Origin of the sequence: Haloferax sp. AB510, assembly GCF_024136985.1 — an archaeon.
GTDB lineage: Archaea > Halobacteriota > Halobacteria > Halobacteriales > Haloferacaceae > Haloferax.
On sequence record NZ_JAMYJY010000003.1, the window covers coordinates 1 to 89,777 of the forward strand.

Here is an 89,777-nt window from a genome sequence, read left to right on the forward strand (position 1 = left end):
CCGCGGCGAGGACCGGCGCGTTCGCGGGGGTCCCGTACCCGCCGTTGCTCGTCCGCCAGCACCGCTCGCCGGTCCGGGCGTCGTAGGCCGCGACGAACTCAGCGGTCGAGACGAACATGGCGTCGCCGGCGAACGTGGGCGTGGACTTGCCGTGCGCGTAATCGACGGTCCACGCATCGTCGGAGTCGGCGGGAGCAGTCTCGGAATCGAGGTCGAGCGCGCGGTAGACGCCGTCCTCGCCGTCGCCGTCGCTGTAGCCGAGCACGCCGCGCCCGTCTGCGAGTGCGACCGACGTGGCGAGTGCGGCGTCGCCCGACGCGATTTGCTCGACGCTCGCGTCCGCCGAGGGGCCGGAGTCGGTCGTGTACCCGGTGTTGGCGAAGTCGCGCTGGTAGGTCGGCCACGCGCCCGTCACGTCGCCGACGGGCGCGTCGCGTCGGTAGTCTCGCTCGACATCAAGGGCACCCATTGCGCGGGCGACACAGCCTGAGAGCGACGCGAGGGCGGTCGCGCCGCCGGCCGCGAGGACGGCTCTGCGCGTGTGCATGTTGGAGGGCATACATGTTCGTGTCCCGCCGCGACCGTACTAACAGTTTCCCACGAAGCGGCAGGGACGAGGGAGGGGGCCCAGCGGAGGCAGTAACCGCGGGGATGGCACCTCGTCCTACCGGTTCTCCACGAGCGCGTCGACCGGGTTGTCGAGGGCGAAATCGACGTTCTCGGACGGGTCGTCGGTCCGGGCTTCGAGGTCCGAGACGACCGACTCGGCGCGGTGTCGGAACGCGCGGAGCGTCTGTCTGCCCTCCTCTGTGAGTTCGAGGTAGCGACGGGTTCCGCGCTGGGCGACGGTGACGTAGCCCTGATGTTCGAGCGTCGCGGTAACGCGGTTGTCGAGGACGTTGTAGTCGCCGGTGACGGGTTCGTAGTCGTCGGCCTCGCCGTCGACGCGGCCGCGCATGAAGTCGAGGCCGTAGCGGGCCGCCTCGGTGATGAGCGTCTTCTTCTTCGCGTGTTTGGCGTCGGTGTCGTGGGCCTCGATGATGGCGAGCGCGGCGACTTGGTCCGGGGAGGGCGAGTCGATTTGATAGGTCGTCAGAAGCGACGCCCGCTCGAACCCCTCCGTGACCGGCGCGTCGAGGCCGTGCGGCCGGACCTCGGGGTCGACGACATACGGTTCGGCGTCGGTGCGTTCGTCCATGCAGGCCATCGTCGCGCCGACGGCCGCGCGCTTTGTGCCGGCGGTGACGTTGACGCGGACGAAGTCGTCCGGGTGCCAGTCGGCGATGGTCGTAATCGCGCCCATTACCTCGTACATGTCGAAGAGGTCGAGGTACTCGACGTCGGGCGGGGTGCCGACCACGTCGGCGATTCGGTCGACGACCGCATCGTGGTAGGTCGGGCGCTCGACCGCGGGGTCCTCGTGTTCGAGGAGGTAGACCTTGTCCGGTCGGTCGTCCTCGATGGGGCCGACGATGCGGTCGTGTTCGCGCCACAGGGGGACGATGTGAACGCGGAGGTGTCGTTTCATCTGTCACTCTCGGCCACGACCGCCCGTGTCGAAAGTCATTCGGTTGGGAGATTCTCCCGTGAGTGATCGGTAGAACGCCCATATACGTCGAATCAGGAGAAACACACGGTACTCATGCTACTCACGTAACTTACGGTAGTTACCGAGGAACTGCCAACATGGGTTACCGACTACGAATAGTTGCCGCCGGCCGCGGTCCAACGGACCGGCGGTTGCGACCCGCCGACGGCGGCGCGACCAACGGTCCCCGGTCGCGTCCCCACGGCGGAACCCGCGTCGGCGGACGACCCCCGGAACCCTCGTTCGGTGCGCTCGGGGCGTCGGCCAGTCCGCCGATACGCGCCCTCCAGCCCCCTCGCTTCGGCCCTCCACCACCGGCCGACGCCCTGACAGCACCGGCTTTTCTTTCTCCGAATCACCGCTCGTCACCCGACGAGCGCGGCGCTCTCGAACCACAGCGGGCGCACGAAAAAGTGACCGAGTGCCCGCACCACGACTCGCTCGGTCCGGTTCAGTTCGGTTTAGTCCGGCTCAGTTCGGTCCGGGCCGGATCAGGCCGGTTCAGATGTCGAACACGTCGAGACCGGTCTGTTCGTCGAGGTGGTGAGTCAGCGGCGTCTCGCCGAGGTGGATGACGACTTCGAACGTCCCGGAGACGCGCGCGCCGGAACAGTGGCCGCCGAGCGTCTCGAAGTCGCGCGTGCCGACCTGGATGTGCGTGTGAATCTTGTCGGGGCCGATGTTGCCGAGGAAACTCGTTACCTCGAACTGGCCCGTGAACTCCTCTTCGAGGTACTCCTGGTCGCCCACGTCGTAGTGGCCGATCGTGACGGAGTCGACCGCGCCGATACCCGTGAGAAAGCCGTGTTCGATGTCGAACTCGTCGCGCACCGTCGCGAGCGAGTCGAGGACCTGTTCGCCGGGGTCCAGCCTGACGACGACCGTGTCGTCTTCTTTGACGTAGTCCATAGTTGTGCCCGAGCGTCCGGTACAGCGCCGGCGGCGTAATATGTTTTGAAAGGCTCAACGTTGCGGGAGGAACGGTGCTACTAAAAATGTATTTTTTCAGTATATATTTCAAAATGATCAATAGTTCTATACTTTGAGTCGAGTCCTCTCTTCGACACCCGGCCGAACGCGTTCACATCGAATCGGCGACCGCGGACCTCGTCCCCGTACTTGCCAGTTTCCCCGGAGTATCAGCCTATTATAACCCGCCCAGTCCTCGGAGAAACGGAACCAGTCAGCGGCGCCGTCGTCGGAATCGAAGACTACCGCGGAAACCAGACTCAGTCCGACCGCGCTCGACACGGACGCGCATCTCTGACGCACAGAACGTGGGAGAGAGTCCGGCACAGAGACCCTGTAGTGCGTTCTTTCGCCGGAAAGTGTTATCGCGACTCACGGTCGAGGCGTGTCGAACCGACAGAGAGACCAACCGACGACGAATCGCTCAAGGGCATTCGAACGAGCGATAGTAATTGGCAGAGTTTGATATACCACCATTTTTGATATATCTGGCCACCAACTCGGCGCACTCGGAACGGTCCGTGACCACGGTTGCCCGGCGCGTCACCGGAGCATCGATCCGCCGTCGACCGTCAGCACCGTCCCCGTCATGTAGCCCGCGCCGTCGCAGAGGAACGCGACCACCTCGGCGACTTCCTCGGGCGTTCCGATGCGTTCGAGCGGGAGTTCGGCGGCGTACTCGGCGAGCGCCTCCTCGGTCCAGAGGTTCGACTCGGTGAGAAGCGGCGTCTCGACGAGACCCGGCGCGACGCAGTTGACGCGCACCTCGGGGCCGAGCTGTTTCGCCAGCCCCTTCGTCAGCCCGAAGACGCCCGCCTTCGACGATGAGTAGTGGACGCCGCCGGTGGCGCTCCCGCGGAGACCGGCGACGCTCGACACGTTGACGATGGCACCGGCACCCTCGCCGCGCTCGACCATGCCCGGGGCGACGGCGCGGGCGACGACGTACTGTCCCTTGAGGTTCACGCCGAGGACGCGGTCCCACTCGTCGGGGTCGAGGTCCGCGAGGGAGACGGCCCGCGAGATACCCGCGTTGTTCACGAGCGCCGTCACGTCGGCGACCGATTCGACCGCCGTCACGGCGTCCGCAACCGCGTCGGGATCGCGAACGTCGACCGCGAACTCGTGGACGCGCTCGTCGTCCCAGTCGGTCTCGCCGGTCTCGATGTCGAAGCAGGCGACGTAGTCGTAGTCCGCTCGGAGTCGCTCGACGACCGCCCGTCCGATACCGCTGGACGCGCCGGTCACGATTGCCGCGCGCTGGTGGTCCGTCATGTGGGTCGAGACGGCGCGGACCGTAGTACGTGTTGGGGTGGCGGCGAGCGGTACTGTCGTGGTCGAGAGTGGTGCGGGTGGTTCGATTGAGAGTGTGGTGCAAGTGGTGCGAGCGAGGCCGCCGAGCCGGGTGAAGTGGTAACTGTTTTCGTGGTCGCGCGTGAGCCGTTCGTATGCAGTTCGCAGTCAACGTTCCGACCAGCGCCGGCGACTCCGTTCACTCCCAGTTGGCGTTCTGCGACGAGATTTCGTGGGACGCGCAGGTGGAGTTCGCCGTGGCGATGGAGAGCCTCGGCTTCGACGGCGTCGCCGTCCCCGACCACGTCATGACCGGCACCGGCCCCACGACGGAGTGTTTCGTCACGCTGGCCGCCATCGCCCGCGAGACGGAAGACGTGTACCTCTACCCGAAGACGGTGAACAACCACTTCCGAAACCCCGCGCTCCTCGCCAAGCAGGCCGCCACGCTCGACGCCGTGAGCGACGGGCGACTCAAACTCGGCATGGGGGCCGGCTGGAAGGAGAGCGAGGCGCGGGCCTACGGCTACGACTGGCCCGACGCGCCGACTCGGCTCCGGATGCTGGAGGAGTCGATTCGGATGCTCAAGCGCCTGTGGACCGAGGAGACGGTCAGCTTCGACGGCGACTACTACACCCTGGACGAGGCGATGTGCCGGCCCCACCCAGTCCAAGACCCGCATCCTCCCATCATGGTCGGCGGCGGCGGCGAGTCGTTCACGCTCCGAATCACCGCCCAGTACGCCGACTCGTGGAACTTCTGGGGTCCGCCGGAAGTGATGCAACACAAACTGGACGTGTTGGAACGCCACTGCGAGGGCTACGGCCGGCCGTTCGAGGAGATAGAGCGCTCGTGGTTCGCGCGGTGTCTGCTACGCGAGGACGAGGCGGAACTCGACGCCCTCCTCGACGAGCACTTCCCGCGGTTCAAGCCCGAGAACGTCGCCGACAGCGAGTACCCGCTCGTCGGCACGCCCGAGCAGGTCCGCGAGCGACTGGAGACGTTCGCCGAGATGGGCTTCGGCGAGGTCGTCGTGGAGTTCGTCGACTTCCCCGAGACGACGAGCGCCGAACTGTTCGCCGAGCGCGTCGCGCCGGCGTTTCGGTAACTCGCGGGGCGAGAGACGAGAGGCCGCCAGTTTTCGAGTGCGTCATGGAAACAGCTATCACATCTATTTTCGTACGTCGAAACGTGACTCACCACAGCGTCTGCCTCACGTTCGACTTCGACGGCGTCTCCTCGTGGATACACTCCTTCGAATCGCCGGACAGCCCGACGAAACTGTCGAGAGGACTCTTCGGGGTCGACGTGGGCGCGCCCCGCGTCCTCGACCTCTTGGACGAGTTCGGCGTCGAGACCACGTGGTTCACGCCGGGCCACACCATCGATAGCTTTCCCGAGGCCGCCGAGGAGGTGTGGAGCCGCGGCCACGACATCCAACACCACGGCTGGTCGCACACCCGCCCGCGACAGTACGAGTCGCGAGAGGCCGAGTACGACGACGTGAAACGCGGCGTCGAGAGCATCGTGGACCTCACGGGGTGTCGGCCGACCGGCTACCGCTCGCCCTCGTGGGATTTCTCGACCCACACGCTCGGCATCCTCGACGAACTCGGCTTCGAGTGGGACTCCAGCCAGATGGCGACCGACTTCGAGCCGTACCGCGTCCGCGAGGGGTGGGCTGCGCCCGCCGACGCCCCCTTCGAGCGCGGCACCGAGACCGACATCGTCGAGGTGCCCGTCTCGTGGCAACGCGACGACTTCCCGGCGTTCGCGTTCAACCGCAAGCGGGGCTACGCGAACGAGAAAGCGGTGTTCCGCCAGTGGCGCGAGCAGTTCGACTGGATGGTCGACAACGTCGACGGCGGCGTCTTCGTCCTCACGATGCACCCGCAGGTCATCGGGCAGTCACACCGGCTCGCCCGGCTCGAATCGTTCGTCGAACACATCGCCGACGCGCCGGGCGTCACCTTCGAAACCGTTGACGAAGTCGCCGACCGATTCGGGTCGGCGTGAGGGCGAGGGAAAGACGGAGACGCTTTTTCAGGAGTAGTGGTGACAGCTGACGATACGGTCGAGTTCGTCGGGCGACTCCAGCGCCGGCACCTCGGAGGTGCAGACGCTCGGCTCGACGAACGTCTCCGTCAGGAGCGACGCGGCGTCGCGCCACGCGCCGTCGGCCGCGAGCGAGAGCGCGTGCTCGACGGTCGTGCCGGCGTCGCCGGCGGGGAGCCCGTCCGGGAAGTAGGTCGCGCGAGCGTCGTCGGCGACGATATCCGGGGACTCGCGCTGGACGGCTCTGACGAACCGGCGCACGCGGTCCCACTCCTCGTCGCCGAGGTCGAGTTCCGCCGGGGCGACGAGGCTCGGACAGCGGGTGTGGAACCGACAGCCGCTCGGCGGGTGAATCGGCGACGGCACGTCGCCGGACAGCGGGACGGTCTCGCGGGACACCCGCGGGTCGGGCACCGGAATCGACGAGAGTAGCGCGCGGGTGTAGGGATGCTTCGGCGACTCGAACAGGTCGTCCTTGTCAGCGAGTTCGACCAGTTCGCCGAGGTACATCACGGCCACGCGGTCGCAGACGTGGCGGATGACACTCAGGTCGTGGCTGATGAAGAGGTACGTCAGGCCGAACTCCTCCTGAAGCGCTTTCATCGTGTTGAGCACCTGCGCCTGCACCGACGCGTCGAGCGCCGAGGTCGGCTCGTCGCAGACGATGAAGTCGGGGTCGACCGAGAGCGCCCGCGCGAGGTTGACCCGTTGGCGCTGACCGCCGGAGAACTGGTGGGGGTAGCGGTTGTAGTGGTCGGCGTCGAGACCGACCGTCTCCAGCAGTTCGCGTGCCCGCCCCTCGCGGTTGCCCTCGTAGAGCCCGTGGGCCTGCATCGGCTCCTCGACGATTTCGCCGACGGTCATCCGCGGGTCGAGCGACGCCTGCGGGTCCTGAAAGACGAACTGCATCCGCTTGCGGCGCTTCCGAAGCTCCTCTTTCGACAGTTCGGAGAGGTTCTCTCCGTCGAAGACAATGTCGCCGGAGGTCGGGTCGACCAACCGGAGGAGCGTTCGCGCGAGCGTCGACTTCCCGCAACCGGACTCGCCGACGAGGCCGAGGGTCTCGCCGGGCAGGATGTCGAACGAGACGCCGTCGACCGCGCGGACGTGCTCGCGCTCGACCGAGAAGGGGAGCAGTCCCGCGTCGCGGTCGAACCGGACGCGGTCGAGGAAGCCGTCGCTCGCGTCGAAATACTTCCGCAGGTCGCGCACGCTGAGCAGCGGGTCGGCGTCGGGGTCGAAGGTTGAACCGGTCCCAGTCTCGGTGACCTCTCCGGTCTCGGAGGCGGCCGACTCGGAGACGGACTCGGCGTCGTCGAGCGGTTCGCTCTCCCAGTAGCCCGCCTCGGCGAACGCGTCGTTGCGCAGGCACGCCGCCCGGTGTGGTGCGGCGGCGACTTCGGTGAGGGTGGTGCCGTCAGCGGTGGTGGAGGCGGTGGTTGGACCGTCGTCAGCGGAGGCTGTGGCGCTCGCGCTCGCGTCACCGGAGCCCTTGTCCCCGCCGTCGACGCGCCGAGCGTCGGGGTGGGACTGGAGGCACGCCTCTCGGGCGTGCGGGCACCGCGTGTGGAAGCGGCAGCCCTGCGGCGGGTTGATGGCTTCCGGCATGATGCCCTCGATGGGCGACAGGCCGTCCACGTCGCGGTCGGGTCGCGGAATCGATCCGAGGAGCGCCTCGGTGTAGGGGTGTTTCGTGTCGTGAAAGAGGTCGTCGACGGTCGCCTGCTCGACGATTTCGCCGAGGTACATCACGGCCACGCGGTCGCATATCTCGGCGACGACGCCCATGTCGTGGGTGACCCAGACGAACGACGTGTCGTAGCGCGCCGCGAGGTCCTTCACGAGGTCGAGAATCTGCGCCTCGACGGTCACGTCGAGTGCGGTGGTCGGCTCGTCAGCGATGACGAGACTCGGTTCGCACGCGAACGCCATCGCGATGAGGACGCGCTGGCGCATCCCGCCGGAGAACTCGTGGGGGTAGTCGTCCATCCGGCGTTCGGCCTCGGGGATACCGACCTCGCGGAGGCGCTCGACGGCGATGGCTTTGGCCTTGGCCGTCGACACGTCGCGGTTGAGCCCGATAATCTCGCTCAACTGCTCGCCGACGGTGAACACCGGGTTGAGGCTCTCCGTGGGGTCCTGAAATATCATCGCGATTTCGCGGCCCCGGATGCGCTCGCGAATCTCGCGGCTCGACAGCATCTCGGGGTCCTGCCGGGGTTCGTCGTCGGGGTCGTCGCCGCACTCGACGCCGACGAGCAGGTCGTCTTCGAAGCGGACCTCGCCGTTGACGATGACGCCCGGCGAGTCGATGAGGCGCATGATGCTCCGCGCCGCGACGCTCTTTCCGGCGCCGCTCTCGCCGACTAACCCAAGCACTTCGCCGCGCTGTACCTCGAACGAGATACCGTCGACGGCCCGGACGGTCCCCGCGTCGGTGCGGAAGTGGGTGTGCAGGTCGCGGACGGTGAGTAGCGTATCAGACATTGGTCGTGGAGTGGTGGGGGGCGTCGGTGCGTGAGATGGGTGCCTCTGCAGAACCGCAAGAGCAAGTTCCGACGCCGCCCCGGGGAGGGAGCGATAGTTCAGCGGGCGAACGGCTGGCGGAGGCCGGGCGACTCCCGGCCCCGCGGCGAACGGTCGGTGAGATGTGTCGTCCGTTCATCGTCAGTCGTTCGACCGCGGGTCGATTGCGTCGCGCAGGCCGTCGCCCAGCAGGTTGAAGCCGATGACCGTCGCGAGAATCGCGAGGCCCGGCCAGATGCTGAACCACGGATTGACGATCATGTACTGCCGCGAGTGTGCGAGCATCTGCCCCCACGACGGCGTCGGGGGCTGGACCCCGAACCCGAGGAACGACAGCGACGCGACGATGAGGATGTTCACGCCGACCTGCAGCGTCGATTGGACGAGCACCGGCGCGAAACTGTTGGGGATGATGTGGCGGAAGATGATGTGGCGGTCGCGCACGCCGGCGGCCTTCGCGGCCTCGACGTACTCCATCTCCCGGACGCTCAGCACCTGCGAGCGAATCAGGCGCGTGAACACCGGAATCGTCGTGATGGAGACGCCGACGATGGCGATGCCGAGTTCCTTGCCGAACGCGGACATGATGGCGATGACGAGGATGAGGAACGGAATCGCGTACAGCGATTCGACGAATCGCTGGAGCACGTCGTCGACCCAGCCGCCGTAGTAGCCGGAGACCGCACCGACGACCGTCCCGATGGTCATCCCGATGCCCGTCGCGATGAGACCCACCTGGACGGCGATGCGGGTGCCGTAGACCAACCTGACGAGCACGTCGCGGCCGCGGTGGTCCGTCCCGAGCGGATGCGCCCACGTCCCCGTTCCGAAGCTGTTTTCGATGCCGACTGGCGGGAGCAAGATTGTGCTCCCCGCCGGGTCGTTCTCCGGATGATACCAGAACGTCGCCGCGAACTGGTAGTCGAACAGGTCGGCGTCGATGGTCGTCAACAGCGCGACGACCGTCACGAGCCCGATAACGTAGAGGCCGACGCGCGACGCCGAGTTGCGCTTGAGTTGTTGGACGACCTGTGACGTGCGCGAGACGGCGGAGCGCTCGTCGGCGTCCGCGACGCCGCCCGTTCGGGCCGAGTCGCCGACGGCGGCCGTCGAATCACTCACCGGCACCACCCCCGTAGGAGATGCGCGGGTCGATGACCGCGTACAGCACGTCCACGACGAGCACGCCGAGGACGAACACGATGGCGAAGAATATCGTCGTGCCCATGATAAGCTGGTAGTCCTGCGCCCGGACCGCGGTGATGATGAGGTTCCCCATCCCGTTGATGTTGAAGACCGTCTCGGTCAGCACCGCGCCGCCGAGGGCGGTCGTCATCTGGATTCCGATGACGGTGAGCACCGGCAGTTGCGCGTTCTTGAACGCCTGCCGCCGGAGGATGGTTCGCTCGGAGACGCCGTAGGCGCGGGCGAGTTGGACGTAGTCCTTGTTGAGCACTTCGAGCATCGACGACCGCTCGATGCGCGTGATGGCCGCCATCTGGAGCGTCCCCAGCGTGATAGAGGGGAGTATCAGATGCGACGCGGCAGTCACGAGCACGTCCAGTCTCGACGTCGCCCCGTCGACCGACGCGGGGTCGGCCCACGGCATGATGAGCCCGCTCGGCGGCAGGAGGTCGCCGTAGTACGCGAACACGATGATGAGTAGCAGGCCGACCCAGAAGCTCGGCGTGCTGACGCCGATGAGCGACGTGACGCGGGCGAGGTGGTCGTAGCCGTTGTTACGGTTCTTGGCGGCGAAGATGCCCAGCGGAATCGCGGAGCCGATTGCGAGGGTAAAACTCGACGCGAGGAGCAGCAGCGTCACCGGAAGCCGCTCGAAAATCTTCTCCGTCACCGCGACTCCACCGTAGTGGATGCTCGTCCCGAAGTCGCCCGTCGCGACCGCCGCGAGATACCTGACGTACCGGACGTACAGCGGTTGGTCGAGGCCGTACTTCGCGCGGGCGGCCTCGATGGCCGCTGCGTCGGCGGCCGGCCCGACGAGAATGCGAACCGGGTCGCCGGGAATCGAGTTGATGAGGACGAACGTGACCGTAACGACGAACAGCAAGACCGGAACGATTTGGAGTAATCGCCGTCCGATGTAACCGGTTGTCGTCATGGATGGAGTGGATGGGGAGTGAGCATATAACGTTTGGTAACTGTTACCGACAGGACAACGTCATCTGTCGACGGAGACGTTGTTGTAGCCGGTGAGGAGCCGCGGGTTCTGCGGCGAGACCGGGTGGACTTGGAAGTCGCTGACGACGGACTTCACGCCGTAGGAGTTCTTGTAGTTGAACGCGGGGAGGTGGACTTTGTCCTCCAAGAGCGTCGAGATGGCGGACTGGTAGAGCTGTTGGCGCTCGTCGCGGTCGGTCGACTCGCGCGCGCCCTTAATCTGCTCCATCACCTCGTCGTTCTTGTAGTAGACGCCCTGGTTCACGCCCTCGGACTCCTCGTGGAACAGGTTGAACATGAAGTCGTCCGGGTCGGGGTAGCGGACCCACCCGAGGACGTAGATGTTGTAGTCCGAGGCGTTGCCGGTGTACGCGCGGCTGAGCATCGCGCCCCAGTCGAGCCGTTCGACGTGGGCCTCGTAGCCGGCCTCCTTGATGCCGTTGGCGATAGAGAGGCCGATGTTCTCGCGGTTGTCGTCCGGCGGGACGATAATCTTCGCGTCCCAGTCGGCGGGGACGCCAGCCTCTTCGAACAGCGCCGTCGCCTGCTCGATGTCCTTGTCGTTCGGAATCTCCATCCACTCTTCGAGCGGCATGTCCCACTCTTCGACCATCGGCCCCGGAAGCGGGCCGTACTGGCGGAGTCCGGCCGGGTCGATGTAGCGGTCGACCGCGTCGTCCATCGAGAAGCTGTAGTCGATGGCCTCGCGGACGCGCTTGTCGGCGGTCGGCCCCTCGTTGCAGTTGAACGCGACGTAGAAGTATCCGACACTCTCGATCTCGGAGATGCTCGTGTCTTCGGTGCTCTCGACGGTGTCCCAGAGCCGCGGCGGAATGGTCTCGATGACGTCCACGTCGCCCGTCCGGAGGTTGGTGACGCGCGTGGTCGACTCCGTGATGGGCGTGAACTCGACGCCCGCGACGTTGGGCAGTTCGTCGCCCCAATAGTCGTCCCAGCGTTCGAGCGTGACGTAGTTGCTCTCTTCCCACTCGACGAACTTGAACGGCCCCGACCCGATGGGCTGTTGGGTGCTGAACGCCTCTTTGTCCTCCTCGCGGACGGCCTCCGGCACGACCTGATGGGTGAGGACGTGCTGGAACATCGCGTAGGGGTTCGAGAGGTCGAACTGGACCGTCGTCTCGTCGATTGCCTCGACCGAATCGATAACGCTGAAGATGCCCAAGAGGGGCGTCTCCTCCTCGATTGGCGCGCGGAACGAGTAGGCCACGTCCTCGGCGGTGACCGGGTCGCCGTTGTGGAACATCGCGTTATCGACGATTTCGACGATGTAGCGGGTGTTGTCCCGCTCGATGGTCGGCATGCTCGTCGCGAGGTTCGGGACCACGTCGGTCCCCTCGCCATAGGTGTACAGCTGACTGAACACCCGGTTCGCGACGAGCGCGTCGGGGTTCGAAAGCTGCGTTATCGGGTCGAATCGGACGGGGTTCAGCGACTGTCCGATGTTTATCGTCGCGTCGGAACTCCCGGAGGACGTCTCCGTTCCGCCGCTCGTGGTCGTTCCGCCGCCCCCGTCGCCTTCGGTCGTCGTTTCGGAACCGGAGTCGGACGTACAGCCGGCGAGCAAGACGGGGATCGACGCACCCGTCGCTTTCAGTATGTTTCTACGTGAGACACTCTCTCTCATCATTGACGCCGAATCATTTCGGTATCACCAACATAAGCGTTTGCATACTGTGCGTTTGTTTCCCCTTATCCACTCAGGCTGCCGCTTCGTGAAGTATTATATACGACAACTGTGCGTATCTCCGTATGGACTCAACGGAGTCACAGTCACTCCTAGCGGAGATGACGTGGCAGGAAGCCGAAACCGCGTTCGACGAGGCGGACTTCGTCGTGCTCCCCTGCGGAGCAACCGAACAGCACTCGACGCACCTCCCGACCTCGGTCGACTCCATCCGAGCGGAGAACCTGACCGCGGAACTCGCCGCGGCGGCCCCGGAACACGACCTGAACCTCCTCGTTCTGCCGGTCCTCCCGTACGGCTACTCGGAGCACCACATCAACTACGCGGGGACCGTCTCGCTCGGAGCCGACACGTACCAAGAGATAATCATCGACGTGGGTCGGTCGGTCCAGCGCCACGGCGCGACCCGGTTTCTCGTCGCCAACTTCCACGGAGGCAACATCGAGCCGCACAAACTCGCACTCGACCGGCTCCAGCGCGACCACGGACTCGACTCGTACTACGCCCACTGGACAGACTTCGCCCGCGACCAGTTAGAAGAGCGATTCGGCACCGAGTGGGGTCACGCCGGCGAGTACGAGACGAGCGTCATCGAACACTACCGCCCCGAACTCGTCCACGGCGACCGCAAGACGCCGCAGACGAAGAAGAACCGCTACGAGGTCCGCCAGTACGCCCACTTCGACGACCTGACCGTGGAGGGCGGCCTCGGCGACCCGACGCAGTCCGACCCCGAGTTCCTCGAAGCAGTCATCGAGGCGACGACCGAGCGAATCCTGACGCACCTTCAGTCGGAACTGGAGTAACGCGGCGCTCGACGACCGAGAAACGGACGATAGCGAGCAAACCCCCGAACGAAACGAGATTTTACCGACGACTACCGCCTACAGCGTGAGGTGGAACGGCGGTTCCGTCCCCTCCGGCAGCGCTGACTCGTACTCGCCGGGCACCGACGCCTCGAACTCCTCGCGGGCCGCCGCCACCAGCGCCTCGTCCGAAAAGAGGTCGAGCGTCGTCGCCGCGAGGACCTTCGCGGCGTACACGGCCGCCTTCGACCCGAAGCTCCCGTTTGCGGCGACCGCCTGCCACGTGTGCGATGGCGTCCCCACCGGCCACGACGCCGCCCAGAACTGCGCGGTCGGCGTAATCCAGCTCACGTCGCCGACGTCCGTGGAGCCGTTGAGCACGGTCCCCACGTCGTAGGAGGGCTGGGCGTCCGGATACAGCACCGACGAGCGCGCCGCCTCCCGTCGCTCCTCGGGGAGTTGCGCCGTCCGCGCCTCGATGGTCTCCGCCGAGAGCGTCTCCTGCAGCTCCGCGGCGAACTCGCGGTCCTCGTCGGTGTACGGGATGGGACCGGCGAGTCGCATGTTCTCCAGCAGTGTATCGGACAGCGCGTGGTTCGCCACGTAGTCGTAACAGCCGGTGTGGAACCGCCGCGACACCGTCGTCTGGGTCATGAGCGCCGCGCCCTCGGCCACGTCGTCGAGCCAGTCGGTGATCCGGTCGACCTCGTCGCGGGTCGGCGCGCGGACGTAGAACCACGCCGTCGCCTCCGCGGGGACGACGTTCGGCGCGCCGCCGCCGTCGGGGATGGTGTAGTGGATACGGGCGTCGTCGGAGACGTGCTCGCGCATGAACTCCGACCCGGTGTTCAGCAGTTCGACCGCGTCGAGCGCGCTCCGACCCGACTGCGGGCTGTCGGCGGCGTGGGCCGACTCGCCGTGGAACGTGTACTCGACGGAGTTCATCGCGAGCGTCTGCGCCATGAACGGCGCGCTGAGGTGGCTCGGATGCCACGTGAGCGCCGCGTCGAGGTCGTCGAACACCCCGTCGCGGGCCATAAACACCTTACCGACGAGTATCTCTTCGGCGGGACAGCCGAAGAACGTGACCGTCCCCTCGGCCCGCCCGCCGTCGATGGCGCGCTTCGCAGCGAGGGCAGCCCCGACGCCGGCGACGCCGAACAGATTGTGTCCACAGCCGTGGCCCGGTGCGCCAGCCTCGACGGGTTCCCTGCTCGACGACACCGTCTGCGACAGTCCGGGCAGGGCGTCGTACTCACCGAGGATACCGACGTGCGGCTCGCCCTCGCCGTAGGTCGCGCTGAACGCCGTCGGCATCCCGCCGATACCCTCGGTGACGTCGAACCCGGCGTCGCGGAGGACCGACGAGAGCAACTCGGCTGACTCGGTCTCGTGAAGCCCGAGTTCGGGCGTCTCCCAGAGCGACTCGGTGAGCGAGACGAGTTCCGCCTCCAGCGACTCGACCGTCTCGAACGTCTCGTTGTGATTCATTGCGTCTCGTGCGTTTTGACTGGAGAAACGATAATAACACTTCCGGAACGGTGGACGTTCAAGCTCCGAAATCGGGTTGAGGATTGAGATTCACGAGCGACGAATATAGAAAACGAAAGATGTCAAAACCGATAGAACGACCAAATCCCGGCGATTCGAGGGTTCTCGAACCGCTCTCAGCCGGATTCGCCCGTCAGGGCTGCTGACTCCGAGGCGGAGAGCCACCTCCCGAATCAGACGGATACTGTGCGTATTGTTCACAAACGCCTCGTTTCGGCGTCGGTGGGGTCTTAATTCGTCATCTAACAACTAGTATTCGGGAGAGGCGAAAGCACTATGTGCGATGGTGACGACCCGCAGGTAATGACCGAAAACGCGAACGACCGCTCGCTCAAAACGACGGTCACAACCCTCAGAATCGTCGAATTACTCAGGGAACGCGACGGTGCCGGCGTGACCGAAATCGCCCGCGAACTCGACATCGCACCGAGCACCGCACACACCCACGTGACGACTCTCGAATCCCAGGAATACGTGGTTAAAGAGGGCGACACCTATCATCTCGGGCTTCGCTTTCTCGGTCTCGGGAACTTCGTCCGGACGCGGAAACGCCGTTTCGGGAAAGCCGAACACTACACCGACGTACTCGCCGAGGAGTCCGAGCGGCGCTCCATTTTCACCGTCGAAGAGCACGGCCGAGGAGTGTACGTCCACACCTCACCCGGAAAACACGGCGTCTGGACGCAGTCGACAGTGGGAAAGCGTGTCTACCTCCACTCGACGGCGAGCGGAAAGGCTATCCTCGCCCACATGCCGACAGAACGAGTCCACGAGATCGTCGAGCGAGTCGGCCTCCCGAAGGAGACGGAGCAGACGATTCACGACGAGGAGGCACTGTTCGACGAACTCGCCGAAATCAGAGAGCGCGGCTACGCACTGAACGTCGAAGAGCAGATTAGCGGTGTCCGCGCGGTCGGGGCCCCCGTGTTGGAACCTGACGGCGGCGTGTTCGGCGCGCTGAGCGTCGCCGGCCCCTCCAACCGGATGAAAGGCGAGCAGTTCGACCGTCTCACCGAAGTCCTCCTCGGCATCGCCGAGGAACTCGAACTGAGCATCGCGCTCTCCTGAGCGCGCCGCACCGCCGCCGTCGATCCTCATTTCGTGACACTCCTAATAGTGTAACTCGAAACGAGATGTGCCGTCCGCGACGCGACTCAGCGGGGGTGCGAAAAAACGAGAAAAACAAACGGCGTCGGTGCGGCGTTACGCCGGCGAGTAGCGCGGGTAGGAACTGTCGACGGCCTGCGCGTCCTCTTCGAGGAGGGCGACGGCGAGGAAGTCGGCGTAGTCCGCGAAGTAGTCCACGAGCCGCGAGATGCGGTTCGAGTCGATGGCCTCAAGTGAGTCGAGGACCATGAACGGGACCGTCTCGTAGACGTCGTGGATGAGGTAGCCCGCGAGCGCGAACACGAGGCCGGTCACCTCGCGCTCGGACTCCGAGAGGTGGGCGACGGAGTCCTCGTAACTCACACCGTCTTCGTTCGTCCGGATGACGTGGAGGTCGAACACCGACTTCGTGACCTTCTTTCGGCCCTCCCGAACCCGCTTTTCGGTGCGTTCGATCCAGATGCGGTCGAGGTTGTCGTATTCGAGCACGTCGAGCACGTCGTCCATGTGGGTGTTGAACTCCTCGACGGCCTCGGATTCGAGGCGCTTGATGCGCGTCCGAAGCTCCGCGAGTTCGTCTTCGATGTCCTCGCGGGCCGCTTCGAGTTCGTCGCGCTCGTCGAGTTTGCGCTCGATGTCCGCGATTTCGTCTTCGACGCCCTCGAGGTCGCTGCGGAGGCGGCCGAGGTCGTATTCGAGCTGGTTCGCCTCGCGGTGGAGGTCGAGCAGGTCGCCGTGTTCCTCGCTTTCGAGTTCGTCGACGGTCTGTTCGAGCGAGTCGATTTCGTCTTCGAGGTCCGAGCGGTCGGACTTGAGGTCCTCGATGCGCTCTTGGCGCGTCTCGCGCTCGCTTTCGATTTCGGACAGGCGGCGCTCGATGCGGTCGCGCTCGCGCTGGCGGCGCTCGTGGGTGGACTTCTCGTCTTCGAGTTCGGAGAGCTGCTCGCGGTGCGCGCGGTTGTCCTCGAGTTTCTCCTCGCGGAGCGTCCGGAGGCGTTCGAGTGTGCCCTCGATTTCGGACTTGTCGACCTCGGAGCCGCACGTCCAGCAGACGACCTGGTCGTCGCCGAGCAGTTGGTCGGTGACGCTGCCACCGGAGTCGTCGGCGTCGCGGAGCGCATCCACGACGTCAGAGGAGGTGCCAGAGAGCATCTCCTCGTTGAACTGAATCACGGACTGAAGCTCGTTGACGGTCGACTGAATCTGCTGGCGGCGCGTCCGGAGGCGGCTGATTTCGGACTCGATTTCGTCGATTTTGCCGCCGGCGACCTCGGGGAGATCCTCGGCGTCGTCCTCCAGTTCGTCCTCCTCGGATTCGAGGGCGTCGAGGCTCTGTTTTTCCGTCTCGATGCGGCGGTCCACGTCGTTGATGTCGCGGCGCTTGCTCCGGAGGTCACCGAGTTTGGATTCGAGCTCGCTCTCGACTTCCTGTCGCTCGCTGACGCTGGCGTCGTACTCCTCGACTTCCTGTTCTTTCTCGGCGAGTTCGTCTTCCTTCTCCTCGATTTGGTCTTCGAGTTTCGTCCGCCGGCGTTCGAGCTGCGGCAGGCGGTCCGAGAGGTTGCTGAGCGTCGAGAGCTCGTCGGCGATGTCGCGTTTCTCCTGCTGGAGCGACTCGATCTGCTCGTTGATGGACTCGACGTCCACCGGACGCATGATGAGGTCGCGGAGGTCGTCGCCGCGGGCGACCGCCTGTCGGGCGTCGTTCGTCTCGAGCAGGAACGCGAAGAGGTCCGCGAGGTCCGGGTCGTCGAGGACCGGATTCCCACCGGAGATGACCGTGTCGCCCTGCCGCTCGAACGTCCGGGTGTACGTCTCGTCACCGATGGTGAGTTCGACCGACCCCTCGTCGGCGTCGCCCTTGAGCGCCACGTCGTCGCTCCCGTGGGCGGCCATGATGGACCGCAAAAGCGACGTTCGGTTCGTAGCGTTCCGTCCCGCCAGGACCGTCACGCCCGGCTCGAACGACGTTGACAGGTTGTCGATGCCACCGATGTTCTCGACCGAAAGGTGGACTTTGGATTTTGACACTTGTTCTGAACTCATACCTTGACCAAATAGGTACACCAATATAAAATCATCCGTTGAATCAAGGAGAATGTGACGGAACTAATTATGTAACGCCTAGTTCGACGCGTCCTCGTCGCAGTCGCACCCTCCCCGCCGGAGCAGTTCGACGACCTCGTACTGCGTCCCGCAGTCGCGGCAGTACACCTGCGTGTCCACGAGGACGTCGAAGTCGCCGAGCCGGAGCTTGCTCGTGTTACGGAGCGAGCTCAGGCTCTGTTCGATGACCGCGACCAGTCGGCCGCGGAGCCGCTGGATGGACTCGACGACGTTGTCGACTCTGTTCCCGGACGAGGACTCTTTCGAGACGCCGCGAATCTCCGTCAAATAGGTGTAGACCGCCTGGTGAGAGACGAAATCGGAGAGCAGTTGGTCGACATCGACGCCGCGGGATTGGAGCGTGTTTTTCGCCTGAACGCGCATCCCCTCCGTGGTCTCGTCCCCGGTGAGGAGCGTGTACAGGTTCTCCACCTCACCTTCGAGAACGTCCTCACCCGCCTCGCGGAGCGCGGCGTCGAGCACCTTCTCGTTCATCAGGTCCGCGAGGTCACGGAGGCTGTCGCTGTCCTCAGGAGCCGTCCAGCGGTCGGCGAGCTGCTCGCCGAATCCGTCCAAGTCGTACGTTTCGATGACCCGTTCTACCTTGCTTAGGCGACGGTTCGTGCTTTGATCGGTACCCATTACCCGTGATTCACACGGTAACGTAAAATATCTTCAGGTTTGGAGAGCGATTCGTCACACTCGGCGAGGCGCGTTCGTCGGAATCGAACCGTTACTATCCGGCAATGTCGGATGATATGGAGTTCGGTAACTCACGCGGAGACCGAGTAGTAACGCGGAGCTGGAGTCGAGAACGCAGACGCTACGTAACAACGGGAGACGGCCGAAAAATGGAGCATCAATGGGACGTTGTGCTCGAGAGGTAGCCATCCCACGCGTTCATGAGTACCAGTTGGGCAGGCGTACTCGGTGGGGGCTACCGCGCGTACAGTATGACTGACGTACTGATGGCTATCGTGCTGGTCGCACGAGATGCTGATCACACATGGGTCAGATTGCTCCGACCATGTGCTACTACGAATCACACCCATATAATAATTATGTACTTGGCAACCGTTGTGAGTAGCGTGTGAATCACGCCCGAAGCCGCCGGTTCGACGCCGATGCTCGAAGGCGACCAGGAGCCGCCGGGCATTGGCGACATTCCGCGACGCGGGTCGAGACGGCCCCATCATGGGCGTCTCGGGCACCCCGGTTCAGCGCCGTCGCGTCAGTTCGCGTCGGGTCTCCGGACCAACTGACTGCCGAGATACGACGCAAAATACGTCCGACGATGCCGGACGAGAATCGTTCGTCGTGAGCACCGATGCGAAACCGACGTATTGAATCCTAAAGTGTCGATTTCAGCCGTATCAGTGTCTCCGGACAGCAGTCGACGAAGTGGACGTATCGAATCGAATAAAACGAGACGCCGGCGGTGGTGGTGAAACGCCTCGAAGCCCGTCGAAAGAGGCGCTATTGCTTGAGGTAGCCGCCGTCGACGGCGATGGACTCGCCGGTTATCCAGTCGCCCTCCTCGGAGAGCAGGAGGACCGCGACGTGACCGACTTCCTCGGGTTGACCGATTCGGTCGAGGATGTGCACGTCGAGCGTCTCCGCGAGGATTTCGTCCGGCGACTTGCCCGACTGCTCGGCGTGTTCGTCGAGCCACGCCTCGACCATCGGCGTCTCGACGGTGCCGGGCTTGAGCGCGTTGACGGTGATGCCGTGGTCGCTCAGTTCCTTCGCCAGCACGGTCGTGAAGGCGAGAACGGCCGCCTTGGACGCGCCGTACGCACCCTGTCCGGCGAACGGTCGCTCCGCGCCGACCGACGAGATGTTGACGATGCTCCCCTCGGTTTCGCGGTCGACCATCCGGGCGGCGACGGCCTTGGAGACGAGGAACGTCCCCTTGGCGTTCACTTCGAAGTGGAGGTCCCAGTCGTCTTCGGTCGTTTCGAGAAGCGGGATGGCCTGCTGAACGCCCGCGTTGTTCACGAGGCCGTGGATGTCGCCGAGCGACTCGACCGCGGCGTCAACGGCGGTTTCGACGCCCTCGGCGTCGGTCACGTCGACCTCGTACACCTCGGCCTCGCCGCCCTCCTCGCGAACGAGTTCGGCCGTCTCCGCGGCCACCTCGGGCTTCGTGTCGAAAATCGATACGTCAGCTCCGGCGCGGGCGCAGCGGACCGCAATGCCGCGGCCGATGCCGCGCGCACCGCCGGTGACGACGATATGCCTGTCTCTCAGTCGGGTGTCTGTGTGCGTGCTCATAGTCGGTAGTACCGGGATATCGTATAAATAATTGCGCTGTACGCCGGCCGGTTACTCGTCGCGCTCGGCGACGACGGGGTTGGTGAGCGTGCCGATGCCCTCGATTTCCACGTCGACGCTGTCGCCCGGCGCGAGCAGTTCCGGCGGGTCGCGGAAGATGCCGACACCGCCGGGCGTGCCGGTGGAGATAACGTCACCGGGTCGGAGTGTCGTGATGTTACTGATGTACTCGACGACCTCGTCGACGCCGAAGATGAACTCGGAGGTGTTGGACTCCTGTTTCGTCTCGCCGTTGACGCGGCAGGCGACGTCGAGGTTGTGCGGGTCGAGGTCGCCCTCGGGGACGAACGTCGGCCCCATCGGGGCGAACGTGTCGTAGCTCTTGCCGCGGAAGAACTGGCCGTCGTCGAACTGGGCGTCGCGGCCGCTCACGTCGTTGATGGCCGTGTAGCCCGCGACGTAGTCGAAGGCGTCCTCGGCGTCGACGTTCTTGGCCGTCTGGCCGATGACGACGCCGAGTTCGACCTCGTAGTCGACCTCGTCGATGGCCGACGGGTGGACGATGGGGTCGCCGGGGTTCGTGACGGACGTGCCGGCCTTCCCGAACAGGAGCGGACGTTCGGGCACCTCTTCGTCCTGTTCTTCGGCGTGGTCGTGGTAGTTGAGTCCGACGCAGACGATTTTTCCGGGGCGCGGCACGGGCGCGAGGAGCTTCACGTCCTCGACGAGGACCGACTGATCCTCGGCGGCGTCTGCGGCGTCCTCGACGACGGTGAGGAAGCCGGGGCTGTTCAGGTTCTGGACGGTGACGTCTTCGCGGAGACCGGAGAGCGGGACGACGTCGTCGTCGCGGCGGACGCCCCATTCGGGGGCACCGCCCGCGGTGTATCGAACGAGTTGCATCGTTACACTCTGCCACACCGTGATACCTAACTGTTGCGCTCTACGCAGCATTGCGACGGTCGAGGTGGGTCCGCGGTCCGCCGACTACGAGTACGTCAGGTTCACTTCGATGACGTTCGCGCTCTTGAGAATCTGGTTCGGCAGTTCCTCGGTAAAGCGCTCCTCGCGCATCCGGCTTTTCGGCCCCGAGACGCTCACGGCGGCGATGGCGTAGTCGTCCTCGTTGAGTATCGGCGCGGCCACACAGCGCATGCCCTTGACGCGCTCTTCGTCGTCGTACGAGTAGCCGCGCTCGCGGACCTGCTCCAACACGTCGAACAGTTCCTCGCGGTCCGTGATAGAGCGGTCCGTCACCGCCTCTAACCCGTGGCGGTCGAGAATTCGCTCGACTTCCTCTCGCGGCCGGTTCGCCATGATTGACTTCCCGAGGGCCGTCGTCTGCAGCGGGACACGCATCCCCGAGTGGGTGTCCAGCCGGACGGCGTCGGGGCCCCGCGACCGGTACAGGAAGACGCCGACGCCGTGTTCCTCTATCATCAGGTTCGCGTGCTCGCCGGTCACCTGCGCGAGCTCGTTTATCTCGGGACGCGCGATTTTGAACACCTTCTGGCGAGACCGCGCGTGAGCGCCTAACTGGAGGAACCGCGTGCTGACGTAGTAGGTGTCGCCCTCCTTGACGAGGTACTCCTGTTGCTCCAGCGTCCGCAGATGGTCGTGAATCGTGCTGGTCGGCTTGTCCAGTTGCTTGGCTACCTCCGAGACGCCCGCCCCGTCGAGCTCCCGCAGGAGATCGACGAGTTCGAGCGAGATTTTGACCGCGTTGACCGGAACGTCCTTCGCCATAGTTGGTTATGAATCCTCATCCCTCAAATGTCTTTCCGCTATGGCCGGAAATGAGGAGGTGTCACGAGCGATGAACTCCGTGTGAGAAATTTAAATAATCTAGATAATTCAGATATTGTGGCTATTCAGGTAGACGAATGACGCGAAGATAGCAAGAAAGAAAGCGAGTACCCGAGGCGACCGAGCGCGGCACGCTCGACCTGTGGGACGTCTCAGCTAAACTGCGGGATGACTTCGTCCGCGAACAGTTCCATGCCGTCGGTGTCGGGGAAGTCGATGAACCAGCCCTGGAACTTCGTCACGCCCGCGTCGATGCGGCGCTCGATAGCTTCCGCGCACTCCTCGGGCGTCCCCATGATGAAGTACTCGCGGGCGTCTTCCTCCGTCACGATGGGCGCTTGGTCCTGGTACTCCTCTTCGAACTGGATGGGCGTCATCAGGTCGAGCAGGCGGTCGAACTTCTCCTCGTCGCGCGTGCAGATGACGTGCCCGTCCCACGAGTACTCGATTTCGTCGGGGTCGCGGCCGACGGTCTCGCAGTGGTCTTCGATGACGCTGATTTTGTGCTCGAGCGTCTCCACGTCGCCGTTGAACACGTCGGTATTCCACACGTCGGCGTGCTTGGCGACGAGTTTGAGCGTGACCTCCTCGCCCTGTCCGCCGACGAGAATCGGCGGGTGCGGGTCCTGAACGGGGCCCGGCACGCAGTAGGCGTCCTCGATTTGGTAGTGCTTCCCGTCGAAGCTCGCGCCGTCGCTGCCGGCGGCCCACATGCGCTTCATGAGGCGAATGGACTCGTCGAGGCGCATCAGGCGCTCGAAGCCGTCGCGGTACTCCCAGCCGTAGGCGTCGTACTCCGGCTCGTGCCAGCCTGCGCCGAGGCCGAGTTCCAGCCGCCCGTCGGAAATCACGTCGAGCGTGGCCGCCATCTTGGCGACGAGCGCCGGGTTGCGGTAGTCGTTACAGAGGACGAGCGAGCCGAGGTTGATGTCCTCGGTGAAACCGGCGATGGCCGACAGCAGCGTCCAGCACTCGTACTCGGCGTGGTCGCGGCCCAACAGCAGGTGGTCGGGTGCCCACGCCGCGTCGAAGCCGAGTTCCTCCGCCTTCTGGACGCCCATCTTGGTCGTCTCCCAGTCGAGCGACTCGTACTGCGGCGTGTCGCGGTGCGTCGGCTCGGTCCCCTCGTCGGGCGCGCCGGCGAAGACGGGGACGTTGTACTCGAAACTGATGTCAGACATCGTTACTCGATGGCGAAGTGTTCGAGCGCCTCGCGGTTCAGTTGCGTGCTGACGCCGGGTTCGTCAGGGAGCGGAATCGACCCGTTTTCCGGCGACGGCGGGTTCTGGAAGATGGCGTCGGCGTAGGTCGACTCGCGTTTCTCCTGGCGCTCCTCGAACCACTCGGGCGTCGGGAAGTACTCCGCCATCGGCATGTTCGTGTGGCCGGCGATGGCGTGGAGCGTCGGGTTCGTGCCGGCGTGCGGGATGACGGGCACGTCGTGGACTTCGGCCATGTCGGCGACCTTCTGGAGTTCCGTGATGCCGCCGACGCGGCCCACGTCGGGCTGGAGGATGTCGACCGCACCTTCTTCGAGGAGGTCCTCGTGGCCCCAGCGGGTGAACTCGTGTTCGCCGCCCGAAATCGGCATCGGGGCGGCCTCGCGGACCTCGGCGTAGCCGGAGATGTCGTCGGCGATAACCGGCTCCTCGACCCACGCCATGTCGTACTTGCCGAGGCGCTGGGTCATCTCCTTGGCGTACTTGACCGACCAGCCCATGTAGGCGTCGCCCGCGATTTCGATGTCGTCGCCGACGGCGTCGCGGACGGTCGCGACGATTTCCTCGTTCTTCTTCATGCCCGCGCGGCCGTCCTCGGGGCCGTGGAGGAAGCGGAGCTTCATCGCGTCGAAGCCCTCCTCGACGTACTGGATGGCCTCGCGCTCGAGTTTCTCCATGTCGACGGGGTGGAGGTTCGACGCGTAGGCGGGAATCTCGTCTTTGGTGGGACCGCCGAGCAGTTCGTACACCGGCTTGCCGGCGTCCTTCCCGGCGATGTCCCACAGCGCCTGGTCGACCGCGCTGATGGCCATGACCGCGACGCCCTTCCGGCCGAACGGCAGCGTGGCGCGGTACATCTGCTCCCAGAGCAGTTCGCGCTGCATCGGGTCCTCGCCAACGACGATTTTCGAGAGCGTCTCCTCGACGACGGTGGCGATGGCACCCGTGCCCCAGTTACCGACGCCGACGCCGGTGATGCCCGCGTCCGTCTCGACCTCGACGACCACGTCGCCCACGGGGCCCATCCACTTGCGGCGGGCCTGCGGGTTCTCCCCGTCGACGTTGCGGTACTCGTCGTACTTCGACATGATGGTGACGAGCGGGAATTCGATGAACTCGCCCCACGACTCGTTGCTGATTTTCGTCGCTGAGATGTCTGTAATCTCCATGATTTGTTTGGTACGACCTCACATCCAATCGGCACGGGTAAAATAGTTTCTGTCGTTGAGCGACCCATAGCCCGGAGAGGTCGCTGTTTCGTCAGTCGGTCGGCCCCGCCGTCAGTCGGTCAAAGAAGCCTCGAATCGGTCGGTGATGAGACGGCGACGCCTCGGTGGGGTGCCTCTTTCGCGTCGTTTCAGCCGTCGAACTGGAAGACCGGCTTGCAGGTCTCGGAGTCAAGGAAGGCCTCGAACGCCTCGGCCGGCTCATCGACGCTGTAGGAGGTGTCGAGAATCTTGTCGACCGCGATTTCGCCGCGCTCCATCAGGCGGAGCGCCTGCTCGAAGTTGGTCCACGTCGAGCCGTAGGAGGTGTTGATGTCGATTTCACCGCGGACAGTCGAGGTGAGGCTGAGTTCGCTCGGCGAGTTTGGGATGCCGACGACGACGATTTGGCCGCCCTTGCGGACCACGTCGTTCCCAGAGACGACGCCGCTGTGGTGGCCCGTCGCGTCGAAGACCACGTCGAAGCCGATGCCGTCGGTCTGGCTCTCGACCCGCTCGTCGAGGCCGCCTTCCTCCTGGAGGTTCACCGTGTCGATGCCGAGGTCTTCGAGTAGCGGGAGGCGATACGCCGCGTCCTGTCCGAGGCCGGAGACGACGACGTTCGCGCCGAGGGAGTCGGCGACGGCGGCGACGAGCATGCCGATGGGGCCCGGCCCTTCGACGAGGACGTTGTCGCCGGGCGTCGTCACCGACTGGTCGAGGACCGCGCGCGTGGCGATGCTCGTTGGCTCGGTGATGGCGGCGTGCCGGAGGGGAACGCCCTCGGGCACCGCGTGGACGTGTTCGGGCGTGACGGTGACGTACTCCGTGTACGCGCCGTCGCGGTGCATGCCCGTAATAGAGAAGTTCTGGCAGACGTTGGGCTGGCCGTTCTGACACTGGAAACAGTGGCCGCAGTCGTGAATCGGCTCCTCGACGACCTTGTCGCCGACCTCGAACGTCTCGACGTTCTCGCCGACTTCCGTGACCGTCCCGGAGTACTCGTGGCCCATGATGCGCGGGATGGGAATCCACTCGTAGCCGCCGTCGTACTTGTAGGCGTGGGCGTCGCTACCGCAGAGACCCGCGGTGTGGACCTTGATGAGCAGTTCGTCTGCACTGGGAGTGGGAACCTCCCGCTCTTGTGTCTCTACCGAGCGCGGCCCGGTCTGAATAATGGCTTTCATAGTTGCAAATGACCGTGTGGGATCGTCTCGTTTACACCATGTGAACACACCGATTAATATGTTTGGGTGCGGGTGGAGAATTTCGGCCGTAGCGCGGCTGCAGCCGCGGCTACACCGGGCAAGCTGTTGGCTATATCCGGCGACATGCCTTGTGTCCGCCATCACGAACAGTAAGACGACGGCTCACCCGAGGTCGACGTGCCGCCGGAACGACTTCCCGGTCAGCCACGACCGGTCGGTCTTCGACAGCGAATCGACCTGTTTGAGCCAGTTGCACGCCTCCGCGTAGCTGGCAACGTCGCTGACGTTGGGGTAGTCGGAGCCCCAGACGACCCGCTCGCGACCGAAGGTGTCGAGGAGCCACCGGACGTGGTCGTGCATGTCGGCGTAGGGGAACGCCGAGTCGGACATGTGGACGATTTCCGAGACCTTCACCGCGACCGAGTCGTGTTCCGCGAGGTCGGCGAACCGGCTGAACGTGCCCTCGTCGGTGGGCGTCTCCGGGCCCGCGTGAGCGAAGTGGTCGAACAGGTAGGTGAGTTCGGGATACGACTCGACGAGTTCGAGCGCCTGGTCGAGCTGGCCGTGGTCGCAGAGAATCTGAACCGTAGCGTCGTGTTCGACCGCGGCCTCCCAAAAGGCGGTCTCCTCGACGCTCTCTCGGAGCCACGTCACGCTCGGGTCGAACGTCTCCCACATCCGGTCGTACGGGCAGGCCGCGCCGAGTCGGAAGCCGAAGACGCCGTCGGTCTCCATGCAGCGGTCGAGGCGGTCGACGGCGTCGTCGGCGAACGGGTCGAGCATCACGATGCCGTGGAGTCGGTCGTACTCCGCGGCGACCCGTCGGGTGTACCAGTTGTCCGTCCAGTCGCAGATAGGGTAGCCCACGACGACGGCCTCGTCCACGCCGTTTCGGTCCATATCGGCGAGCAGGCGTTCGGCGGTGTAGACGGTGTGTACGTCGAAGCTGTCCACGAGGTCCAAGATGGGGCCGTTGGTCCACGGGTGTTCCGGACTCGCCGCACCCCACGCGTGGGTATGGGTATCTATCATTACAGTGGACGACGGGCGTTCCCGTACTAAATCTTACCCGCCGAAAAGCTAAGACGGGTGCCACCGAATCGAAGGGCGTATGGCGCGAATCGCGTTCCACCTGGAGATTAAAGACGGCAAGCGAGAGGAGTACCGAACGAAACACGAGAACGTCCCCGAGGCGCTCGAATCGGCCTACTTGGACTCCGACGCCGGACTACAGACCTACAGCGTCTTCGAGAAGGACGGCCACGTCTTCGGCTTCATGGAAGTCGACGACCCGGAAGCCATCCAAGAGGTAATGGACAACAGCGAGGCGCAAGCCGACTGGGCGGAGGTCATGAGCGGCATCACCGTCGAGACCGACGACAGTTGGATGGACGAAGTCTACCGGATGGTCTGACGTTCGAGGGCGAAGAATATCCGGCCATGGCGGAGGATCCGCCATCCACAACGAATTTCTCACCGAGAATACAGCTGGACGAATTACCCCAATCTCGCAGTTACCGCGAGGTAGCGGCGCACAAATAGCCGCATCTCGGCGAAATCGTTCACTCCGGTCCATCCGGATACTCATCCGCCACTGGCGGAAACTCGGTACGGCCCGAGTCGACCGTCGAGCGTCACCCGCTAACAGAGTAGTACGACGACTCGATGTACGCGATTGCCGTCTAAGCGGGTTGTACGGCCCCAATCATTACATCCATATATTTGTAATTTGAAATTGTTTCTACGCGGAGTGCCACGGATATATCTCGGAGCGCAGCTTCGACCGGCCGGACTGAACGACCACCGCGGGAGAGGGCAATGAAAAACACGGTACTGCACCATTTAGGCCTCTACGCGCCGTATCCAGTCGATTCAGTTCTGGAACCGGTGTCAGAAGACCGTCCGGCCATGCCGGATGCCTTTCCGGCGTGAGCGACTGGTCGACCGACTGCGGCTCACCACGACGTGATTGGAACCTCACGGAGCGGTCCCGGAAGCGGGATATCGACCGTCGAATCGGTGTAGTGCGAGAGGTAGAACCCGACGATGATTTCGAGCGAACGGGTCGCCGCGACGCCGGGCGAGTAGTTCTCCGTCGTCCCGTCGAGGAGGTCCTGCACGTGGGCCGCCGCGTTGGCGAACGACCCCTTGTAGTCCGATTCCCACGTCCACGCGCCCTCGATGCCGGGGAGCGGTCGCTCGACGTGTTCGCCGTCTTCGAGCGACCAGTAGCGCCACTCGCCGTCGTCGTTGTTCATGTAGAGCTTGCCCTCGGTGCCGATGAAGCTCAGCGTCATCGACGAGATGTCGCGCGGAATCGTGCAGTCCACGGTGACGAACGTGCCGTCGTCCATGACGACGTGCCCGCCGCCGCCGGCGTCGACGACCGACTCCGTGGCGTCCAGCGCGTCGAGCGCCTCGTTCTCGCCGGTGATGTGCCCGCTCACCCGCGACGCCCGCGCGTCGAGGAGGTAGACGAGCGTGTCGAGGACGTGCGTGGAGTTCCGCATGAGTTCCATCCGGTACTGCGCGCTCACGGACTTCACGTCGCCGAGGATGCCGTCCTCGCGGACGAGGTCGCGGAGTCGTCGAAGCTTGTCCGTGAACCGAAAGGAGTGGTTGATGACGAGTTCCGTCTCGGTCTCGTCGCAGACGGCAACCATCTCCTCGGCGTCGCTGACGGACGACGCGATGGGTTTCTCGCACCAGATGACCGAGGGGTCGGCGGCGGAGCGCGCGGCGTCGACGACGTGGTCGCGGTGGAGGAACGACGGCGTGCAGACCGACACGACATCGAGGTCCTCGGCTTCGAGCATCGCCTCGTGGCCGACGTACCGGCGGTCCGCGGGGATGTCCCACGCCTCGCCGAAGGTGTCCAGTTTCGACTCGTCCACGTCGGCGACGGCGACGAGTTCGATGTCGTCGGTCGCGGCGTAGCCACCCGCGTGACTCGCGTCGATTTTCTCTCTGCCGATGGCCTCCTCGTCGTGCATGCCGAGGATGCCCATCCCTGCGATGCCGCCCGTGCCGATGATGCCTGCGTGGTAGGTCATGGTGTCTTCTGTCGCTCGCGTTCGTTCGTCAATGTTCGCCGGAGCGCATAACTGTGGTGCCGGCTCCGAAAGCGCCGAGAAGGATACCGGGGGTCGAGAGGTTCAGTCGAGCGCGGCCGCGGCCATGAGGAACCAACCCTGCCCGTAGGGCGTGTCCGTCAGGGGTGCTTCGGGACCGCCCGGCGGCCCGGCGACGCGGTTGACTGCGCCGTCCTCGCCGACGACGCGGGAGACGGCCGCGAGTCCGTCTTCGGCGGGTTGGCGGTAGGTCTCCTCGTCGAGGATTCCGAGGTCGATGCCGCGGGCGAACGCGTAGGCGAACATGAGCGTCCCCGACGACTCCAGCGGCGTGTGCGGGTCGTCGACGAGGTTGTGCCAGAAGCCGCTGCCGTCCTGCAGCGGGAGGAGCGCCTCGCAGTGCGACCGGAACAGGTCGATGAGGTCGTCGCGCTTCGGGTGGTCCTCGGGGAGCCGTTCGAGCACGTCAGCCGACGCGGCGGCAGCCCAGCCGTTGCCGCGGGCCCAGAACGCGCCCTGCGGGTAGTGGTTCGGCTGTTCGACCCAGATGTGACGGAACAGGCCCGTGTGGCCGTCGCGGAGGTGCGCGGCGTGAATCAGGATCTGGTCGACCGCCTCGTCGAAGGCGTCGTCGTCGCCCGCGGCCGCGCCGTAGCGGGCGAGGAACGGGCACATCATGTAGACGGAGTCGATCCACAGCGACTTGATGCCCGCGAGTTCGGGGTCGTGGTGGGGGATGCCGCCGTCTTCGGTCCGCTCGAAGGACAGAAGCGACTCGTAAGCGCGCTCGGCCGCCTCGAGGTAGCGGTCCTCGCCCGTGCTGTCGTAGAAGTCGAGGACGCCGTGGCCGATGGCGGTGCTGTTGTTCGTGTTCATGCACTTCTTGACGGTCAGCTCCCAGCTCGCCTCGTACTCGCGGCCGTGGCTGAAAACCTCAATCGGGTAGCTCGGGCCGTAACTCAACTGCCCGGCGTCGTTCTGGGTCGCCACCGCGGTGTCGACGAAGTGCTTCGCGCGCTCGACCGACTCGTCTCCACCCTCGGCGAGCAGGCCGTTGATGGCGACGCCGGCAATCCACGACTGTCCGTCGATGTCCAACGACCGGAGATACGACGCGGCGCGCTGGACTGGTGTAGGCTCGTCTGTTGGCATGAGTACAGTACCCACACGAATACGTGCGAGGATGAAAAATGTATCCCATGGCGTCGCGCCAGCACCTGACGGCGGCCGTGCGCGCCGGTCGGGCAGTCAGTCCGAAACCGAGGAGCGCTCGTTCGTCGCAACGGACACGTTCCCCAGGCGGGAACAAATATATACGGCTCGGGTTCGACTGTCACACCATGAGCCCCCAACCGAACAAACGCCCCGGCCGAACAATCCGCTCGGTCCAGATAGCGTTCAATATCATCGACCTCCTGCAGGAGGAGGCGGGCATCGGGGTGACGCGAATCGCCGACGAGCTCGGCCACTCGAAGAGCACGGTCCACAGCCACCTCCGAACGCTCGAAGAGCGGCGAATCATCGTGCGCGAAGGCGACGGCTACCGTCTCGGTCTGCGCTTCCTCAACGTCGCCTCACACGTCCGCGACCAGATAGGCAACTTCGACATCGTCCAAAAGGAGGTCGACTCGCTGGCCGAGGAGACGGGCGAAATCGTCCAGTTCGGCGTCGAGGAGTACGGGATGGTCTCGTACCTCCACAAGGCGCAGGGCGAACACGCCGTCGAGACGCTGTCGAGGGTGGGAACCCAACAGCCGATGTACTCCACGTCGCTCGGCAAGACGATTCTCGCGTACCTCCCTCCCGAGCGCATCGAGGAAATCGCGGCGGCGATGGAGTACGAACCCAAGACGGCGAACACCATCACCGGACCCGAAGAGCTGTTCGAGGAACTCGAGACCATCCGCGAGCAAGGGTACGGCATCGACGACGAGGAGAACATCAACGGCCTGCGCTGCGTCTCCGCACCGGTCAAGAACGACGAGACAATCCTCGGCGCGATCAGCATCACCGGCCCGTCGAGCCGGTTTACCGAGGACCGCCTGCACGGCGAACTCGCGGACTACGTCCGGAGCGCCGCGAACGTCATCGAACTGAACACGAAGTTCTCCTGAGCGCGCGGGCCCGCGGCTCAGTAGTTCTCGTAGATGGTCTTCACCGACGAGAAGAAGTCGAGGCCGGCGTCGCCCTGCTCGCGGTACGTGTTGGTGGACGAGTCCTTGTAGCCGCCGAAGGGGACGTGGAGTTCGAGACCGGTCGTCTTCTCGTTGATCTTCGCGACGCCCGCTTCGACCTCGTTGACGAAGCGCTTGCCTTCGCTGAGGTCCTGCGTGACGATGCTGGCCGACAGGCCATAGTCAACATCGTTGGCGAGGTCGAGCGCGTCCTCGAAGGAGTCAGCCTTGACGACCGCCAGCACGGGTCCGAAAATCTCCTCTTGGGCGATGCGAGCGTCGTTTTCGACGCCGGAGAACACCGTCGGCTCGACGAAGTAGCCGTCGTCGTAGTCGTCGCCAGAGAGCCGGCTGCCGCCGGCTTCGAGCGTCGCACCCTCCGAAGCGCCGATGTCGATGTATTCGAGCGTCGAGGACAGTTCGTTCTCGGAGACGTGCGGGCCCATGTCGGGGTCGTCGAGCCCGTCGCCGACGACGAGCGACTCGGCGTAGTCGGAGATGGCCGCGACGAACTCGTCGTACACGTCCTCGTGGACGATGGCGCGCGAGGTGGCCGTACACGACTGGCCGGTCGTGCCGAACGCGCCGACGCCGACGGTCTCGGCGGCGTCTTCGATGTCCGCGCTGGGCATCACGACGGTCGGGTTCTTCCCGCCCATCTCACACTGGACGCGCTTGAGGTCGACCGCGGCCGTCTCGGCGACCATCGTCCCCACGGCGGTGCTGCCGGTGAAGGAGACGCCGTCGATGCGCTCGCTCTCGATGAGCGGGCCGCCGACCTCGCTGCCGGAGCCGGTGATGGTGTTCGCCACGCCGGCCGGGAGGCCCGCGTCGTCGAGGCATTCGAGGACAATGGAGACGACGCCCGGAGCTTCGGACGCCGGCTTGAGGACGACCGTGTTGCCGGCGGCGAGCGCCGGGGCGAGCTTCCAGACCGGAATGGCGATGGGGTAGTTCCACGGCGTGATGAGCGCGACCGTGCCGAGGGGTTCGTGCTTCGTGTAGAGGTCCTTCCCGGGGGCGCTGGCGGACTTGACGGTGCCGCCGAAGTCCCGGGCCTTCGCGCCGTAGTAGTGGAAGATGTCGATGGCGCGCTGTACCTCGCCGCCCGCCTCGGAGCGCGTCTTGCCCTCCTCGCGGACGAGCACCTCGGTCGCCTCTTCTTTCCGCGCTTCGAGGTTGTTGCCGGCCTCGCGGAGAATCGCGCCGCGGGACGGGCCGGGTGTCGACGCCCACTCGTCCTGCGCGGCGACAGCCGCGTCAAGCGCCGCCTCGACGTCCGCTTCGGAGGACGCTGGGTGGATGCTGACGACTTCGCCGGCCGCCGCGGGGTTCGTCACTTCGAACGTCTCTCCCGACTGGGAGTCGGTCCATTCGCCGTCGATGAAGTTACCGTAAGTTCTCGACATACGAGTTAGCCATGCACACCCATCACTAAGTAAGCTTCTCATGCCGAGCGGCGACGCCCACCGCGCGCTCGTGACCGTCGCAAGGCGTGAGCGAAGCGAATTTGGAGCGTTCAGAAGGATACCGACGAGGCGCGACCGCCTCAGAGCAGGAACTGAAGGACGACGAAGAGCGTCGCGACCGAGACGGCTGTCGTGGCGAACACGTTCATCGACGCGAGGTCGGCGTCGCCACCGAGTTCGTTCGCGTAGACGAACGACGAGACGGCGGTCGGCGTCGCGAGCATCGTCACGCCGGCCTGGACCGTCGTCCAACTCGATGCGAACGTCGAGAACACGGCGAAAGCGAGGAGCGGCATCAGAACGACCTTGCTGCCGACGACGGCCCCGACGGTGCGGAAGTCGAACGACTCAGTGGAGATAGTGAGCGACGCGCCGATGGAGAGCAGTGCCACGGGGAGGGCGAGCGAGGCGAGCGCGTCGAGGCCCGTCAGGAGGACACCGGGGACGCCGAGGCCGAGCCCGGAAAAGGAGAGGCCCAGCACGAGTGCGGGGATGACCGGCGTCTTGAGCACGCCGACAAACTCCTCTCTGAACGATACGTCAGCGCCGTTGACGAGGACAAGGACGGTGATGGTCAGCGGGACGTGCGTGAGCGCGCCGACGCCGAGGATGACGGCCGCTTTCGCCGACGCCAGCGACCCGAACGTCGAACTGACGAGCGGGAGGCCGAGGAAGCCGAGATTAGAGTAGTACGACTGGACGATGGCGACGCTGCGAACCGAGTCCGGCGACACCCGGCGGTGGACGACCCACCCGACGGCGAGCATCGTAAAGAGGACGAGCCAGAAGCCCAGAAGGAGCGTCGGCTCGATGACCTCGCGAATCGGTTGGTCGTACGTCGAGGTGAACACGAGCGCGGGGAGCGCGAAGGCGAACGCGAAGAACGTGAGTTTGTCGCGACGGCTACTGTCGAGGAGACCGAGACGCTTCGCTAGCGCCCCGAGGCAGAGCACCCCGAGCATGTAGCCCAGATTTGCGGCGACGGTCATACCCTTCCATCGAACAGGGGGGTCCTTCCGTGTTACGCTCGCGGAGATTCCGTTCGGGTAATTCGACCACGAGAGCGCCTGAGTCGCGCATATCCCGGTTAATCGTCCATGAGGGATTCGAGCTCGCGCGCGAGGCGCTCGCCGATGCGAATCATCGCGTCGTCGCCGGGGTGAACGAGGTCGGTCGTCATCCCGCTGGCGGTCGGCAAGAGGTCGGGCCCCTCGACGAGATGGACGTTGTCGTAGCCGCACTCGGCGACCACGTCGCGGAGGTGCTCGCGGAACGTCTCGGAGAGCGTCGCTTCCTCGTGGTCACGCTTGTACTCGCGCACGTGCGGGAACAGCGTGATGCAGGCGACGGGTTTCGTCGGGTTCGCCGCGGCGACGGTCTCGACCATGTCCGCGGCCCGTTCGCGGAACTCGTCGGGCGAGAACCGACCGACCATATTCACTGAAAGCGAGAGCGTCGCCACGTCCCAGTCGTCGCGGGCGGCGATGTGCTCGGCCATCGCGGGGTCACAATAGGCGGTCCCGCAGGAGCCGAGGTTTATCGGGTCCGCGCCGAGCCGCCGGGCCGTCTGGTTGACGTACGTGAGCATCTCCGCCGACGGGTCCTCTCCCTCCGTAATCGACGTGCCGTACGCGAGGTATCGGAGACTGGGAACTTCGTCGGCAGTCGGCGGCCGCCGCGCGCCCTCGACGTCGTGGTAGTAGATGTGGCCGCCGCGGTGGTCGCCGGGGAAGATGAGTCGGCACACCTCGGGCGCGTAGCGCATCTCGCCGGTGGCGTCGGGGTCGAGGTCGGAAAGCGACTCCGGAGGAGACAGTTCGACCGTCTTCGGTTCCGGCCCGAGCGTGAACTCCTCACCTGTCGCCTGAAAATCCCCCCAGAACGGACGAACGAGGCTGTCGCGCTCCTCGGAAGAGAGCGTGATGCGGACCGTCTCCGCCTCCGGGACGAACCGAATCTCGGTCCCCGCCGGGTGGGACATCCGCGTCTGCGCGCCGGTGTTCAGGCCGCTCCTGACCGCCTCCGGAACGCGGAGCAATCGAAGACCCTCACGGGGTCGAACCCGTTGGAGCGCCCTGACGTTGTGGAACTGAATGTCGTCGTGCTGGATATCGTCGTGCTGCATACCGTGTGAGTCTCGCACACGCCACACCTACTTATCGCTACCTCCGGCGACCGACGCGCGGCGATGGGCGCGACGAAACTGGACGGAGACTGACGCCGAATTGGCATCGTCGGTTCCCGAGGCGGGAAGATTACAGACATATGTTTGTAATGTATCGACGGCTATAGCGCCGAATTCGCGCATTCGCCGTGTGGGACGCACAGCCGACCAATACCTCAAACCACCTAAACGCCATCATAAGCCCACTTAGAGCCTCAAACTCCCGAGTTCGCCACCGGGGAACGTGAAACCCATCCAGAGTGAAGGATTGGGCACAATTCGCCGAATCTTCGTTCCCCACCGGCGAACAAAATGGAGTGTGACGCCGATCTCGTGCGGTCAATCTCGGGGATATAGTCGCTCAACTGCCGGAAGTGAGGGTGTATCGCGATTGTTGTGGGTCGGTAGTCCGGTGAGACACGAACGGATCAGTGAGACGTGGAAATGTCTCAACAGCGGAGCGAGGGAACCGCGAGGCGGCGAAGAATGGGTGGGACGCTTCCGACGGATGTCGTCGAGCGGCGTCAGACAGGTGTGGTGAGCGTGGTCAGTCGGTGTCGGTGCGGTCGGAGCCGTCGGTTCGTGCTCCGGTCGCAGTCGTCGGTTCAGTCGATGACGCGGGCGATGCCGTCGTCGAGTTCCTCGTACAGTTCCTCGGCGCGGCGCTCGTCGCCGGCCGACAGCGGGCGGATCGGCTCGCGGACGTTCCCCCCGTGCAGGCCGGCCAGTTCGAGCCCCTTCTTCACCACCGGGACGCTTATCGCGCCGGGGAGGTCGTTGTCCTGGCCCGTCTCGCCGCGGAGGTCTTGGAACGGAAGCGTCAGGTCGCGAATCTCGCGGGCGAGCGCCCAGTTCTCCTCGGAGAGCGCCTCGAACAGCGCGAGACCGATTTCCGGGCGGAAGTTACTGACGCCCGCGGAGAATCCCTCGATACCCTCGTTCCAGAACGAGACGGCGAAGGGCTCCGCGAGGCCGTCCACCCAGACCACGTCGTCGTCCGCGGCGGCGACGGCGGAGCCGAGTTTGACCGGGTCCTCGATGGCGTACTTGACGCCGACGACGCCCTCGATGCGCGAGAGGTCGCGGAGGAAAGAGACCGAGGGGTCGAAGCCGCGGACGTAGGGAACGAGCGGCGTGTCGGTCGCGGCGTCGAGTTTCTCGTAGTAGCGGAGTAGTCCGCGCTCGTGGACGTAGGTGTGGTCCGGCGGCATGACCATCATCGCGTCCACGCCGATGCGGTCGTAAGCTTCCATCAGGTCGGTCGCGGCCTTCGTCGACCCGCCGACGCCGGCGAGGACGCAGGCGCTGTCGGGGAGTGCTTCGACGCTCGTCTCCGTCACGTCGACGCGCTCTTGTTGGGACAGCGAGTGATATTCGCTGATGTTCGCGGCCGCGAGGAACGACGAGATACCGTCGCCGGAAAGCGACTTCGCGTTGGCTTCGAGTTTGTCGTGTTCTATCTCCAGGTCGTCGTCGAACGGCGTAAGCAAGCCGACGGCGACGCCACGGAGACGACTACGTACACGGTCGTCTGCGAGTGGCATGGTAGAGTCAATCTTGGTCAACCCTGATAAAGCCATCGTCAGTCCCGAATCCGGTGTTCGCGGGCGAGATCGCCCGTGAGTTACGTCATTGGGACACAGTAGTCAGGCTTCGCGACCGGACGACGGGGACGACACGGAGGGGGTTCACCGCGGGCGGGGACTCGGCGCGAAGTCGGATTTCGCGGTCACCCATCAATTTATTACGATTTGGTCAGAGTGGATTCGTATGGACGTCTTGATGACCGGCGTCTATGGCCGGTGCGGCACCGCAGTCATAGACCACCTGCACGACGACGACGCCTACGACTTCACGTACTTCAACCGCTCCGACCGACCCGACGACCACCCCTACGGCGGCTACGACACCGTCGTCGGTGACGTGTCCGACTACGACGCACTCAACGACGCCGCGGAGGGACAGGACGCCATGATTCACATGGCGGCGTACCCCTACACCGACGGCACGTGGGAGGACATCTTCGAGCCCAACATCATCGGGATGTACAACGCGCTCGAAGTCGCCCGCGAGAACGAGATTGAATCGTTCGTCTTCCTCTCGACCAACCACGTCATGGGCGGCTACGAGGACGAGTTCTCCCCCGAGATTTACGAACCGGGTCACGGCCTCGTCATCGGTCACGACGACCCCGTCCGCCCCGACTCGTTCTACGGCGCGTCGAAGGCCTACGGCGAGGACATGGGCCGGTACTACGTCGAGAACTACGAATACCCCAAGCAGTTCTACGCCCTCCGGGTGTGCAGCGTCCGGATGCCGGAGTACGACCACCCCTATGGCGACGCCGAGCAGGCCGTCGAGAACGGCGAGTTCGAGCGCGGGAGCGCCGAGTATGAAGAGACCGTCGGGCGCATGAAGGCGATGTGGCAGTCCCGCCGCGACTTCGCCCACGAAATCGACTGCTGTCTGCAGGACGACGACGTCGAGTTCGGCATCTTCAGCGGCGTGAGCGACAACCAGCGCCGGTGGTACGACCTCGAACACGCCCGCTCGCAGATCGGCTACCACCCGCAGGACGACGGCGAGGAGTGGGACAGCCCGCCGGAGTAGTCCCGAAGTCCGAGCCACGTCCCGCTGTCTGTCCCGTCTGTTCCGTTTTCGATTCTTCCGTCGACGCGTCGTCGCTGACGCAAGCGAATCTGATTCTGCAATTAAATTTATGTACGTTTGTTAAAAACGGATTCGTGGGTATGAAAGACACACCCACAGCTAGCGATTCGAACGGAGCCTCGCTCACCAGACGAACCGCGCTCGCGCTCCTCGGCGGCACCGGCGTCGCGGCGCTGTCCGGCACCGCGGCCGCCCAGTCCGATGAGGAACGCGACGGCGACGGCGAAGAGAACCGCGGGGACGGTCCCGGAAACGACGGAAAGCCGTGGAATCGCGACGTCGACGCGAACGGCAACAGTCTGTATAACCTCGCGTCGCTCGACGTGGACCACGTGTACACCTCGGCGCGCGACGCCGACGTTATCGTCTGGAAGGACGACGACGGGACGTTCCACGCGGACGGCGCGGACGGCGAAGTCGCGTCGGGCGACGGCGTCGTACCCGTCGCGCAGGCGGCCGTCGACAGCCTCACCGAGGGGCGGACGTGGAACGAGAAGGTGCTCATCGCCTCGCCCGGCGAGATTACGGGCGGGGACGGCAGCCTCGAACTCCCGAGCTACACGACCCTCGACGCGCCGGTGACGCTCTCGATTCCCGACGGGGAGTCGGTGCCACCGGTCGTTCGGGCCGTCGGCGCGGAACACATCGAAGTGGAATCCCTCGTCGTCGAGGGACCGGCGTCGATGGGTATCCGACTCACCAGTTGTTCGAACGTCCGCCTCGGCGACATCCGCATCACGGGCGTGACGAGCGATGGCATCCGCATCGACGGCCGGGGGGACGCGCCCCGGTCGACCGATATCCAGATGGGGCAGATATACGTCGAGGGGAACGGCCACCACGGCGTCGAGACCTACGGCGTCGACCGCATCCAAATCGAGCAGGTCGTCGGCAACGACCCCGCGAGCTGCGTCGTCCTCCTCAACGACACCGTCGACGCGACGGTGAACAGCGTCGTCGGCCTCGAACCGGGCGGTCCCGCGGGCTACGCGACGTTCCGCGTCGCCAACGGTGCACACGACGTGACGGTCGGCGAGGTCGTCAGCCGCGGTGGCAACCGGGGCGTCTTCGGCGTCTCCGAGTGTTACGACATCACCATCGGCCACGTCAACATCGAGGGCGCGGAGGACCAGGGCATTCTCATCCAGAACTGCCGGGACTTCACCGTGCAGGGCGGCGTCGTCAAGAACACGAACGGCGACGGCGTCCGCATCGACTCGCGGAACGACGGCGAACAGCTTCCCGCGGAAGGTATCTCGGTTAGCAACCTCCGCGTCTACGACGACCGCGACGAGCCAAAACAGACGTGGGGCATCCTCGAAACCGGGCCGGCGTGCAACCACAACCGCATCGTCAACAACGACGTGCGAGGCGGCGGGACAACCCGGAACATCGGGATTTTCTCGAACACGACGGTCGTTCGGGACAACGTCGGCGGCGGCTTCGCCGACGGCGAGGTGACGCTCTCGGCCGGCGAGTCGCCCGCGGCCCGCGTCGAGGGCGTCAGCGAGTTCCCCGACGTGACCATCCCGGGGAGCGTGGACGAGCCGGAGGACTTCGAGGCGTCGGCGCTCTCGGTCCGCGCGAAGCCCGCATCGACCGGGTCGTCGGAGACGTACGCGTGGGAGAGCTACGTGGAGTGGAACGGCTCCGCCGGGAGTTGGGACCTCGTCTTCGAGTGGCGCACCGACCCCGGCGTCGACGTGACGCTCGACTACGTCGTGGACAAGACGCGCTGAACGGAGTGTCGAAACCGGCGACCGACTACTCGCCGACTACTTGGCTCGGGGCTGGTGGCCGGTAACTGACGACCGCTCGCGACGCGGTCGATGGGTCCGAAAAACGGGGGCGACGGGTCAGACCGCCGCGGGGACGCTCACTCGGTGTGAAGCGTGACGTAGCCGTCGAAGTTGAGAATCACGAACTGCGCGAGGTCGCCGAACAGCGCCTTCCCGGTCGGCGAGCGGTTCCGGCCGAGGATGAACACGTGGTCCGCGCCCTCCGCTTCTGCGACTTCGATGACCGTCTCGGCGCGCTCTTTCTCACTCGCGATTCGCGGGACGATTTCGTAGGACACCTCGTCGTCGGTCCCGAAGACCGCTCGGGCGACTTCCTCGGCGTCGTTCATCGCACCCTTGAACGCGTCCTGTTCCGTGTACGACGTGTGCTCGACGTCGCCGATGGTGTCGAGGACCTCCTGGGTCTCCTCGAACTCGTCTTCGGTGAGCGTGACGAGGAGGACGAGGTCGGCGTCCGCGCCGAGCGCGTGTTCTCTGGCCTCCCGGAGGAGGTCCGCGTGCGAGTCAGTGTTCTCGATGAGTACTAATCCTCTGTCCATGCACCTGCATTTCGTCTCGTCTTATCTAAGTCTACCGCAGGAACAGACGGCGCGGGCGGGGTTGGCGGGAGTACGAGCCACCGGCCCGTGCACCTTCTCCCCCGCGTGCGACGCTCGACTCGTCGCCTGGTGGAGCAGTCGCCCGGCGGCAGTATACTGAAATACACCGCGGTACTCTACGTAGGCATGCCCGAAACGAGTCTCGCCGACGTGCTCCGCGACTACGAGACCCGGATGAAGTTCGTCCTCGTCATCTCGCTGGCCTCTATCGTCCTGCTACTCATCTCGCTTCCGTCTATCGAACCGGGGACGACGACCCACGCGCTCGTCTATCTCCAACTGACGACGTTCGGCGGGTTGGCGGTCGCGATGCTCGGCCTGCTCTTGTGGACGACCAGAAGCGGGTGAGAGACGTTCATCGAACCCTGACAGTCAGGAATTACAACGAGGATAGTTATTTTCTCTGGCACGGCCAGTATGGACAAATCCAGTATCTATATTAACCGGGAGTATCATGATAGATGATACCGCATGGCTGGAAAACGTTCAACCAACTGGAAGAGACGAGACCTTATCAAATACGGGGCGGTCGCTGGCACAGCGGGACTGGCTGGCTGTTTCGATAGCTCGGGGCAGACGACCGAAGACGGCAGCACCGAAGACGGCACGGACAGCGGTACGAGCACTGAGGGCGGCGCGACCATCGCCGACGACACTCTCGACTACCCCGCGGGCCGACCCGCGACGGACGTGCAGTTCAACCGCTACAGCCTCGGCAACTACGCGCACACCCTGCAGGACCAACTGTTCGAGGAAGTCGCGCGCGGCTACGCCGACGGGACGGTCCGACCCGACCTGCTCGAAGACATGAGCGTCGACGGGCGGACGCTCACGCTGACGTTCCCCGAGGGGTTCAAGTGGTGGAACGGCGACGACCTGACGGCCGAAGACTACTACATCGGCCTCGAAATCGACCGCCTGCAGTCGCCTGAGCAGTCGCCCATCGAGAGCAACACGCTCGTGGACGACTACACCATCGAGCGGACGTTCAAGACGGCCGTCTCGCCCAACCTCATGAAGGCGAACGTCGCCGAGACGTTCGTCAACACCCCGCGGTCGGTCTACCGCGAATACCTCACGCGCTACGAGGAAGCATCGAGTGACAGCGAGCGCGAGAGCGTGACGAGCGACCTCCTCGACATGAGCATCACCACCCAACAGCTCATCGACGAGGGACTTGGCAACGCGCTGTACCGCGTCACCGGCTTCAACTCCTCGGAGACCATCCTCGAGAAGTTCGAAGATCACCCGTACGCGAGCCGCACGGACATCCCGAACGTCCGCATCATCCCCGAGACGACCTCCGACGTGGAGTCGCTGTCGGTGAACGACCAACTCGACATGAACCCCGACGTGCTCATGTCGGAGTCCCAGCAGTCCCGGTACCCGGACAACATCGAGAACGTCTACCGGCTCAACTGGTTCCGCACCCAGAAGTTCACGTTCAACTTCAAGAACGAGCACATCGCGAGGCTCCCCGTCCGACGCGCCATCGTCAACGCGGTGGACTTCGAGTCGATGGTCGCCGCGATGCGACAGGCCGGAACTGTCGGCGCGCCCGCCGAGAACCAGACGGCCCTGCGCTCGACGATTCACGAGGAGTACCTCGGCTCCGACTTCGTCGACCAGCTCATCGACTACCCGGTCGGCAAGGACCTCGAAACCGCGACGCAACTGCTCGAAGACGCCGGCTACACCAAGGAGAACGGCACGTGGGTCGACCCCGACGGCGAGTCCTTCACGTTCACCGTCCTCACGCAGAACAACAACACCCAGGTGCAGGCCACGAAGGTCTTCAACGACCAGCTCAACGCGTTCGGCATCCAGACGAAGATTAGCACGGTCAGCTCGACCGACTACTACCAGCGCCTCCAAACGTACGAGGCAGACATCTTCTGGATATGGCACGTCGCGAAGGCGCTGTGGCACCCGACGGCGTACTTCTCGAACAACTTCTACGGCATCGAGGTCGGCGACCCCTCCAGCGGGAACGAGACCGGCCCGACGGGCAAGCCCTTTACGACGACCATCCCGAGCGAGGTCGGCGCGACCGAGATTTCGGGCAGCGGCAAGGAGATTCAGCCCGCACAGCTGATGAACGACCTGCCAAACTCCGAGTCTGCAGAGCAGGTCAAAGAGCGGACCCGCGACCTCGTCCAGTGGTTCAACTACGCGCTTCCCGACTTCGTCTTCGTCGAGGAAGACTCCGGCTACTGGGGCGACACGCAGGACTTCTCCATGCCGACGGGCGACGACTACGAACTCAACACGAACCGACCGGGCGAGTTCTCGTTCAAGAACGGATGGATTAGCTCGAACTCGGAGTAAGGTGAGACGGCACCCCCAACGGGCTTAACCACCACAATTAAGCCCTCTCACGCTAGAAGCCAAACTATTAATAATGACACCAAAGTATTTGTTGAAACGTCTCGGGCAAGCGATACTGACGTTTCTCGTCACGATGACGGTCTCGTTTCTGCTGTACCAAGCCATGCCGGGTGGTCCGACGGAGGCGATGCGGAGCGTGATTCTCTCGCAGAGCGGCGGGAGCGTCGACATCGACCGACTGAACAGGATGATACAGCTCTACACGAACGTGAATCCGGACCAGCCGATGCACGTACAGTATTTCAACTACGCGTCTGACGTGATTCTCCGGCAGGACCTGGGCACTTCGTTCTTCAAAAACGAGAAGGTCACGACGCTCATCATGCAGCGCATCCCGTGGTCGATGTTCATCAGCGTCTACGCGCTCGCGCTGGGCTACTCGCTGAGTATCTTCCTCGGCGTGATGACGGCCTACCGCGAGAAGTCGCGGTTCGACTCCACGGTGTCATCTCTCATCATCGGACTCAACTCGATTCCGTACTACATCGTCGGCGTCGTACTCATCTACTTCCTCGCCATCCAGAACAACTACTTCCCGACGGGCGGCCGAATCGGCTCGGGAATCGCGGCGGGGTACAACCCCGAGTTCATGCTCAGCCTCGTGAAGCACGCGGCGCTCCCGGCGATTTCGATGGGCGCGCTCGCAACCTCCGGGGCGCTCGCCATGCGCGGCAACGCGATTCGCGTCCTCGGTGAGGACTACATCCGCGTGGCACAGCTCCGCGGGCTCCGCGAGACCCGCATCGCCACGCAGTACCTCGGGCACAACTCCATCCTCCCGATGTACACGCAGTTCATGATCGGCATCGCCGGCGTCTTCAGCAGCGCCGTCATCGTCGAGGAGGTCTTCGCGTACCCGGGCATGGGCCTCCTGATGTTCGAGGCGGTCAAGACGCAAGACTACCCGCTGTTGATGGGCACGCTCATCGTGTTCACGGCGATTTCGCTGACCGCCATCTTCATCGCCGACCTCACGTACACGCTCATCGACCCGCGCATCTCGGTGGGTGAGGAGTAACTATGAGCGAAGCACATTCCGACTCGTTCGACCTGAAGGATCTCTACGACGAAGACATCGACCCGGACCCGGAATCGCGGGCCGACCGCGCAAAGCGATTCCTCGAGATGAACGTCGTCGCTCCCGCGCGCATCGCGGTCGACGACTGGCGCGCGCTCGTCGGCGGCGCGATTCTCGCGTTCTTCCTCCTCATGGGAACCGTCGGCGTCTGGCTCGTCGAGCGGCCGACGAGCGGTGACGCTCCCGTTCTCGCCGCGCCGTTCGAATCGCTCGCGTACCCGCTCGGCACCGACGTGTTCGGCCAGCCGATTCACGCCCAGCTCATCCACGCGACGCCGGGCATGTTCAAGATGATCTTCGCGGGCGCGGTCGTGAGCGTCGGTTTCGCCGCCCTCGTGGGCGTCGTCGCCGGCTTCGAACACGGCACGCGCATCGACTCGTTCCTGATGACCATCACCGACGTTGTTATCACGATTCCGGGCCTGCCGCTCATCATCGTCATCACGGCCATCTTCCAGCCCGAGAACCCCTACATCGTCGGTGTGTTCCTCGGTATCGACAACTGGCCGGGGCTGGCGCGGACCGTCCGCTCGCAGGTGCTGAGCATCCGCGAGGAGTCCTACGTCGAGGCGTCCGAAATCATGGGCATCCCGCTGTCGTCGATTCTCCGGCGGGACATCCTCTCGCAGCTCATGCCGTACGTGATGATTAACGGGGCGCTCACCTCCCGGCGCATCATCTTCGAATCAGTGGGGCTGTACTTCCTCGGCATCCTGCCGTTCACCACGTTCAACTGGGGCGTGATGATGAACCTCGCGTACGAGGGCAACGCGCTCACCCGACCGGACATGCTCCCGTGGATGGTCGCGCCCATGGTCTGTATCTTCCTGCTGTCGTTCGGGCTCGTCCTCCTGTCGCAGGGGCTCGACAGCCTGTTCAACGTCCGCCTCCGGGCACGCCACGCGAAAACCTCGAAGAAGAAAGGCACCTCGAAGAACAACCAATCGCAGGCGACCGGCGGGGACTGACCCCGTGCCAACACCTATTACCAGACGATGACTACCAACCAAACAATGCGAACGTCGAATCAGAACGACTCGGACCCGGATCAAGACGTCGTGTTCGAAGTCCGCGACCTGGAGGTTACCTTCGGGACCAACCGAGGCGAATCGAGAGTCGTCCGCAACGTCGACTTCGACATCTACCGCAACGAGACGCTCGGTATGGTCGGCGAAAGCGGCAGCGGGAAGTCGATGACGTCCTCTGCGTTGATGAACGCGGTCGTCAGCCCGGGCGAGACCTCCGGCGAGGTCACGTACTACCCGCCCGATGGCGGCGAGCCGATTTCCGTGCTCGACCTCGACGAAGAGGAGCTTCGGAAGTTCCGCTGGGGCGAAGTCGCCATGGTGTTCCAGGGCGCGATGAGCTCGTTCAACCCCGTCAAGAAGGTCCGCGGCCACTTCAAGGAGACCCTCGAAGACCACAACCGCGACGTGGAAGCGGGGCTCGAGCGCGCCCACCAGATTCTGGGTGACCTCTACTTAGACCCCGACCGCGTCCTCGACTCGTACCCCTACGAGCTCTCGGGCGGGATGAAACAGCGCGCGCTCGTCGCGCTCGCGCTCATCCTCGAACCGGAGGTGCTCGTGATGGACGAGCCGACCGCCGCGCTCGACCTCCTGATGCAGCGCTCTATCGTGTCGCTGCTCAAGGACCTCAAAGAGGAGTACGACCTGACGATTATCTTCATCACGCACGACCTGCCGCTTCTCACCAAGCTCGCCGACCGGCTCGTCGTGATGTACGCGTTCGACATCGTCGAGGTCGGCTCGACCGAGGAGCTTCTCTACGACGCGGCGCACCCGTACACGCGGTCGCTCCTCAACGCGACGCCGGACCTGAACGCGCCCATCGAGGAGATGCAGTCGATTTCGGGCTCGAAGCCCGACCCGGTGACCAACATCCCCGGCTGTTCGTACCGGCCGCGGTGCCCGATGGCCGATGAGTCCTGCGCGGAGGCGGAACCGCCGATGGCGGACCGCGGCAACGGCCACCGAACCGCGTGTTTCTACCACGACGACGTGGCCGACGAGATTCCGATTCCCGCGATGGAAGCGGCCGAAGAGGGGGGTGAAGGCGAATGAGCGTCGATAACTCCATCCTCTCGGTGGACGACGTGTCGGTGCACTTCACCGACAGCAGCGGCTTCCTCGGCCTGTTCGGCGAGCGGCAGACGGTCCGCGCCGTCGACGGCATCTCGCTCGACATCGGCGAGAACGACGTGGTCACGCTCATCGGCGAGTCCGGCTGCGGCAAGTCGACGCTCGGAAAAACCATCATCGGCGCACAAGAGCCGACCCACGGCTCGGTCACCTTCCGCGGACAGGACATCTGGGAGGCGAAAAACAACCGCAATCCGGACATTCCGTTCTCGGAGATTCGGCGGTCGCTCCAGATCATCCACCAGGACCCCGGCAGCGCGCTGAACCCGAACCAGCGCATCCTCACCTCGCTGATGCTCCCGCTGAAGAAGTGGAACCCGAACCTCGGCGAGGAGGAGCGCCGAAAGCGCATCTACGCGCTCCTCGAACGCGTCGGACTCACGCCCGCCGAGGACTTCGTCGAGCGGTTCCCCCACCAGCTCTCGGGCGGCGAGAAACAGCGCGTCGTACTCGTTCGGTCGCTGTTGTTGAACCCGGACGTCATCCTCGCCGACGAGGCCATCAGCGCCCTCGACGTGAGCCTCCGGGTGGAGATGATGGACCTGATGCTCGAACTGCAGGACCTGTTCAACACCTCCTACGTCTTCATCAGCCACGACCTCTCGAACGCCCGGTACATCGCCGAGAAGTCCGGCGGCCGCATCGCCGTCATGTACCTCGGCCGCATCGTCGAAGTCGGACCGATAGAGCAGGTCATCGGCGACCCACAGCACCCCTACACGCAGGCGCTGAAGTGGGCGACGCCGAACCTCTACGAGGGCGACGAGGACGACGACCTCCCGATTCGGAAGATCGACATCCCCGACCCGACGAACAGGCCCAGCGGCTGTCACTTCCACCCGCGCTGTCCGAAGGCGCGCGAGGTCTGCGAGACGAACGACCCGGGCGCGTTCGAAGACGAGAACGGCCACGCCGCGCGGTGCTTCCGCGCCGACGACACCCACGAGTACTGGGACAGTCCGAGCATCGTCGACGACTGAATCACCGTTCGCGGACGCCGCGACCCAGTTTTCAACGCTCCGTTTTCGCCCCGCAGAGCCGTTCGAGCCGGTCGAACGACGCCCGCACGAACAGTATCTATTTGTGTGCGGAGGGCTACCGTGTGAGTACGTATGTCAGTCAACGCATCGCGCGTGCCTTCGCTCCGGAAGGTCGCGTCGTCGAACCGGAACTTCATCATAACCGTGCTCTCCGGCGTCTTCATGGTTCTCCTCGCGCGGTTCGTCCTCGACGGGACGCTCGCGGGGATGTTCGGCGTCTGGGGCATCTCGCTCGTCGGCGTCGGCATCGGCGGCTTCCTGTTGCTCCGACTCTGGGGCTCGTACAATTGACCGCGGAGGTCCGTCACCAGCACCGACCGTCGAACTGAATCACCGACCCAAAAACAGCGTGCAGCGTACAGCGTTCCGCGAGCGACCGCCGTCGATTCTGTTTCGTAGCGGCCCTCGTCGGTTGTTCCGTACTCGTTTCGCCGCGCGTTCTCGCGCGGTTACTCGACGCGGTTGGCGTCGATGTAGTCCCAGTCGAACGCGTAGCCGAGGCCGGGCGTCTGCGGCAGTTTGACCACGCCGTTCTCGTCGATTTCGTCCGGCGGGTGTTCGAGACCGGGGAAGTACGTCTCGTAGTCGTGTTTCGGGTGCAGGAGGCCGCGCTCGTAGTACCGGCCGGGGAACGCCATCGTCCCGAGCAGTTGGAGATTGGGCGCGTCGCGGCCGTGAATCTCGCACTCGATGTTGAACGACTCACAGAGGCCGACCGCCTTCAGCGCGGGCGTGATGCCGCCCACGTCGTAGACGCCGACGCGGATGATGTCGGCGATGTCCCGCTTTATCCACTCGGCGCGGGTGTGCATCCGCCCCTCGGCGGTCTCGGGGCCGACGACGGCGATATCGAGTTCGTTCGAGAGCCACTCGTAGGAGGACATCGAGTGTTCGTCCATCGGCTCCTCGATCCAGCGGAAATCGAGGTCTTCGAGCGCCTTCCCGATTTTCTTGGCCTCGCTTCGGCTGTAGAAGTGGTGGGCGTCGAGCATGAGGTCGATGTCGTCGCCGACGCGCTCGCGGACCGCCCGGCAGGCGGCGATGTCCTGTTCGGGGTCGTCGCCGAACGGCGGCATCCACGTGTGGAGCTTGACGGCCTGATACCCCTCCTCGACGAGTTCCTCGGCGAAGTCGGCGTACGCCTCCGGGGAGCCGAGTCCGTCGGGGTCGTCGTCGCCGACCATCGTACTGCCGTAGGCCGGGACCGAGTCCCGCGCCGCGCCGATGAGTTGGTAGACCGGGAGGCCGGCGTCTTTGCCGGCGATGTCCCAGAGCGCGCAGTCGATGGGCGCGACGCGCTTGTCGGTGAGCGTCCCCTTGTTCAGTCGCTCGGCCCGGCAGAGCAGTTGCCAGAGCTTCTCGCGGTACAGCGGATTCTCGCCGACGAGGTGCTTCTTGGCGAACTCGTTGGCCGCCTCGTGGCCGCCGCGGCAGTAGCCGTCGGGGCCGCCGTCGACGACGACGTGTGTGATGGTCCGCGTCGACTCCCTCGGCTCGCCGGGATGGCCGTGGCCCTTTTCGTCGGGGTCGATGTGGGACTCACAGCTGAACCGGATGGTACGGATGTCGCTGATCTCCATTCGTGGTAGTCGGTTACGCGGAACGCTCATAAAAGTACGGCGGGACCGGCGATTTCGGGGGCCGGGCGGCGGGGAGAGCGTGGGAGAGAACCCGGCGACGCCGGTCCGTCAGTCCAGCACGTCGGCCGGCTCCTCGGGGTACGGCTCGCGGACGAGCCGACCCATGTCGATTTCCTGGTACGGGGCACGCCGGAGCGTCCCGTTCTCGACGAACTCGTCCGCCCCCGCGTCGGTCAGCTTTGCCGCCAGCGCGTCGCGGAGTTCGGCGACGACCTCGGGGTTATCGGCGGCGCACTCGTCGAGTTCGTTCGGGTCGGCCGCGAGGTCGAACAGCTGTTCGCAGCCGCCGTTGCGCATGAACACGTACTTCCAGCGACCCTCGCGGACCATCCCGGTGAAGTTCGGCGGGAGCCTCGGCGTCCGGTGGTAGCCGAACAGTCGCTCCCTCGGCTCCGCGTCGCCCCGAATCGACCCGAGCACGTCGACGCCGTCGCGGAGTTCCTGGTCGCCCGCGGCGGTCGTCGCGATGCCGAACAGGTCGGTCAGCGCCACGAGGTCGTCGCGGCGCTCGCCGGCCGGTAGTTCCGCGGGCCAACTCACGAGGAACGGGACGCGACACGACGACTCGAAGAACGACGACTTCTCCCAGCCGCGGTGGTCGCCGAGCAGTTCGCCGTGGTCCGAGAAGAAACAGATGAGCGTGTTATCCGCGTCGTCGCGGGCTTCGACCGCGTCGAGCAGGCGACCGATTCGGCGGTCGACCTCCGAAATCATGCCGTAGTAGTACGCCTTGATGACCCGGGCGGTGGTGTCGTCGATGCCGCCCTCGCGGGTCGTCCAGAAGTGGTGGTTCTGGGCGGGTATCTTCTCGTCCATATGGTCGGTTTCGAGGTCACCTTTCACCGGGTTTCCGAGGCGCTCGGGGTCGTACATCCGGTCGAAGGGGGGCGACGGCGCGAACGGCGGGTGCGGCGGTTCGTACGAGACGAGGCCGAAAAACGGCTCGTCGGTGTCGCGACCGATGAGATCGACCGCGCGGTCGGTCATCCACGCCTCGTAGTTGTCGTCCGGTGGGAGCCGGTTCTGTTGGGGGAGGTGGACCATCGCCCCCTGTCGAGCGGTCGTCTTGACCTCGTGGCCGGTCTCCTCGCGGAACGTCTCGAAACTCAGGTGGTGGTCGTAGCCGAGGTCGATGTCGCGCGGGTGGGCGTGGTACTTCCCGACGAGGAAGGTTCGGGAGCCCCGCTCGCGCATGCTTCGGGCGAGGAAGGGGCCGCACCGCTCTTCGAGCTGACGTGCGTCGCGCTTTTCGTTCCCGAGGTAGCCCGTCGTGATGGCCTCACAGCCGGTCCGAATCGTGTGTCGCGCCGGGATGCAGATCGGGTCCGGCGAGTAGGCGTTGGTGAAGGAGACGCCGCGGTCGACGAGTCGGTCGATGTTCGGGGTGTGGATTCGACTGTTTCCGAGCGCCTGAATCGTGTCCGACCGTTGCTGGTCAGTCATCACGAACAGGACGTTTGGGCGAGCATCACTCACGGCCGAACTCCGACCACCAGTAGTATAAAGATAGGCCACCGCGAGGGTACGCGTACATGCCACCCGCAGCGAGTGCCTTCGACGTGACAGCCTACGCCGACGAGACCGACGACCTCCAGACCGAGGCGTTCCAGACGGCCATCGACGACTGCTCGGAGTCCGGCGGCGGAACCGTCACCGTCCCCAGCGGGACGTACACCGTCGGAACCGTCCATCTCCGAAGTAACGTGACATTCTATCTGGAAGCTGGCGCGGTCGTCAGCCCCGCGAAAGAGGAGTCCGAGTACACGGACAAGTTCATCGGCCCCGACAACGAGCGCATCTTCTTCCTCGCCGAGGACGTGGAGAACGTCACCATCGCCGGCGAGGGCGAGTTCGACGGCCTCGGGACCGAGTTCATGCGGATGGACACGCCCATTCAGGGCCACTCCAACGAGAGCGCGTCGCACCCGCTCATCTCGAACGGCCCCCACGAGGCGCGGCAGGGCGACGCCTACCTCTCGCGGACGAAGGGAACAGACGGGTGGCCGGTCGCGAAACCCGACTTCCGCCCCGGCCCGATGTTCCGGTTCAACAACTGTACGAACGTCCGCATCCGCGACGTGACCATCCGCGACATGCCCGCGTGGACGCTGTCGTTCCACGGGACCGAAGAGGTCGACATCCGCGGCGTCGACATCCTCAACCACCTGCTCATCCCGAACTGCGACGGCATCGCGCTCGGCGACACGAAGAACGTCCACATCTCCGACTGCACCATCCAGTCGTGTGACGACAGCATCACCTTCGGCGCGCGACCCGACGAGCCGGTGACCTGCGAGGGCATCGTCGTGACGAACTGCACGCTCCGGTCGAGCGCCTGCGCGATCAAGTTCGGCTCGGGCACCGACGACACGATTCGCGACTGCCTGTTTCAGAACATCGTCGTCCAGGAGTCGAACCGCGGCCTCGGCATCCAGCACCGCGATTCGGGCGTCGTCGAGAACGTGCTTTTCACCGACATCGTCGTCAACTCCAACATGCTCCCCGGTCCGTGGTGGGGCAAGGGCGAACCCATCTACGTCACGTCGGTCCCGCGGGACGACGACACCGACCTCGGCGGGATTCGGAACGTGCGCTTTTCGAACATCGTCGCGCGCAGCGAGAACGGGGCGCTCGTCTACGGCTCCGAGGATTCCGACATCGAGACCATCGAGTTCGACAACGTCCGCATCGAACTCACCGGGAGCGAGTACGCCGACGAGGTGGGTGGCAACTTCGACCTCCAGCCGAGTTCGGTCGTCACGCCAATCTTCGCCAACGACATCGCCGGCGTCCACGTCGAGAACGCCCGCGACGTGACGATGCGCGACGTGACCGTCGAGTGGGAGGAAAGCGACGACCTGCCCGACTACTACCGGAGCGGACTGGCCTGCGAGGACGTGGACGGCCTGCTCGTCGACGGCTTCGTCGGCCGACAGGCCCACCGCGACGACGATGCGGCGGCGATATCGCTCGTCGACACGACGGACATCACGGTTCGGAACTCCCGGGCGACAGCGGGAACGGGGACGTTCCTCTCGCTGTCGAACACGGACAGCGAGCGACTGTTCGTGAACAACGACCTCATCGACGCCGCCGACGCCGGCGACGTGGAGTCGTTCGAGCGGTCGGGGAACGCCCTCCCGCGATAACCCGTACGTTCAAGCCGACGCGACCACGACGGACGAACGCGAAAACACGCAGTCGAGCCCGCGACGTTCGATTCGGTTCGGATAGCCGTATCGCCGTCTGTGGCCGTTCCAGCGGCGTTTCTCCCCGTGAACGGTGGGTTTTTGCTCCGAGCCGCCGACGGTCGAATCGATGGTACAAGAGCTGACGCTAGCCGAAGCCAAGACGATTCTCGACGCGATGGAGGAGAAAGCCGAGGAACTCGGCGTACCGCTGAACCTCGCGGTGACGAACAGCGAGGGCAACCTTCTCGGCTTCCGCCGGATGGACGGCGCGAAGCTCGTTGCGAGCAACATCGCACAGAACAAGGCCTACACCGCCGCCGCGGTGAAGAAACCCACCCACGAACTGAAGGAAGGAGCCGAACCCGGCGGCGACGTGTATGGTCTCCACACGACCGACAACGGTCGTGTCGTCGTCTTCGGCGGCGGGTTCCCGGTCGAACACGACGGCGTCGTCGTCGGCGCGGTCGGCGCGAGCGGCGGTGCGGTGTCCGAAGACATGGAAGCGTCCCAAGCGGGACTCGAAGCGTTCGAACCGCTCCGCTGAGACGCCCGCGTCGGAGTCGCCGAGTCCGGTTTCAGTTTCGGTTCCGACGACACCCAATCCAGCGTATCTGTCCTCACGGTCCCTTTTCGGTCAGAATCGAACGTACGCCGAGCGGTCAGTCTCGGCCGCGTAGAGGCACCCCGTCATGTCCGCGACGTAGAGCGTCGAGCCGTCCGGCCCGCCGAGCGTGCAGTTCGTCGGGCGGTTCTCGGGGAACGGGTGACGTTCGAGCACCTTGCCCGACGTGGAGAAGACGTAAATCGACGGTCCCGGACCGCTTTTTTCCCAGCCGGCGCAGGCGACGATTTCGCCCGACTGCGTGAGCGTCATGCCGTCGATGCCGCGGTGGTCGCCGAAGTCGTGCAGTATCTCGCGGGGGCCGAGCGACCCGTCGTCCCGAATCGGGTAGGCTCGCAGGTCGGTCTCTTGGTCCGGGCCGTAGGTACATTCTGCGACGTACAGTCGCGTCTCGTCCGGCGAGAGAAGGATGCCGTTCGGGCGGTCCATCTCGTCGGTGAGGTGGACGAGTCGCCATTCGTCGCCCGCGTCCGCATCTACCCGCTCGGCCCGGAAGACGGAGGTGTGGCCGAGCAACCCCCGGTCCTTGTCGTCGGGGTCGGTGAACCAGACGTCGCCGTCGCGGTCGATTTCGAGATCGTTCGGCCCGTTGAGCGGCGTGCCCTCGAACTCGTCGACGACGACCGCCGCGGGTTCGCCCGGGGCCAGTGCGGCGATGCGGTGGCCCTCGGCCTCACAGGCGTACAGCTCGCCACCGAGGCCCTCGTGGAGGCCGACCGCGCCGGCGGTCGAATCGATGTAGACGCCGGTCTCCCCCGACTCGGGGTCGTATTCGAGGACCTGATGCTCCGTTATCTCCGTGAATCGAACCGCGTCGCCAGTCCAAATCGGCCCCTCAGTCGCCCGGAACGGACCCGCGACTCGCTCGAACTCCCATGCCATCGAGTGGTCGTTCTTTCCACGGGGACTTAAACGTCGTCCGACGGGCTCGAAATCGGTCGCTCGGTCATGGGGTTCCGATTTGTCAATTCTAATTCCAATATTAGAAACAAGTAGAGGGCAGACTGTCGTCCAACGGAAGCGACGCAGCACTGTCCGGATGCCGAACCCTGCACAGAACAGAACCTTCGATTTAGCATAAGAATCTTTATGTTTTATATGTAATATTCGAAATTGGATATGTTGTTCTTCTTATTTGAATATATGTTAGAAAATTTTGTCCGGATATATACCACAATTGAAGAATATTACACATACTAGAGGCAGATATGGGTTCAAAATACTAGTTTCTCAAAAATCTGTTCTGATTTAGACACATTTCGTTCAAAAATGTCAATTAAAAGTTTAACATAGTATTTTGATAAATATCCGTGAGGCACCAACCGATAACGGTATCCTCGGGAATCGCCACTCTTCGCGGAGACGAGAGACGAACGCGGACTCGCGCGAGAGAGAAAGCAGTCGACGCCCGAGAAACTGAACCGTCGCCCGTAGAGTCGACGTCTTCCTGTAGGGATGGGTGGTGTCGGTCGATTACCACCGCAAATCGAGTGGTGTGATAGAAGACACAGCCACGTTGTTCCATATTGTTCATAGAGCATTCCATATTGAACCGAGAATATTGTTTTAGGTTACTATACGGTACCTTTATGTTCCATTGCACCTCTGTGAGAATGAGTAACGTATGTCGAGAAAGGACATCACACAGACGCGGTCGCAGGTGGGGTCGAAATCGGAGTCAATCCGCGCTCGGTTCGGAGACGCGGCGAGTCGTCGAAACTTCCTCAAGGCCCTCGGGACGGCCGGCATCGCAGGTCTCGCCGGCTGTTCCGGCGGCGGTGAGAGCTACAACGGCGAAGAACAGACCACGGCCACGGGCGGCGACGGCGAGAGCACGGAGACGGAGACGTCGTCCGGCGGCGACTCGGGCAGTTCGACGCTCCGCATGAGTGCGACCCAGCGCTTCGGGACCGTCGACCCCGCGAAGGGGACGGACTACACGCAGGTGCTCGCGTTGGTCAACCTCTACGACCCGCTCGTGTTCCCCGACACGGAGGGGAACCTACAGGGGCACCTCGCCGAGGACTGGAGCGTCTCGGACGACAACCAGACCTACACGTTCACGCTCCGCGAGGGCGCGACGTTCCACAGCGGCAACCCCGTCACGGCGGAGGACGTGCAGTTTTCGGCCGAGCGGTTCCTCGATATCAACCAGGGGTACTCGTCGCTGCTCGGGAACGTGCTCTCGAAGGAAAACGTGACCGTCGAGGACGAGCGGACCGTGTCGTTCACGCTCGACCGCGTCCACTCGCCGTTCCTCGCGACGCTCGTGTTACTGTTCGTCGTCGACAAGCAGTTGGTCCTCGACAACGCCGAGGACGGCGACTTCGGCGACCGCGGCGACTACGGCCAGTCGTTCCTCAACGACAACGACGCCGGCTCCGGCCCGTACGAACTCGCCGGCTTCGAGCGGCAGGCCCAGATTTCGTTCAGCCGCTACGCGGACTACTGGGGCTCGTTCAAAGACGGCGCGTACGACAACGTCGTCGTCCAGATAATCACCAACGACCCGACGGTTCGCTCGCTGATGAAGACGGGCGAACTCGACATGTCGAGCCAGTACCAGAGCGAGGAGACCTACGAGGCCCTCGCGGCCGAAGACGACATTCGCGTCGAGTCGGTCCCGACGGTGACGACGTTCTACTTCAAAATCAACACCCAGAAGGCCCCGACAGACGACCCCGCCGTCCGCGAGGCGATGGCCTACGGCTTCGACTACGAGACGGCGCGCAACGAAATCGCGCCGGGGTCGCTCCCCGCGCAGGGACCGCTCCCGACCTCGTTCGGCGTCCACAACGACGACATCGTCCAGCCGACCTACGACCCAGAGAAGGCGCGGCAGATTCTCGCCGACGCCGGCTACGAGGAGGGCGACATCACCGTCCAGAACACCTACGTGAAGGACTACGGCCTCGAAGAGAAGATGGGCCTACTGTTCCAGCAGAACATGGACGAAATCGGCATCAACGTCGAGTTGAACCCCCAGACGTGGGGGACGATGACCGAACTCGCGACGAGCGTCGAGGGGACGCCGCACATCAATCAGGTGTTCTACGGGCCGGTGTATCCCTCGCCCGACACGGTGTTCTACAACCAGTACCACTCTGAAGCCGCGTCGACGTGGATGAGCATGGAACACCTCGAAGACGAGAACGTCGACGCCCTCATCGACGAGGCGCGCTCGACGGTCGACGCCGACACCCGCGCCGAACTGTACGCCGAGGTCCAAGAGCGCATCGCGAACCAGTACCCCGACCTGTTCATCTTCGTCCAGTCGAAGAAACACGCCTTCGCCGACGACGTGAAGGGCTACACCTTCCGGCCGTCGATGAGTTTCGACTACTGGTTCCCCGACTTCTATCAAGAATGAAGTACTGGCAGTACCTCGTGCGCCGGCTCGCGGGCATCCTCGTGAGTCTCATCGGCCTGTCGATAATCATCTTCACCACGTCACGAGTGCTTCCCGGGAACCCCGCGCGGATGGCCCTCGGCGCGCTCGCGTCGGAAGAACAGGTGCAGGCGCTCGCCGCCGAGATGGGGCTGAACAAGCCGATTCCACTGCAGTACCTCGACTACATGCGGGGACTGCTCGTCGGCGACCTCGGGACGAGCCTCGAGACGAAGCGCGCGGTCAGCACCGACATCGTCTACTACCTGCCGGCGACGCTCGAACTCATCACGGTGTCGATGTTCCTCACCGTCGTCATCGGGATTCCGCTCGGCGTCGTCGCCGCACAGAACAAAGACGGACTCACCGACAACGCGACGCGGCTCGTCGCGTTCTTCAGCGTGAGCGTGCCCGGATTCTTCATCGCAATCATGTTCCAACTGCTGTTCGGCTACCTGCTCGAATGGCTCCCCATCACGGGGCGGCTCGGCTCGGAGTTTGGCTCGGGCGTCTCGCGGTTCACGGGCTTCCTGCTGGTGGACACCCTACTGTCCGGGAACCTCGCGGCTCACGTCGACGCGTGGGCGCACATCATCCTCCCGGCGCTCGCGCTCTCGCTCGCCGGCATCGGACAGGTGATGCGCATCACTCGGTCGAGCATGATTGACGTGAAAGACCAGGACTACGTCGAGGCCGAACGCGGCTTCGGCCTCCCCTCGTGGCTCGTCACGTACAAGTACACGCTCAAGAACGCGTTCATCCCGACGCTCACGATTCTGGGGCTGCTGTACGCCTCGCTGCTTGGGAACGCGTTCCTCATCGAACTCGTCTACTCGTGGCCCGGCCTCGCGTCCTACGGCGTCACCGCGGTGCTGAACAACGACTTCAACGCCGTCGTCGGCGTCACGATGACCATCGGCGTCGCGTTCGTGAGCATCAACTTCCTCGTCGACGTGCTGCTGGGTCGCGTTGACCCCCGCATCAGACTGGCGATGGAGGAGGCGACATGAGCGCCGAGTCAGCGGGCGTCCTCGACCGGTTCGTCTCGGCCGAGCGCCGCGAACTCTGGCAGCGGTCGTGGAAGCGCTTTACGAGCAGGCCGATGAGCGTCATCGGTCTCGGAATCATCATCGCCATTATCTTGCTCGCCGTCTTCGCACCAGTCGTCGCGCCGTACCCCGAACACGCCGGGAAGTTCACCGACTTCTCGAACACGCTCCAGCCGCCGAGCCTCGACCACCCGCTGGGGACCGACCACGTCGGCCGCGACGTGCTCTCGCGCATCCTCTTCGGCTACCGGCTGTCGCTCATGCTCGTGGGTGTCGTCCTCGGCTTCGGCGTCCCCGTGGGCGTGCTGCTCGGCCTCGTCGCCGGCTACTACGGCGGCTGGGTCGAGACGATTATCATGCGGGCGACCGACACGGCGCTCGCCTTACCGCCGCTCGTGATGGCGTTGGCAATCACCTCGGCCTTAGAGCCGACGCTGACGAACGCGATGATAGCCATCGCGGCGCTGTGGTGGACGTGGCACGCACGCCTCGTCCAGAGCATCGTCGCCAGCGAGCGCGGCGAGGAGTACGTGCAGGCCGCGAAGCTCGCCGGCGCGAGCACGCCGCACATCCTCTTCCGGGAGATTCTCCCGAACACGCTGTCGCCGATTCTGGTCAAGGTGACCCTCGACGCTGGCTTCGTCATCCTCATCGGCGCTGGCCTGTCGTTCATCGGCGTCGGCGTCCAGCCGCCCCAGCCCGGCCTCGGGACGATGGTCAGCCAAGGAACGTCTTACCTGCCCGACTCGTGGTGGGTGAGCGTCTTCGCCGGGCTCGCCATCTTCGTCCTCGTGATGGGGTTCAACATGCTCGGCGACGGGCTTCGTGACCTCTTCGACGTGGAGGTGAACCGATGAAACTCGACGAGCCGGTCGCCGAGAACCCGCTTTTGACCGTCGAAGACCTCGAAGTCGGCTTCGAGTCGTTCGACGGCTTCGCGGAGGTCATCGACGGCGTCAACCTCTCTATCGGCAAAGGCGAGGTTGTCACCATCGCCGGCGAGACCGGCTGCGGCAAGTCGGTGACGATGAAGTCCATCCTCCGCCTGCTCAACCAGCCGCCCGCCCGCGTGAACGGTGAAATTACGTTCGACGGAACGGAACTGCTCTCGCTCTCGGACCGCGAGTTCGAGCGCGTCAAGGGCCAGCGGATGAGCCTCGTCTTCCAGGACCCGATGTCGAGTCTGAACCCGACGTTCACCATCGGCGAACAGCTCACCGACACCGCACAGTTCGGCGGTGACAGCGACACGGGCGTCGTGGAGTTCTTCCGCCGCCGCTTCAGCGGCGAACGCGACGAGGCGCGCGAGCGCGTCTTGGAGATGCTCCGCGAGGTCCAGATGCCGGACCCCGAAAACATCATGGACTCGTACCCGTCGCAGCTGTCCGGCGGGATGCGCCAGCGCGCCCTCATCGCGCAGGCCCTGCTGAACGAGCCGGACCTGCTCATCGCCGACGAAATCGGCACCGCGCTGGACGTGACGATTCACGACCAGATTCTCGACCTGCTGAAGGACCTCATCGAGAACCACGACCTGAGCGTCCTGATGATTACCCACAACCTCGGCGTCGCTCGACAGGTGAGCGACCGCGTGTACGTCATGTACGGCGGCCGCATCGTCGAGACCGCGCCGACAGACGAGCTGTTCGAGAACCCGAAACACCCCTACACACAGGGGCTCATCGCGTCGATCCCGCGCCTGACGGGCGACGAAATGGCGACCGGTATCGACGGCTCGATTCCCGAGTACCTCGACCCACCGCCGGGGTGTCGGTTCGCGCCGCGGTGTCCCTACGCCACCGCCGAGTGCGAGCAGGCCCGCCCGGAGATGTACGAACGCGGTCCGCAGACCGGCGTCGAGTGCGTCCTCTACGACGAGGCCGTCCCGGCGTCCGAGCGGCCGACCGTCGAGGAGACCCGGAGCCACATGACCCGGCGACCGGGAAAGCAGACGGGGGATGACTGACGTGTCCGAACCCCTGCTCGAAGTCGACGACCTCGAGAAGTACTTCCCCGTCAAGAGCGGCATCATCAAGCGCACGTCCGACTACGTGAAAGCGGTCGACGGCGTCTCGTTCGACATCGAGCGCGGGGAGACCCTCGCGCTCATCGGCGAGTCCGGGTCCGGAAAGAGCACCGTCGCCCGGACGATTATCGGCCTGACCGGCGCGACCGGCGGGACCGTCAGGTTCGACGGCGAGGACATCACGAACGCGACCGACGAGCAACTGGCTCGCCTCCGGTCGCGCGTCCAGATGGTGTTTCAGGACCCCACGTCGAGTCTGAACCCCCGGCGGACCATCGGCAAGTCGCTCGCGGTCCCGCTGAAGGCCCGCGGCGTCCCGAAGTCCGACCTCCGGGGGCGCGTGGTCGACCTGCTCGAACGCGTCGAGTTGAACGACGAGTACTGGAACAAGTACCCCCACGAACTCTCCGGCGGGCAAAAACAGCGGGTGAACATCGCCCGCGCGCTCGCGGTCGAGCCGGAACTGCTCTTGCTCGACGAGCCGACGAGCGCCCTCGACGTGAGCGTGCAGGCGAAGATTATCGCGCTTCTCGAGGACTTACAGGAGGAGTTCGGGCTCACCTACCTGTTCATCACCCACGACCTCTCTCTGGTCCGCAACTTCGCCGACGAGACGGCCGTGATGTACCTCGGCGAGATTCAGGAACGCGGCCCCACGGAAGAGGTCTTCCAGCGGCCGCGACACCCCTACTCGCGGGCGCTTCTCTCCGCGATTCCGGTCACCACCGACGAGGAAGAGGCGTACAAGCCGCGGCACGAACCGCTCCGGGGCGAAATTCCGAGCCCGCGGGACGTGCCCTCGGGCTGTCGGTTCCACACGCGCTGTCCCTACGCGACCGACGCGTGTTCGGCCGACGAACCGCAGTTCGTCGCGGTCGACGCCGGCCCCAGCGTCCGGTGTCACATCTACGACGAGGCGTACGCCGACGCGTTCGACGACGTGCCCGAGGTGGCCGTCGCGGCGGTCGCCGACGAGACAGTCGCATCGAACACCCACGAATCATGAAGATAACCACAGACAACATCGACGATTTCGCAACCGGCGCGACTGTCCTCGGGACGGGCGGCGGGGGCGACCCCTACATCGGGAAGCTGATGGCACAGCAGGCGATCGAAGAGCACGGACCCGTCGACCTCATCGACCCGCGGGACGTGCCCGACGACGCGCTCGTCATCCCGAGCGCGATGCTCGGCGCACCGACCGTGATGGTCGAGAAGATGCCGAAGGGGACTGAGGCGCTGTCCGCCTTCGAGGCGCTCGAAACACACCTCGGACAAGAGGCCTACGCGACGATGAGTATCGAGGCGGGCGGGCTGAACAGCACCGTCCCCATCGCCGTCGCCGCCGCGCTCGGGCTCCCCCTCGTCGACGCCGACGGCATGGGCCGGGCGTTCCCCGAGGTGCAGATGGTGACGCTCACGATGGGCGGCGTCAGCGCGACCCCGATGAGCATCGCCGACGAGAAGGGCAACTCGCTTCTCGTGAACACCGTCAGCAACGAGTACGCCGAGGCGTTCGCCCGCGTGACGAGCATCGAGATGGGCGGCGCGTGCATGATAGGCACCTACGCGCTGTCCGGCGCAGAAGTCCGCGAGCACGCGATTCTCGACTCGATGTCCCTCGCCCACGATATCGGCGAGGCGATTCGCACCGCCAAGCACCGCTCGCGGGACCCCGTCGAGTCGGTCCTCGAACTCACGGACGGCTACGAGCTGTTCGCGGGGAAGATAACCGACGTGGAGCGCCGGACCGAAGGCGGCTTCGCGGTCGGCGAGGCGACCCTCGACGGCATCGACGACTGCGAGGGCCGGACGTTCACCCTCGACTTCCAGAACGAGAACCTCGTCGCCCGCGACTCCGAGCGCGGCGTCGTGGCGAGCACCCCCGACCTGATTACGGTCCTCGACGCCGAGACGGGCGACCCCGTCACCACCGAGCGACTCGCCTACGGCCACCGGGTGCGGGTCATCGGAATGCCGTGTTCGCCGAAGTGGCGAACCGACGAGGGACTCGACCTCGTCGGGCCGGGGTACTTCGACTACAGCATCGACTACGAACCAATCGAAACTCTCCAGCAACCCAAACATGACTGACTACCGAATCGGAATCGACGTCGGCGGCACCAACACGGACGCCGTCGTCATGGACGGCGACGACAACCTCCTCGCGAAGACGAAGACCCCCACGACCGAAGACATCACGTCGGGCATCCTCAACGCCCTCGACGTGGTCCTCGACGACAGCGGCGTCTCCGAGGACGAACTCGACTACGTGATGCTCGGCACGACCCACGCGACGAACGCCATCACGGAGCGCCGCGGCCTCAACGAGGTCGGCGTCATCCGCATCGGCGCGCCCGCGACCCAGAGCATCCGCCCGCTCCTCGAGTGGCCCGACGACCTCGCCGAGGCAATCGGCAACAACGTCGCCATCCTCGACGGCGGTCACGAGTTCGACGGCCGCCTCCTCAACGACCTCGACGAGGAGCAGGTCAGAGCGCAGATTCGCGAGTTCGCCGACGTGGACGCCTTCGCCGTGACGAGCGTCTTCTCGCCCGTCCGCGACGACCACGAGACGCGGGTCGCGGAACTCATCCGCGATGAGGTGGGCGACGACGTGCCCATCTCGGTCTCGAACGAAATCGGGAGCGTCGGCCTGCTCGAACGCGAGAACGCGACGGCGCTCAACGCCGCGCTCACCAGCGTCGCCTCGGAGGCCGCGAACGCCTTCGTGGACGCGATGAACGAACGCGGCATCGACGCGAACCTCTACTTCGGTCAGAACGACGGGACGCTGATGAGCGTCGACTACGCCATCCGCTATCCCATCTTCACGGTCGCCAGCGGACCCTCGAACTCGGTTCGCGGCGCGGCGTACCTCTCTGCGGTCGAAAACGGCATCATCGTCGACGTCGGCGGCACGACGACCGACGTGGGCGCGGTCACCGAAGGTTTCCCCCGCGAGAGCAGCGTCGCCGTCGAAATCGGCGAGGTGAAGACCAACTTCCGCATGCCCGACATCATCGCCATCGGCATCGGCGGCGGCTCCATCGTCTCGACCGACGACGGCGTCACCGTCGGCCCCCAGAGCGTCGGCTACAAGCTGACCGAGGAGGCGAAGTGTTTCGGCGGCGAGACGCTGACCGCGACCGACCTCGAAGTCGCCGCGGGCACCATCGATATCGGCTCCGAGACGCCGGACGTGGACGCGGAAATCGTCGAGGCCGCCCGCGAGTACGTCAGAGAGCGCGTCGAGCGCGAGGTCGACCGCATGAAGACGAGCGCCGAACCCGTCCCCGTGGTCATCGTCGGCGGCGGGAGCATTCTCGTCCCCGACGACATCGCGGGCGCGAGCGAGGTCCACAAACCCGACCACTACGAGGTCGCGAACGCCGTCGGCGTCGCCATCGCGCAGGTCTCCGGCGAGGTCGACCGCATCTACAGCCTCGACGAGATGGACCGCGAGGAGGCCATCCAACACGCGAAAGACGAGGCTACCGATAACGCGCTTGCAGCCGGTGCGGACGCCGACAGCGTGGACATCGTCGACGTCGAGGAGGTCCCGCTTTCGTACCTGCCCGGCAACGCGGTGCGAATCAAGGTGAAGGCCGCCGGGGCGCTCGACCACTGATGACGGTCGAAATCGGCGTCGAGGAGATAGAGGACATCGCGCTCGGCGCGACCGTCCTCGGCACCGGCGGCGGGGGCGACCCCCATGTCGGCAAGCTCGTCGCGAAGCAGGCCATCGAGGAGTTCGGCCCTGTCGAACTCCTCCCCCCGAACGAACTAGACGCGGACGACTTCGTCATCCCGACCGCCCAGATGGGCGCGCCGACCGTCTCGGTCGAGAAGCTCCCCAGCGGGCGGGAGGCCGTCACCTCGATGGAGCGCATCGAGCGCGAACTCGGCAAGACCGCCGACGCGACGATGCCGATCGAGTGCGGCGGCATCAACTCGACGTTCCCCTTCGCCGTCGCGGCCCGCCGCGGGCTTCCCGTGGTCGATGCCGACGGCATGGGCCGAGCGTTCCCCGAACTCCAACACGAGACGTTCAACATCTACGGCGTCAGCGGGACGCCTGCGGCCGTCAGCGACGAGCAGGGGAGCACCTGCCTCATCGAGACGGAGGACAACGACCAGTTGGAGTGGCTGGCCCGCGGCGTCACCGTCAGAATGGGCGGCGTCGCCTACGTCTCGGACTACCCGATGACTGGGACGCAGGTCAAAGAGACGGCCATCCCCGGCACGATGTCGCTCGCCCGCGACCTCGGCCGCGCGCTCCGACTCGCCGAGGACGACGCGATGGACGCCATTCGCGAAGTGACCCGCGAGTCGATTTACGGCGAGGCGCGGTCGCTGTTCGAGGGGAAAATCGTGGACGTGCAGCGCCGCACCGAGCGCGGGTTCGTCTTCGGTCACGTCGATATCGACGGCCTCGACTCCGACGAGGGGTCGGCGATGCGCATCGAGTTCCAAAACGAGAACCTCGGCGCGGCCGTGGACGGACGCTACGTGGCGACCGTCCCGGACCTCATCACCGTCCTCGACCGCGAGACAGGCGGCCCGATTCCGACCGAAAGCCTCCGGTACGGGGCGCGAGTCCGCGTGCTCGGCATCCGAACGCCCGAGATAATGCGGACGCCCGCCGCGCTCGACGTGTGGGGGCCGGCGTCGTTCGGCCTCGACGCAACCTACGAACCACTCGCAGACCACCCATGAGTTTCGACATCCCACACCTGACGGAGATAACGCTCGCCGACCTCGAAGCGCTCGGCATCGGCGCGGGCATCCTCGGCACCGGCGGCGGCGGCAACCCCCGCCTCGGCCGACTGCGCCTGCAGACGCTCCTCGAAGACGACGCCTACCCCGACGCGGTCGAACTGGTCGACCCGCGGGACCTGCCGGCCGACGCCACCGTGGCGAGCGTTGGCGGGATGGGCGCGCCCACCATCAGCGTCGAGAAGTTCGCCGGTGGCGACGAGGAGGTGCAGTCGCTTCGGGCCATCGAAGACCTCTCCGGCGAGACGGTCGACGCGCTCATTCCCGGCGAAATCGGCGGCGCGAACAGCATGGCCCCGCTGTGCGTGGCGGCGATGACCGACCTCCCCGTGGTCGACGCCGACGGCATGGGCCGGGCGTTCCCCGAACTCCAGATGGACACGTTCTTCATCTACGGGACGCCCGTGAACTACGCGGCGACGACCGACGAGCGCGGCAACCAGGTCGTCTACCGGGACATCGACTCGGCCAAGCGCCTCGAGGACCTCGCGCGGGCCATCACCGTCCAGATGGGCGGCCGCTCGGGCTACGCCTTCCCGCTCATGACCGGGGAGTTCGTCTCGGAGTACGCGGTTCCCCACACCGTCTCGCTCGCCACCGAACTCGGTCGGGCGGTCGAACGCGCCCGCGACGCCGGCACCGACCCCGTCGACGCCGGCCGCGAACTCCTCGGCGGCGAGGAACTGTTCGCCGGGAAAATCGTGGACGTGCACCGCCGCAACCGCGACGGCTTCGCGCTCGGGAGCGTCACGCTCTCCGGGTTGGACGAGGACGCGACCCTCGAAATCGAGTTCCAAAACGAGTTTCTCGTCGCGCGGGACGACGACGGCGAGCTGCTCACGACCGTCCCCGACCTCATCTGCCTCGTCGACACCGACACCGGCGCGCCGGTCATGACCGACGCCCTGCGATACGGCCAGCGCGTCCGCGTCCTCGGCGTGCCCGCACCCGAACTGCTCACGACGCCCGAAGCGCTCGACGTCATCGGCCCCGAAGCGTTCGGCTACGACATCCCCTACGACCCGCTTCCGCGGGACGAGACGGGTTGGTGACGCCGCAGTCACCGCAGTCCCACCGCCGGCCTAACCGCAGAATCGCCCTCGAAGCCGCGTTTCGCGCGGCGTCCCGCGACCGAACCAACTCGTACCACCACCTAGTCCCCCGACGCGTGAACTAGCCAATTCGACACAACTTGCGTGTCGTTTTGATTCGTTTGCGCCACCAGCAGTTTCAAATCGAACCCCGCTGATACATCCGACCATGGAAAACCCCGACCTCACGTCCGCCGACGCCCCGTCCGACCCGAACACGCCGGAGGCGGTCCTCGAAAACTACCTCGACGAGCACGACTACGAGATATTCCGCGCGCTCAACGAGAATGGCCGCATCTCAGACACGGAACTCGCCGAGCGGGTCGGCCTCTCTCGGACCGCGGTCCGTCGCCGGCGCGAGAAACTTCAAGAGAGCGACGTGCTCGAAATCCTCGCGGTCATCGTCCTCCAGGAGGCCGACCTCGCCGACGCGCAGGTACTCGTCTCGTTCAACCAGCACGTCTCTTCGGACGTTCGGACCGAGTTCATCACGATGCTCATCGACGAGGGACTCGTCTACAACACGAGTTCCTGTCTCGGCGAGTACGACCTCGTCTTCAGCGCGTGGCACACCGACCTGAACGCGCTGAAGGAGTACGTCTGGGACCTCTTCGACGGCGAGGAAATCGTCGACGACTACACCATTATCCCGCTTCTGAAGACGTGGAAGGCGTGGGACAAAGAGCTGGACCGGCCCTAAGTCGGCCGGCGTCGCGGCCGGTGCGTCCCGCATTCAGGCGAGGTCGTCGAGCGCGGCGCGAAGCGCGTCGACGGCCTCGCCGAGTTGCGCCTGCGAAATCGTCAGCGGTGGCTGGAAGCGCATGACGTTCTTGTAGTAGCCGCCGACGCCCATGACGACGTTGGACTCCTCACGGAGGTGTTCGCCGACGGCGGCGGCGAGTTCCTTGTCCGGTGCGGGCGCGACGTGTTGTGGGCCCGACTTTTCCGGGTCAACGAGTTCGATGCCCTGCATCAGTCCGAGGCCGCGGGCCTCGCCGACCGCGTCGTAGTCGGATTCGAGCGTGGCGAGTTCGTCGGAGAGCCATTCGCCGTTCTCGTGGGCGTTGTCGATGATACCGTTCTGCAGTTCCTCGATGGTCGCCAGCGCGGCCGCGCAGGCGACGGGGTTGCCGCCGAACGTCGAGAGGTGGTCGCCGGAGCCGAACGCGTCCGCGATGTCCGCGGGGGCCGTGAACGCGCCGAGGGGCAGGCCGTTGGCGATGCCCTTCGCCTGCGTCAGGATGTCGGGTTCGACACCGAAGTGCTCGCTGGCGAACAGTTCGCCGGTGCGGCCGTAGCCGGTCTGGACCTCGTCGGCGATGAGGAGCGCGCCGTGGTCGTGGGCGATGTCCCGAACGCGCTTGAGCCACGCCTCCGAGGGGACGACGATGCCGGCCTCGCCCATGACGGGTTCGACGACGACCGCCGCGAGGTCGCCGCTGGTATGCGAGCCGATGACCCGTTCGAGCGCGTCGGCGCAGTCCGCGCCGCAGGTGTCGCCGTCACAGCGGGGACAGCGGTAGGCGTACGGCGGCGCGGTGTGAGCCACGTCGTTAATCGTCGGGGCCATATCCTGCTTGTAGGCCCTGTTGCCGGTAAGCGCGAGGCTACCGAGGGTGCGGCCGTGGAAACCCATCTCCAGCGAGATGACCTCCTTGGAGCCGGTGTACTTCCGGGCGAGCTTGATGGCACCCTCGACGGCTTCGGTGCCGGAGTTACAGAAGAACGTCTTCTGGAGGTCGCCGGGCGTCACCTCGGCGATGGTCTCCGCGAGGTCGGCCACCGGCCGGTTGGGGTGGACGTACGAACAGCCGTGGACGAACTCCGCTAACTGCTCGGTCGCGGCCTCGACGACGGCCTCGTTGTTGTGCCCGACGTTCGTCACCGAGATGCCGGAGAACACGTCGAGGTACTCGTTGCCGTCGAAATCCTCGAGGGTGCAGCCGGATGCCCGCTCGACCGGGACGTTCAGCGATTTCCAAATCGGCATGAGGTAGTCGTCGTACGCCGCCTCGACCGACGAATTCGTCGTCCGTTCTCTCATGAACACAACTTCTAAACTGAATCCTAATAAATTATACTGTGTGGGACAAAGTTCAAATCATCTCGTCGGATTCGGTCACGAAACGGTCGCACCGAATTCGAGTGTGACTGGAGACTCTGTTCTCGACTCCGTTCGCCGCTATGGGAAGTGTTGAACACAGTCCGAATAATATACATTCACTGGAACATTTATCAACATCTGTGGCAAAAATCGGGGCAAGCGGGAGCCGCGAGCGACCGCCGCGCTCCCGAGAGCCGACCATGAAATCCATCAACCCCGCAACCGAGGAAGTCATCGAGACGCACGAGGAACACGACGAGGCGACGGTCGACGCGCGCTTGGACGCCGCGTGGGACCGGTTCGAATCGTGGCGCGAGACGCCGATTTCGCGGCGTGAGAAACTGCTCGCGGCCGCGGCCGACGTGCTGCGCGAGAACAGCGAGGAGTACGCGAGCCTGATGACAGAGGAGATGGGCAAGCCCATAGAGCAGGCAGTCTCCGAGGTCGAAAAGTGCGCGTGGGTCTGCGACTACTACGCCGAGCACGCGTCGGAGTTCCTGCAGGACGAGCACATCGGCACCGTGCCGGGGTCGAAGACCTACGTCTCCTACGAACCCATCGGCCCGGTGCTCGCGGTGATGCCGTGGAACTTCCCGTTCTGGCAGGTGTTCCGGTTCGCGGCCCCGCACATCACCGCCGGTAACGTCGCGGTGCTCAAACACGCGCCGAACGTCTTCGGCTGCGCCGACGCCATCGCCTCCGTCTTCGAGCGGGCGGGCTATCCCGACGATGTGTTCACCTCGCTGCAGGTCCCCGCCGAGCGCGTCGCCGGCGTCATCGAAGACGGCCGGATTCGCGGCGTCAGCCTGACGGGGAGCACCCGCGCGGGGCGGGCCGTCGCGGGGACGAGCGGCCGCGAACTCAAGCCGACGGTGCTCGAACTCGGTGGGAGCGACCCGTTCATCGTCCTCGACGACGCGCCGCTCGAAGCGACCGCGAAACAGGCCGCACGGGCGCGGACCCAGAACAACGGCCAATCCTGTATCGCCGCGAAGCGCTTCCTCGTCCACGAGAGTGTCTACGACGAGTTCGTCGAGCGCTTCACCGAGGAGATGCGGTCGCTGACCGTCGGCGACCCCACGGACCCCGAGACCGACGTGGGGCCGCAGGCGCGGGCGGACCTCATGGAGACGCTCCACGAGCAGGTCACGGTGTCCGTCGAGGCCGGCGCGACGCTCCGCCTCGGCGGCGAACCGCTGGACCGACCCGGCCACTACTACCCGCCGACAGTGCTGACCGACGTGCCCGACGACGCGCCCGCGAGGACCGAGGAACTGTTCGGTCCCGTCGCCACCGTCATCAGGGTCGAAGACGAGGCGGAGGCGGTCCGCGTAGCGAACGACACTCCCTACGGCCTCGGCGCGAGCGTCTGGACGGCCGACTCGGAACGCGGCGAGGCGCTCACGACGAAGCTCACCGCGGGCAACGTCGCCGTCAACCACATCGTCGCGTCGGACCCGCGAGTCCCCTTCAGCGGGACGAAAGACTCGGGCTACGGGACCGAACTCTCCCGGCACGGGATTCGGGAGTTCGTCAACACGAAGACGGTCTGGGTCGAGGACGCGCCAGACGAGTAATCGCTCCGACACCGGCGCGACGCCCGCGGCGACCGCCGGAGGACGTATCGGGCGTTCCCGTCTTTTCTTTCCGCTCGACGAGTTGACTACCATTCGAACCGCCGCCCGTTTGGCGATTTTCCGGTGAATCGTCGCCCGGTTTGTCGTCCCAGACGACGCGTTACTATTGAACTGTGTTCCTAATTCTATCTAAAAATTGAACACAGTAAGATATATAGTGGGTAAGTTAGAATGTGGTGATGTCACTCACAACCATGACAGGAGAACTCTCACGCGTCCTCTCGAAGCGCGACGTGTTCGTGCTCGCGCTTGGGGCAATGATCGGATGGGGTTGGATCGTGCAGACAGGGTACTTTATCGACCAGAGCGGCGTCACCGGCGCTATCTCGGCGTTCGTCCTCGGCGGGTTCATGGTGTTCGTCGTCTCGCTCATCTACGGCGAACTCGCCTCGGCGATGCCCTTCGTCGGCGGCGAACACGTCTACAGCATGCGGGCGTTGGGGCCGGCCGGCTCGTTCGTCTGTACGTGGGCGATAATCTTCGGCTACATCAGCGTCGTCGCGTTCGAGGCGGTGGCGCTCCCGAGCGCCCTCGCGTACATCGTCCCCGGCTTCAACGTGTTCGAACTCTGGACGGTCGCCGGCCAGCCGGTCTACGGCACGTGGGTGGCGACGGGCGTCATCGGCTCCGTGGTTATCACGTACCTCAATTACCGGGGGGTCCGCCCGGCCGCGCAGTTCCAGGCGATTCTCGCGCTCGTCATCACGCTGGCCGGCTTGACGCTCCTCCTCGGCGCGCTGTTCAACGGCACCTCGCCGTCCTCGCCGCCGCTCGCAGGAGCCGGCATCGGCGGCGTGTTTACGGTCGCCATCATGACGCCGTTCATGTTCGTCGGCTTCGACGTGATTCCGCAGGCCGCGGGTGAGGCCGACGTGTCGCCGAAGCTCCTCGGCGGGCTCATCGGCCTCTCGGTCGCCTGCGCCGCCGCGTTCTACATCGCCGTCATCTGGGCCGCCGGACAGGTCGCCACGGGCGCGACGCTCGTCGAGAGTTCGCTCCCCGCGGCGACGGCGATGGAAATCGCGTTCGACAGCGTGACCATCGGCCGCATCATGGCGCTGGCGGGCCTCGCGGGCATCCTCACGAGTTGGAACGGCTTCGTCCTCGGTGCCAGTCGCGCCATCTACGCGATGGCCGACTCGAACATGCTCCCCGAGCGGCTCGCGACGATTCACGACGACCACGACACGCCTTCGACCGCAATCGTGCTCGTCGGCGGCCTCGCGGCGCTCGCGCCCCTGTTCGGCGAGCAGATGCTCGTGTGGGTCGTCAACGCCGGCGGTCTCGGCATGGTGACGGCGTGGCTCCTCGTCGTCGTCTCGTTCCTCGTACTCCGGTACCGCAACCCCGACTTCGACCGGCCGTTCAAGCTCCCCGCGGGATACGCGGTCGGCGCGCTCGGTCTGCTGCTGACAGTGTTCTTCGTCGGCCTGTACCTTCCCGGCTCACCCTCGGCGCTGGCGTGGCCCTACGAGTGGGCGATGGTCGGCGGCTGGTGTCTGCTCGGCGTCGTCCTACTCGCCGTTGCCGGCGGGCTCCCGACCCGGACGGAGGCCAAAGCGCACCTGAGCGCCCAGCAACTCGAAGACTAATCCGCTTCCGGCGGTCGAAGCGCGGTTCGGTTTCGGTAGCGTTCGGGTGCGGCACGGGTGCGAGTCATCGCGCTCGCGGAGTCGACACGGACCGCGTTACGCCACGTCCGGGAGGAGGGCGTCTTTCAGTTCTTCGAGTTCGTAGTCGTTCAGCGGGTTCGGCTCGTCTTTGATGGTCGTGATGACGAACGTCGAACTCGTCCGCGAAATCTCGTCTATCTCCTCGAACTCGGAGATGAGGTCCTCGACCATCGCGCGCGAGGCGAGGTGCGAAATCAGGACGAAGTCGGTGTCACCGAGCGTGAAGTACACCTGATTGACGCCGGGCACCTCGCCGAGTTTGTCGCCGACCTCCTTGTGGTACTCCGAACCGTACTCCGCCCAGACTTCGGTGATGAGCGTGAGGTTCAGCCCGGCCTTCTCGAAGTCGATATCGAAGATGTCGTTCTTGATGATGCCCTGTTCTTGGAGCCGTTCGAGGCGGTAGTGAACGGTCGACTTCGGGATGCCGGTCTCCTCGGTTATCCGGTCGGGACTCCCCGATTCGAGCGTCCCGATGGCTTTGAGAATTCGAAGGTCCTTCTCGTCCATGAACCGTAATCAGGAGTGCACCGATATTATTGTTCTGCGTTCAACCCCAGTTTCGCCGAGGGATAACGGCGAGCCGAGAATGGGAAGGAGGGTGAAGCAGTCGCTGGAGGTCGTCGACCCCGCACTCCGCGATCAGCGAGTGGGCTGAACGCCGAGGTTCGACGCGTCTGGACCGAACACCTCGGCCAACAACGACGGCACGTCGTCGGGGCGAACGTCCGAGTACCACCGGTTCCGCGGGTGGATGGCGACCGCGGCCCCATCGGCGCTACAGAGGCCGAGACAGCTCGTTTCGGCGACCTGAACCCGCGACCAGAAGACGCCACGGTCGCGCAACCACGAGGTCACCGCGTCGTACACCGCGGTGCCGTCGGCCTCGGCGCAGTCGGCGTACTCGGACTCTCGGCTGTTCGTACAGACCAACACGTGGTCCGTGAAGCCGTGCTCGCGGATTTCGTCGGTTCGGTCGCGCATCAGTCGGCCGCAGGAGCCGAGTCCCGGCCTGCGGTCGGAATCGCCGATTCGGACTCGGACTCACTCGACAGCCGGAACCACGCGTGCGCCGCCGCGAGGACGAGCCACAGGAGGACCTGCCCGAACGCGAACAGTCCGGTGAGTCCGGTTTCAAGCGTCGGCGACAGCGCCCCGTGAATCGCGTTTTCGGGGGCGACGACGGCGAGGGCCGCGAGCAGACTGAACGGAACGACCGCGCCGACGATGGCCGCAGGGAGGCCGCTCGACTCGCGCAAGCGGGTGTAGGCGTAACCCGCCGAGAGGCAAGCGAGCGCGCCGGCGAGCATCATCCCGGCGTAGAGCGGGAGCCGCGTCGCCACCGAAAGCGACTGCTCCGCGCCCGGCGCGGCCGGCGGGAGGACCAGCCACGGCGCGCCCGAGACGGTGATGAACCCCGCGAGGCCCATCAGGTAGCTCTTCGCGGCGTCGGGACCCGGAATCGCCGGTTCGAGGAAGAAGAACGCGACCCCGAAGAACGCGCCGCCGAGCACGACGCCCCACAGCCCGCCGGCCGCGACGCTCACGGCCTTCGTGACCGCCATCGACACCGCGGTGTCGTGATGGCCGCCGCCTTCGCCGGCGTGAGAGTCACCGGACTCGTGGCTGTGAGTTCCTTCGGACTCGTGGCTGTGAGTTCCTTCGGACCCGTGGCTGTGGGCGCTCTCCGCCTCGTGGCTGTGACCGCTCTCCTCAACCGTGGCGTGGTTCAGTTCGTCCGCGTAGGCGACGAGAGGGTTGGCGACGACGGCCATGAACAGGCCGAACACCAGTCCGGCGACCAACCCCGCCTTCACCCCCCGCGTCAGGTACTGGGCGAACATGGTTAGTGACAGGCGATACCGGCCGCGTGGCGGAAGTTGTGCAGCGAGTCGTGGACGAGCGGGTCCTGCACGAACAGGAGCGTAAAGCCCAGCGCGGCGATAAAGAGGGCTCCAGCAGCCATCTGCGTGGGGGATAGCTCGGTACGAGCGCGTTCGATTCGACCGTTGACGGTGTTCGCCGTAGCCATGGTAAACTCAGATTGATGAAAACCAAGTCTGCTTGTAAAACTTTCGAAGACAACCAAGATTGCAATTCAGCAACTTAGATTTAATAACTCATCGGGGCAGTTTTATGAAAGTTAATTTGCTGTACTCCAAGCACAATTGTTTTCAAACCGCGCCCGGATTGTCGAGTCGAATGTCACAGGTAACGCTCCCGCACGACGCCAAGGCGGGACCCACGAAACCGGAGGTGAGAGCGGTCACGCTCGACAAACTCGGCTTGCGGCCGACGGACCATTTCGTCGACGTCGGCTCCTGTACCGGCTCCGTCACCATCGAGGCGGCCCGGCGGGTCGAGCGCGTGACCGCCGTCGAACGGAAACCGAAGCGGCTGGACGTGACGCGAAAGAACCTCGCGGCGAACGAGTACGACGCCGACGTGACGCTCCGCGAGGCGGAGGCTCCCGACGGCCTCCCGGCTGACGCCGACGCGTTGTTCATCGGCGGGAGTCGGAACTTCGAGTCCGTCCTCGACCACGCCGTCGAGACCGGCGTGGACCGTGTTGTGATGAACGTCTCGCGGGTCGAACCCGCCGGCGACGCCATCGAGGCGTTCCGCGAGCGCGACCTGCTCTCGGAGGTCGTCCAGTTGCAGGTGAGCCACGGCTACGAACTCGCCGGCGCGACGAGTTTCCGGTCGAACAACCCGGTGTACGTCGTCGTCGGTCGACGCGACGCGGAGGGGCTATGACCGTCTACGGCATCGGCCTCGGCCCCGGCGACGCCGACCTCGTGACCGTCAAGGGGAAGCGACTGCTGGAATCTGCGGCGGTAGTCTACTCGCCCGGCCGACTCTCGCGGACGGTCGCGCTGAACCACGTCCCCGAAGAGCGTATCGGCGACCTCGATTTCCCGATGACGCGCGACCCCGACGAACTTCGCCGCGCGTGGAAGGAGGCCGCCGCCGAGGTGGCCGCTCGCGCCGAGTCCGAGGACGTGGCGTTCGTGACGCTGGGTGACCCCAACGTCTACTCGACGTTCGGACACCTCCGCCGCACCCTCGACGCGTTCCACCCCGAGGTCGACCTCGAAGTCGTCCCCGGCGTGAGCGCGATGACGGCATTCACGACCGCGCTCGGCGTCGAAATCGAGTCCGGAACCGGGCTCGCGCTCCGCGAGGCCGCCAACGGCGCCGCGCCGACCGGTCCCGACCGAATGGTGCTGTTCAAGGTCACCGACGCGCCGGCGACCCACGAGAAACTGACCGAGGCGGGCTACGACGTTCGGTTCGGCCGCCGCCTGTTCATGGAGCAAGGCGAGACGGTCGTCACCGACGACCCCGACGAACTCGCGGAGCGCGACTACTACACGCTGGCGTACGCGGAGCGCGAGGGCGTCGAGCGCGACGTGGCGACCGCCGCGTTCGACGGCGTCGAATCGGGGGGGTCGGCGTGAGCGTCGACGGCGAGGCCGACACCGGCGTCACCGACGACGAGGGAATTCCCTTCGTCGGCGCGGGACCGGGCGACCCGGACCTACTCACCGTCGCCGGGAGAAAACTCGTCGAAGACGCCGACCTCGTGGTTCACGCGGGGTCGCTCGTCAACAGCGAACTCTTAGACGAGTTCTGCGCCGACGCGGAGCAGGTCAACAGCGTCGGCAAGGACCTCGAAGAGCTGATTCCGCTGATGGCGGACGCTTACGAGTCGGGTCGGACCGTCGTCCGACTCCACAGCGGCGACCCGTCGATTTACGGGGCCGCCTTAGAGCAGATGGACGCGCTGGCCGAGGCGGGCGTTCCGAGCTACCTCGTCCCCGGCGTCACCTCGGCGTTCGCCGCGAGCGCGACGCTCCGAACCCAGTTGACGCTGAACGAGATCTCGAACCACGTCGTCTTCACTCGGCCGCAGGGCCGGACACTCTCGCCCGAGGAAGACCACATCGGCGAGTTTGTCGGCTTCGGCGACACCACGGTCTGTATCTACCTCGGCACGCACGCCGTCGCCGAGACGATGGACCGGCTGCTGGACGAGGGCCACGACCCCGACACGCCCGTCGCGGTCGTCTACCACGCCTCCTGGCCGGACGAAGACGTCATCGAGGGCACCATCGAGACCATCGGCGAGCGGGTCGAAGACGCGGGCTACCGCGCCTCGGCGCTCGTCATCATCGGCGAGGCGGTGAACGGCTCTGACTACGAGCGGTCGTTCCTCTACGGCGACTGGGCCCGCGGCGGCGACGCACCGAACGACGAACCCGATGGTGATTCCGAACCGCAGGAGCGTGATGCGCAATGAGCGACGCAGACTCTAACTCCGACACCGACTCCGGAAGCGGCCACTGTAGCACTCCCGACAGCGACGGCGAGGTGGCCGACGAAATCGCCATCGTCAGCTTCGAGCGAAAACTCGACACGGCGAAGGAAATCAAGCGCGACCTCGCGGACGACTACGACCGGATAGACGTCCTCACCTACCACGGCGACGTGTTCGCCGAGCACTGGGGCGAGTACGATTGCTTTGTCGGCCTCATGGCCAGCGGCATCGCCATGCGGAAGACCGCCGGCCTCCTCGACGACAAGTGGGAGGACCCGGCGGTCGTCGTCGTCGACGAGGAACTGACGTGGGCGATACCGCTCACCGGCGGCCACCACGGCGCGAATCAGGTCGCCCACGACCTCTCGAAACTCGGGGCCGTCCCGGCGATGACGACCGCCTCGGAGGCCGCGGGCAAGCAGGGCGTCGAGAGCAAGGCGAAGGCGCTCGACTCCCACGTCGTCAACGGCGATTCGACCGTGGCGACGAACCTCGCCGTCCTTAACGACGAACTCGGTCCCGTCGCCCGACTCGACGGCCCGAAGGCGGTCCTCGTCGGCGACGACGTGACCGTCTTGAAGCGCAACGGCGACGACGGCGTCGTCCTCGGGACGGGCAGCGTCTCCGGCGCGAAGAAAGCGCAGTTCCTGACGGCGTGGGAGCGCGCGCTCGACGACGCCGACCGCGACTGGGACGACGTGGAGTTCGTCGCCACCGGCACGCGAAAGGCGGACGAATCCGGCATGCTCGACGCCGCCGAGGAAATCGGCGCGGGCGTCGTCTACTTCGAAAAGGAGACCCTCACCGAGTTCGAGGGGCCGACGCCCTCGCGGTCGAAGGAACTCATCGGCTGGCCCGGTATCGCCGAGGCGAGCGCCATCGCCGGCGGCCGCGACCACGAACTGGTCGTCGAAAAGCGGCGCTACGACGACGCCGTGACCGTGGCGGTGGGACGATGAGTGACGGCGACGAGCCGACCGAACCGGCGTCCGACTCCAGCGACCGCAACCGCAACCGTGACGAGGACCCAGACGACTACGGAACCCTCTATGTCGTCGGCATCGGTCCCGGCCTCCCCGACCACATGACGAAGCGAGCGAAGGAACTCGTCTCGACCTCGGACTGCGTGGTCGCTTCGAACCTCTATCAGGAGTTCCTCCGAGACGACGGAACCCTCCCACCCGAAGAAAGCGACGAGGGGCCGGAGGTCGTCCGCTCGTCGATGGGAAAGCAGGTCGAACTGACCCGCGAGGCGTTCGAGCGCGTCCGGAACGGCGAGGACGTAGTCCACGTCTCCGGCGGCGACCCGAACGTCTACGGGAAGTCCGACCTCGTGTTCACGATGGCGGAGACGGACGCGGCGACCGACGTGCCCATCGAAATCGTCCCCGGCGTCACCGCGGCGCTCGGCGGCGCGGCCATGATGGGCGCGCCGCTGTCGAACGACTTCTGTACGGTCTCGCTGTCCGACAAGTGGCGCGGCTGGGACGAAATCGAGGAGAAACTCCGCGCGGCCGCCATCAGCGGCTTCGTCATCGTCCTGTACAACTGCTGGCGGAACTACGAACGCGCCATCGACGTGGTCCGCGAGGAGCGGGCCGACGACGTGCCGGTCGGCATCTTCAACGACGCCGGTCGGGGCGATGCCGGGCGAAATCTGGACGACGAGACGTTCTCGATTACGACCCTCGGCGACGCGAAGGCCCACGACGACGACGTGGGCGGGATGGGGACCTCGATTCTCATCGGCACCCACGAGACCGAACCCTGGAGCAACGACTACGAAACGTACCTCGTCACGCCCCGCGGCGGGCGCGACGTCGACGACTTCTAATCCATGAGCGAATCAGACACGACAACCGAATCGAAGTGCGGCGGAGCGACTGCGGAATCGACCGACTCGGCCGACGCAGAATCGAAGTGTGGCGCGTCGTCCTCGAAGTCCGACGACGAGTCATCCTCGAAGTGCGGCGGCAGTTCGGGCGGGTCGAAGAAAGAACAGACCGCGGAGAAGGTCGAAGCGACCGTCGAGGACTTCGACAGCGAACCGGGGCAACTCGTCGCCGTCGGCCTCGGTCCCGGTCGCGCGAGCGAGATGACTACGCTGGCGAAAGACACGCTCCGCGAGGCCGATCACATCGTCGGCTACACGACCTACATCGAACTCCTCCCCGACGACATCGTCGAGGACGCCGAGGACATCTACTCGACGCCGATGTGCGGCGAGGTCTCCCGGACCGAGGAGGCGGTCGACCGAACGCTCGCCGGCAACGACGTAGCAATCGTCGGGAGCGGCGACCCCAACGTGTACGCGCTGGCCGGTCTCGCGCTCGAAATCCTCGAATCGAAGGGCGCGACCGCGAGCATGGTCGACTTCGACGTGGTCGCGGGCGTCCCGGCGGCGCAGTCCTGCGCGGCCCGACTGGGCGCGCCGCTCGTCAACGACACCGTGACCATCAGCCTCTCGGACCACCTGACCTCGATGCCGACCATCGAATCGCGCCTCCACGCGGCCGCCAAGGAGGGCTTCACTATCGCTATCTACAACCCGTGGAGCCGCAAGCGCCGGTCGAACTACGAGAAGTGCTGCGAGATTCTCCTCGAACACCGCGCGCCCGACACGCCTGTCGGTATCGTCCACGGCGCGGGCCGCGACGACGAGGAAGTCGAAATCGTCGAACTCGGCGAACTCCCTGACCTCGGCGAGACCGACCTCGTGGACATGACGACGACGCTGCTGGTCGGCAACGAGGAGACGTACGTCTGGGACGACCGGATGGTGACGCCACGGGGCTACGAGCAGAAGTACGAGTACTGAGATGTTCGAAATCGAAATCGACCGAGACGCCTGCGACGGCATCTTCGCCTGTCTCGCCCGCGACGGCCGGTTCGTCGAGGACGACGACGGACTCGCCACAATCGACCCCGACGCGGCTGGCGTCGTGCGCGTCGAGCAGACGACGAGCGCGTCGTCGCTCTCCTCGAAGGTGATGCCGAAGCCGACGACGACGACGCGACGCTCGCGGCGCGAGCCTGTCCGCCAGGTGCGATTTCGGTCCGGGAGGTGGACGCGTGAGCGACGCGAACGCCGACGGCTCGGCCGCGGACGCCGACTCGGACGCGAGCGTGGACTCCGGCGTCGCCCCCGCGGACGACCTCCTGAAAAGCGCGCCCGAGACGGCCTATCTCTGGGGCCACGTCGCCGGCGGCGGAACGGTCGAGCCGGGACAGTTCACGGCGCTGACGAACGACGAGACCTGTGCGAACCGCCTCGCAGTCATCGCCGGCGGCGGCGAAATCGACCGCCGGGAGACGGAGCGAGAGTACGCCCACAACACCGCCGTCACCCGCGTCAAAGACGAGTACCACGTCATGGTCGAAGGCGACGTGGTCAGAAGCGCGAGCGCCGCGTTCGGGCTCCCCGTCGGCGACGACGACGGCGGCTACCGCTTCGACGTGTTCGAAGCCCGGCGAAAACAACTCCTTCGGGGACTCCTCGAATCCTGCGGGACGGTCTGTTTCAAATCCTCGTCGGGGACGGTCGGCATCTCGTTCGTCCACGACGACCGGGCGCTCCTCGACACCGTGGACCGACTGCTCGACGCCTGCCCCGTTGACGCCCCGACCGGCCCGATTCAGGAGACTTCGTCGGGCGGCTACTGGTTCGGCATCGACGACGACGCGGCCGCCGGCTTCGGCGAGTGGGTTTACGAGGGGAGCGACGAGACGAGCCTGTTCGCACCGACGCGGCGTCGAAAGCTCGTCCGCAGCCTCGAAGAGGCCGAGAACGCATGAGCCTCGAACGACCGGACCCGGCGCTCGACGACGACGCGGTGCTCCTCGTCGGCCACGGCTCGCGCCGCGAGGAGTCCAACGAGCAGGTTCGGACGCTCGCCGCGAAGTTGGAATCGCGGCTGTCGATCCCGGTTGACGCGGCGTACATCGAACTCGCCGAACCCTCGATAGACGACGCAATCGAGTCGATGGCACCGACCTGCCGGACGATGACCGTCGTCCCCCTCTCGCTTTTCGCCGCGAGCCACGTCAAAAACGACGTGCCGCTTGCGGTCCAGCGGGCCCGCGCGACCCACGACGACACCGAGTTCCGGTTCGGCTCGCACCTCGGCATCCACCCCTCGCTCGTGGACCTGTTAGACGAGCGAGTGCAGGCGGTCGAGTCCGACCTCGGCGTCGACCGCGAGGACGACGACGTGGCGGTCGTGCTCTGTGCCCGCGGGTCGAGCGACCCCGACTCGAACGGCGACGTGCACAAACTGGCGCGCCTGCTGTACGAGGGTCGGGGGTTCACCCGCGTCGAATCGGCGTTCATCGGCGTCACCACGCCCCGGTTGGAGGAGACGCTTCACACCGTCGCCAAGGACCGCCCGGACGCGGTCGTCGTCCTCCCGTACATGCTCGGCGACGGCGTGCTGACGGGGCGAATCGTGGACAAAGCCGAGACGTTCGACAAGGAGTACCCCTACGTCGACGCCGGCGCGTCGGGGCCGCTCGGCACAGACGACCGGGTGGTCGAGACGCTCGCCGACCGCTACCGAGAAGCGCGCTCGGGGAGCGTCGAGATGTCCTGCGACACCTGCAAGTACAAGGTCGAACTCGCCGGCTACGAGGACGACGAGGGCGGCGCTCGCGCGATGCTCCGCTCGCTCGTCCATCAGGCCGAACACGCCGACCGAAGCGACGTGGACGACGACCCGCACGCCCACGACGCCCCCGAGAAACACGTCGCGGTGTGCACGAACCAGACCTGCGCCGCGAGCGGCGCGGCGACCGTCCTCGAACAACTTAGACAGGGCGTTCGCGACGCCGACGACTGCGATGTCCACGTCTCGCGGAGTTCGTGTCTCGGCCAGTGCGGCGACGGTCCAATCGTCGCCGTCTACCCCGACAGCGTCTGGTACGGCGGCGTGACGCCCGACGACACCGACCGCATCGTCTCGTCCCATCTCGAACGGGACCGCATCGTCTCGAACCTCGTCCACCAATCACTCTAATCATGGCCTGTGCAGAACTCGAAGCGCTCCGACTGGCGCTCCTGAACATCACCGGAACGACCGACGAACACGCGAAGCGACACGCCGAAGCCGAACTCGAAGACTACCTCGGCGACGCCGACCCCGGCCCGATTCAGGCGCTCGCGAACGCGACCACGCTCGACGAGGCCCAGCGACATCTCGACGCCGCGCTCGTCGACCTCGAAGCGGAGGCGACGCGAATAGACGACGACGACCCGCAATCGGGCTACCTTCGGGGACGACTCGTCGCCGTCCGCGACGCCGAGCGGTCGCTGCGCCGCATCCGCGAGGGAGCCGATGCGTTCCTCGACGACCTCGGGGAGGCGCACCACACGCTCCACGACGCCTTCCCCGTCGAGGACTGACTCCCGATGGCACCGTCCCCACTCACGGCCCGCCGCGATCTCGGGGAAGTCGAGCCCGCGAGCAGCCGCCACAACTGGGCTCGCTCCGCGGTCGAAGCGACCGACGACGCCGTCTTCGTCGGGACCGCGGACAGTCGCGTCATCGCGCTGGAGGCTGCTGCCGATTCCGCACCCCACGCCGGCGAACGTTGGCAGGCGCGCGGCGAGCACTCCGTGGTGTCGATGACCGCCACCGACGACTTCCTCGTCGTCGGTGAGCGTGGCGGCGACGGGCTGGTTCGCGTCCTCGACGCCGAGACAGGCGTCGCCCGCTGGACGTACGCGACGGCCGACGACGTGGGCACGGCAACGAAGGACTCGCTGTTCTTCCGGCCGTACGTCGTCGACCTCGCGGTGACGGGCGACAGAGTGGTCGTCGCCGCCCGGCGCTACGAGCGGGACGGCGAGGACCGGGTCTGGCGGAGCGTCGTCCTCGGGTTCGACCGGGATGGCCGACTCGCGTGGCGCAGACGCGTCCACGCGTCGCCCATCGCGGTCGCTGCCGACGGGGACCGCGTCGCCGTCGCGTACAACCGCTGTCCGAATCCCGAACAGGACGGCCTCGTTCTCCTCGACGCTCACTCCGGAGCGCGGGTCGCGTCGTGGGACCCCGACACCGACGGGGACCGACGCGTCGGCGACGTGGCCTTCGCGGACGACGCGCTGGCCGTCGCCAGCCACGGCGACAAACGCGGCTATCTCCTCGATTTCGACGGGGAGACGCGGTGGCAACTCGACCTCGCGACCGAGCGCCGCGTCGGCGACGAGACCGTCTACGCCTATCCGAACCACGTCTGCGTCGCCGACGGGACCGCCGTCTTCGTCACGGGGAACACGTTCGCCGAGTCGACCCGCGACCCGGACGCGCGACATCCCGACGAACACACCGCGGTCGGCGTCTCGGTCGACGGGGGTGACCGCCTGTGGACCCGCGACACCGGCGGATTCGCACGGGCGGCCGTCACTACCGACTCGCGGGTGTTCGTGCCGTCCGCCCAGCACTTCCGGGACCGAGAGGCCGAGCGCCACGGCGTCCACGTTTTCGCCCCCGACGCGGGGCACGTCGAAACGATGGGACTCCCCGGCATCCCGACCGCCATCGCCGCGGGTGGAGGCATCCTCACGGTGGTCGAAGAACCAGTCGAGTACCACGACGAGGGCGTCACTCGCGGGGCGTACCGACTCCACACGCGACCGATTCGATAGGAGCACACCATGCGAAAAGAGACGACCGACCCCCGACTACTGCCCGTCCACGGAGCGCGCGGCTTCGGCGACACGCTCGGCCGACAGGTCGGACAGCGGGATGCGCCGCGCGCCCGTCTCGGAGACGAGGATGTCGGTCACGCCGATACCGTCGTCGCCGGCGTCGACGACGACGACCGAGGTGTCTGTGGTGGCGAGATTCCGCGCCGCCGACCGAGTCTGTCCGGTCGGGCTGCCGTCCGCGACGTTGGCCCGGCCGTCGGTCACGACGACGACGAGCGCGGCGTCGGCATCCGAGCGGTCGATGACCCGACTGGCGGCGTCAAGTCCCGAGGGAAGCGGCGTCCTGTCGCCCGTCGGGAGTTCCTTCAGGTGCCGCGCCGCCAGCGTCACGCTGTCGGTCGGCGGGAGCAACACCTCGGCGTCGTCGCCCGCGACCGCGACGAAGGCGACCTCGTCGCGCTGTTCGTAGGCGTCTTCGAGGAGCGACAGCACGGTTCCCTTTGCCCGCCGCATGGCGGCGCGCATCGACGCGCTCGCGTCCACGACGAACACGACGAGCGTCTCGGCCGATCCGCGGGCGACTGCGGTTCTAAGGTCCGACCGGGTGACGTGGGAGCGCCCGGCCGAGGCCGCGGCCCGGACCGAGGCGGGAACGTCGATGTCGTCGGTCTCGGTCGCCGGTTCGGTCCGCACCCGCGAGCCTCGTCCCTGCCGCGACTCCCGAACTGCGGCACGGCTCCCGTCACCGGGCGTCTCGGCGTCAAGGGACGAGTCCTCGACCGGCGGTCGCTCGGCGTCGCCGATGGCCGCCCGGCTCTGTCCGGGGAGAAGCGGCGTTGCTTCGTCGGGGTCGTCGCCTCCGGAGTCGTCGGGGGCATCCGAATCGTCGGTATCGCCATCTTCGGGGGTGCTGTCTTCCGAACCACCGTCTTCGGTTCCGCTCTCGTCGGCTCCGCCGACTTCTCCACCTCGGTCGTCGCCGCCGGCGTCGTCATCCCCAGTATCGGCGTCGGGAGCCTCTCGCGCGGCGTCGTCGTCCTCGTCGGAGCTCTCGCCTTCGCCTTCACCCCGCTCCTCGCCACTTCCCCCCTCTCCTCCGTGACTATCGCCGTCGTCGTCCCGGTCCGCCTCCTCGTCGAAGTGGTCGTCGAGCACGTCGTCAACGTCCGGGTCGTCGTCGAACGGGCGACTCTGCAGTCGGTGGGGGAGCGCGAGCGCGGCCGCCTCGCGCACGTCGCCTTCGAGGACTTTCGTCCGGCCGTCGAGCGCCGCGAGAGTGCGGGCCGCGCGGGCGATGGCGATGTCGGCTCGGTGGCCCTCGACGCCGGCGTCGACGCAGAGTTCGGCGATGTCGCGCTTGAACTCGACCGGGAGCGCGACCGAGTCGAGGCGGTCAGTCGCCTCGCGAAGCACGGTTTCGAGCGCCGCGGTCTCCTCGCGGTGGGCGTCGTCGACCGTCTCCGGGTCGTCGCTACCCGCCAGCGCCCGGTCGATAATCTCCACGCGGTCGTCGATGTCGCGGCTCCCGACGACGGTCGACTGGAGGGCGAAGCGGTCGCGGAGTTGGGGGCGGAGGTCGCCCTCCTCGGGGTTCATCGTCCCGACGAGGGTGAACTCGGCGGGGTGTTCGACGCTCACCCCGTCGCGCTCGACGCGGTTGACGCCGCTCGCGGCCGCGTCCAAAAGCAGGTCGACGAGGTGGTCGTCGAGGAGGTTCACCTCGTCCACGTAGAGGATGCCGCGGTTCGCGCGGGCCAAGAGCCCGGGGTCGAACGACGCCTCACCGTCGAGCGCGTCGGCGACCGAGAGCGTGCCCGCGACCCGGTCGCGAGTCGCGCCGAGCGGGAGCGTCACGAGCGGGACCGACCGGCGCTCGACCGCGGGGTCGTCGCGGGTGCGACACGAGTCGCACTGGCGGACCGGGTCGTCCGGGTCCGGCGGACAGCCGTACGGACAGCCAGCGACGACTTCCTGTTCGGGCAGGAGATTGGCGAGGGCGCGGACCGCGGTCGACTTCGCGGTTCCCTTCTCGCCGCGAACGAGGAGTCCGTCGAGGTCGTCGTTGGCTCCGACGGCCAACAACGCCCGTTTCAGTTCGTCTTGCCCGACGATAGCCGAAAACGGCAGCATCTGAGTCGTCATCGAATACGAAATCGTACTTGCAGTAAGACAATAACACTTTATCAATGACACCGACAATCGGACTGTACACAGCGACCGAAAACGAGTTGGGCGCGGTCCAGCGGGCCGCGCGCCGACTCGACGGAATCGACCTCGTCGTCCGCTCCGCGAGCGACTTGGACGACGTGACCGACGCGGACGCCTTCGTCGACGAGTTGGAGTCGGCGACGGCGGCCGTTTTCTGGCTCCACGGGGCCGAAGACAGCATGCCTGGCTACGACCACGCGGTCGAACGACTCGAAGCGGCGGGCGTGCCGCTCGTCGTCAAGGCCACCGGCGACGCCTTCGCGCGCCGGGACACGACCGTCGCCGCCGCGGATCGCGAGCGCGTCTGCGAGTACCTCGACCGCGGCGGCGCGGTGAACGTCGAGAACCTCTGTCGGTTCCTCGCCGCCGAGTACGCCGGCGTCGAGACCGAGGTCGACGACCCGGTCGAACTCCCGACAGAGGGCGTCTACCACCCCGACTACCCCGGCGTCGAGTACGACGAACTGCTCGATACGCACGACCCCGACAAGCCGACCATCGGCGTCTGGTTCTACGAGTCCCACTGGACGCACGCGAACACCCGGTACGTGGACGCGCTCGTGGAGCGACTGGAATCGGTCGGCGCGAACGTCCTGCCGGCGTTCTGCAACCCCGCGACCGACGAGGAGGGACAGGAGAACGCCGAATGGGTCGCGCGGAACTGGTTTTCGGACGACGACGGCCCCGTCGTGGACGCCGTCGTCAGCTCCTTCATGTTCTCGCTGTCGATGAGCGAGCGCGGCCGCGACGCCGACGACGAGGGCGCGGACGCAGAAGACGTGTTCCTCAGCGAACTCGGCGTTCCCGTGTTGCAGGCAATCACGACCATGCGCTCTCGAAGCCGATACGAATCGAGCGACACGGGCGTGATGGGCTTCGAACTCGCGCTGTCGGTCGCACTCCCGGAGTTCGACGGCAACGTCATCACCCATCCCATAAGCGGGAAAGAGCGGATGGAAGACGAAGCCGGCGTCGGAAGCGCGCCGAAACAGCACTTCCCAATCGATGACCGCGTGGACCACGTCGCCCGGCTCGCGGTCAACTGGGCGCGGCTTCGCCACCTGCCGAACGACGAGAAGAACGTCGCAGTCGTCCTCCATAACTACCCGCCGAGCGACGACGGCATCGGGACGGCCTTCGGGATGGACAGCCCAGAGAGCACGGTTAACCTCCTCTCCGAACTCCGGAGTCGGGGCTACGCCGTCGGCGACCTCCCCGCGGACGGACAGGCGCTCATCGACGACCTCACCTCGCAGTTGACCCTCGACGACCGCTGGGTCGCCCCCGAGGACGTGCGGGACCTGAGCGTCGACGTGGTGTCTCCCGACCAGTACGCCGACTGGTTCGCCGACGCCGACGACCGCTTCCGCGACAACATCGTCGAGGAGTGGGGCGACCCGCCCGAGCGACCCTTTGCGATTCCGGGCGTCGAGTTCGAGAACGTCCTCGTGACCGTCCAGCCCCCGCGCGGGTTCGGGATGGACCCCTCGAAGGTGTACCACGACTCGGACCTCCAGCCGCCGCACGACTACGTGGCGTTCTACGCGTGGCTCCGCGAGGCGTTCGAAGCCGACGCCGTGGTCCACCTCGGCACCCACGGCAGCCTCGAATGGCTCCCCGGCAAGACCGTCGGCCTGAACGGCGAGAGCGCGCCGGACCAACTAGTCTCTGACCTCCCGAACGTCTACCCGTACATCATCAACAACCCCGGCGAGGGGACGCAGGCCAAGCGCCGGTCGTACGCGGCCATCGTGGACTACCTCACGCCGGTCATGCGCACCGCGGGGACGTACGACGACCTCGCGGACCTCGAAGAACTCGCCCGCGAATACCGCGAGGCGGGCATGGACGAGGCCCGTCCCGAACGCGGCGACCAGCTCCGCGAACTCCTCGTTGACGCAATCGACGACCTCGACCTCGCGGTCGAACTCGGATTCGAAGACACCGACGCAATCGGCGACGCAACCGGTGACGCGGATGCCGATGGCGGCACCGAAGCCGTCGAGTTCGACGAACTCGTCGAGCGCGTCCACGAGTACCTGACCGACGTGAAGACGACGCAGATTCGGATGGGCCTCCACACGATGGGCGAACCGCCCGAGCGCGACCGACTCGTGGAGTACCTCGTCGCGCTCACCCGCCTCCCGAACGCCGACACGCCGAGCCTCCGCGAGAGCGTCGCGGGCGTCATGGGCGTCGACTACGACCGGATGCGAGACGAGCCGGGGACGTACGACGACGACCTCGGGATGTACCTCTCGGAGGCCGCAGACCGCGTCTACGACCAGTGCGTCGAACTGGTGTCGGCCCTCGCCGAACGCGACTTCGACGTGCCCGAGTCGGAAGTCGACGCCGACCCCGACGACGAGGTGAACATGAACCTGCTCGTCGTCGATATCGACCAACTCGGCGACGCGCGGGCGAAACGTGGCGCGCACGACGACCTCCGTGAAGTGCTCGCGTTCATCTGCGACGAGGCAGCCCCGCGGGTCGCGGCCGCGGAAGCCGAGATTCCGCAGACCGCCGACGCCCTCGACGGCGAGTACGTCCGCCCCGGTGGCTCCGGCGCGCCGACCCGCGGCGGGGTGGACCTGCTTCCGACCGGGCGGAACTTCTACACGCTCGACCCGCGGAAAGTCCCGGCCAAGCCGGCGTGGAGCGTCGGCGAGCGCGTCGCCGAGGGCGTCCTCGAGCGCCACTACGACGACCACGGTGAGTACCCCGAGGAGTTCGGGGTCGTCGCGTGGGGGACGCCGACGGTCCGGACCCGCGGCGAGACCATCGCGCAGGTGCTCGCGTTCATGGGCGTCGAACCGGTGTGGACCGACGCGGGCCGCGTCGACGACGTGGAGCCGATTCCACTAGAGGAACTCGACCGCCCCCGAATCGACGTGACAACCCGCGTCTCGGGGCTGTTCCGCGACGCGTTCCCGCAGGCCGCGAGCGTCGTCAACGACGCCGTCGACGCGGTGGTCGAACTCGACGAACCCCACGAGCTGAACTACGTGAAAAAGCACGTCGAGGAGGACGCCGCCGAGTTCGAATCGGAAGGCGTCGATGCCGACGAGGCGGAGAAACTGGCCAAACACCGCGTGTTCACGACGACGCCCGGCGGCTACGGCGCGGGGACGAACAAGGCCGTCGACGAGGGCGAGTGGGACGACCGAAGCGACCTCGCCGACGTGTTCGTCCAGTGGGGCGGCTACGCCCTCGGGAGTCGCGGCCGGGTGACCGAAGCTCATGACGCCTTCGAGCGCCGCTTGAGCGGGGTCGAAGCCACGGTAAAAATCGAGGACACCGCCGAACAGGACGAGTTCGACTCCTCCGACTGGTACGCCTTCCACGGCGGGTTCGTCTCCGCCGTCGGCGAGATTTCGGGGAGCGACCCGGCCTCGTACGTCGGCGACTCCAGCGACCCAGACAACGTCAACGTCTACACGAACGAGGAGAAGGTCCGCAAGGCGATGCGAGCACGCGTCCTCAACCCCGACTGGCTCGACAGCATGGAGGAACACGGCTACAAGGGCGCGGGCGACCTCTCGACCACGGTCGATGTCGCGCTCGGCTGGGACGCGACCACGGGCGTCGTCAGCGACACGCTCTGGGAGCGTCTCGCCGACGCCTACGCCTTCGACGAGGACCGACAGGAGTGGCTGCGCGACGTGAACCCGTGGGCGCTCGAAAGCATCACCGCAACGTTCCTCGAAGCCATCGACCGCGACCTGTGGGACGCCGACGGCGACGTGCGAGAGCGACTGCAGGACATCAACCTCTCCGTCGAAGGCGACCTCGAAGCGAACACGACGAACGCGATGACGCAGACCCAATCCGATGACTGAACGAGACGCCTACGCCGACCTCGGCGCGACGACCCGGGACGCGATGGACATCGCGGAGACGAGCATGGACATCGTCCGGACGTTCGTCCCCGACGAGACGCTGAACGACCGACTCCGACAGAAGGCGGTCCACTCGACCGGCGATATCGAGTTCCAGCACCTCCTTCGCTGTCAGAACGACCCGGTCGTCGCGGGCGCGAGAGCCGTCCTCGACGAACGACCCATCGTGACCGACATCACGATGGCGAAAGCCGGCATCACCGGCCGCGGTCACGACTGCCCGGTGCGGAAGGCAATCGGCAACGGCGCCGAACTCGCCGCCGAAACGGGCATGACCCGGACCGCGGCCGCGGTGCTCGAACTCGACAAGGAGGGCGTCTACGACGGCGCAATCGCGGTCGTCGGCAACGCGCCGACCGCCGCGTTAGCGCTCTGCGACTGCATCGAAAACGGGACCCGACCGGCCGCCGTCGTCGCGACGCCCGTCGGCTTCGTCAAGGCAGAAGAGAGCCGAAAACGCGTCCGTGAAATCGCCGACGAGTACGACGTGCCCGCGGTGACGAACGTCGGAAAGCGGGGTGGGAGCGGTCTCGCGGCCGCGCTCACGAACGAGTTGATTCACGTCGCGAGCGACGTTCGCAACGGCGACGAGGACCTCGCGGACCATGAGTGAGGACGACCCGTACGACCTCGATTCGGGGCCGGACCCGGCGACGTTCGCCGCGGCCGCGCCCGAACCGAGCATCGACGGAATCGACGGGGGCACTGGGGCCGCCGACGGTACCGAGGCCACCGACGCACCGGTCTACGCAGTTGGCGTCGGCCCCGGCAACCCGGAGTACCTGACACCTCGCGGGCGGCGGGCGATTCGGGAGGCCGACGTAGTCGTCGGCTTCGAGACGGTCGTCGACTTCGTGGCCGACGAGACCGACGCCGACCTGTTCACCTGCGGCTACGCCGACGAGGCTGACGCGCTGGCCGAGTTCGGCCGGCGCGTCGCGGCCGGCGAGCGTGGGACGGCGGTCCTCATGGGCGACCCGAACCACTCGGGCTACCAGTTCCTCGGGAAGGTCCAGCGGGCCGTCGAGCGACCGGTACGAGTGATTCCGGGCATCTCGTCGCTCCAGATAGCCGCGAGTCGCGCCCGGACGCCAATGGAGGACACGCGGTTCGTCACGCTCCACAAAAGCGGGTCGCTCGACGCCGACCTCGACCGACTGGCCGAGGCGGTCGGCGAGCGCCACCTGCTCGTCCTACCGCGACCGTTCGACTGGATGCCGGGCGACATCGCCGAGTTCCTCCTCGACTCGGGTGCGGACGAGTCGCTGGACGCCCTCGTGCTCGAACACCTGACCCACGACGACGAGCGAATCACCCGAACGACGCTCGGTGACCTGCGCGACTCGGCCGGCGGGAGCGGCCCCGACTCGACGCCGTACTCGGACCTCTCGGTCCTCGCCGTCAGAGCGCCCGTCGAGGTGACCGACTGAGCCACCTCGCACGGCGGTAGTTAGGCTCGCCTAAATTTCGAAGACGTTTTAACTATTTAGGTAAGCCTAAAAGACATGGCAAACGACGGACACAGCGGTCGAGAATCGACGCGGCGTGAGTACCTGCAGTACGGCGGCGCGGTCGTCGCGGGCGGGCTGCTCGCGGGTTGTACCGGCAGCGGCGGGTCGGAGACGACGACAGAGTCCGAGGCCGAGACGACCACGGCGACGGCGACCGAGACGGCGGCAGAGACGGAAACCGAGACGACGACCGAGGCGTCGGAGTCCTACTCGGTGTCGATAGAGCCGGTCGGCGAGGTCACGTTCGACTCGGTCCCGGAGACGTGGATCGCGAACAACGGCAGTTGGGCCGACATGGGCATCGCGCTCGGCCTCGACGCGCCGATGGGCGTCTGGCTCCCCGGCCGGTACCACACGCAGTACTACGACGAGATTCCTGACGTGAGCGTCGACAAGTCGTCCATCCGTCAGCTGTGGGGCGACAGCGGCGTCGGCAAAGAGCAGTTCTACGACATGAACGTGGACGTGCACGTCGCCGACCCGAACTTCCTCCTGAACCGCGGCCAGTGGAGCGAGGACGATATCGAGGAGATCAGCACGCAGGTCGGCCCGTTCTTCGGTAACAGCATCTTTTCGCGCGGCTACGCGTGGCACGAGGACTACCGCTACTACAGCCTCTACGAGGCGTTCGAGAAGCTCGCACAGGTGTTCCAGCGCGAGGACCGCTTCGAGGCGTTCGAACAGGTCCACGAGGAGTTCCAGGCGAACCTCGCGCCGGTCGTCCCCGTGCAGGGCGAACGGCCCTCGGCCGCCGTCGTCTGGGGCGGCGGCGACGAGCCCGAGGAGTTCTACCCCTACATCATCGACGAGGGGACGAGCTTCAAGCACCTCAACGACCTGAAGGTCAACGACGCGCTCGCGACAACCGACGTGAAGGACTTCTACAGCAACCGCGGCGCGGTCGACTTCGAGACGCTCCTCGAGGTCGATCCCGAAGTGCTCCTCCTGCGCGGACAGGAAGCCAAAAGCCGCGAGGAGTTCCAGAACACGGTCATCTCGTTCATGGAGAACCACGAAGTGGCGAGCGAACTCACCGCCGTCCAGAACGACGACGTCTACCGCGCCGGCGCGCTCTACCAGGGCCCCATCACGAACCTTGTCGTGACGGACCGCCTCGCACAGACCCTGTACGACGCCGACGAGCGCCTGTTCGACGCCCAGCGCGTCAGCGACATCGTCAACGGCAACCTGTAGTTCGGTCCCGCTTCGCGGCCCCGCTTTTCCCGTTTCGCTCCACCGTCGAGCGGCACGTTCCGCCAGAATTCTTATATATTTTTAGGCTAGCCTAAAACCATGGCAACCAGCCGAGATACCGGACGGACACCGGCGGCCGACGCGGCCCCGGACGACCGCGCCGCGTCAGCGACGTTGCACAGTTTCCTCAACTGCTACCTCCACGAAATCGGCGGTCACGAGGTCGTCGACGCGGCCGAGACACCGCTTGAAACGGACTGTGGGCAGGGATTTCGACTCTCCCTTCCGGAGCAGAGTATCGAGGTGTTCGTGCCGCTTTCGTACTATTCCGCCGGGGACCGACACCTGTTCGGCGGGCCCGGCGTCTCCGTCCTTCCGGACGGTCGGGTCCTCGGCCTCGACTACCTCCGGCTTGCGCGATTGCTCCTCGAAGAGCTATCGCTCGCTCGCGACGCACCGGGCGCGGTGGACGAACTGCTCCTCCGGGTCGTCGAGAGCTGTCGGAACACCGCCCGCGCGGTCGAGGCCCGCCGCGGCGACGAGGAGCGACTGTACGGCTTCGACACCACCTTCCGCAACGCGG

General features: G+C 65.6%; 76 protein-coding genes and 3 pseudogenes. 45 read left to right on the forward strand and 34 right to left on the reverse strand.

The annotated features are described in order from the left end of the window. From NKF06_RS00845 to NKF06_RS00860, 4 genes and pseudogenes are all read right to left on the reverse strand, one after another. Positions 1-559: pseudogene (locus tag NKF06_RS00845) on the reverse strand (dehydrogenase); the annotation flags it as partial. Between the two features lie 105 nt (positions 560-664). After that, positions 665-1,528, reverse strand: a complete 864-nt coding sequence (locus tag NKF06_RS00850) for a DUF6293 family protein (RefSeq protein ID WP_058828502.1) — start codon at positions 1,526-1,528, stop codon at positions 665-667. A 561-nt stretch (positions 1,529-2,089) separates the two neighbouring features. Further along, positions 2,090-2,497, reverse strand: a complete 408-nt coding sequence (locus tag NKF06_RS00855) for a PPC domain-containing DNA-binding protein (RefSeq protein ID WP_253244223.1) — start codon at positions 2,495-2,497, stop codon at positions 2,090-2,092. Positions 2,498-3,100: 603 nt separating this feature from the next. Further along, positions 3,101-3,832, reverse strand: a complete 732-nt coding sequence (locus tag NKF06_RS00860; protein WP_253244224.1) for an SDR family NAD(P)-dependent oxidoreductase — start codon at positions 3,830-3,832, stop codon at positions 3,101-3,103. Between the two features lie 173 nt (positions 3,833-4,005). Between NKF06_RS00860 and NKF06_RS00865 the strand changes: the two genes are divergently transcribed. Beyond that, positions 4,006-4,959, forward strand: a complete 954-nt coding sequence (locus NKF06_RS00865; RefSeq protein WP_253244225.1) for a TIGR03560 family F420-dependent LLM class oxidoreductase — start codon at positions 4,006-4,008, stop codon at positions 4,957-4,959. 83 nt (positions 4,960-5,042) lie between these two features. Beyond that, positions 5,043-5,867, forward strand: coding sequence for a polysaccharide deacetylase family protein (locus tag NKF06_RS00870; RefSeq protein WP_253244226.1), 825 nt, complete (start codon positions 5,043-5,045; stop codon positions 5,865-5,867). Between the two features lie 27 nt (positions 5,868-5,894). Here NKF06_RS00870 and NKF06_RS21070 read toward each other — a convergent pair whose 3' ends face one another. The 4 genes from NKF06_RS21070 to NKF06_RS00890 form a co-directional block, all read right to left on the reverse strand. Then, on the reverse strand, positions 5,895-8,393 hold the full coding sequence (locus NKF06_RS21070) for an ABC transporter ATP-binding protein (protein WP_253244227.1): 2,499 nt from the start codon (positions 8,391-8,393) through the stop codon (positions 5,895-5,897). A gap of 180 nt (positions 8,394-8,573) precedes the next feature. Further along, a complete protein-coding gene (locus tag NKF06_RS00880) occupies positions 8,574-9,554 on the reverse strand; it encodes an ABC transporter permease (protein ID WP_172795831.1) in 981 nt (326 codons plus the stop codon). Next, a complete protein-coding gene (locus NKF06_RS00885; RefSeq protein ID WP_058828508.1) occupies positions 9,547-10,554 on the reverse strand; it encodes an ABC transporter permease in 1,008 nt (335 codons plus the stop codon). The genes NKF06_RS00880 and NKF06_RS00885 overlap by 8 nt, the downstream gene beginning before the upstream one ends. A 60-nt stretch (positions 10,555-10,614) precedes the next feature. Then, complete coding sequence (locus NKF06_RS00890) at positions 10,615-12,198, reverse strand: ABC transporter substrate-binding protein (RefSeq protein ID WP_253244274.1); 1,584 nt, start codon at positions 12,196-12,198, stop codon at positions 10,615-10,617. A 221-nt stretch (positions 12,199-12,419) separates the two neighbouring features. On the opposite strand from NKF06_RS00890, the gene NKF06_RS00895 reads away from it, so the two are divergent. Beyond that, a complete protein-coding gene (locus NKF06_RS00895; RefSeq protein ID WP_058828667.1) occupies positions 12,420-13,124 on the forward strand; it encodes a creatininase family protein in 705 nt (234 codons plus the stop codon). 78 nt (positions 13,125-13,202) lie between these two features. Here NKF06_RS00895 and NKF06_RS00900 read toward each other — a convergent pair whose 3' ends face one another. Beyond that, entirely contained in the window at positions 13,203-14,615 is a 1,413-nt protein-coding gene (locus NKF06_RS00900; RefSeq protein ID WP_253244228.1) for an amidohydrolase, read from the reverse strand. Positions 14,616-14,978: 363 nt separating this feature from the next. Between NKF06_RS00900 and NKF06_RS00905 the strand changes: the two genes are divergently transcribed. Then, on the forward strand, positions 14,979-15,743 hold the full coding sequence (locus NKF06_RS00905) for an IclR family transcriptional regulator (protein WP_253244229.1): 765 nt from the start codon (positions 14,979-14,981) through the stop codon (positions 15,741-15,743). Positions 15,744-15,878: 135 nt separating this feature from the next. On the opposite strand, the gene NKF06_RS00910 is transcribed toward NKF06_RS00905, so the two are convergent. From NKF06_RS00910 to rhcC, 9 genes are all read right to left on the reverse strand, one after another. Then, positions 15,879-17,828, reverse strand: coding sequence for an archaea-specific SMC-related protein (locus NKF06_RS00910; protein ID WP_058828511.1), 1,950 nt, complete (start codon positions 17,826-17,828; stop codon positions 15,879-15,881). A gap of 78 nt (positions 17,829-17,906) precedes the next feature. Beyond that, positions 17,907-18,530: a rod-determining factor RdfA gene (gene rdfA / locus NKF06_RS00915; RefSeq protein ID WP_058828512.1), complete on the reverse strand. Its 624-nt coding sequence runs from the start codon at positions 18,528-18,530 to the stop codon at positions 17,907-17,909. A gap of 834 nt (positions 18,531-19,364) precedes the next feature. Continuing rightward, entirely contained in the window at positions 19,365-20,162 is a 798-nt protein-coding gene (gene rhcB, locus NKF06_RS00920; RefSeq protein ID WP_253244230.1) for an L-rhamnose 1-dehydrogenase, read from the reverse strand. Positions 20,163-20,213: 51 nt separating this feature from the next. After that, on the reverse strand, positions 20,214-21,065 hold the full coding sequence (gene rhcF / locus NKF06_RS00925; RefSeq protein ID WP_253244231.1) for a 2,4-diketo-3-deoxy-L-rhamnonate hydrolase: 852 nt from the start codon (positions 21,063-21,065) through the stop codon (positions 20,214-20,216). Between the two features lie 84 nt (positions 21,066-21,149). Continuing rightward, positions 21,150-21,908 (reverse strand): IclR family transcriptional regulator, encoded by a 759-nt coding sequence (locus NKF06_RS00930; protein WP_042662384.1) that lies wholly within the window; start codon positions 21,906-21,908, stop codon positions 21,150-21,152. A gap of 212 nt (positions 21,909-22,120) precedes the next feature. Further along, positions 22,121-23,149, reverse strand: coding sequence for a TIGR03560 family F420-dependent LLM class oxidoreductase (locus tag NKF06_RS00935; protein WP_253244232.1), 1,029 nt, complete (start codon positions 23,147-23,149; stop codon positions 22,121-22,123). Between the two features lie 2 nt (positions 23,150-23,151). Next, the gene (rhcD, locus tag NKF06_RS00940) at positions 23,152-24,357 is read right to left on the reverse strand and encodes an L-rhamnonate dehydratase (RefSeq protein WP_253244233.1); all 1,206 of its coding nucleotides are present in this window, start codon (positions 24,355-24,357) and stop codon (positions 23,152-23,154) included. A 188-nt stretch (positions 24,358-24,545) separates the two neighbouring features. Continuing rightward, complete coding sequence (rhcE, locus tag NKF06_RS00945; protein WP_058828517.1) at positions 24,546-25,580, reverse strand: 2-keto-3-deoxy-L-rhamnonate dehydrogenase; 1,035 nt, start codon at positions 25,578-25,580, stop codon at positions 24,546-24,548. 183 nt (positions 25,581-25,763) lie between these two features. Next, positions 25,764-26,633, reverse strand: a complete 870-nt coding sequence (gene rhcC, locus NKF06_RS00950) for an L-rhamnono-1,4-lactonase (RefSeq protein WP_253244234.1) — start codon at positions 26,631-26,633, stop codon at positions 25,764-25,766. Positions 26,634-26,712: 79 nt separating this feature from the next. On the opposite strand from rhcC, the gene NKF06_RS00955 reads away from it, so the two are divergent. Beyond that, positions 26,713-27,015 (forward strand): L-rhamnose mutarotase, encoded by a 303-nt coding sequence (locus NKF06_RS00955; RefSeq protein ID WP_004061665.1) that lies wholly within the window; start codon positions 26,713-26,715, stop codon positions 27,013-27,015. A gap of 541 nt (positions 27,016-27,556) precedes the next feature. Here the strand turns inward: NKF06_RS00955 and NKF06_RS00960 are convergent. After that, entirely contained in the window at positions 27,557-28,654 is a 1,098-nt protein-coding gene (locus NKF06_RS00960; protein ID WP_253244235.1) for a Gfo/Idh/MocA family oxidoreductase, read from the reverse strand. Between the two features lie 102 nt (positions 28,655-28,756). Next, positions 28,757-29,824 carry a glycoside hydrolase family 88 protein gene (locus tag NKF06_RS00965; protein ID WP_253244236.1) on the reverse strand — a complete coding sequence of 356 codons (1,068 nt, stop codon included), beginning with the start codon at positions 29,822-29,824 and terminating at the stop codon, positions 28,757-28,759. Between the two features lie 188 nt (positions 29,825-30,012). On the opposite strand from NKF06_RS00965, the gene NKF06_RS00970 reads away from it, so the two are divergent. After that, positions 30,013-30,786 (forward strand): IclR family transcriptional regulator, encoded by a 774-nt coding sequence (locus tag NKF06_RS00970; RefSeq protein ID WP_253244237.1) that lies wholly within the window; start codon positions 30,013-30,015, stop codon positions 30,784-30,786. Between the two features lie 17 nt (positions 30,787-30,803). Here NKF06_RS00970 and NKF06_RS00975 read toward each other — a convergent pair whose 3' ends face one another. From NKF06_RS00975 to NKF06_RS00990, 4 genes are all read right to left on the reverse strand, one after another. After that, the gene (locus tag NKF06_RS00975) at positions 30,804-32,255 is read right to left on the reverse strand and encodes an aldehyde dehydrogenase family protein (protein ID WP_253244238.1); all 1,452 of its coding nucleotides are present in this window, start codon (positions 32,253-32,255) and stop codon (positions 30,804-30,806) included. Positions 32,256-32,395: 140 nt separating this feature from the next. Beyond that, the gene (locus NKF06_RS00980) at positions 32,396-33,304 is read right to left on the reverse strand and encodes an AEC family transporter (protein ID WP_058828523.1); all 909 of its coding nucleotides are present in this window, start codon (positions 33,302-33,304) and stop codon (positions 32,396-32,398) included. A 98-nt stretch (positions 33,305-33,402) separates the two neighbouring features. Then, entirely contained in the window at positions 33,403-34,440 is a 1,038-nt protein-coding gene (locus NKF06_RS00985) for a GDSL-type esterase/lipase family protein (protein ID WP_058828524.1), read from the reverse strand. A 644-nt stretch (positions 34,441-35,084) separates the two neighbouring features. Further along, positions 35,085-36,023 (reverse strand): dihydrodipicolinate synthase family protein, encoded by a 939-nt coding sequence (locus NKF06_RS00990; RefSeq protein WP_082677758.1) that lies wholly within the window; start codon positions 36,021-36,023, stop codon positions 35,085-35,087. A 226-nt stretch (positions 36,024-36,249) separates the two neighbouring features. On the opposite strand from NKF06_RS00990, the gene NKF06_RS00995 reads away from it, so the two are divergent. Together NKF06_RS00995 and NKF06_RS01000 are read left to right on the forward strand one after the other, a co-directional pair. After that, positions 36,250-37,089: an NAD(P)-dependent oxidoreductase gene (locus tag NKF06_RS00995; protein ID WP_253244239.1), complete on the forward strand. Its 840-nt coding sequence runs from the start codon at positions 36,250-36,252 to the stop codon at positions 37,087-37,089. A 140-nt stretch (positions 37,090-37,229) separates the two neighbouring features. Further along, positions 37,230-38,888, forward strand: coding sequence for a right-handed parallel beta-helix repeat-containing protein (locus NKF06_RS01000; RefSeq protein ID WP_253244240.1), 1,659 nt, complete (start codon positions 37,230-37,232; stop codon positions 38,886-38,888). A gap of 137 nt (positions 38,889-39,025) precedes the next feature. On the opposite strand, the gene NKF06_RS01005 is transcribed toward NKF06_RS01000, so the two are convergent. Next, a complete protein-coding gene (locus tag NKF06_RS01005) occupies positions 39,026-39,487 on the reverse strand; it encodes a universal stress protein (RefSeq protein WP_253244241.1) in 462 nt (153 codons plus the stop codon). Positions 39,488-39,673: 186 nt separating this feature from the next. Between NKF06_RS01005 and NKF06_RS01010 the strand changes: the two genes are divergently transcribed. The 7 genes from NKF06_RS01010 to NKF06_RS01040 all read left to right on the forward strand — a co-directional run bounded on the left by NKF06_RS01010 (position 39,674) and on the right by NKF06_RS01040 (position 46,506). Continuing rightward, positions 39,674-39,895 (forward strand): hypothetical protein, encoded by a 222-nt coding sequence (locus NKF06_RS01010; RefSeq protein WP_253244242.1) that lies wholly within the window; start codon positions 39,674-39,676, stop codon positions 39,893-39,895. A 123-nt stretch (positions 39,896-40,018) separates the two neighbouring features. Then, positions 40,019-41,875, forward strand: coding sequence for an ABC transporter substrate-binding protein (locus NKF06_RS01015; protein ID WP_058828529.1), 1,857 nt, complete (start codon positions 40,019-40,021; stop codon positions 41,873-41,875). Positions 41,876-41,948: 73 nt separating this feature from the next. Next, positions 41,949-42,953, forward strand: a complete 1,005-nt coding sequence (locus NKF06_RS01020; RefSeq protein WP_233194390.1) for an ABC transporter permease — start codon at positions 41,949-41,951, stop codon at positions 42,951-42,953. Positions 42,954-42,955: 2 nt separating this feature from the next. Further along, positions 42,956-43,981 (forward strand): ABC transporter permease, encoded by a 1,026-nt coding sequence (locus tag NKF06_RS01025; RefSeq protein ID WP_058828530.1) that lies wholly within the window; start codon positions 42,956-42,958, stop codon positions 43,979-43,981. Positions 43,982-44,026: 45 nt separating this feature from the next. Continuing rightward, complete coding sequence (locus NKF06_RS01030; protein ID WP_253244243.1) at positions 44,027-45,097, forward strand: ABC transporter ATP-binding protein; 1,071 nt, start codon at positions 44,027-44,029, stop codon at positions 45,095-45,097. Continuing rightward, complete coding sequence (locus NKF06_RS01035) at positions 45,094-46,155, forward strand: ABC transporter ATP-binding protein (RefSeq protein ID WP_253244244.1); 1,062 nt, start codon at positions 45,094-45,096, stop codon at positions 46,153-46,155. Before NKF06_RS01030 ends, NKF06_RS01035 begins: the two co-directional genes overlap by 4 nt. 132 nt (positions 46,156-46,287) lie before the next feature. Then, positions 46,288-46,506 carry a hypothetical protein gene (locus NKF06_RS01040; RefSeq protein ID WP_058567742.1) on the forward strand — a complete coding sequence of 73 codons (219 nt, stop codon included), beginning with the start codon at positions 46,288-46,290 and terminating at the stop codon, positions 46,504-46,506. A 158-nt stretch (positions 46,507-46,664) separates the two neighbouring features. On the opposite strand, the gene NKF06_RS01045 is transcribed toward NKF06_RS01040, so the two are convergent. Then, entirely contained in the window at positions 46,665-47,795 is a 1,131-nt protein-coding gene (locus tag NKF06_RS01045) for an enolase C-terminal domain-like protein (RefSeq protein WP_253244245.1), read from the reverse strand. Positions 47,796-47,903: 108 nt separating this feature from the next. Continuing rightward, entirely contained in the window at positions 47,904-49,331 is a 1,428-nt protein-coding gene (locus tag NKF06_RS01050; protein WP_253244246.1) for a sulfatase-like hydrolase/transferase, read from the reverse strand. Between the two features lie 56 nt (positions 49,332-49,387). Here NKF06_RS01050 and NKF06_RS01055 point away from each other — a divergent pair, with 56 nt between their 5' ends. Continuing rightward, positions 49,388-51,004 (forward strand): glycosyl hydrolase family 28 protein, encoded by a 1,617-nt coding sequence (locus NKF06_RS01055; RefSeq protein WP_256477163.1) that lies wholly within the window; start codon positions 49,388-49,390, stop codon positions 51,002-51,004. A gap of 169 nt (positions 51,005-51,173) precedes the next feature. Further along, positions 51,174-51,590, forward strand: coding sequence for a heme-binding protein (locus tag NKF06_RS01060; protein WP_042664749.1), 417 nt, complete (start codon positions 51,174-51,176; stop codon positions 51,588-51,590). A gap of 90 nt (positions 51,591-51,680) precedes the next feature. On the opposite strand, the gene NKF06_RS01065 is transcribed toward NKF06_RS01060, so the two are convergent. Then, positions 51,681-52,550, reverse strand: coding sequence for an SMP-30/gluconolactonase/LRE family protein (locus tag NKF06_RS01065; protein WP_253244247.1), 870 nt, complete (start codon positions 52,548-52,550; stop codon positions 51,681-51,683). Positions 52,551-53,292: 742 nt separating this feature from the next. Here NKF06_RS01065 and NKF06_RS01070 point away from each other — a divergent pair. The 10 genes from NKF06_RS01070 (at position 53,293) to NKF06_RS01115 (ending at position 64,701) form a co-directional block, all read left to right on the forward strand. Further along, positions 53,293-55,038 (forward strand): ABC transporter substrate-binding protein, encoded by a 1,746-nt coding sequence (locus tag NKF06_RS01070; RefSeq protein WP_253244248.1) that lies wholly within the window; start codon positions 53,293-53,295, stop codon positions 55,036-55,038. Further along, entirely contained in the window at positions 55,035-56,066 is a 1,032-nt protein-coding gene (locus tag NKF06_RS01075; RefSeq protein WP_004972089.1) for an ABC transporter permease, read from the forward strand. The genes NKF06_RS01070 and NKF06_RS01075 overlap by 4 nt, the downstream gene beginning before the upstream one ends. Next, positions 56,063-56,962, forward strand: coding sequence for an ABC transporter permease (locus tag NKF06_RS01080; RefSeq protein WP_008096975.1), 900 nt, complete (start codon positions 56,063-56,065; stop codon positions 56,960-56,962). The genes NKF06_RS01075 and NKF06_RS01080 overlap by 4 nt, the downstream gene beginning before the upstream one ends. Further along, a complete protein-coding gene (locus NKF06_RS01085) occupies positions 56,959-58,071 on the forward strand; it encodes an ABC transporter ATP-binding protein (protein ID WP_058828537.1) in 1,113 nt (370 codons plus the stop codon). The genes NKF06_RS01080 and NKF06_RS01085 overlap by 4 nt, the downstream gene beginning before the upstream one ends. After that, positions 58,064-59,137, forward strand: coding sequence for an ABC transporter ATP-binding protein (locus tag NKF06_RS01090; RefSeq protein ID WP_253244249.1), 1,074 nt, complete (start codon positions 58,064-58,066; stop codon positions 59,135-59,137). Before NKF06_RS01085 ends, NKF06_RS01090 begins: the two co-directional genes overlap by 8 nt. Further along, the gene (locus NKF06_RS01095) at positions 59,134-60,225 is read left to right on the forward strand and encodes a DUF917 domain-containing protein (RefSeq protein ID WP_253244250.1); all 1,092 of its coding nucleotides are present in this window, start codon (positions 59,134-59,136) and stop codon (positions 60,223-60,225) included. Before NKF06_RS01090 ends, NKF06_RS01095 begins: the two co-directional genes overlap by 4 nt. Continuing rightward, entirely contained in the window at positions 60,218-61,762 is a 1,545-nt protein-coding gene (locus NKF06_RS01100; protein ID WP_253244251.1) for a hydantoinase/oxoprolinase family protein, read from the forward strand. Before NKF06_RS01095 ends, NKF06_RS01100 begins: the two co-directional genes overlap by 8 nt. Then, complete coding sequence (locus tag NKF06_RS01105) at positions 61,762-62,850, forward strand: DUF917 domain-containing protein (protein WP_253244252.1); 1,089 nt, start codon at positions 61,762-61,764, stop codon at positions 62,848-62,850. The genes NKF06_RS01100 and NKF06_RS01105 overlap by 1 nt, the downstream gene beginning before the upstream one ends. Further along, on the forward strand, positions 62,847-63,962 hold the full coding sequence (locus NKF06_RS01110) for a DUF917 domain-containing protein (protein WP_253244253.1): 1,116 nt from the start codon (positions 62,847-62,849) through the stop codon (positions 63,960-63,962). Before NKF06_RS01105 ends, NKF06_RS01110 begins: the two co-directional genes overlap by 4 nt. A gap of 208 nt (positions 63,963-64,170) precedes the next feature. Then, positions 64,171-64,701, forward strand: a complete 531-nt coding sequence (locus tag NKF06_RS01115) for an Lrp/AsnC family transcriptional regulator (RefSeq protein WP_007274222.1) — start codon at positions 64,171-64,173, stop codon at positions 64,699-64,701. A gap of 33 nt (positions 64,702-64,734) precedes the next feature. Here NKF06_RS01115 and NKF06_RS01120 read toward each other — a convergent pair whose 3' ends face one another. After that, a complete protein-coding gene (locus NKF06_RS01120; protein ID WP_253244254.1) occupies positions 64,735-66,045 on the reverse strand; it encodes an aspartate aminotransferase family protein in 1,311 nt (436 codons plus the stop codon). A 260-nt stretch (positions 66,046-66,305) separates the two neighbouring features. Between NKF06_RS01120 and NKF06_RS01125 the strand changes: the two genes are divergently transcribed. Both NKF06_RS01125 and NKF06_RS01130 read left to right on the forward strand, forming a co-directional pair. Further along, complete coding sequence (locus NKF06_RS01125; protein WP_253244255.1) at positions 66,306-67,682, forward strand: NAD-dependent succinate-semialdehyde dehydrogenase; 1,377 nt, start codon at positions 66,306-66,308, stop codon at positions 67,680-67,682. Between the two features lie 239 nt (positions 67,683-67,921). Next, entirely contained in the window at positions 67,922-69,334 is a 1,413-nt protein-coding gene (locus tag NKF06_RS01130; protein WP_058828544.1) for an APC family permease, read from the forward strand. A 96-nt stretch (positions 69,335-69,430) separates the two neighbouring features. Here NKF06_RS01130 and NKF06_RS01135 read toward each other — a convergent pair whose 3' ends face one another. From NKF06_RS01135 to NKF06_RS01150, 4 genes are all read right to left on the reverse strand, one after another. Continuing rightward, entirely contained in the window at positions 69,431-69,925 is a 495-nt protein-coding gene (locus NKF06_RS01135) for an Lrp/AsnC family transcriptional regulator (protein ID WP_253244257.1), read from the reverse strand. A gap of 132 nt (positions 69,926-70,057) precedes the next feature. Then, a complete protein-coding gene (locus NKF06_RS01140) occupies positions 70,058-70,399 on the reverse strand; it encodes a (2Fe-2S) ferredoxin domain-containing protein (RefSeq protein WP_253244258.1) in 342 nt (113 codons plus the stop codon). After that, on the reverse strand, positions 70,399-71,259 hold the full coding sequence (locus NKF06_RS01145; RefSeq protein WP_253244259.1) for a CbtA family protein: 861 nt from the start codon (positions 71,257-71,259) through the stop codon (positions 70,399-70,401). The genes NKF06_RS01140 and NKF06_RS01145 overlap by 1 nt, the downstream gene beginning before the upstream one ends. A 2-nt stretch (positions 71,260-71,261) precedes the next feature. Beyond that, on the reverse strand, positions 71,262-71,447 hold the full coding sequence (locus NKF06_RS01150; protein WP_042664716.1) for a CbtB domain-containing protein: 186 nt from the start codon (positions 71,445-71,447) through the stop codon (positions 71,262-71,264). A gap of 170 nt (positions 71,448-71,617) precedes the next feature. Between NKF06_RS01150 and cbiT the strand changes: the two genes are divergently transcribed. From cbiT to NKF06_RS01205, 11 genes and pseudogenes are all read left to right on the forward strand, one after another. Then, positions 71,618-72,172, forward strand: a complete 555-nt coding sequence (gene cbiT, locus NKF06_RS01155) for a precorrin-6Y C5,15-methyltransferase (decarboxylating) subunit CbiT (protein ID WP_253244260.1) — start codon at positions 71,618-71,620, stop codon at positions 72,170-72,172. Beyond that, a complete protein-coding gene (locus NKF06_RS01160; RefSeq protein ID WP_253244261.1) occupies positions 72,169-72,876 on the forward strand; it encodes a cobalt-factor II C(20)-methyltransferase in 708 nt (235 codons plus the stop codon). The genes cbiT and NKF06_RS01160 overlap by 4 nt, the downstream gene beginning before the upstream one ends. After that, positions 72,873-73,718, forward strand: a complete 846-nt coding sequence (cobM, locus tag NKF06_RS01165; protein WP_253244262.1) for a precorrin-4 C(11)-methyltransferase — start codon at positions 72,873-72,875, stop codon at positions 73,716-73,718. The genes NKF06_RS01160 and cobM overlap by 4 nt, the downstream gene beginning before the upstream one ends. Beyond that, a complete protein-coding gene (cbiG, locus tag NKF06_RS01170; protein ID WP_253244263.1) occupies positions 73,715-74,695 on the forward strand; it encodes a cobalt-precorrin 5A hydrolase in 981 nt (326 codons plus the stop codon). The genes cobM and cbiG overlap by 4 nt, the downstream gene beginning before the upstream one ends. Next, positions 74,692-75,570 carry an SAM-dependent methyltransferase gene (locus NKF06_RS01175; RefSeq protein ID WP_253244264.1) on the forward strand — a complete coding sequence of 293 codons (879 nt, stop codon included), beginning with the start codon at positions 74,692-74,694 and terminating at the stop codon, positions 75,568-75,570. Before cbiG ends, NKF06_RS01175 begins: the two co-directional genes overlap by 4 nt. A gap of 3 nt (positions 75,571-75,573) precedes the next feature. Beyond that, positions 75,574-76,554 carry a precorrin-3B C(17)-methyltransferase gene (cobJ, locus tag NKF06_RS01180; protein WP_253244265.1) on the forward strand — a complete coding sequence of 327 codons (981 nt, stop codon included), beginning with the start codon at positions 75,574-75,576 and terminating at the stop codon, positions 76,552-76,554. A 1-nt stretch (position 76,555) separates the two neighbouring features. Next, positions 76,556-76,812 (forward strand): annotated as a pseudogene (locus NKF06_RS01185) (ferredoxin). Further along, positions 76,809-77,531 (forward strand): cobalamin biosynthesis protein, encoded by a 723-nt coding sequence (locus NKF06_RS01190; RefSeq protein ID WP_253244266.1) that lies wholly within the window; start codon positions 76,809-76,811, stop codon positions 77,529-77,531. The pseudogene NKF06_RS01185 and the gene NKF06_RS01190 overlap by 4 nt, the downstream one beginning before the upstream one ends. Continuing rightward, on the forward strand, positions 77,528-78,748 hold the full coding sequence (locus tag NKF06_RS01195) for a CbiX/SirB N-terminal domain-containing protein (RefSeq protein ID WP_253244267.1): 1,221 nt from the start codon (positions 77,528-77,530) through the stop codon (positions 78,746-78,748). Before NKF06_RS01190 ends, NKF06_RS01195 begins: the two co-directional genes overlap by 4 nt. A 2-nt stretch (positions 78,749-78,750) precedes the next feature. Next, entirely contained in the window at positions 78,751-79,134 is a 384-nt protein-coding gene (locus NKF06_RS01200; RefSeq protein WP_042664700.1) for a DUF3209 family protein, read from the forward strand. 6 nt (positions 79,135-79,140) lie between these two features. Further along, positions 79,141-80,379: a PQQ-binding-like beta-propeller repeat protein gene (locus NKF06_RS01205; protein ID WP_253244268.1), complete on the forward strand. Its 1,239-nt coding sequence runs from the start codon at positions 79,141-79,143 to the stop codon at positions 80,377-80,379. Positions 80,380-80,415: 36 nt separating this feature from the next. On the opposite strand, the gene NKF06_RS01210 is transcribed toward NKF06_RS01205, so the two are convergent. Further along, the gene (locus NKF06_RS01210; RefSeq protein WP_253244269.1) at positions 80,416-82,524 is read right to left on the reverse strand and encodes a VWA domain-containing protein; all 2,109 of its coding nucleotides are present in this window, start codon (positions 82,522-82,524) and stop codon (positions 80,416-80,418) included. 44 nt (positions 82,525-82,568) lie between these two features. Between NKF06_RS01210 and cobN the strand changes: the two genes are divergently transcribed. The 5 genes and pseudogenes from cobN to NKF06_RS01235 form a co-directional block, all read left to right on the forward strand. Then, positions 82,569-86,429, forward strand: a complete 3,861-nt coding sequence (gene cobN, locus NKF06_RS01215; RefSeq protein WP_253244270.1) for a cobaltochelatase subunit CobN — start codon at positions 82,569-82,571, stop codon at positions 86,427-86,429. Then, entirely contained in the window at positions 86,422-87,102 is a 681-nt protein-coding gene (locus tag NKF06_RS01220; protein WP_253244271.1) for a precorrin-8X methylmutase, read from the forward strand. The genes cobN and NKF06_RS01220 overlap by 8 nt, the downstream gene beginning before the upstream one ends. Then, on the forward strand, positions 87,095-87,919 hold the full coding sequence (locus NKF06_RS01225) for a cobalt-precorrin-7 (C(5))-methyltransferase (RefSeq protein ID WP_253244272.1): 825 nt from the start codon (positions 87,095-87,097) through the stop codon (positions 87,917-87,919). Before NKF06_RS01220 ends, NKF06_RS01225 begins: the two co-directional genes overlap by 8 nt. A 75-nt stretch (positions 87,920-87,994) precedes the next feature. Continuing rightward, positions 87,995-89,194 carry an ABC transporter substrate-binding protein gene (locus NKF06_RS01230; RefSeq protein WP_253244273.1) on the forward strand — a complete coding sequence of 400 codons (1,200 nt, stop codon included), beginning with the start codon at positions 87,995-87,997 and terminating at the stop codon, positions 89,192-89,194. Positions 89,195-89,293: 99 nt separating this feature from the next. Beyond that, a pseudogene (locus tag NKF06_RS01235) lies at positions 89,294-89,777 on the forward strand (IucA/IucC family siderophore biosynthesis protein); the annotation flags it as partial.

Excerpts from the sequence above, each read along its gene's own strand:
- NKF06_RS00850 (WP_058828502.1), bottom strand. The coding sequence starts at position 1,528 with ATGAAACGACACCTCCGCGTTCACATCGTCCCCCTGTGGCGCGAACAC.
- NKF06_RS00855 (WP_253244223.1), bottom strand. The coding sequence starts at position 2,497 with ATGGACTACGTCAAAGAAGACGACACGGTCGTCGTCAGGCTGGACCCC.
- NKF06_RS00860 (WP_253244224.1), bottom strand. The coding sequence starts at position 3,832 with ATGACGGACCACCAGCGCGCGGCAATCGTGACCGGCGCGTCCAGCGGT.
- NKF06_RS00865 (WP_253244225.1), top strand. The coding sequence starts at position 4,006 with ATGCAGTTCGCAGTCAACGTTCCGACCAGCGCCGGCGACTCCGTTCAC.
- NKF06_RS21070 (WP_253244227.1), bottom strand. The coding sequence starts at position 8,393 with ATGTCTGATACGCTACTCACCGTCCGCGACCTGCACACCCACTTCCGC.
- NKF06_RS00885 (WP_058828508.1), bottom strand. The coding sequence starts at position 10,554 with ATGACGACAACCGGTTACATCGGACGGCGATTACTCCAAATCGTTCCG.
- NKF06_RS00895 (WP_058828667.1), top strand. The coding sequence starts at position 12,420 with ATGACGTGGCAGGAAGCCGAAACCGCGTTCGACGAGGCGGACTTCGTC.
- NKF06_RS00900 (WP_253244228.1), bottom strand. The coding sequence starts at position 14,615 with ATGAATCACAACGAGACGTTCGAGACGGTCGAGTCGCTGGAGGCGGAA.
- NKF06_RS00905 (WP_253244229.1), top strand. The coding sequence starts at position 14,979 with ATGACCGAAAACGCGAACGACCGCTCGCTCAAAACGACGGTCACAACC.
- NKF06_RS00910 (WP_058828511.1), bottom strand. The coding sequence starts at position 17,828 with ATGAGTTCAGAACAAGTGTCAAAATCCAAAGTCCACCTTTCGGTCGAG.
- rdfA (WP_058828512.1), bottom strand. The coding sequence starts at position 18,530 with ATGGGTACCGATCAAAGCACGAACCGTCGCCTAAGCAAGGTAGAACGG.
- rhcB (WP_253244230.1), bottom strand. The coding sequence starts at position 20,162 with ATGAGCACGCACACAGACACCCGACTGAGAGACAGGCATATCGTCGTC.
- rhcF (WP_253244231.1), bottom strand. The coding sequence starts at position 21,065 with ATGCAACTCGTTCGATACACCGCGGGCGGTGCCCCCGAATGGGGCGTC.
- NKF06_RS00930 (WP_042662384.1), bottom strand. The coding sequence starts at position 21,908 with ATGGCGAAGGACGTTCCGGTCAACGCGGTCAAAATCTCGCTCGAACTC.
- NKF06_RS00935 (WP_253244232.1), bottom strand. The coding sequence starts at position 23,149 with ATGTCTGACATCAGTTTCGAGTACAACGTCCCCGTCTTCGCCGGCGCG.
- rhcD (WP_253244233.1), bottom strand. The coding sequence starts at position 24,357 with ATGGAGATTACAGACATCTCAGCGACGAAAATCAGCAACGAGTCGTGG.
- rhcE (WP_058828517.1), bottom strand. The coding sequence starts at position 25,580 with ATGAAAGCCATTATTCAGACCGGGCCGCGCTCGGTAGAGACACAAGAG.
- rhcC (WP_253244234.1), bottom strand. The coding sequence starts at position 26,633 with ATGATAGATACCCATACCCACGCGTGGGGTGCGGCGAGTCCGGAACAC.
- NKF06_RS00955 (WP_004061665.1), top strand. The coding sequence starts at position 26,713 with ATGGCGCGAATCGCGTTCCACCTGGAGATTAAAGACGGCAAGCGAGAG.
- NKF06_RS00960 (WP_253244235.1), bottom strand. The coding sequence starts at position 28,654 with ATGACCTACCACGCAGGCATCATCGGCACGGGCGGCATCGCAGGGATG.
- NKF06_RS00965 (WP_253244236.1), bottom strand. The coding sequence starts at position 29,824 with ATGCCAACAGACGAGCCTACACCAGTCCAGCGCGCCGCGTCGTATCTC.
- NKF06_RS00970 (WP_253244237.1), top strand. The coding sequence starts at position 30,013 with ATGAGCCCCCAACCGAACAAACGCCCCGGCCGAACAATCCGCTCGGTC.
- NKF06_RS00975 (WP_253244238.1), bottom strand. The coding sequence starts at position 32,255 with ATGTCGAGAACTTACGGTAACTTCATCGACGGCGAATGGACCGACTCC.
- NKF06_RS00980 (WP_058828523.1), bottom strand. The coding sequence starts at position 33,304 with ATGACCGTCGCCGCAAATCTGGGCTACATGCTCGGGGTGCTCTGCCTC.
- NKF06_RS00985 (WP_058828524.1), bottom strand. The coding sequence starts at position 34,440 with ATGCAGCACGACGATATCCAGCACGACGACATTCAGTTCCACAACGTC.
- NKF06_RS00990 (WP_082677758.1), bottom strand. The coding sequence starts at position 36,023 with ATGCCACTCGCAGACGACCGTGTACGTAGTCGTCTCCGTGGCGTCGCC.
- NKF06_RS00995 (WP_253244239.1), top strand. The coding sequence starts at position 36,250 with ATGGACGTCTTGATGACCGGCGTCTATGGCCGGTGCGGCACCGCAGTC.
- NKF06_RS01000 (WP_253244240.1), top strand. The coding sequence starts at position 37,230 with ATGAAAGACACACCCACAGCTAGCGATTCGAACGGAGCCTCGCTCACC.
- NKF06_RS01005 (WP_253244241.1), bottom strand. The coding sequence starts at position 39,487 with ATGGACAGAGGATTAGTACTCATCGAGAACACTGACTCGCACGCGGAC.
- NKF06_RS01010 (WP_253244242.1), top strand. The coding sequence starts at position 39,674 with ATGCCCGAAACGAGTCTCGCCGACGTGCTCCGCGACTACGAGACCCGG.
- NKF06_RS01015 (WP_058828529.1), top strand. The coding sequence starts at position 40,019 with ATGGCTGGAAAACGTTCAACCAACTGGAAGAGACGAGACCTTATCAAA.
- NKF06_RS01020 (WP_233194390.1), top strand. The coding sequence starts at position 41,949 with ATGACACCAAAGTATTTGTTGAAACGTCTCGGGCAAGCGATACTGACG.
- NKF06_RS01025 (WP_058828530.1), top strand. The coding sequence starts at position 42,956 with ATGAGCGAAGCACATTCCGACTCGTTCGACCTGAAGGATCTCTACGAC.
- NKF06_RS01030 (WP_253244243.1), top strand. The coding sequence starts at position 44,027 with ATGCGAACGTCGAATCAGAACGACTCGGACCCGGATCAAGACGTCGTG.
- NKF06_RS01035 (WP_253244244.1), top strand. The coding sequence starts at position 45,094 with ATGAGCGTCGATAACTCCATCCTCTCGGTGGACGACGTGTCGGTGCAC.
- NKF06_RS01040 (WP_058567742.1), top strand. The coding sequence starts at position 46,288 with ATGTCAGTCAACGCATCGCGCGTGCCTTCGCTCCGGAAGGTCGCGTCG.
- NKF06_RS01045 (WP_253244245.1), bottom strand. The coding sequence starts at position 47,795 with ATGGAGATCAGCGACATCCGTACCATCCGGTTCAGCTGTGAGTCCCAC.
- NKF06_RS01055 (WP_256477163.1), top strand. The coding sequence starts at position 49,388 with ATGCCACCCGCAGCGAGTGCCTTCGACGTGACAGCCTACGCCGACGAG.
- NKF06_RS01060 (WP_042664749.1), top strand. The coding sequence starts at position 51,174 with ATGGTACAAGAGCTGACGCTAGCCGAAGCCAAGACGATTCTCGACGCG.
- NKF06_RS01065 (WP_253244247.1), bottom strand. The coding sequence starts at position 52,550 with ATGGCATGGGAGTTCGAGCGAGTCGCGGGTCCGTTCCGGGCGACTGAG.
- NKF06_RS01070 (WP_253244248.1), top strand. The coding sequence starts at position 53,293 with ATGTCGAGAAAGGACATCACACAGACGCGGTCGCAGGTGGGGTCGAAA.
- NKF06_RS01075 (WP_004972089.1), top strand. The coding sequence starts at position 55,035 with ATGAAGTACTGGCAGTACCTCGTGCGCCGGCTCGCGGGCATCCTCGTG.
- NKF06_RS01080 (WP_008096975.1), top strand. The coding sequence starts at position 56,063 with ATGAGCGCCGAGTCAGCGGGCGTCCTCGACCGGTTCGTCTCGGCCGAG.
- NKF06_RS01085 (WP_058828537.1), top strand. The coding sequence starts at position 56,959 with ATGAAACTCGACGAGCCGGTCGCCGAGAACCCGCTTTTGACCGTCGAA.
- NKF06_RS01090 (WP_253244249.1), top strand. The coding sequence starts at position 58,064 with ATGACTGACGTGTCCGAACCCCTGCTCGAAGTCGACGACCTCGAGAAG.
- NKF06_RS01095 (WP_253244250.1), top strand. The coding sequence starts at position 59,134 with ATGAAGATAACCACAGACAACATCGACGATTTCGCAACCGGCGCGACT.
- NKF06_RS01100 (WP_253244251.1), top strand. The coding sequence starts at position 60,218 with ATGACTGACTACCGAATCGGAATCGACGTCGGCGGCACCAACACGGAC.
- NKF06_RS01105 (WP_253244252.1), top strand. The coding sequence starts at position 61,762 with ATGACGGTCGAAATCGGCGTCGAGGAGATAGAGGACATCGCGCTCGGC.
- NKF06_RS01110 (WP_253244253.1), top strand. The coding sequence starts at position 62,847 with ATGAGTTTCGACATCCCACACCTGACGGAGATAACGCTCGCCGACCTC.
- NKF06_RS01115 (WP_007274222.1), top strand. The coding sequence starts at position 64,171 with ATGGAAAACCCCGACCTCACGTCCGCCGACGCCCCGTCCGACCCGAAC.
- NKF06_RS01120 (WP_253244254.1), bottom strand. The coding sequence starts at position 66,045 with ATGAGAGAACGGACGACGAATTCGTCGGTCGAGGCGGCGTACGACGAC.
- NKF06_RS01125 (WP_253244255.1), top strand. The coding sequence starts at position 66,306 with ATGAAATCCATCAACCCCGCAACCGAGGAAGTCATCGAGACGCACGAG.
- NKF06_RS01130 (WP_058828544.1), top strand. The coding sequence starts at position 67,922 with ATGTCACTCACAACCATGACAGGAGAACTCTCACGCGTCCTCTCGAAG.
- NKF06_RS01135 (WP_253244257.1), bottom strand. The coding sequence starts at position 69,925 with ATGGACGAGAAGGACCTTCGAATTCTCAAAGCCATCGGGACGCTCGAA.
- NKF06_RS01140 (WP_253244258.1), bottom strand. The coding sequence starts at position 70,399 with ATGCGCGACCGAACCGACGAAATCCGCGAGCACGGCTTCACGGACCAC.
- NKF06_RS01145 (WP_253244259.1), bottom strand. The coding sequence starts at position 71,259 with ATGTTCGCCCAGTACCTGACGCGGGGGGTGAAGGCGGGGTTGGTCGCC.
- NKF06_RS01150 (WP_042664716.1), bottom strand. The coding sequence starts at position 71,447 with ATGGCTACGGCGAACACCGTCAACGGTCGAATCGAACGCGCTCGTACC.
- cbiT (WP_253244260.1), top strand. The coding sequence starts at position 71,618 with ATGTCACAGGTAACGCTCCCGCACGACGCCAAGGCGGGACCCACGAAA.
- NKF06_RS01160 (WP_253244261.1), top strand. The coding sequence starts at position 72,169 with ATGACCGTCTACGGCATCGGCCTCGGCCCCGGCGACGCCGACCTCGTG.
- cbiG (WP_253244263.1), top strand. The coding sequence starts at position 73,715 with ATGAGCGACGCAGACTCTAACTCCGACACCGACTCCGGAAGCGGCCAC.
- NKF06_RS01175 (WP_253244264.1), top strand. The coding sequence starts at position 74,692 with ATGAGTGACGGCGACGAGCCGACCGAACCGGCGTCCGACTCCAGCGAC.
- cobJ (WP_253244265.1), top strand. The coding sequence starts at position 75,574 with ATGAGCGAATCAGACACGACAACCGAATCGAAGTGCGGCGGAGCGACT.
- NKF06_RS01195 (WP_253244267.1), top strand. The coding sequence starts at position 77,528 with ATGAGCCTCGAACGACCGGACCCGGCGCTCGACGACGACGCGGTGCTC.
- NKF06_RS01200 (WP_042664700.1), top strand. The coding sequence starts at position 78,751 with ATGGCCTGTGCAGAACTCGAAGCGCTCCGACTGGCGCTCCTGAACATC.
- NKF06_RS01205 (WP_253244268.1), top strand. The coding sequence starts at position 79,141 with ATGGCACCGTCCCCACTCACGGCCCGCCGCGATCTCGGGGAAGTCGAG.
- NKF06_RS01210 (WP_253244269.1), bottom strand. The coding sequence starts at position 82,524 with ATGACGACTCAGATGCTGCCGTTTTCGGCTATCGTCGGGCAAGACGAA.
- cobN (WP_253244270.1), top strand. The coding sequence starts at position 82,569 with ATGACACCGACAATCGGACTGTACACAGCGACCGAAAACGAGTTGGGC.
- NKF06_RS01220 (WP_253244271.1), top strand. The coding sequence starts at position 86,422 with ATGACTGAACGAGACGCCTACGCCGACCTCGGCGCGACGACCCGGGAC.
- NKF06_RS01225 (WP_253244272.1), top strand. The coding sequence starts at position 87,095 with ATGAGTGAGGACGACCCGTACGACCTCGATTCGGGGCCGGACCCGGCG.
- NKF06_RS01230 (WP_253244273.1), top strand. The coding sequence starts at position 87,995 with ATGGCAAACGACGGACACAGCGGTCGAGAATCGACGCGGCGTGAGTAC.